This window comes from Nocardiopsis baichengensis YIM 90130, assembly GCF_000341205.1.
Lineage (GTDB): Bacteria > Actinomycetota > Actinomycetes > Streptosporangiales > Streptosporangiaceae > Nocardiopsis_A > Nocardiopsis_A halophila.
The window spans coordinates 1-114881 of the sequence record NZ_ANAS01000009.1 but is presented as its reverse complement, the minus strand read 5'-3'; the positions used below and the strand labels follow the sequence as shown (position 1 = coordinate 114881).

Annotated in this window: 106 protein-coding genes, 2 pseudogenes and 1 riboswitch; of the genes and pseudogenes, 87 read left to right on the top strand and 21 right to left on the bottom strand. The window is 74.6% G+C overall.

Annotation, left to right across the window (positions count from 1 at the left end):
• Positions 1–26 precede the first annotated feature (26 nt).
• Together C892_RS0109170 and C892_RS0109165 are read right to left on the bottom strand one after the other, a co-directional pair.
• Entirely contained in the window at positions 27–437 is a 411-nt protein-coding gene (locus C892_RS0109170; RefSeq protein WP_017540305.1) for a VOC family protein, read from the bottom strand.
• Between the two features lie 224 nt (positions 438–661).
• Positions 662–1885: an MFS transporter gene (locus C892_RS0109165; RefSeq protein WP_017556933.1), complete on the bottom strand. Its 1224-nt coding sequence runs from the start codon at positions 1883–1885 to the stop codon at positions 662–664.
• A gap of 621 nt (positions 1886–2506) precedes the next feature.
• Here C892_RS0109165 and C892_RS0109160 point away from each other — a divergent pair.
• Positions 2507–3235, top strand: coding sequence for a PhzF family protein (locus C892_RS0109160; protein WP_017540307.1), 729 nt, complete (start codon positions 2507–2509; stop codon positions 3233–3235).
• A gap of 50 nt (positions 3236–3285) precedes the next feature.
• On the opposite strand, the gene C892_RS0109155 is transcribed toward C892_RS0109160, so the two are convergent.
• Together C892_RS0109155 and C892_RS0109150 are read right to left on the bottom strand one after the other, a co-directional pair.
• Complete coding sequence (locus tag C892_RS0109155) at positions 3286–3879, bottom strand: class F sortase (protein ID WP_017556932.1); 594 nt, start codon at positions 3877–3879, stop codon at positions 3286–3288.
• Positions 3839–4333 carry a hypothetical protein gene (locus C892_RS0109150; RefSeq protein ID WP_239647321.1) on the bottom strand — a complete coding sequence of 165 codons (495 nt, stop codon included), beginning with the start codon at positions 4331–4333 and terminating at the stop codon, positions 3839–3841. The genes C892_RS0109155 and C892_RS0109150 overlap by 41 nt, the downstream gene beginning before the upstream one ends.
• A gap of 314 nt (positions 4334–4647) precedes the next feature.
• Between C892_RS0109150 and C892_RS0109145 the strand changes: the two genes are divergently transcribed.
• Complete coding sequence (locus tag C892_RS0109145) at positions 4648–6204, top strand: sodium-dependent transporter (protein WP_017540310.1); 1557 nt, start codon at positions 4648–4650, stop codon at positions 6202–6204.
• Positions 6204–6323, top strand: coding sequence for a methionine/alanine import family NSS transporter small subunit (locus C892_RS30455; RefSeq protein WP_017540311.1), 120 nt, complete (start codon positions 6204–6206; stop codon positions 6321–6323). The genes C892_RS0109145 and C892_RS30455 overlap by 1 nt, the downstream gene beginning before the upstream one ends.
• Before the next feature lie 76 nt (positions 6324–6399).
• On the opposite strand, the gene C892_RS0109135 is transcribed toward C892_RS30455, so the two are convergent.
• The gene (locus C892_RS0109135; protein ID WP_017556931.1) at positions 6400–6837 is read right to left on the bottom strand and encodes an Lrp/AsnC family transcriptional regulator; all 438 of its coding nucleotides are present in this window, start codon (positions 6835–6837) and stop codon (positions 6400–6402) included.
• 170 nt (positions 6838–7007) lie between these two features.
• On the opposite strand from C892_RS0109135, the gene C892_RS0109130 reads away from it, so the two are divergent.
• From C892_RS0109130 to C892_RS0109120, 3 genes are all read left to right on the top strand, one after another.
• Positions 7008–7877, top strand: coding sequence for a tryptophan 2,3-dioxygenase (locus C892_RS0109130; protein WP_017556930.1), 870 nt, complete (start codon positions 7008–7010; stop codon positions 7875–7877).
• 50 nt (positions 7878–7927) lie between these two features.
• Positions 7928–9175: a kynureninase gene (gene kynU / locus C892_RS0109125; protein ID WP_017556929.1), complete on the top strand. Its 1248-nt coding sequence runs from the start codon at positions 7928–7930 to the stop codon at positions 9173–9175.
• Positions 9176–9703: 528 nt separating this feature from the next.
• Positions 9704–10717 (top strand): hypothetical protein, encoded by a 1014-nt coding sequence (locus C892_RS0109120; RefSeq protein ID WP_026124251.1) that lies wholly within the window; start codon positions 9704–9706, stop codon positions 10715–10717.
• A 102-nt stretch (positions 10718–10819) separates the two neighbouring features.
• On the opposite strand, the gene C892_RS0109115 is transcribed toward C892_RS0109120, so the two are convergent.
• From C892_RS0109115 to pdhA, 3 genes are read right to left on the bottom strand one after another with little or no spacing between them, the layout of a single operon-like run.
• The gene (locus C892_RS0109115) at positions 10820–12265 is read right to left on the bottom strand and encodes a dihydrolipoamide acetyltransferase family protein (protein WP_017556927.1); all 1446 of its coding nucleotides are present in this window, start codon (positions 12263–12265) and stop codon (positions 10820–10822) included.
• Positions 12202–13233: an alpha-ketoacid dehydrogenase subunit beta gene (locus C892_RS0109110; RefSeq protein WP_017556926.1), complete on the bottom strand. Its 1032-nt coding sequence runs from the start codon at positions 13231–13233 to the stop codon at positions 12202–12204. Before C892_RS0109110 ends, C892_RS0109115 begins: the two co-directional genes overlap by 64 nt.
• A gap of 3 nt (positions 13234–13236) precedes the next feature.
• On the bottom strand, positions 13237–14334 hold the full coding sequence (gene pdhA, locus C892_RS0109105) for a pyruvate dehydrogenase (acetyl-transferring) E1 component subunit alpha (protein ID WP_017556925.1): 1098 nt from the start codon (positions 14332–14334) through the stop codon (positions 13237–13239).
• 134 nt (positions 14335–14468) lie between these two features.
• Between pdhA and C892_RS0109100 the strand changes: the two genes are divergently transcribed.
• On the top strand, positions 14469–14918 hold the full coding sequence (locus C892_RS0109100; RefSeq protein WP_017540319.1) for an Lrp/AsnC family transcriptional regulator: 450 nt from the start codon (positions 14469–14471) through the stop codon (positions 14916–14918).
• A gap of 55 nt (positions 14919–14973) precedes the next feature.
• On the opposite strand, the gene C892_RS0109095 is transcribed toward C892_RS0109100, so the two are convergent.
• The gene (locus tag C892_RS0109095) at positions 14974–15309 is read right to left on the bottom strand and encodes a hypothetical protein (RefSeq protein ID WP_239647320.1); all 336 of its coding nucleotides are present in this window, start codon (positions 15307–15309) and stop codon (positions 14974–14976) included.
• A 237-nt stretch (positions 15310–15546) separates the two neighbouring features.
• On the opposite strand from C892_RS0109095, the gene C892_RS0109090 reads away from it, so the two are divergent.
• Entirely contained in the window at positions 15547–15945 is a 399-nt protein-coding gene (locus C892_RS0109090; protein ID WP_017556923.1) for a hypothetical protein, read from the top strand.
• Between the two features lie 42 nt (positions 15946–15987).
• Here the strand turns inward: C892_RS0109090 and C892_RS32575 are convergent, their stop codons facing one another.
• On the bottom strand, positions 15988–18024 hold the full coding sequence (locus tag C892_RS32575; RefSeq protein ID WP_017556922.1) for an acyltransferase family protein: 2037 nt from the start codon (positions 18022–18024) through the stop codon (positions 15988–15990).
• A 177-nt stretch (positions 18025–18201) separates the two neighbouring features.
• Between C892_RS32575 and C892_RS0109080 the strand changes: the two genes are divergently transcribed.
• Positions 18202–18585 carry a VOC family protein gene (locus C892_RS0109080; protein ID WP_017540323.1) on the top strand — a complete coding sequence of 128 codons (384 nt, stop codon included), beginning with the start codon at positions 18202–18204 and terminating at the stop codon, positions 18583–18585.
• A 28-nt stretch (positions 18586–18613) separates the two neighbouring features.
• On the opposite strand, the gene C892_RS0109075 is transcribed toward C892_RS0109080, so the two are convergent.
• Positions 18614–19918, bottom strand: coding sequence for a TrkH family potassium uptake protein (locus tag C892_RS0109075; RefSeq protein WP_017556921.1), 1305 nt, complete (start codon positions 19916–19918; stop codon positions 18614–18616).
• Between the two features lie 404 nt (positions 19919–20322).
• On the opposite strand from C892_RS0109075, the gene C892_RS0109070 reads away from it, so the two are divergent.
• The 3 genes from C892_RS0109070 (at position 20323) to C892_RS0109060 (ending at position 24365) form a co-directional block, all read left to right on the top strand.
• Positions 20323–22095, top strand: coding sequence for an ABC-ATPase domain-containing protein (locus C892_RS0109070; RefSeq protein ID WP_017556920.1), 1773 nt, complete (start codon positions 20323–20325; stop codon positions 22093–22095).
• Positions 22096–22225: 130 nt separating this feature from the next.
• Positions 22226–23146 carry a proteasome assembly chaperone family protein gene (locus C892_RS0109065; protein WP_017540326.1) on the top strand — a complete coding sequence of 307 codons (921 nt, stop codon included), beginning with the start codon at positions 22226–22228 and terminating at the stop codon, positions 23144–23146.
• A 76-nt stretch (positions 23147–23222) separates the two neighbouring features.
• Entirely contained in the window at positions 23223–24365 is a 1143-nt protein-coding gene (locus C892_RS0109060; RefSeq protein WP_017556919.1) for a quinone-dependent dihydroorotate dehydrogenase, read from the top strand.
• 28 nt (positions 24366–24393) lie between these two features.
• On the opposite strand, the gene C892_RS0109055 is transcribed toward C892_RS0109060, so the two are convergent.
• Positions 24394–24996 carry a DUF6461 domain-containing protein gene (locus C892_RS0109055; protein ID WP_239647319.1) on the bottom strand — a complete coding sequence of 201 codons (603 nt, stop codon included), beginning with the start codon at positions 24994–24996 and terminating at the stop codon, positions 24394–24396.
• 574 nt (positions 24997–25570) lie between these two features.
• Positions 25571–27085, bottom strand: a complete 1515-nt coding sequence (locus C892_RS0109050; protein ID WP_017556917.1) for a polysaccharide deacetylase family protein — start codon at positions 27083–27085, stop codon at positions 25571–25573.
• Positions 27086–27325: 240 nt separating this feature from the next.
• A riboswitch (cobalamin riboswitch) is annotated at positions 27326–27554 on the top strand.
• A gap of 137 nt (positions 27555–27691) precedes the next feature.
• Here C892_RS0109050 and metE point away from each other — a divergent pair.
• Complete coding sequence (gene metE / locus C892_RS0109045; protein ID WP_017556916.1) at positions 27692–29965, top strand: 5-methyltetrahydropteroyltriglutamate--homocysteine S-methyltransferase; 2274 nt, start codon at positions 27692–27694, stop codon at positions 29963–29965.
• Positions 29966–30074: 109 nt separating this feature from the next.
• Here the strand turns inward: metE and C892_RS0109040 are convergent, their stop codons facing one another.
• Complete coding sequence (locus tag C892_RS0109040; RefSeq protein WP_239647318.1) at positions 30075–30797, bottom strand: DUF3558 domain-containing protein; 723 nt, start codon at positions 30795–30797, stop codon at positions 30075–30077.
• 524 nt (positions 30798–31321) lie between these two features.
• On the opposite strand from C892_RS0109040, the gene C892_RS31755 reads away from it, so the two are divergent.
• A complete protein-coding gene (locus C892_RS31755; protein ID WP_017556914.1) occupies positions 31322–31468 on the top strand; it encodes a hypothetical protein in 147 nt (48 codons plus the stop codon).
• A gap of 36 nt (positions 31469–31504) precedes the next feature.
• Here C892_RS31755 and C892_RS0109030 read toward each other — a convergent pair whose 3' ends face one another.
• On the bottom strand, positions 31505–32518 hold the full coding sequence (locus tag C892_RS0109030) for a coiled-coil domain-containing protein (RefSeq protein ID WP_017556913.1): 1014 nt from the start codon (positions 32516–32518) through the stop codon (positions 31505–31507).
• A gap of 490 nt (positions 32519–33008) precedes the next feature.
• On the opposite strand from C892_RS0109030, the gene C892_RS0109025 reads away from it, so the two are divergent.
• The 10 genes from C892_RS0109025 (at position 33009) to C892_RS0108980 (ending at position 42558) form a co-directional block, all read left to right on the top strand.
• Positions 33009–33965 (top strand): methionine ABC transporter ATP-binding protein, encoded by a 957-nt coding sequence (locus C892_RS0109025; RefSeq protein WP_026124249.1) that lies wholly within the window; start codon positions 33009–33011, stop codon positions 33963–33965.
• Positions 33962–34645 (top strand): methionine ABC transporter permease, encoded by a 684-nt coding sequence (locus C892_RS0109020; protein ID WP_017556912.1) that lies wholly within the window; start codon positions 33962–33964, stop codon positions 34643–34645. Before C892_RS0109025 ends, C892_RS0109020 begins: the two co-directional genes overlap by 4 nt.
• Positions 34646–34730: 85 nt before the next feature.
• Positions 34731–35573, top strand: coding sequence for a MetQ/NlpA family ABC transporter substrate-binding protein (locus tag C892_RS0109015; protein WP_017556911.1), 843 nt, complete (start codon positions 34731–34733; stop codon positions 35571–35573).
• Positions 35574–35821: 248 nt separating this feature from the next.
• A complete protein-coding gene (locus C892_RS0109010) occupies positions 35822–37108 on the top strand; it encodes an extracellular solute-binding protein (RefSeq protein WP_017556910.1) in 1287 nt (428 codons plus the stop codon).
• Positions 37105–38016 (top strand): carbohydrate ABC transporter permease, encoded by a 912-nt coding sequence (locus C892_RS0109005; RefSeq protein WP_017556909.1) that lies wholly within the window; start codon positions 37105–37107, stop codon positions 38014–38016. The genes C892_RS0109010 and C892_RS0109005 overlap by 4 nt, the downstream gene beginning before the upstream one ends.
• Entirely contained in the window at positions 38013–38912 is a 900-nt protein-coding gene (locus C892_RS0109000) for a carbohydrate ABC transporter permease (RefSeq protein WP_017556908.1), read from the top strand. The genes C892_RS0109005 and C892_RS0109000 overlap by 4 nt, the downstream gene beginning before the upstream one ends.
• Complete coding sequence (locus tag C892_RS0108995; protein WP_017556907.1) at positions 38909–40360, top strand: GH1 family beta-glucosidase; 1452 nt, start codon at positions 38909–38911, stop codon at positions 40358–40360. Before C892_RS0109000 ends, C892_RS0108995 begins: the two co-directional genes overlap by 4 nt.
• A 3-nt stretch (positions 40361–40363) precedes the next feature.
• Complete coding sequence (locus tag C892_RS0108990; protein ID WP_017556906.1) at positions 40364–41392, top strand: LacI family DNA-binding transcriptional regulator; 1029 nt, start codon at positions 40364–40366, stop codon at positions 41390–41392.
• 144 nt (positions 41393–41536) lie between these two features.
• Entirely contained in the window at positions 41537–41812 is a 276-nt protein-coding gene (locus tag C892_RS0108985; protein WP_017540343.1) for a hypothetical protein, read from the top strand.
• A 71-nt stretch (positions 41813–41883) separates the two neighbouring features.
• Positions 41884–42558 carry a hypothetical protein gene (locus C892_RS0108980; RefSeq protein ID WP_394296671.1) on the top strand — a complete coding sequence of 225 codons (675 nt, stop codon included), beginning with the start codon at positions 41884–41886 and terminating at the stop codon, positions 42556–42558.
• Positions 42559–42587: 29 nt separating this feature from the next.
• Here C892_RS0108980 and C892_RS0108975 read toward each other — a convergent pair whose 3' ends face one another.
• Positions 42588–43769 (bottom strand): M15 family metallopeptidase, encoded by a 1182-nt coding sequence (locus C892_RS0108975; RefSeq protein ID WP_017556905.1) that lies wholly within the window; start codon positions 43767–43769, stop codon positions 42588–42590.
• Positions 43770–44250: 481 nt separating this feature from the next.
• Between C892_RS0108975 and C892_RS28700 the strand changes: the two genes are divergently transcribed.
• From C892_RS28700 to C892_RS0108955, 4 genes are all read left to right on the top strand, one after another.
• Positions 44251–47547 (top strand): sensor histidine kinase, encoded by a 3297-nt coding sequence (locus tag C892_RS28700; protein ID WP_239647317.1) that lies wholly within the window; start codon positions 44251–44253, stop codon positions 47545–47547.
• 193 nt (positions 47548–47740) lie between these two features.
• Entirely contained in the window at positions 47741–48142 is a 402-nt protein-coding gene (locus tag C892_RS0108965; RefSeq protein ID WP_026124247.1) for a roadblock/LC7 domain-containing protein, read from the top strand.
• A gap of 39 nt (positions 48143–48181) precedes the next feature.
• Positions 48182–48673, top strand: a complete 492-nt coding sequence (locus C892_RS0108960) for a DUF742 domain-containing protein (RefSeq protein ID WP_394296670.1) — start codon at positions 48182–48184, stop codon at positions 48671–48673.
• 34 nt (positions 48674–48707) lie between these two features.
• The gene (locus C892_RS0108955; protein WP_017556904.1) at positions 48708–49295 is read left to right on the top strand and encodes a GTP-binding protein; all 588 of its coding nucleotides are present in this window, start codon (positions 48708–48710) and stop codon (positions 49293–49295) included.
• Positions 49296–49335: 40 nt separating this feature from the next.
• Here the strand turns inward: C892_RS0108955 and C892_RS0108950 are convergent, their stop codons facing one another.
• On the bottom strand, positions 49336–50028 hold the full coding sequence (locus tag C892_RS0108950; RefSeq protein WP_017556903.1) for a cyclase family protein: 693 nt from the start codon (positions 50026–50028) through the stop codon (positions 49336–49338).
• Positions 50029–50090: 62 nt separating this feature from the next.
• Here C892_RS0108950 and C892_RS0108945 point away from each other — a divergent pair, with 62 nt between their 5' ends.
• The 18 genes from C892_RS0108945 to C892_RS0108860 all read left to right on the top strand — a co-directional run bounded on the left by C892_RS0108945 (position 50091) and on the right by C892_RS0108860 (position 66046).
• Positions 50091–51644 carry a DUF885 family protein gene (locus tag C892_RS0108945; protein ID WP_017556902.1) on the top strand — a complete coding sequence of 518 codons (1554 nt, stop codon included), beginning with the start codon at positions 50091–50093 and terminating at the stop codon, positions 51642–51644.
• A gap of 131 nt (positions 51645–51775) precedes the next feature.
• Entirely contained in the window at positions 51776–52594 is an 819-nt protein-coding gene (locus C892_RS0108940) for a TerC family protein (protein WP_017556901.1), read from the top strand.
• An 87-nt stretch (positions 52595–52681) separates the two neighbouring features.
• Positions 52682–53230: an HIT family protein gene (locus C892_RS0108935; RefSeq protein WP_017540352.1), complete on the top strand. Its 549-nt coding sequence runs from the start codon at positions 52682–52684 to the stop codon at positions 53228–53230.
• A 14-nt stretch (positions 53231–53244) separates the two neighbouring features.
• Positions 53245–53616, top strand: coding sequence for a thiol-disulfide oxidoreductase DCC family protein (locus tag C892_RS0108930; RefSeq protein ID WP_017556900.1), 372 nt, complete (start codon positions 53245–53247; stop codon positions 53614–53616).
• A 68-nt stretch (positions 53617–53684) separates the two neighbouring features.
• The gene (gene pgsA, locus C892_RS0108925; RefSeq protein ID WP_017540354.1) at positions 53685–54344 is read left to right on the top strand and encodes a phosphatidylinositol phosphate synthase; all 660 of its coding nucleotides are present in this window, start codon (positions 53685–53687) and stop codon (positions 54342–54344) included.
• Between the two features lie 3 nt (positions 54345–54347).
• Positions 54348–55292, top strand: a complete 945-nt coding sequence (locus C892_RS0108920; RefSeq protein WP_017540355.1) for a phosphatidylinositol mannoside acyltransferase — start codon at positions 54348–54350, stop codon at positions 55290–55292.
• 129 nt (positions 55293–55421) lie between these two features.
• Positions 55422–56570: a glycosyltransferase family 4 protein gene (locus C892_RS0108915; protein ID WP_017556899.1), complete on the top strand. Its 1149-nt coding sequence runs from the start codon at positions 55422–55424 to the stop codon at positions 56568–56570.
• 3 nt (positions 56571–56573) lie between these two features.
• Positions 56574–57134, top strand: a complete 561-nt coding sequence (locus C892_RS0108910) for a hypothetical protein (RefSeq protein ID WP_017556898.1) — start codon at positions 56574–56576, stop codon at positions 57132–57134.
• A 181-nt stretch (positions 57135–57315) separates the two neighbouring features.
• The gene (gene pdxS, locus C892_RS0108905; protein WP_017540358.1) at positions 57316–58236 is read left to right on the top strand and encodes a pyridoxal 5'-phosphate synthase lyase subunit PdxS; all 921 of its coding nucleotides are present in this window, start codon (positions 57316–57318) and stop codon (positions 58234–58236) included.
• Positions 58237–58291: 55 nt separating this feature from the next.
• Entirely contained in the window at positions 58292–58906 is a 615-nt protein-coding gene (gene pdxT, locus C892_RS0108900; protein WP_017556897.1) for a pyridoxal 5'-phosphate synthase glutaminase subunit PdxT, read from the top strand.
• A complete protein-coding gene (locus C892_RS0108895) occupies positions 58903–59652 on the top strand; it encodes a YebC/PmpR family DNA-binding transcriptional regulator (RefSeq protein ID WP_017540360.1) in 750 nt (249 codons plus the stop codon). The genes pdxT and C892_RS0108895 overlap by 4 nt, the downstream gene beginning before the upstream one ends.
• A gap of 153 nt (positions 59653–59805) precedes the next feature.
• Positions 59806–60348: a crossover junction endodeoxyribonuclease RuvC gene (ruvC, locus tag C892_RS0108890; protein WP_017540361.1), complete on the top strand. Its 543-nt coding sequence runs from the start codon at positions 59806–59808 to the stop codon at positions 60346–60348.
• Positions 60345–60968 carry a Holliday junction branch migration protein RuvA gene (gene ruvA, locus C892_RS0108885; RefSeq protein WP_017556896.1) on the top strand — a complete coding sequence of 208 codons (624 nt, stop codon included), beginning with the start codon at positions 60345–60347 and terminating at the stop codon, positions 60966–60968. The genes ruvC and ruvA overlap by 4 nt, the downstream gene beginning before the upstream one ends.
• A 19-nt stretch (positions 60969–60987) precedes the next feature.
• Entirely contained in the window at positions 60988–62022 is a 1035-nt protein-coding gene (ruvB, locus tag C892_RS0108880) for a Holliday junction branch migration DNA helicase RuvB (RefSeq protein ID WP_017540363.1), read from the top strand.
• 86 nt (positions 62023–62108) lie between these two features.
• The gene (gene yajC, locus C892_RS0108875; protein ID WP_017540364.1) at positions 62109–62507 is read left to right on the top strand and encodes a preprotein translocase subunit YajC; all 399 of its coding nucleotides are present in this window, start codon (positions 62109–62111) and stop codon (positions 62505–62507) included.
• A gap of 78 nt (positions 62508–62585) precedes the next feature.
• On the top strand, positions 62586–63122 hold the full coding sequence (locus C892_RS0108870) for an adenine phosphoribosyltransferase (protein ID WP_017540365.1): 537 nt from the start codon (positions 62586–62588) through the stop codon (positions 63120–63122).
• Positions 63123–63484: 362 nt separating this feature from the next.
• A complete protein-coding gene (locus tag C892_RS0108865; protein WP_026124244.1) occupies positions 63485–65665 on the top strand; it encodes a RelA/SpoT family protein in 2181 nt (726 codons plus the stop codon).
• 51 nt (positions 65666–65716) lie between these two features.
• A complete protein-coding gene (locus tag C892_RS0108860; protein WP_017556895.1) occupies positions 65717–66046 on the top strand; it encodes a cupin domain-containing protein in 330 nt (109 codons plus the stop codon).
• 31 nt (positions 66047–66077) lie between these two features.
• On the opposite strand, the gene C892_RS0108855 is transcribed toward C892_RS0108860, so the two are convergent.
• Entirely contained in the window at positions 66078–67310 is a 1233-nt protein-coding gene (locus C892_RS0108855; protein ID WP_017556894.1) for a DUF349 domain-containing protein, read from the bottom strand.
• A gap of 318 nt (positions 67311–67628) precedes the next feature.
• Between C892_RS0108855 and C892_RS0108850 the strand changes: the two genes are divergently transcribed.
• From C892_RS0108850 to C892_RS0108835, 4 genes are all read left to right on the top strand, one after another.
• Entirely contained in the window at positions 67629–68309 is a 681-nt protein-coding gene (locus tag C892_RS0108850; RefSeq protein WP_017556893.1) for an MBL fold metallo-hydrolase, read from the top strand.
• Between the two features lie 112 nt (positions 68310–68421).
• Positions 68422–70167, top strand: coding sequence for an aspartate--tRNA ligase (aspS, locus tag C892_RS0108845; protein ID WP_017556892.1), 1746 nt, complete (start codon positions 68422–68424; stop codon positions 70165–70167).
• 176 nt (positions 70168–70343) lie between these two features.
• On the top strand, positions 70344–70622 hold the full coding sequence (locus C892_RS0108840; protein WP_017556891.1) for a hypothetical protein: 279 nt from the start codon (positions 70344–70346) through the stop codon (positions 70620–70622).
• Between the two features lie 8 nt (positions 70623–70630).
• The gene (locus tag C892_RS0108835) at positions 70631–71419 is read left to right on the top strand and encodes a HesA/MoeB/ThiF family protein (RefSeq protein ID WP_017556890.1); all 789 of its coding nucleotides are present in this window, start codon (positions 70631–70633) and stop codon (positions 71417–71419) included.
• Positions 71420–71426: 7 nt separating this feature from the next.
• Here C892_RS0108835 and C892_RS28695 read toward each other — a convergent pair whose 3' ends face one another.
• Together C892_RS28695 and C892_RS0108825 are read right to left on the bottom strand one after the other, a co-directional pair.
• On the bottom strand, positions 71427–71636 hold the full coding sequence (locus C892_RS28695; RefSeq protein WP_017556889.1) for a DUF397 domain-containing protein: 210 nt from the start codon (positions 71634–71636) through the stop codon (positions 71427–71429).
• The gene (locus C892_RS0108825) at positions 71633–72469 is read right to left on the bottom strand and encodes a helix-turn-helix domain-containing protein (RefSeq protein ID WP_040685341.1); all 837 of its coding nucleotides are present in this window, start codon (positions 72467–72469) and stop codon (positions 71633–71635) included. Before C892_RS0108825 ends, C892_RS28695 begins: the two co-directional genes overlap by 4 nt.
• A 91-nt stretch (positions 72470–72560) precedes the next feature.
• Between C892_RS0108825 and C892_RS0108820 the strand changes: the two genes are divergently transcribed.
• From C892_RS0108820 to C892_RS0108805, 4 genes and pseudogenes are all read left to right on the top strand, one after another.
• A complete protein-coding gene (locus C892_RS0108820; protein WP_017556887.1) occupies positions 72561–72944 on the top strand; it encodes a hypothetical protein in 384 nt (127 codons plus the stop codon).
• Positions 72908–73108: pseudogene (locus C892_RS31240) on the top strand (aspartate--tRNA ligase); the annotation flags it as partial. The gene C892_RS0108820 and the pseudogene C892_RS31240, both read left to right, overlap by 37 nt.
• 503 nt (positions 73109–73611) lie before the next feature.
• A complete protein-coding gene (locus C892_RS0108810; RefSeq protein WP_026124242.1) occupies positions 73612–75627 on the top strand; it encodes a SpoIIE family protein phosphatase in 2016 nt (671 codons plus the stop codon).
• A gap of 30 nt (positions 75628–75657) precedes the next feature.
• On the top strand, positions 75658–76992 hold the full coding sequence (locus tag C892_RS0108805; protein ID WP_017556885.1) for a replication-associated recombination protein A: 1335 nt from the start codon (positions 75658–75660) through the stop codon (positions 76990–76992).
• Positions 76993–76999: 7 nt separating this feature from the next.
• Here C892_RS0108805 and C892_RS0108800 read toward each other — a convergent pair whose 3' ends face one another.
• Positions 77000–78559 (bottom strand): serine/threonine-protein kinase, encoded by a 1560-nt coding sequence (locus C892_RS0108800; protein ID WP_026124241.1) that lies wholly within the window; start codon positions 78557–78559, stop codon positions 77000–77002.
• Positions 78560–78814: 255 nt separating this feature from the next.
• Here C892_RS0108800 and C892_RS0108795 point away from each other — a divergent pair, with 255 nt between their 5' ends.
• The 33 genes and pseudogenes from C892_RS0108795 to tyrS all read left to right on the top strand — a co-directional run bounded on the left by C892_RS0108795 (position 78815) and on the right by tyrS (position 114291).
• Positions 78815–79207, top strand: coding sequence for a DUF948 domain-containing protein (locus C892_RS0108795; RefSeq protein ID WP_017540374.1), 393 nt, complete (start codon positions 78815–78817; stop codon positions 79205–79207).
• Positions 79204–79521 carry a hypothetical protein gene (locus C892_RS0108790; protein ID WP_017556884.1) on the top strand — a complete coding sequence of 106 codons (318 nt, stop codon included), beginning with the start codon at positions 79204–79206 and terminating at the stop codon, positions 79519–79521. The genes C892_RS0108795 and C892_RS0108790 overlap by 4 nt, the downstream gene beginning before the upstream one ends.
• Positions 79521–82190 carry an alanine--tRNA ligase gene (gene alaS / locus C892_RS0108785; protein ID WP_017556883.1) on the top strand — a complete coding sequence of 890 codons (2670 nt, stop codon included), beginning with the start codon at positions 79521–79523 and terminating at the stop codon, positions 82188–82190. The genes C892_RS0108790 and alaS overlap by 1 nt, the downstream gene beginning before the upstream one ends.
• 192 nt (positions 82191–82382) lie before the next feature.
• On the top strand, positions 82383–82862 hold the full coding sequence (ruvX, locus tag C892_RS0108780) for a Holliday junction resolvase RuvX (protein WP_026124240.1): 480 nt from the start codon (positions 82383–82385) through the stop codon (positions 82860–82862).
• Entirely contained in the window at positions 82859–84508 is a 1650-nt protein-coding gene (mltG, locus tag C892_RS0108775) for an endolytic transglycosylase MltG (protein ID WP_017556882.1), read from the top strand. Before ruvX ends, mltG begins: the two co-directional genes overlap by 4 nt.
• Positions 84508–85344 (top strand): shikimate dehydrogenase, encoded by an 837-nt coding sequence (locus tag C892_RS0108770; RefSeq protein ID WP_017540380.1) that lies wholly within the window; start codon positions 84508–84510, stop codon positions 85342–85344. The genes mltG and C892_RS0108770 overlap by 1 nt, the downstream gene beginning before the upstream one ends.
• Before the next feature lie 240 nt (positions 85345–85584).
• Positions 85585–86304 carry a translation initiation factor IF-3 gene (gene infC / locus C892_RS0108765; RefSeq protein WP_083934342.1) on the top strand — a complete coding sequence of 240 codons (720 nt, stop codon included), beginning with the start codon at positions 85585–85587 and terminating at the stop codon, positions 86302–86304.
• A gap of 94 nt (positions 86305–86398) precedes the next feature.
• On the top strand, positions 86399–86590 hold the full coding sequence (gene rpmI / locus C892_RS0108760; protein ID WP_017540382.1) for a 50S ribosomal protein L35: 192 nt from the start codon (positions 86399–86401) through the stop codon (positions 86588–86590).
• A gap of 70 nt (positions 86591–86660) precedes the next feature.
• Positions 86661–87041 carry a 50S ribosomal protein L20 gene (gene rplT / locus C892_RS0108755; protein WP_017556880.1) on the top strand — a complete coding sequence of 127 codons (381 nt, stop codon included), beginning with the start codon at positions 86661–86663 and terminating at the stop codon, positions 87039–87041.
• A 20-nt stretch (positions 87042–87061) separates the two neighbouring features.
• Positions 87062–87895, top strand: coding sequence for a TrmH family RNA methyltransferase (locus tag C892_RS0108750; RefSeq protein WP_017556879.1), 834 nt, complete (start codon positions 87062–87064; stop codon positions 87893–87895).
• A 138-nt stretch (positions 87896–88033) separates the two neighbouring features.
• The gene (locus tag C892_RS0108745) at positions 88034–89116 is read left to right on the top strand and encodes a sensor histidine kinase (RefSeq protein WP_017556878.1); all 1083 of its coding nucleotides are present in this window, start codon (positions 88034–88036) and stop codon (positions 89114–89116) included.
• A 94-nt stretch (positions 89117–89210) separates the two neighbouring features.
• Positions 89211–90329 carry a phenylalanine--tRNA ligase subunit alpha gene (pheS, locus tag C892_RS0108740; RefSeq protein WP_017556877.1) on the top strand — a complete coding sequence of 373 codons (1119 nt, stop codon included), beginning with the start codon at positions 89211–89213 and terminating at the stop codon, positions 90327–90329.
• Positions 90329–92824, top strand: coding sequence for a phenylalanine--tRNA ligase subunit beta (gene pheT / locus C892_RS0108735; RefSeq protein WP_017556876.1), 2496 nt, complete (start codon positions 90329–90331; stop codon positions 92822–92824). Before pheS ends, pheT begins: the two co-directional genes overlap by 1 nt.
• Before the next feature lie 369 nt (positions 92825–93193).
• Positions 93194–94414 carry an aminotransferase family protein gene (locus tag C892_RS0108730; protein WP_026124239.1) on the top strand — a complete coding sequence of 407 codons (1221 nt, stop codon included), beginning with the start codon at positions 93194–93196 and terminating at the stop codon, positions 94412–94414.
• 52 nt (positions 94415–94466) lie between these two features.
• Positions 94467–94937 carry a MarR family winged helix-turn-helix transcriptional regulator gene (locus C892_RS0108725; RefSeq protein ID WP_017540389.1) on the top strand — a complete coding sequence of 157 codons (471 nt, stop codon included), beginning with the start codon at positions 94467–94469 and terminating at the stop codon, positions 94935–94937.
• Positions 94938–94981: 44 nt separating this feature from the next.
• Positions 94982–96289 carry an NAD(P)/FAD-dependent oxidoreductase gene (locus C892_RS0108720; RefSeq protein WP_239647316.1) on the top strand — a complete coding sequence of 436 codons (1308 nt, stop codon included), beginning with the start codon at positions 94982–94984 and terminating at the stop codon, positions 96287–96289.
• A 104-nt stretch (positions 96290–96393) separates the two neighbouring features.
• Positions 96394–97425 carry an N-acetyl-gamma-glutamyl-phosphate reductase gene (argC, locus tag C892_RS0108715; RefSeq protein ID WP_017540391.1) on the top strand — a complete coding sequence of 344 codons (1032 nt, stop codon included), beginning with the start codon at positions 96394–96396 and terminating at the stop codon, positions 97423–97425.
• Positions 97426–97469: 44 nt separating this feature from the next.
• Complete coding sequence (gene argJ / locus C892_RS0108710; RefSeq protein WP_017556873.1) at positions 97470–98621, top strand: bifunctional glutamate N-acetyltransferase/amino-acid acetyltransferase ArgJ; 1152 nt, start codon at positions 97470–97472, stop codon at positions 98619–98621.
• Complete coding sequence (gene argB / locus C892_RS0108705) at positions 98618–99526, top strand: acetylglutamate kinase (RefSeq protein ID WP_017540393.1); 909 nt, start codon at positions 98618–98620, stop codon at positions 99524–99526. The genes argJ and argB overlap by 4 nt, the downstream gene beginning before the upstream one ends.
• Complete coding sequence (locus C892_RS0108700) at positions 99523–100719, top strand: acetylornithine transaminase (RefSeq protein ID WP_017556872.1); 1197 nt, start codon at positions 99523–99525, stop codon at positions 100717–100719. Before argB ends, C892_RS0108700 begins: the two co-directional genes overlap by 4 nt.
• Entirely contained in the window at positions 100719–101660 is a 942-nt protein-coding gene (gene argF / locus C892_RS0108695) for an ornithine carbamoyltransferase (protein WP_017556871.1), read from the top strand. The genes C892_RS0108700 and argF overlap by 1 nt, the downstream gene beginning before the upstream one ends.
• Positions 101657–102196, top strand: coding sequence for an arginine repressor (locus C892_RS0108690; RefSeq protein WP_017540395.1), 540 nt, complete (start codon positions 101657–101659; stop codon positions 102194–102196). The genes argF and C892_RS0108690 overlap by 4 nt, the downstream gene beginning before the upstream one ends.
• Positions 102197–102281: 85 nt before the next feature.
• Positions 102282–103691, top strand: a complete 1410-nt coding sequence (gene argH / locus C892_RS0108685) for an argininosuccinate lyase (RefSeq protein ID WP_017556870.1) — start codon at positions 102282–102284, stop codon at positions 103689–103691.
• 144 nt (positions 103692–103835) lie between these two features.
• Positions 103836–105995: a sensor histidine kinase gene (locus C892_RS0108680; protein ID WP_017556869.1), complete on the top strand. Its 2160-nt coding sequence runs from the start codon at positions 103836–103838 to the stop codon at positions 105993–105995.
• Entirely contained in the window at positions 105992–106423 is a 432-nt protein-coding gene (locus tag C892_RS0108675) for a roadblock/LC7 domain-containing protein (RefSeq protein WP_017540398.1), read from the top strand. The genes C892_RS0108680 and C892_RS0108675 overlap by 4 nt, the downstream gene beginning before the upstream one ends.
• Positions 106420–106791, top strand: coding sequence for a DUF742 domain-containing protein (locus C892_RS0108670; RefSeq protein ID WP_017540399.1), 372 nt, complete (start codon positions 106420–106422; stop codon positions 106789–106791). The genes C892_RS0108675 and C892_RS0108670 overlap by 4 nt, the downstream gene beginning before the upstream one ends.
• Positions 106772–107365, top strand: a complete 594-nt coding sequence (locus C892_RS0108665) for a GTP-binding protein (RefSeq protein ID WP_017556868.1) — start codon at positions 106772–106774, stop codon at positions 107363–107365. The genes C892_RS0108670 and C892_RS0108665 overlap by 20 nt, the downstream gene beginning before the upstream one ends.
• A gap of 65 nt (positions 107366–107430) precedes the next feature.
• Positions 107431–108329, top strand: a pseudogene (locus C892_RS0108660) (sirohydrochlorin chelatase).
• Positions 108330–108423: 94 nt separating this feature from the next.
• The gene (locus tag C892_RS0108655) at positions 108424–110427 is read left to right on the top strand and encodes a sensor histidine kinase (protein WP_017556866.1); all 2004 of its coding nucleotides are present in this window, start codon (positions 108424–108426) and stop codon (positions 110425–110427) included.
• Entirely contained in the window at positions 110417–110794 is a 378-nt protein-coding gene (locus C892_RS0108650; protein WP_017556865.1) for a DUF742 domain-containing protein, read from the top strand. The genes C892_RS0108655 and C892_RS0108650 overlap by 11 nt, the downstream gene beginning before the upstream one ends.
• Before the next feature lie 19 nt (positions 110795–110813).
• Positions 110814–111230 (top strand): hypothetical protein, encoded by a 417-nt coding sequence (locus tag C892_RS0108645; protein WP_017540404.1) that lies wholly within the window; start codon positions 110814–110816, stop codon positions 111228–111230.
• Positions 111231–111247: 17 nt separating this feature from the next.
• The gene (gene lhgO, locus C892_RS0108640; protein WP_040685344.1) at positions 111248–112453 is read left to right on the top strand and encodes an L-2-hydroxyglutarate dehydrogenase; all 1206 of its coding nucleotides are present in this window, start codon (positions 111248–111250) and stop codon (positions 112451–112453) included.
• 542 nt (positions 112454–112995) lie between these two features.
• Positions 112996–114291 (top strand): tyrosine--tRNA ligase, encoded by a 1296-nt coding sequence (gene tyrS, locus C892_RS0108635; RefSeq protein WP_017556863.1) that lies wholly within the window; start codon positions 112996–112998, stop codon positions 114289–114291.
• The last annotated feature ends 590 nt before the right edge of the window (positions 114292–114881 follow it).

Sequence of the window (114881 nt, the reverse complement as noted above, 5' to 3'; positions counted from 1 at the left end):
GGCGCCCTTGCCGGGCGGGGCGGGCCTCAGTCCTCGTCGTCGCCCAGTTCGGCGGGGGCGAACAGCTCGATCTGGAAGCCGTCGGGGTCGTGGAAGGAGAGCATGGACCCGGCGTCGCTGTGCACCACGGGCGAGTGGTCGATGTCCAGGTCGCTCAGGCGGTCCTCCCACGCCTCCAGGTCGGCGACCGAGCCGACCTGGAAGGCGACGTGGTCCACCCCGGCGCGGCGGTGGTCGAACAGCGCCTTGAAGCAGTCCCGGTGCTGGGTGAAGCACAGGACGACGCCGCTGGGGTGGCGGCACTCGGTCTGCAGCATCCTCTTGCCGTCCCGGCTCTTGTGCTCCTTGAAGCCGAGTACGGAACGGTAGAAGTCGATGCTCTCGTCGCGGTCGCGCACCGAGAGGGTGATATGCGCGATCCCGGTCACCTGCGGCACGGATACCTCTTTTCGGCGGGCCGGCGTCCGTAGTTTCCGGGGTGGGAACAGCGTAAGCACGTTTTCCGAGCCTACGCCCCCTTTCCGGGTGCTCTGCACTGCGTTAACGGCCCTTTAACGCGGCCCTTTCCGGTCGTATTCCGCCGGGCCCGCCGGGGGCCACGGGAGGGCCCTGACGCGGACGGCCGCCCCCGCGCGCGGGGGCGGCCGTCGGGGGCGTGCGGTCAGGCCGCGGCGGGCGCGGGGGAGGGCTCCTGGGGGCGGTACCAGCGCGAGCGCACGGCGGAGGCGGCGACGAGGAACGCGCCGACGGCGGCGGCCAGGGTGAGCAGGAACGCCCCGCCGAACCCGAACCGCTCGGCCAGGGCGCCGGCGGCCATGGAGCCCACGGACTGGCCCACGATCAGGCAGCTGACCACGATGGTCATCGCCTGTCCGAGCCGGGCCGCGGGGGCCGACCGCTCGGCCAGCCCGAAGATGGTCACGATGTGCGGGCCGATGCCGCAGCCCAGGGCGAGCATGGCGGCCGCGAGGGCGAGGGGGCCCGGGGCGGCGAGCAGCACCGCGGAGAAGACCGCCATGGCCAGGGCGGCCAGCCGCAGCCGGGTGGTGAGCCGCACCGAGGCGGGCACCGAGGCCATCATCAGCCCGGCCGCGGCGCTGCTGACGCCCATCACGGCGTACATCAGTCCGGCGAGGTCGCCGTGGCCGATCTCCTGGGTGAAGGCGGTGACGCCGGTGGAGGTGGCGCCGAAGAACAGGCCCTGGCAGAACATGGGCACGGTGAGCACCAGCAGCCCGGCGCTGGCCAGCGGCGCGCGGGAGGCGGCGGCCGGGGCGCCCGGGAGCGCGGTGGGGTGCAGGGCGAAGACCGACCCGAACACCCCGATGAGCACCGCGGCGCCGAGCACGGCGCCGACCGGGTCCACGAGCACGGCCAGCACGCCGACGAGGGCGGGGCCGACCACGAAGCCGGTCTCGTCGAGGACGCCCTCCACGGAGAGGGCGGCGGCGACCGAGCGCTCCCGGTCGGGGCCCCGGCGCCCGGCCAGCGCGATCCAGCGGGACCGGGCCAGCGGGCCGATCTGCGGCATGAACAGCCCGGCCAGGGCGGCGAGCACGGCCAGGACGGCTACCGGTGCGTCGGCCTCGACCCCGGCGACCAGGGCGACGATCAGCGCGGCGTCGGCCAGGGAGGTGGCCAGCACCACCGGGCGCTGGCCGCGGCGGTCGGCGAATCGGGCGATGACCGGGCCGCCGACGGCCTCGCCCAGGGCGAGGGCGCCGGAGACCAGCCCGCCGGCGGCGACGCTGTCGGTGCGGACGGTGACCAGGGTGAGGGTGCCGATGAGCGCCATCGACACCGGGAGTCGGGCCAGGAAGGAAGCGGTGAGAAGGGGGGCGCCGGCGATCGTGTGCATCCGGCGCAGAGTGGCCAGCGGTGACATGCGGCTCCTGCTATCTGCGACGTGGACCTATGCGCTGACGGGCGCGGCGGCCACGACGCGGGACCGGAGACGGTCGCCGCGTCCGCCGCTCTCGTCGGTGGGTCCGGGGGCGGCCCCACCGGCGGGCGCGGGGATGACGATGAAAGATCCCATCATCAGCTAACTACCGAACAAAAATACTACGCCGCACCTTCCTGTCGTAACACCGCGCAACCGGGCATGGAGGACTATGGGGCGGCGACGACGGGGCCGGGGAACCGCCCGGCCCCGTCGTCGCCCTTCACCCCCGACCACCGGCGGCCCGCCGCCCGGCGAGCAGCCGTGAGTGGGGCACCTGCTGCTCCGTCGCCGCCACTGGCCTGGGCCGCGAGGGGGCCGGCGGCCGACAGGCAGGGCCGGGGAACCGCCCGGCCCCGTCGCCGCCCGGCCTCCGGTGACCATCCGGTGAGCATCCGCATGCGTGGCGGGGGGCTGCGGGGTCGTGTGGGGGCTGCCGCTTCCGAGGGGGTGTCCAGTGAGCCCCGGTCCTCTCCTGGAGGCCACAAGATCTAAGTTCTTCTTATCGACACCCGAAGAAAGAATAAGTGGTGCTTCTCATTGGCGAGTGGCAGAGTACGGGCCATGAGCGAGACCACCACCCCGGCCGCCCTGCCGGAGACCGCGACCCTGCACGTGTTGAGCGTCTTCTTGGGAGGCGACGCGTCCTCCCCGACCGGCGGGAACGCCCTCGGCGTGTTCTTGGACGCGCCCGGCCTGCCGACCGCCCTGCGCCAGCGGATCGCCGCCGACCTGGGGTACTCCGAGACCGTCTTCGTCGAGGACGGCGCCACCGGGCGGCTGCACATCCACACGCCCGCCGTCGAACTGCCGCTGGCCGGGCACCCCCTGGTGGGCACCTCGTGGCTGCTGGGCCGCAACGGTCTGCGCCCGGCTGCCCTGCTGCCGCCGGCCGGGCCCGTGCCCACCTGGGCCGAAGGGGACCTGACCTGGATCCGCGCGGACCCGGGCGCCGCCCCGGAGTTCGCCGTCCGGCAGCTGCCCTCGGCGGCCGAGGTCGATGCGCTGGAAGGCGGCGAGGACGGGGTCAACCTGCGGGTGTGGGCCTGGGAGGACGAGGCGCGCGGGCGCGTGCGGGTGCGCGTCTTCCCGCGGGCGATGGGCATCGAGGAGGACGAGGCCACCGGTGCCGCCGCGCTGCGCCTGGGCGCCCAGCTCGGCCGCCCCCTCACCATCCGCCAGGGGGCGGGGTCGCGCATCGAGGTCCGCCCGGCGCCCGACGGCCTGATCGACGTCGGCGGCCGCACCGTCGCCCTGGAGGAGCGCGCGTACCGCCTGCCCGTCGCGGCTTAGACCGGCCGGTGGGCCGCCCGGCGAACGGTGCCGCCGCCGGGCGGCCCCGGTCACTCCACCATGCGGCCGAAGACGATCAGGTTCTCCTCGTAGTGGCCGGTCGCGGGGTCGAAGTCGCCGGCGCAGGTGATCAGGCGGATCTCCGGGCGGTCGCCGGGGCCGTAGACCTCCTCGGCCGGGAACGCGTCCTTGCCCACCCGCTTCGTGCGCTCCACCTCGAACTCCGGCGCGGTGCCGTCCTCGCGCCGCACGGTGAACCGGTCGCCGGGGCGCAGCTCCTCCAGGCGCAGGAAGACCGACGGCCCCGTGGCGGTGTCCCGGTGGCCGGTGATGACCGCGGGCCCGGCCTCGCCGGGGGCCGGGCCCAGGGCGTACCACCCGGCGGCGCCGGTGTCCTCCAGCGGCGGGTCCTCCATCGCCCCGTCCTCGCCGAGCCCCATCTCCAGCACCCGCGCGCGCACCCCGATCGCATCGACCGCCAGGGCCACCGGCGCCGACCGGGTCAGCGGCTCGGGCCCCGACGGAGCTGAGAACGCGCCGCCGAGTACCGCGGCGGCCGCGGCGCCGACGGCCAGCGCCGCCGCCGCGCCCCCGGCGCGCAGCTCACCCGGCATCGCGGCCCAGGCGGCGGTGGACCGCGGCACCCAGCAGGGCGAGCGCGCAGAGCACGCCGATCGCGGCGGCGGCCGGGCCCCGCGCCGGGCCGGCGGCGCCCCCGCCGCCGGTCTGCGGCGCACCGGACGGAGTGGGGGCGGCGCCCCCGGTCACCGTGATGGTGCCCTCGACCTTCTCCTTGCCGGTGGCCCCGTCACCGGTGCAGGTGCCGCGGACCCGGTAGGCGCCGGGCCGGGCGTCCTCCTCCACCGTGACCGTGGCGCTGCCGAAGGTGTTGCTCAGTTCGGCGGCCGCCGTCCCGGAGAAGGCGGTGGAGGTGAACTCCAGCCGTTCGGCGGGGCCCTCGCAGGAGGACTTCAGGGTGACGCTCCCCCCGGGGGAGACGGCCGCCGGGGAGACGGCGATCGAGTCCTCGGCGGCGGCCGGGGCGGCCCCCAGGGCCAGGGCGCCCGCCGCCAGTCCGGCGGTGATCAATGGCTTCATGTCGCTGGACCCCTCGACAGGCGGTGCGGACCGCTCCTCGGGCGGAACGGGACGATCATCACCATACGTATTGACGACGATTACTGTAGGTAATCATCCTCTGTCCTCTTTTTCCCGGGGCGAGGTCCGCGCTTGACCGTTCAGCCCGGCTCATCCCGCCCGTTCAGCCCGGCGCCGCAGGTGGGCGCGCTCCCCCGGCCGGAACCCCGCCATCTGCGTCCGAGGAGGTCACAAGTGCCGAATGGGGATTAGTGGTGCTACGGTCGTGCCTCAAGATCCACTTCAGTTCCGGTTCATTGGAAAGAGTTCCCGACATGCCAAAAGCACACCGCGAGCAGTGGGCCACCCGATCAGGGTTCCTGCTGGCGGCGATCGGGTCCGCGGTCGGTCTGGGGAACATCTGGCGCTTCCCCTACGTCGCGTACGAGAGCGGCGGCGGGGCGTTCCTCATCCCCTACCTGGTCGCCCTCCTGACGGCGGGGATCCCGCTGCTGATCCTCTCCTACTCGATCGGCCACCGCTTCCGCGCCTCGCCGCCCGTGGCCCTGCGCCGCCTGTCCCGGCCCGCCGAGGCGATCGGCTGGTGGCAGGTCCTCATCAGCTTCTTCATCGCCATCTACTACGCCGTCATCATCGCCTGGGCGATCCGCTACGCCGGGTTCTCCATCGGCGAGCAGTGGGGCGACGACCCCGGAACGTTCCTGCAGGGGGACTTCCTCGGCGTCACCGAGGCCGGCGACTTCGGCAGCTACAACGCCGGCGTGGCCGTCCCGCTGGTCGGGGTGTGGATCATCGTGCTGCTGCTGCTCGGCTTCGGCGTGCGCCGCGGCATCGAGGTCGCCAACAAGATCTTCATGCCGCTGCTCCTGCTGCTCTTCGGCGCGCTCGTGGTGCGCGCGGTGACCCTGGAGGGGGCCGGAACCGGTCTGGAGGCCCTGTTCGCCCCCGACTGGGCGGCCCTGGCCGACGGCTCGGTCTGGGTGGCGGCCTACGGGCAGATCTTCTTCTCGCTGTCCATCGGCTTCGGCATCATGATCACCTACGCCTCCTACCTGCGCCGCAAGGCCGACCTGACCGGCACCGCGCTGGTCGCCGGGTTCGCCAACAGCTCCTTCGAGCTGCTCGCCGGCATCGGCGTGTTCTCGGCCCTGGGCTTCATGGCGGTGCAGAGCGGGGCCGCGGTCGAGGACGTGGCCGCCGGCGGCATCGGCCTGGCCTTCGTCGCCTTCCCGCAGATCATCTCCACCATGCCCGCCGGCGACGTGTTCGGCGTGCTGTTCTTCGTCTCGCTGGTCGTGGCCGGGCTGTCCTCGCTGATCAGCATCGTGCAGGTGGTCGTCGGCTCGGTCCAGGACCGCTTCGGCATCGGCCGGGTGCCCGCCGTGGCCGCGGTCGGCGGCGCCACCGCGATCGTCTCCATCGCCCTGTTCCCCGCGGGCCAGGGCCTGATCCTGCTCGACACCGTCGACCACTGGATCAACCAGTACGGCATCGCCCTGGCCGCCCTGGTCCTGGTGGTCGCCGTCGCCTGGGCGGTGCGGGCCCTGCCCGCGCTCCAGCGGCACACCGACGCCATCTCGTCGGTGCCGCTGCGCGGCTGGTGGATCGCGGCCCTGGGCGTCGTCACCCCGCTGGTGCTGGGCTACATGATGTTCGACGGCCTGCGCACCGAGCTCAGCGCGCCGTACGAGGACTACCCGCAGTGGTTCCTCAACGCGGCCGGATGGGGCGTGGCCGGCGGCGTCATCGTCGTCGCGGTCCTGCTCACCGCCGTGCTCTGGAAGCGCGACGCGGGCACGGTCGACGACGACCTCGAACGCGAACGCCAGGAGTCCACCACCGGCCGCGCGGCCGGGGAAGGAGAGCTCTGATGTCCACCGGAGCCGTCGTCATGATGGCCGTTTCCATCGTGATCATCTGGGGCGGGCTGGCCGTCTCGGCGGTGTGGCTGCGCCGCCACCCCGACCCCGAGGACGCCCCGCGCGCCTGAGCGGGGTCCGCCCGCACACCGGAGCGCCCGGCCCCGAGGGGGCCGGGCGCTCCGCCGTCTCCGGGGGCGCCGCGCCTCAGGGAGGGGAGACCGGGCGCCAGGGCACCGGGCTCGACAGCACCATCGTGCTCGCCGGGCGCCCGTGCTCGGCCAGCCGGTCGATCAGGTCCTCGAACCGCTCCATCGAGCGCACCGCCACCAGCAGCACGCAGCAGGTGTCCCCGGTGACCCGGTGCAGCTGCAGGATCTCCGGCCGGGCCATCGCCTCGGCGTCGCGCAGCAGGCAGCGGGCGCCGAAGCACTCCATGCGCACCAGCGCGGTCACCGCGAGCCCGGCGGCCGCCGGGTCGACGCGGGCGTGGTAGCCGGCGATCACCCCGCGGTCGGTCAGCCGCCGCACCCGCTCGGCCACGGCCGGCGCCGACATGCGCACCCGCCGCGCCAGTTCGTTGTAGGACAGCCGCCCGTCGGCCTGCAGCTCGCCGAGGATGCGCCGGTCGACCGCGTCCAGCATCGCCTTCCCCTCGTCAAGGTGATCGCCGGACATCCATTATGACCGTAAAGTCGGACACCGCGGCTGATCGGTGCCGTCCATTCTCAATCCGTGTGATCTGCTGCATGCTGAAGGTTCCGGGACGCCCCCGGCACCGAGTCGGGGCCTGAGCAGCGAAGAGGTGGGCAACGATGCCGATCCCGTCGACCGCGGCGGAGCGCAGACGCGCCGAGCGGGCCGCCCGCAGCGGCGGAGAACCGGAGCTGGAGTTCGCCGGGGGGACCCCCTACGCCCGCTACGGCGCCATCGACACCCTGCTCGACCTGCAGCGCCCGCGCACCGCGGAACCGTCCGAGACGTCCTTCATCATCGCCACCCAGGTGATGGAGCTGCTGTTCTCCCTGCTCGCCGGGCACTGGGAGCGGGCGCGCGAGGCCATGGAGCGCGACGACACCGCCGCCGCCGTGGCCGAGCTGCGCCGGGGCGCGCGCGTCCAGGACGTGCTGGTCTCCTCCTGGGACCTGCTCGCCGACCTGAGCCCCACCGAGTTCTCCCGGTTCCGCGACGCCCTCGGCGACGCCTCGGGCTTCCAGTCGCACACCTACCGGCGCCTGGAGTTCCTGCTGGGCAATACCTCCGCGGCGATGGTGCGGCCGCACCGGGGCTCGCCGCGGGCCCGCGCCGAGCTGGAGCGCGCCATGGAGGAGCCCGGGCTCTACGACGCGGCCCTGGGCCTGCTCGCCCGGCGCGGCCTTCCGGTGCCCGACGAGGCGCTGCGGCGCGACCGCACACGCCCCTACGCCGAGCACCCCGGGGTACGCGAGGCCTGGGCGCGGGTCTACGCCGACGACACCCCGGGCAACGACCTGTTCGTGCTCGCCGAGGCGCTGCTGGACACCGCCGAGCGGGTCACCCGGTGGCGCCAGCGCCACCTGGCCGCGGTCAAGCGCTCCATGGGCGCCAAGCCGGGCACGGGAGGATCCAACGGGCTGCGCTGGCTGGCCGCCAACGCCGCCGAGGACGTCTTCCCCGAACTGTGGTCCCTGCGGACCGAGCTGTGAGCGGGCACCGGAGCGGACGGCCGAACGGACACCAGGAGAGAAGGGACGCCATGGCGCCCGTCACCCGGGAAGAGTGCGCGAAGCGCGACGCCGAGGACCCCCTGGCCGGGTTCCGCGGTGAGTTCCGCCTCCCCGAGGGGGTGGTCTACCTGGACGGCAACTCGCTGGGGGCGCTGCCCGCCGCGGTCCCCGACCGGGTGGCCGACCTCGTCGAGCGCGAGTGGGGGCAGGGGCTGGTCTCCAGCTGGAACGACGCCGGGTGGTGGGACAAGCCGCGCATCCTGGGCGCCCTGCTCGCCCCGCTGCTGGGCGCCGCCGCCGACGAGGTGGTGGTCGGCGACGGCGTCTCGGCCAACATCTTCAAGCTCCTGGTCGCCGGGCTGCGCCTGAACCCCGGGCGCACCGTGCTGCTGGGCGAGGACGGCAACTTCCCCACCGACCTGTACGTCACCCAGGGCGCGGCGGAGATCACCGGCGCCACGGAGCGCCGGGCCCCCGCCCGCCCGGACACCCTGGAGGAGGCGCTGTCCGGCGGCGACGTGGCCGTGCTGCTGCTCAGCCATGTGGACTACCGCACCGGAGAGCTCCGCGACATGGCCGCCATCACCGAGCTGGCGCACCGCCACGGCGCCCTGGTCGTGTGGGACCTGTGCCACAGCGCGGGCGCCGTCCCCGTCGACCTGGACGGGTGCGGGGCCGACTTCGCCGTCGGCTGCACCTACAAGTACCTCAACGCCGGCCCGGGCGCCCCGGGCTTCGTCTACGCCGCGCGGCGCCACCAGCCGCACGTGCGCCAGCCGCTGAGCGGCTGGCACGGCCACGCGCGCCCGTTCGCCTTCGAGGCCGACTACCAGCCCGCCGACGGGGCGTCGCGGCTGCTCAGCGGCTCCCAGCCGCTGGTCGCCGACGCCGCCCTGGAGGCGAGCCTGGAGCTGTTCTCACGGGCGGACATGGCGCAGGTGCGGGCCAAGAGCCTGGCGCTGAGCGAACTGTTCATCTCCATCGCGGCGCCCGGCGGCACCGGGCCGGACGGACTGCGCCTGGTCACGCCCGCCGACCCGGAGCGGCGGGGCAGCCAGGTGTCGCTGGCGCACCCGCAGGGCTACCCGATCGTGCAGGCGCTGATCGCGCGCGGCGTCATCGGCGACTTCCGCGCCCCGGACGTGCTGCGCTTCGGGTTCACCCCGCTTTACCTGGGCTACACCGAGGTGTTCGACGCGGCGACGGCCCTGGTGGAGGTCGTCGAGACGGGGGAGTGGCGCGATCCCCGCTTCTCCCGGCGGTCCCAGGTGACCTGACCCGTCCGCGGGCGGACGGCCGCCGCCGGGCCCGTCCCCCGGTGTGACGAGGACCGCTTTTTTACCCGATCGAGATGTGAAAGCCCCTGCGGTGCGGGCGCTCCCGCCGCCGCAGGGGCTTCCCTGTGGCCTCATTGACCTGCGTTTTTACCGTGCACCCCATCGCATTTTACTTTTTCGTGGGTTACAGTCCTTCGTGACCGGTTCGTGACCTGCGGGTCGCCGACCGGTGCCCGTCCCGGCGCGCCCCGATGGCGTTCCGGGAAGAACGAGGCCCCCGATCTTCCGGGGACCGGGAGCGCCCGGCGCCTGAGCCGGCCTCCGCACGGCGGCGCCGCCCCCGCGGCGCTCGGGGTCCCAACCCCCGCAAAACGCCGGTCCCCGCCCACGCGACGCGACCGCACCCCGCGGGCCACTCGGCCTGCGCCCGGTCCGCATGCTCAGAATCCGCCGCGCCCTTGATCCGCCGTGCCCGGATTCACCCGTGCCTCGTTCGGTCCTGTCTCCGACCCCAGTGGGTTTCACTCAATGAGCTCTGACAGTCCGATCCAGTACGGCAAGGTGAAGTCCTCCTACTTCTGGGACGACGGCTCCGGCATCAACGGCGACACCGGCGCCCCCGCCTCCGGCGAGCCCATGCAGAAGGGCCTTGCGGCCAGCCCCAGCTGGCCCCTGGGCACCGAGGGCTACGTCCTCTACGAGGGCAAGAAGGCCGAGTTCTTCATCGGCGACCGCGGACCGGGCCACCCGGCCGAGAACTGCGACGTCCTGCTCGACCTGGACGGCAAGACCTTCGCCGAGCTGACCGGCGAGTCCTGGAACGACTCCAGCTACACCGTCTCCGGCGGCAACGGCCACATCGACGTCGAGTACGTCATCACCGAGTGGGGCGACGGCCACGGCACCGAAGGCGCCCCCCGCCCAATGAGCGGTTCGACCGTGTGCGACAGCGCGGTCTCCTCGATCCCCGACGACCTGCGCTCCGATGAGGAGAAGAAGGCCGACGAGGAGAAGAAGAAGGAAGAGGAGGCCCAGAAGAAGAAGGAGGAAGAGGCCGAGAAGAAGGAAGAGGAGGCGAAGAAGAAGGAGGAGGAGGCCCAGAAGCAGGCCGAGGCCGAGGCCGCGAAGAAGAAGGCCGAGCAGACCGACGAGGAGCTCGCCGCCCACGGGGGCGACGAGACCGGGTCGGGCGGCACCGAGGCCCAGACCGCGGCCAACAGCATGAACGGCTTCACCCTGGCCGGCGCCGACCTGCCGCTCGCGGCCGGCGCGCTGACCCTGGCGGTGCTCCCCGCGCTCCTCATCGCGCTCTTCTTCGCCCGCCGCCCCGCGGCCTCCTACGCCTCCGCCGGCCGCAGCGGGCTGCTGTCCTCGGTCGCCTCCCGGCTGCCCGAGTCCTGGGCGGCCAAGGCCTCCGACCTCGGCACCCGGGTCAAGGACTCCGGCGCCGCGGCCAAGGCCTCCGACCTGGCCGCCAAGGCCGGGCGGGTGCGCGACGACGTGGTCGAGCGCCTGCGGTCCAAGGGCCGCCACGGCGCCTGAGACCCCTCCCGCCCCCTCATGGCGGCGGGTTCCTGCTCCGTCCCTCCGGTGCAGGAACCCGCCGCTTCTCGTTTTCGGGGGGCGACCTCGGGGGCGGCGCCCTCACAGATCGCCGAGCAGCAGCTCCGGATCCTCCACGCAGTCGGCGACGAACCGCAGGAACCCGCCGGCGGTCCCGCCGTCGCACACCCGGTGGTCGAAGGCCAGGGTGAGCTCGGTGACCGGGCGCACCGCCAGGGCGCCGTCGACCACCCGGGGCCGCTCGATGATCCTGCCCATGCCCAGGATCGCCGCCTCGGGGTGGTTGATGATCGCCGCCGACCCGTCGACCCCGAACACCCCGTAGTTGTTCACGGTGAAGGTGCCCCCGGACATGTCCTCGGGGGACAGGGCGCCGTCGCGGGCCCGGTCCGAGGCCTCGGTGATCGCCGCCGAGACCTCGCGCGCGCTCATCGGCCCCGCGTCGCGCACCACCGGGACCACCAGGCCGCGCGGGGTCTGCGCGGCCACCCCCAGGTTGATCCGGGAGAAGCGCACCAGCTCCCCGCGCCCGGTGTCGACCTGGGAGTTGAGGTCGGGGAAGCGCCGCAGGCCCAGCGCGCAGAACCGGGCGAGCAGCCCCAGGAGGCTCACCGGCCTCTCGGGCGCGGCCGCGTTCAGGCGCCGCCGCAGCTCCACCAGCCCGGTGGCGTCCACGTCGACCCACACCGTGGCCTCGGGGATCTCCCGCCGCGAGCGGGACAGGTGTTCGGCCATGGCCGCGCGGGTGCCGCGCATCGCGATCCGCTCCTCGGGGCCGCGCGGCCCCTCGGCGGGCCCGGCCCCGCGCAGCGCGCGGGCCGCCGCCTCCACGTCGCGCCGCAGCACCAGCCCGCCCTCGCCGCTTCCGGCGATGCGCGCCACGTCCACCCCGCTCTCCCGCGCCAGCCGGCGCACCAGCGGGGAGACCACGGGCGGGACCCGGCCCGCCCGCGGTTCCGGGCCGGGGGACGGAGCGGCGGAGGGGGACCCCGTCGTCCCCCTGCGCCGCCGCCCCCGGCGGGGCGGGGCCGCCCCGGTCCCGTACCCCACGAGGACCGCCCCCGAGCCCTGGCCGTGCTGCGCGGCGCCGTTGCCGCGCGGGCCGGACTCGGGCGGGGTGCGGGCCTCGGGGACGACGGTCCCCGGTTCGGTGAAGGCCTCCTCGTCACCGGGGCCGGGCGCGGGGCCCGGCGCGGGCGCGGAGTCCCCGGCCCCCTCCTCGGCGACGGTGACCAGCGGTGCGCCCACCGGGACGGCCTGCCCCGGCTCGGCGTGCAGCGCGGTGACCGTCCCCGCGAAGGGGCAGGGCACCTCCACCGCCGCCTTGGCGGTCTCCACCTCGGCCACCGGCTGGTCCACGGCCACGGTGTCGCCGACCGCGACCCGCCACTCCACCAGCTCGGCCTCGGTCAGCCCCTCGCCCAGGTCGGGCAGGGCGAACGCGCGCCCGCTCACCTGCGCGTTCATGCGCCCACCTCCGCCGGGGCCGGAGCGGGGGCCGGGTCCCCGGTCCAGGTGCGCTCCCACTGCAGCCGGTCGAAGGCGTCCAGGATGCGGTCCACCGACGGCAGGTGGTGCTCCTCCAGCCCCGGCGGCGGGTAGGGCACGTCCCGGCCGCACACCCGCAGCACCGGCGCCTCCAGGAAGTGGAAGCACTGCTCGGTGAGGCGGGCCGCCACCTCGGCGCCGTACCCGGCGAACCCGGAGGCCTCGTGCACCACCACCGCCCGCCCGGTGCGCCGCACCGATGCGGCGGCCGTCGCGTCGTCGAAGGGGGACAGGCCGCGCAGGTCGACCACCTCCACCGAGGTCCCCTCCTCGGCGGCGGCCGCGGCGGCCTCCAGCGCCGTCTGGACCATCGGCCCGTAGGCCAGCAGGGTGACGTCGTCGCCGGACCGGCGCACCACCGCCCGGTCCATGGGGGCGGTCCGCACCGGCAGCACCGCCTCCTCCTTGGACCAGTAGCGCCGCTTGGGCTCCAGGAAGACCACGGGGTCGGGGGAGTCGATCGCCTCGCGCAGCATCGAGTAGCCGTCGGAGGGGGTGGCCGGGGTGACGACGCGCAGCCCGGGGGTGTGCGCCCAGTAGGCCTCGGAGGAGTCGGCGTGGTGCTCCACCGCGCCGATCCCGCCGCCGTAGGGGATCCGGATCACCAGCGGCAGCTCCAGGCGGCCGCGGGTGCGGTTGCGCATCTTCGCCACGTGCGAGACGACCTGCTCGAACGCCGGGTAGGCGAAGGCGTCGAACTGCATCTCCACGACCGGCCGCAGCCCGTACATGGCCATGCCCACCGCCGTGCCGACGATCCCGGCCTCGGCCAAGGGGGAGTCGAAGCAGCGCTCTTCGCCGAACTCGGCGGTGAGCCCGTCGGTCACGCGGAACACGCCGCCGAGCGGTCCCACGTCCTCGCCGTAGACGACCACCGCGTCGTCGGCGGCCAGCGCGTCGCGCAGGGCGCGGTTGAGCGCCTGCCCCAGAGAGACGGTCCCGGCCATGGCTCAGCCCTCCCCGATCTCGGCCAGCAGCTCCCGGCGCTGCCGCTCCAGCTGCTCCGGGACCGCGTGGTACACGTGCGCGAACATCTCCTCGGGCGCCCCCTCGTCCTCCCCGGAGTAGCGCTCCCGGACGGCGGCGGCCACGCTCTCGGCCTCCTTCTCGAACCCGGCCATCGCCGTGTCGTCCAGGGCGCCCTCGGAGCGCAGCAGCGCCTCCAGCCGGATGAGCGGGTCGCGCTCCTCCCAGTGGGCGCGCTCGGTGTCGTCCCGGTAGCGGCTCGGGTCGTCGGAGTTGGTGTGCGGGTCCATCCGGTAGGTGCGCGCCTCGATGAGCACCGGCCCGCCGCCCGCGCGCGCCGAGGCCAGTGCCTCGGAGACCGCGGCGTGCACGGCGGCGGCGTCGTTGCCGTCGATGTGCACCCCGGCCATCCCGTAGCCGACGGCCTTGTGCGCCAGGGTGGGGGCCGCGGACTGCTTGTGCAGCGGGACGCTGATCGCCCACTGGTTGTTCTGCACGAGGAAGACCACCGGGGCCCTCCAGACGGCGGCGAAGTTGAACGCCTCGTGCGCGTCCCCCTCGCTGGTGGCGCCGTCGCCCATCATCACCAGCGCCGCCGCGTCGTCGCCGGCCCGCCGCGCCGCCCAGGCCAGCCCCACCGCGTGCGGGGCGCTGGTGGCCAGCGGGGTGCACTGCGGGGCGCACCGGGTGCTCCGGGGGTCGTAGCCGCTGTGCCAGTCGCCCCGGAGCAGGGTGAGCACCTCGACCGGGTCCACGCCGCGCGCGACCAGGGCGACGCAGTCCCGGTAGGTGGGGAAGAGCCAGTCGCGCTCCGCCAGTGCCAGTGCGCCGCCCACCTGGCAGGCCTCCTGGCCGCGGGAGGAGGGGTACACGGCCAGCCGGCCCTGGCGGGCGAGCGCACCGGCCTGGCGGTCGAAGCGGCGGCCGATGAGCATGCCGCGCAGGAGGGACCGGAGGGTGCCCGGTTCGGGAGTGTCGTAGGCGCCCCCGGCGATCCTGCGGCCGGTCGGGTCGACCAGCCCGACGGGCTCCGCGGAGGGGAGCGGCGGAGCCGATCCGCGTGCGTCATCGCTGCGCTTCATGTCTTGAATATGTGCTTCGTCACCCCATACTGTCCATATCCGGCGGGCGACCGCGGACGAACGGACGCCGGGGGCCGCTCTCTCCGGCCGGACGTCCAGCCGGTCCACGATCTGGACGGTGTGAGGTGAGACACATGGCCGCGGCCCTCGACGACGTGGACCGGAGGATCATCGGCCTCCTGCGCGAGGACGGAAGGATGTCGATGCGCACCGTGGCCGAGCGGGCGCACATCTCGCGCGCCAACGCCTATGCGCGGCTGGACCGGCTCCGCAAGGAGGGGGTCGTCAAGGGGTTCACCGCCGTGGTCGACCCGGAGAAGTGCGGCTACGGGCTGGCGGCCTACGTCTCGGTCGGCATCCGCCAGGAGTCGTGGAAGTCGTTCCGCGACCACCTGCGGCAGATCCCGGAGGTGCACCACGCGGCGCTGGTGTCGGGGGACGTGGACCTGCTGCTGCTGGTACGGGTGGCCGACGCGGCGGCGCTGCGCACCTTCGTTCTGGAGCGGCTCCAGCGCATCCCGGAGGTGGTGAGCACCCGGACGCTGTTCGTGCTCGACGAGATCGACGTGGCGCCGGCGCTGTAGGCGGGAAGGGGCGCCCCTGGCGGGGGCGCCCCGATCCTCCTGTCGCCGGACCCGCCTAACGGGTCACGTAGTAGCTCATGACCGGGAGGTTGGTGGAGGCGCCGGGGGAAACGGGGACGGGGGACGCTGCCAGGCACTTCGGGGCCGCGTTCACGTACACCAGGGAGTCGGTGGCGTTGGTGAACCGCTCCGTCGGCTCCTCCCCGAAGTCCGCGACCGTGTGGCAGCCCATGGCCGGGTTGTCGTGGTGGTAGGAGAAACCGTCGGGGAAGGACCAGAAGACCGGCCCCGTTGCCGCCGCGACGGGCGCCGCGACCGAGAGGGCGAGGGCGGTGGCCGCCGCCGTGGCGGCGGCTGCGGTGGCGATGCGCTTCATATCTGCTCCGATCACTGAGGGAAGTACAATCCTCACTCGTGGTGTCCGCGGCGGGGCGGCGGGAAACCGTCGAACCCCCGGATCGGTGCTCCAGGTGCCGGGAGAGGGGGGAATTGATGTGCTTGGTCCCGGCGAGAAAACGATCCAACGGCGTCGGTGCGCGGTTCGATCGCCGATTCGGGGCCGGGCCTATCCCGACCTCCGGTGTCGGCCGTTTGCCTTCAACTTAACGTGAAGTATGAGGGTGGCCGCATGGCGAACACACACGACGACGTTGTCCTCATGCACAACACCATGCGCATCCACGGCGGCCGCCTGGAGGCGTACCGGAGCGCGGTCGCCCGCGCCGTGGACGTCGTCCGGGAGCACGGGCCGCAGCTCATGGTCGAGGTCTTCATCGACGAGGGACGGCTGCTCGGCCACTCCTTCCAGGTGCACACCGGATCGGAGTCGATCCGCAGGCACATGGCGATGTCCGACCCCTACATCAAGGGGGCCATGGAGCACTGCGAGGTCGTGGACTTCCGGGTCTACGGGTCCGTGGACGCCGACATCGCCGCCCTGCTCCCCGAGGGGGCGGCCGTCCTGCCGCGCTCCACCGGCTTCACCCGCTTCCCCGCGGACGCGGCGGGGGCCGCCGAGCGCGTCTGAACAACGCGCCCGACAGCGCGCCCGGGGACCGGAGGCCGCCCGTCAGGCGAGCCCCGCGGGGTCCTCGGGCAGCGCCTCGTCCAAGGCCGGGGCCAGCGACCGCGCGAACGTGGCGGTCATGTGGTCGTCGTCGCCCATCACCAGCACGTTCCCCAGGACCGCCGGGCACCGCCCCTCCGGGCACAGGTGCCCGGTCAGGTCGACCGGGGCGACGTTGGGCGGCAGGCGGGCGCCCAGCTCCTCGACGGGGGAGCGCGGCGCCAGCGTGGCGTCCCGGTCGACCGCGCAGCCCCGGCGCCCCCGGGCGTCGACGCACTCGGGGGCGTCGAAGTCCAGGCGGGGGGTGTCCCGCACCGCGATCACCCCCACGCCCAGTCCGGCCATCTCCTCCCAGCGGTCCAGGTAGCCGGCGGGAACGCGCTCGGCCCCTCCCCGGCCGGCCCACGCGCTGCGGGTGCCGTTGACGAACACCGCGTCCGGCGGCGCGCCGCGCAGCTCCGCGAGGGCCTGCCGCTTCCACTCCTCGCAGGAGGCGGCGGCCTCCCCGCCGCCGGGCCGCCGACCGGTGCTGAACGCGCACCCGTTCTTGGTCATCACCTCGATGCGCCACCCGCGGGCCTCGGCCACCTCCAGCATCGCCGGGAACCACTGGCCCACGTGCGAGTCGCCCACCATCGCCACCGTGCGCCCGGCCGACTCGGGGCCGAACGCGCACACCACCAGCTCGGGGTCGGTGAGCTCGGCGTTGCAGCCGTTGGTGTGCGTCAGCCACGGATCCACCGGGTCGGTCAGCTCCGGGTAGACCGGCAGCTCCGGCAGGGACGCGGCCAGTCGCGCGTCGTCCACGACCCGCGCGCCGGGGTAGGCGCCGACGTCCTCGGCCTGCGCCGCCAGGCGCTCTCGCTCCGCCTCCAGGCGGGACAGCCACAGCGGGGCGGCCACCAGCACCGGTACCAGGAAGGCCGCCCCCGCTGCCGCGACCGTCCCCGGCCCCGGACGGGCGGGCAGCCGCCGCAGCGCCCCGCCCTCCAGCAGGCGTTCGGTGCCCGCCGCGAGCGCGTAGGACACCGCCAGCACCAGGGCGCCGCCCGCCGCCCCGGCCTGCTCCCGCCCGGTCGCGGCCAGGAAGAACACCAGAACCGGCCAGTGCCACAGGTAGAAGGGGTAGGCCAGCGCCCCCAGCCGCCGCAGCGGCGCCGCGTCGAGCAGCAGGCCCGCGCCCCGCCGCGGCCGCCCGCCTGCGCCCGCCGCGACCACCAGCGCCGCCGCCAGCACCGGCCACAGGGCGATCCATCCGGGGAACATGCGGGCCGCGTCGAGGGCGATCCCGCAGGCCGCCAGCGCCGCCACCCCGGTCCAGCCCGCGGCGGCCCGCAGCCGCACCGGCAGGCGCAGCCGAGGCAGCTGGGCCGCCAGCAGTGCCCCCAGGGCGAGCTCCCACAGCCGGGCGCCGGTGTCGAAGTAGGCCCACCGCTGGTCGGCCGCGGTCGCCTGGACCGAGTAGGCCAGCGACACGGCGGCCACCGCCGCGGCGGTGGCCGCCACCAGCGGGCGCAGCCCGGCCCGCGCGCCCGCCCGGGTCCGGGCCGCCGCCAGGGCCGCGAGCGCGACCGCGCCCGGCCACAGCAGGGAGAACTGGCCCTGCACGGCCAGCGACCAGAAGTGCTGCACCGGACTGGCCTGGGACACCGCGCCCAGGTAGTCGACGGCGTTCGCGGCCAGCTTCCAGTTCTCGTAGTACAGCGCCGAGGCCGCCAGCTCCTCGATCACCTGCGCCCAGGAGGGCCGGGGCAGCAGCGGGACCGCCGCCGCGACCGCCAGCAGCACCACCCCGGCGGCGGGGCAGAGCCGCCGCACCAGCCGCGACCAGAACGCGGCGAAGGGCACCCGCCCCTCCCGCTCGACCGAGCGCAGCAGCGAGGCGGTGACGAAGAAGCCGCTCAGGAAGAGGAAGACGTCCACGCCCCCGGACACCCGGTCCGACCACACGTGGTAGACGGCGACCAGGAGTGCGGCCAGCCCGCGCAGGCCGTCCAGGTCGGTGCGGCGGCCGGCGGAGGGGGCGGGGGCATCGGTCATGGCGAGGAGGGGGAGGGGGCACGGGAGGGGCGCGGGGCGCCAGGGCCACCTTACGTCCCGCCGTGCTGCGGCCGCGGGGCAGGCCGTTCGTCCCCTTGCCTTCAAGTGCACTCGAAGTATTAGTTTCCTCAGTGAGCGGGCGGACACGGAACGCCCCCGTCGACGAGGAGGTCGAGCATGCCCATCGAGCTGAACCACACCATCGTCCTGGCGGCCGACAAGGAGCGCTCCGCGCGCTTCCTGACCGAGCTGTTCGACCTGCCGCCGGCCAAGCCCTTCGGCCCCTTCATGGCCGTGGAGGTCGCCAACGCCGTGACGCTCGACTACATGGACACCGGCGACCCGATCGTGCCCCAGCACTACGCCTTCCTCGTCGGAGAGGACGACTTCGACCGGATCTTCGGGCGCATCCGCGAGCGGGGCATGGACTACTGGGCCGACCCGGCGAAGGCGCGGCCCGGTGAGATCAACCGCAACGACGGCGGCCGCGGCGTCTACTTCGACGACCCCGACGGGCACCGGCTGGAGATCCTCACCCGTCCCTACGGCAGCGGCGGCTGACCGGCGGCGGGGCGCCCGGCCGTGCTCCTCAGCCCACGATCGGGCGCTCCTCGGGGTACTCGAACCGGCGGCCGCGCCGGCGCAGCGCCAGCGCGGTCGCCACGGTGATCGGCCCCAGCCGCCCGGTGAACATCAGCCCGACGATGATCACCTCGCCGGCGGGCGAGAGGTCGCCGGTGATCCCCGTGGACAGGCCCACCGTGGAGAAGGCCGAGATCACCTCGAACAGGATCTGGTCCAGGGTGAAGGGGGTGATCGTCATCAGCGCCATCGTGGCCGAGAAGACCAGGCCGATCGCGAGCAGGACCACGGTGATCGCCTGCTGGATCACCCCCTCGGTGATCCGCCGGTGCGCCACGTGCACGCTCGACTCGCCCCGCACGTTGGCGTAGACGACGAACGCCAGCAGGGCGAAGGTGGTCACCTTGATGCCGCCCGCCGTCCCCGCGCTCCCGCCGCCGACGAACATCAGCATGTCGGTCAGGAACAGCGTCTGGGTGTGCACCTCCCCGAAGGGCAGGGAGTTGAACCCGGCGGTGCGCGGCATCACCGCCTGGAAGAAGCCGGTGAGCACCTTGTCCCCCGCCGACAGCGGCCCCATGGTCGCCGGGTTGCGCCACTCCAGCAGCAGGAAGCCGGCCCACCCGACCACCAGCAGCACCGCCGTGGCCACCAGGGTGATCTTGGCGTGCAGCGTCCAGTGGTGGGGCTCGCGGCCCCGCCGGGCGTGCCGGTACAGCTCCACCCACACCGGGAACCCTAGGCCGCCGGCGATCACCGCCAGCGCGATCGGCACGCAGATCCACGGGTCGGTGGCGAAGGACTCCAGGCTGTCGGAGTACAGGGCGAACCCGGCGTTGTTGAACGCCGACACCGCGTGGAACAGCCCCAGCCACAGTCCGCGCAGCGGCGGCTCCCCGTGGCCCAGCACCATCCGCGCCGCCAGCACCGCGGTCAGCAGCGCCTCGAAGACCACCGTCACCTGCAGCACGCCCACCACCAGCCGGCGCACCTCGCCCAGGGTCAGGCTCTTGGCCTCCGCGCCCGCGCGCAGCTGCATGCGCAGCCGCACCCGCCGCGTCACCAGCAGGCCGAGCACGGTCGCCAGGGTCATCACGCCGAAGCCGCCGACCTGGATCAGCCCGAGGATCACCGCCTGCCCGAAGGCGGACCAGTAGGCCGGGGTGTCCGCCACGATCAGCCCCGTGACGCACACCGCCGAGGCGGCGGTGAACAGCGCGGTCAGCGGCGGGGCCGCGGACGGGCCCGCGGTCGCCGCGGGCAGGCTCAGCAGCGCCGTGCCGATCAGGACCACCGCGGCGAACCCGCCCACCAGCAGCTGGGGCGGTCGGAGGAGGGAGCGCATCCGGCCGAAGGAGGGCGGGGACAGCGTGCGCCGGGCCCGCCGGATTCGGGACCGCAGACTCGGCCTTCGCTCAGCGGGCGGCCACGCGCCGCCGGGCGCCGTACGTGGACTCACCGGGTTTCTCGGTTCCTTCGGATCGATCGCTTCACTGGACGGCGGGGGGCGCGGCGGCCGCCTCCGCGGCGGCCGCAGTGATCCTACGCCCGTCCCCGGACCCCCCTTCCGCGCAGGCCCGCTCCAGCGTGTCGTATTCCGGACATGCCCCGCGGCCCCGCACGGCCGATAGCATCCGCAGACGGGGACGTCCGAGGACCGTCCGACCACAGGCGAGAGCAGCACGAACCGGCGAAGGCACATAAGGGGGCGCATCCATGCCGGGACGCTACGGCGGCGACCGAGGACACGGCGGCCGCGGAGGCGGACGCGGGGGCGGGCGGGGCCGCCCGCCCGAGCCCGGGATCACCGGGGTGCGCGACGCCGCCCGGCTCGCCGAGGAGCTGCAGCGGATGGACGGCGCCTCCTACGGGCGCTACAAGTCCCTCGTCGGCGACTGGGACTTCGGCGACTTCACGCTCAGCGTGGAGAAGGTGCAGGCCGACCCGTTCGCCCCGCCGTCCCGCATCGCGGTGCGCATCCCGGCCCAGGTCGCCGGCCTGCCCGAGCACGCCTGGGCCGACCCGGTGCGGCGCCGGGCCACCGCCGACTACCTGCTGCGGGTGGCGCACCGCGCGCTCAAGGGGGCCCGGCTGCGCATCGACGCCGGCGGCCAGCAGGTCCTGGACCGCGCCTCGGGGCGGATCCACGACGGCGAACTGCAGCTGCGCCTGGGCATCGAGATGCCCGGCCACGGGCGCCGCATCGACGGCCGGTCAGCGCGCACCGAGTTCTGCGAGCGCCTGCCGGAGATGGTGCAGGCGCTGCGCTGGCAGGCCCTGGACACCGCCGAGGCCACCGCCTTCGCCGACAGTGTGGAGGACTCGGCCGCGCTGCGCGCGGCCCTGGCCGACCGCGGGCTGGTGGCGTTCGTCGCCGACGGGTCGGTGCTTCCGCGCGCCAGCGGGGTCAGCGACCGGCCGATGGAGGGCGCCTTCGTCCCGTTCTCCTCTCCGCCGAGCATGCGGGTCGCCATCGGCCTGCCGCACGCGGGCGAGGTGAGCGGCCTGGGCATCCCCGAGGGCATCACGCTGATCGTCGGCGGCGGCTTCCACGGCAAGTCCACGCTCCTGCACGCCCTGGAGCGCGGCGTCTACGACCACGTCCCCGGCGACGGCCGCGAGCTGGTCGCCACCCGGGCCGACGCGGTCAAGATCCGCGCCGAGGAGGGGCGCCGGGTCGAGCGCACCGACGTGGGGGCGTTCGTGCGCAACCTGCCCACCGGTGCCGACACCTCCGACTTCCGCACCGACAACGCCTCGGGGTCCACCTCCCAGGCCGCCAACATCGCCGAGGCGCTGGAGGCCGGAGCGGGGGCGCTGCTGGTGGACGAGGACACCACCGCCACCAACCTGATGATCCGCGACTCCCGGATGCAGGAGCTGGTGCACGGCGACCGCGAACCGCTCACCCCCTTCGTCGACCTGGTGCGCCCGCTCCACCGGGACCAGGGGGTGTCCACCGTCCTGGTCATGGGCGGCAGCGGGGACTACTTCGACGTCGCCGACCAGGTCGTCATGCTGGACGGCTACCGCCCCTACGACGTGACCGAGCGGGCCCGGGCCCTGGCCTCGCCGCGCACCGACGCCGACTTCCCCGTCCCGGCGCGCCGCGTGGTCGACCCGCGCTCGGTGGACGCCACGGCGCGCGGGCGGATGCGCCTCAAGCGGCGCGACATGGACGTGCTGACGTTCGGCGAGAACGAGATCGACGTGCGCGGCCTCACCCAGCTGGTCGACCCCGGCCAGGTCATCGGCGTCGGGCTGGCGATGCGGGCGCTGACCGAGCGCGGCCTGCTCGACGGCGAGCGCACGGTGGCCGAGGCCCTGGACGCGCTGGACGAGCTGCTGGCCGGCGCCGACGCCGACGGCAGCGGCGCGGCCGCGGTGCTGGGCCGGGGCTACCTGGGCGACTTCGCCCTGCCCCGGCGCATGGAGACCGCCGCGGCGCTGAACCGGCTGCGGTCGCTGCGCGTGCGCCGCTCGGGCTGACCCCGAGCCGCCCGGGGCACACGGCCGTGTCGCCCGGGTCGTCTATCCTTGTGCGCGGACCCGGGCCCGGCCAGAGGGCTCCGGGCGGCCCCATCCTTCGGAACGGACTTCGGAACGGAGATCCCCACTGGTGCCCGACCCCGCAGACCTGTACGAGCTCCGCCCCGGCGCCGAGAGCGGCGGCGGTACGGCGATGCTCGTCGTACTCGACGGCTACGTGGACGCCGGCGCGGTGGGCCGGCAGGCGGCCGAGGCGCTGTTCGCCGAGTCCAGCGCGGAGGAGGTCGCGGTGTTCGACCTGGACCGCCTGCTGGACTACCGCTCGCGGCGGCCGGTGATGACGTTCGTGGAGAACGCCTTCACCGACTACAACCCGCCCCGGCTGGCGCTGTACCGGCTGCACGACGCCGAGGGGACGCCCTTCCTGCTGCTGCACGGCCTGGAGCCGGACCACGAGTGGGAGGGGTTCGTCGCCGCGGTCCGCGGGCTGGTGGAGCGGCTGGGCGTGGACCTGACGGTGGGCGTGCAGGGGATCCCGATGGCGGTGCCGCACACCCGCCCGGTGACGGCCACGGCGCACGCCACCCGGCCCGAGCTGGTGACCGGGCACGAGCCCTGGCTCGGCCGGGTGCAGGTGCCCGCCGGCGCGGCGGCGCTGCTGGAGTACCGGCTGGGCGAGGCCGGGCTGGACGCCACCGGGTTCGCCGTGCACGTGCCGAGCTACCTGGCGCAGTCGGAGTACCCGCGGGCCGCCATCGCCGCACTGGACTACGTCTCCGGGGCCACCGGGCTGGTGCTGCCGGTGACCCGGCTGGAGGAGTCCGCCCGGGAGACCGACGCCCAGATCGCCGAGCAGGTCGAGGAGTCCGACGAGGTGCAGGGCGTCGTGGGCGACCTGGAGCGCCAGTACGACGAGTTCATGTCGGCCCGCGAGGGCCTGGGCGCCCAGCGGCTGCTCGGCGGCGACGAGTCCGCGCTGCCCACCGCCGAAGAGCTCGGCGACGAACTGGAGCGCTACCTGGCCGACCGCGAACGCGGCGCGGAGGGGTAGCGGCCCGTCCTGCGGACCGTCCCGGGCGCGCACCGAGAACGAGGCCGCCCGCCGGGGCGGCGAGGGGGAGAAGACCGTGCTGTACCAGCTGCTGTTCCACGCCGTGCTCCGGCACACCGACGCCGAGTCGATCCACCGGGCCGCCTCGGCCGGTCTGCGCGGGCTGGCCGCGGTGCCCGGGGCGGCCGCCGCCGCGCGCACCGTCCTGGGGCCGCGGGAGCCGGAGCTGACCGTCACCGCCTTCGGCCGCCGGTTCCCCGGGCCGCTGGGCCTGGCCGCCGGGTTCGACAAGGACGCCGAGCTGGTGGAGGGGCTCACCGGGGTGGGCTTCGGTTTCGTCGAGGTCGGCACGGTCACCGCTCAGGCGCAGCCGGGCAACCCCGCCCCGCGGCTGTTCCGCCTGGTCCCGGACCGGGCGATCGTCAACCGCATGGGGTTCAACAACCGCGGTGCGGCCGCGGCCGCCGAGCGCCTGCGGGCGCTGCGCGAGCGGCACACCGCCAGGGGGCGGCGCGGCCCGGTGGTGGGCGCCAACATCGGCAAGACCAAGGCGGTCCCCGAGGAGGAGGCCGCCGCCGACTACGCGGCGAGCGCGCGCGAGCTGGCGGGCCTGGCCGACTACATGGTGGTCAACGTCAGCTCGCCCAACACCCCGGGCCTGCGCGACCTCCAGGCGGCGGACCACCTGCGCCCCATCCTGGAGGCGGTGCGCACCGCCCTGGACGCCGAGGGCGCGGGCGCCGTGCCGCTGCTCGTCAAGATCGCCCCGGACCTGGCCGACGAGGACGTGGACGCCGTCGCCGACCTCGCCCTGGACCTGGGCCTGGACGGGATCATCGCCACCAACACGACCGTCTCCCGCGCGGGGCTGGCGACCGGCCCCGAGAAGGTGGAGGCGGTCGGCGCGGGCGGGCTGTCGGGGGCCCCGCTGAAGAGGCGGTCGCTGGAGGTGCTGCGCCGCCTGCGCGCCCGCACCGGCGACCGGCTCGTGCTCATCGCGGCGGGCGGCGTGGAGACCCCCGAGGACGCCTGGGAGCGCATCCGCGCGGGCGCCACCCTGGTGCAGGGGTACACCGGCCTGATCTACGGCGGGCCGATGTGGCCGCGCCGCATCAACCGCGGCCTCGCCCGCCTGGTGCGCCGCGCCGGCCTGCTGTCGGTCGAAGAGGCCGTCGGCGCCGACGCCCCGCAGAGCGCGCCGGCGGCGACGGCCCGGTAGTCCCGTCCGCGCCGGTCCCGTCCGCGCCTCAGGGGGCGGGGAGGGGCACCGCGGTGTCGAGTTCGGCGCCGAGCAGGGGGCCGTCCAGGTGGCCGGCGCGGATGCGTACCCCGGTGACGCGCTCGGCCAGGGCCAGCACCGAGGCCGACGGGTCGTCCGGCTCGTTGCCGGACAGCCCCACCGAGGACATCTCCGCGGCCAGGGCGTCCGGCCGGGTGCCGCGGCGCAGGTGCGGCTCGCGGGCGTCGAAGAAGGTGCGCAGCACGCCGTCGGCGACCCACCGGAACTCATAGCGCCGGTCCAGCAGGACCCGCACCGACACCAGCTCGGTCTGGGCCGACAGCGCCCGGTAGCAGTCGGGGCGGGTCGCCCGGCAGCCGGTCGGCTCCACGACCACGGCCCACCCGTTGAGGGTCAGCGCGTGCGCCGTGGGGGGCGGGCCGTCCTCGCAGCACAGCCCCGCCTCGACGGCGTCGGCGATGGGCAGGGAGCGCAGCCGCTCCTGCGGCGCGCCCAGGCGCCGCAGGGACTCGGTCTTGGTCAGACCGCGAACGTAGGACAGGCAGAACGCCTCGGCCAGGTCGGGCTGGGTCTCCTCGAACCAGGCGTAGTCGGCTGCGCAGGCGCCCATCGACATCTCCCTTTCCCCTGTTCGGGTGGTGCCGTCACCGAACACCTCCCCTGTAGGGGAGGGCTCCATAGGTGTGACGAGGGGCGCATCGCGTCGAGTTCCCCTGCGGAACACCGGGTACCGGACCATTTCAGGCCTCCACCGCTGGGGTGCCGTGGGGCGCGCGGGGGCGCGCCGGGCGGATCTTCTTCACCACGGCGTCCGAGCATACGGCCCCGCCACGGGTGTCGTCGCACGTGGCCGGGGGTCGGGACCGTCGGGTGCGACACATTGCCGCATGGGCCGGGCGTCCGGGCCGCCCGCGGCCGCCCGGGCCCGGGCGTGGCGCGCACCGCGGCGGCGGCCGGAAGCGGCCGTGCCGGGCAACGGCCCCTCTGAACTGCGGTGATGGTGAGCGGCGTTCGGGCGTGCGCCGAGCCGCCCGCCCGATAACGTCTGCGCATCGACTCGGTCGCCCGCAGGACACCCCCGGGTATCGGACGGTCCGTATCCCTCGCCGGGCGCGTACGGAAGGCCCCGAGCCCGTGTTCGGGGCCGGGGCCTGTGGCGGGGGAGAGGGGCCGGGCGGAGGAGGCTAGTCCTTCTCCTCCTTCTCCTCGCCCTTCTTCTCGTCCTTCTCGTCCTCGTCCCCGTCGTCCTCGGGCTCGTCCGGGACTCCGTCGAGGTAGCTCTCGCCCGGCTCGGTCTCGTCCAGGAGCTGGGAGACCGTCACCATCGTGTAGCCCTTCTCGTTCAGCCCCTCCACGATCTCCGGCACCGCGTCGATGGTGGTGCCGTGGATGTCGTGCATGAGGATGATCGCGCCCGGCGCGGCCCCCTTCAGCGCGCGGTCGGCCACCACCGAGGAGTTCCGGTCCTTCCAGTCGTTGGTGTCGACGTTCCAGATGATCTCCGCCAGGCCCAGGTCCTCGGCGACCGAGGCGACCTTGCCGTCGGTGGCCCCGTACGGCGGGCGCATCAGCGTCGGCAGCATCCCGGTCTCCCTGCGCACCAGGCCGTTGACCTCGGACAGCTCGTCGCGCACCTGGCCCTCGCCCACCGAGGTCAGGTCCGGGTGGGTCACCGTGTGGTTGGCGATCTCGTGCCCCTCGGCGTACTCGCGGCGCACGGTGCGCGGGTGCTCGCGCACCGGCTCCCCGGTGACGAAGAAGGTGGCCTTGGCGTCGTGCTCGGCCAGCGTGTCCAGCAGCTCGGGGGTCCGACCGCCCGGGCCGTCGTCGAAGGTCAGCGCGACGCACTTGCTGTCGGGGTCGGAGCAGTCCGCGCCGCCCGCGTCGGGGTCGAACCGCCCCGGGACCCCGCCCGCCGGGCCGCCGTCCTTGGGGGCCGCGGCCTCCTCCAGCTCCAGGCCCGGCGTGACCTGCGTGGCGGTCGTCCGCGCCTGCGCGCCGAAGTCCGACAGCAGCGGCTCGGCGTCCTCGCCGGGGACCACGGCGTGCACCCGCCCCTCGTCGGCCGGGGCCACCTGCCCCTCGTCGAACTCGACCACCAGGTCGCCGTCGGGGTTGAAGCCGACCGAGTCGTAGAGCTCGGCGATGGGGTAGAGCGCCTCCGGCTCCACTCCGTCCTCCTCCAGGCGGTCCTTGACCAGCCCGTCGAGCTCCTCCAGCTCCTTCTGGCCGGCCAGCAGCTCGGTGGAGTAGGCGGTGTGCCCCTCGGCGGTGTCGTACCAGTAGGTGGAGTAGCCGGTGCGCTCCCCGTCGGAGTCCTTTTCGGACAGCTCCAGGCGCACCGCGAGCACGTCCGGTCCGGCGGCGCTCAGCGCGCCCCGCACCTCCAGCGACTCGGCGCCGGGCGCGGCCTCGCGGAAGTCCTCGGCCTCGTCCTCGGCGATGGCGTCCAGCCTCTCGGCGAACGGCTCGGCGCCGGGGACGGTCGGGTAGGCGATCTCCACGTCGACACCGCCCTCGTCCTCGGAGCGGCTCTCCTCACCGAGGCCTTCGACGGTGTCCGGGGCGACTGCGGTCAGGGCGTCGGGCTCGCCCTCGGGGCGCTGCGGGGCCTGCTCCTCCGATCCGCCGGTGTTCTCGCCCTCGCTGGGACTGCAGGCGCAGAGCAGCGTGGCGAGGGCGACCGGGACGGCGAGCACGGCGCGTGCGGAGAACGGTCGGGGTTCGACACGGGAATGGCGGAGCAACGGCCTTCGACTTTCGCTTTATCGGAAGAAGCGGACACAATGGTTGGATCATCGCACCCGACGGCGCGCGGGGTTCCGGGTTTCGGTCACAGGAGGGGAAAACCTCGGGACGGATCGCCCAAGCGGGGTTCCGGGGGCCGGTGGGGGAGGGGGAGGCGGACCCGGCCTCGGGGCCGGAAGGGGTGCGTGCCTATACTTCCACTCGCGGTCGGTACGTGCACGGCGAAACGCCGGGCGTGTCGAAAGAGGGAACCCGGTGCGAATCCGGGACTGCCCCGCAGCGGTGAGCGGGAACGAAAGCCGCCAGGAGCACTGGACGCGGCAGCGTCTGGGAAGCGGCGGCCGGTAGGCCGGCATCCTCCCCGGCAGGGAGGGGGCCACGCCCGTGAGTCCGAATACCTGCCGACCGCCCGTGGGCGCGGCCGCGCCCACGGTGGTCCGTGAGCCCCGAGGGAGGGCGGCGGTCGGCGGGATCGGTCCGCGCTGCGGGCGGCCCCGCCGCGCGCTCTGCCTCGACTCGCGGCCCAACGGCTGATCGACGAGGGAGAGACGAAGCCAGTGACGACGACCGTTCACGGATACCCGCGCATCGGACCGGACCGGGAACTCAAGCGCGCCTGCGAGGCGTACTGGGCCGGCCGGAGCAGCGCAGCCGAGCTGGACGCCGTCGGGGCGCGGCTGCGCCGCGCCGCCTGGGAGGCCTACTCCGAGGCCGGGATCGACGAGATGCCGTCCAACACCTTCTCCTACTACGACCACATGCTCGACACGGCCGTGCTGTTCGGCGCCGTGCCGACCCGTTTCGGGCGCCCCGAGGAGGCCGAGGACCGCGCCACGGAGCTGGACCGCTACTTCGCCATGGCGCGCGGTGTGCAGGAGACCGCGCCGCTGGAGATGACGAAGTGGTTCGACACCAACTACCACTACCTGGTCCCCGAGCTGTCCCCGCACACGGCCTTCCGGCTGGCCGGGGCCAAGCCGCTGTCGGAGTTCACCCAGGCCAAGGGGCTGGGATACCTCACCCGGCCGGTGGTCGTGGGCCCGGTGACCTTCCTGCTGCTGTCCAAGCCGGCCGCCGGCGCCCCCGAGGGGTGGAACCCGCTGGAGCTGCTCGACGGGCTGCTCCCGGCCTACGCCGAGCTGCTGCGCCGGCTGCGCGCGGCCGGGGCCGAGCACGTCCAGCTCGACGAGCCGGTCCTGGCCACCGACCGCGGCCGTGCCGCGGTGGGCGAGTTCGAGCGCGCCTACCGGGTCCTGGGCCAGGAGAAGGACCGCCCGCAGATCACCGTGGGCACCTACTTCGGCCCGATCGGCACCGAGGCCCTGGAGGCGTTCAAGCGCACCGGCGCCGAGCGGATCGCCCTGGACCTGGTGGCCGGGCCGGACACCGCCGAGGAGCTGGCGGCCGTCTCCGGGCTGGGCGACAAGACCCTGCTCGCCGGCGTGGTCGACGGGCGCAACGTCTGGCGCACCGACGTGCGCGCGGCGCTGTCCCGGCTGACCCCCCTGATGGGCCTGGCCCGCGAGGTGGTGGTCAACACCTCCTGCTCGCTGCTGCACGTCCCGGTCGACCTGGACGCCGAGACCGGCATGGACCCGGCGCTGCGGGCGCGGCTGGCCTTCGCCCGGCAGAAGCTGGACGAGGTGGCGCTGCTGGGGCGCGCGCTGAGCGACCCCGACGGCGCCGCGGCCGACCTGGAGCGCGCCCGGGCCGACCTGCCCGAGCCGGAGGGCTTCCGCAACGCCCAGGTGCGGGCCCGCCTGCAGTCCCTGGGCGCGGAGGGCGAGCAGCGCCTGCGCGAGGGCCGCTGGAACAGCGAGGGCGAGCCGCAGTACCTGCCCACCACCACCATCGGCTCGTTCCCGCAGACCGAGGAGATCCGCAAGGCCCGGGCCGAGCACCGCACCGGCGCCATCGGGGAGGAGGAGTACGAGGCCCGGATGCGGGGGGAGATCGACAAGGTCATCGCCCTGCAGGAGGACATCGGCCTGGACGTGCTCGTGCACGGCGAGCCCGAGCGCAACGACATGGTCCAGTACTTCGCCGAGCGCCTGGGCGGCTACACCACGACCGCCAAGGGCTGGGTGCAGTCCTACGGCTCGCGGTGCGTGCGCCCGCCGATCCTCTTCGGCGACGTGCACCGCCCCGAGCCGATGACGGTGAAGTGGGCCACCTACGCCCAGTCGCGCACCTCCAAGCCGGTCAAGGGCATGCTCACCGGCCCGGTGACCATGCTGGCCTGGTCGTTCGTCCGCGACGACCAGCCGCTGGCCGACACCGCCCGCCAGGTGGCCCTGGCCCTGCGCGACGAGGTCGCCGACCTGGAGCGCGAGGGCATCCGGCACATCCAGGTGGACGAGGCCGCGCTGCGGGAGCTGCTGCCGCTGCGCGCCTCCGAGCGCCAGGAGTACCTGGACTGGGCCGTGGGCTCGTTCCGGCTGGCCACCTCGGGGGTGGGTGAGCGCACGCTCATCCACACGCACATGTGCTACTCGGAGTTCGGCGAGATCGTCGGCGCGATCGAGGCGCTGGGTGCGGACGTGACCAGCGTCGAGGCGGCCCGCTCGCACATGGAGCTGGTGGACGACCTGGACCGCTCCGGCTACCGCCGGGGCATCGGCCCGGGGGTCTACGACATCCACTCCCCGCGGGTGCCCTCCGCCGAGGAGATCGAGTCGGCGCTGCGCACCGCCCTGCGCGCGGTCGACCCGGCGCGGCTGTGGGTGAACCCCGACTGCGGCCTCAAGACCCGCGGCTACGCCGAGATCGAGCCGGCGCTGCGGAACATGGTGCAGGCCGCCCGCCGGGTCCGCGCCGACCTGGCCGGGTGAGCCCCGCGCCCCGCTGAGGCACGAGCGGGGCGGTGACCGGAAGGAGAGAACGGGAAAGGGGGTGCGGGCCGGACGGCCCGCACCCCCCTTCTCACACGGGGACCCGCGCTCAGGCGCCGATCTGGCCCAGCGCCTCCTCGCCCAGCTCCGGGACCAGGTCCTTGACGTCGTCGTACTTCAGCGGGGCCGGCTCGCTCTCGTCGGCCTGGTAGCCCGGCGTCATCGTGTAGTCGACGGTCATGACGATGTTGCCCTGGCGCACCAGCAGGGTGGCCACCGAGTCGTTGGTGCGCAGGATCTTCTGCGTGGAGAAGACCAGGGCGGCCTCCTCGCCGACGTCGACCTTCTCGTCGACCTCGTGCACCTCGGTCTCGATGATGTCGTTGCTCTCGTCGGTCGCGCGGTCCAGGCTGCTCTGGAACCGCTCCTTGGCGCCCTCGATGGAGTCCGAGCCGCCGTAGGGCACCTGGTAGGTGACCGAGACGTACCCGCTCTGGTCGCCCTCGCCCTCCAAGGTGTAGGTGCAGTCCGAGGAGGAGTCGGTGAGCGACTTGCTGCCCTCCCGGCCGCCGATGTCGGCCAGGGTCGACTCCGAGAGCGACGCGCACGGGTCCTGGGGGAGCTCGTAGGGGGGCTCGCCCTGTGGGCCGGCCGCCTGGGTCTCCTCGTCCTCCGGGGGCTCCTCGGACGCGGTGGTCTCCTCGGTGCCCTGGGTGGGCTCGCCGCCGCCCTGCGGCTCCCGCCCCTCATCCCCGCCGCCGCGGATCAGCATGAAGACCACGGCGATCACGAGGATCACGATGACGACGCCGCCGACGATGACGATCCACATCCCGGCGCTGCTCTTCTTCGGCGGCGGGTAGCCCGGGCCGCCGGGACCGCCGGGACCGACAGGCCCCCCGGGGCCGTAGGGAGGCTGCCCGCCCGCGTACATCTGCTGGTCCTGAGGGGGGTACTGCGGTCCGGACCCCCCATAGGGGGGCTGAAAGCCGGGCTGCTGTCCGTATGGTCCGTTTTCGCTCATGACTCCCCTCGCCACCTGCGTGACTGAAACTTTTCGTGAGACGCCGGCAGGCGTCCTCACGGTTCCCCATTCCGGTGGGAAACGTGGAGCCGGGCGCCGGGCGCGCCACTCCACGGGCGTCCCTCCGCGACTGGTCTCGGCAGGAGGCGGGCCCCGGGTTCGGCATCCTAGCGTCCCGCCCCCGGGAGGCAGAGGGGCGGAGGCGGGTTCGGGCCGCATCGTCACGGATTCGTGGCGGTTCCGTGCCTGATGCGCCGGATACGCCCCTCGTCCCCCGGTGATCGTTGCCGGAACGAGACCTCTGTCCGCGGGTGCGGCGTTACCGTGGGCCGGTGAGCGATGACAGCGCGAACGGCGGCGGAGGCGCGCCCCGGCACGGGTTCTGGGCGTGGCTGGTCTTCATCCTGGCCGTGGGCGCGGTGCTGGCCCTGGCCGCGGGGTGCATGGCGTTCATGTACGCGCCGGTCTTCGGCGGCTGACCCCGCCCCGCGCGCCGCCGCTCAGAACGCCGCCGCTCAGAACATCGAGATGTGCACGTGGTCGAAGTGGTTCTCGGTGATGGAGCCCCGGTCGGCCATGTCGCGCCAGCCCTCGGAGTCGCGGCGCACGTCCCAGATCTGCTGGCGGTAGATCACGTACATGATCCCCAGCCGTTCGGCGTTGTCCTGCGCCCAGTGGGCGATGTCCCAGCCGTGGTCGATCTGGTCCTGTGAGGGCATCTGCCCGTTCTTGTCGACCATGAAGTCGCAGGCCCGCCCCTTGGGGTGCTCGCCGACGACGTAGCCGCCGTCGGGGCGGTAGCAGCCGTAGCCGCCGTGCTCCTTGTTGTCCCCGAACTTCTCGCGCACCAGGTCGCGCATCTGGCGGGTGCGGGGGGTGAGGCTGTCCGGCGGCCCCATCTCCTGCTCGGGGTGGTCGGCGATGAGCCCCTGGACCTCCTCGCGGCGCTCCTCCAGCTCCTCCAGGTCCTCCTCGACCTTCTCGGCCTTCTCCCGGGCGTTGTCACTGGCCTTCTCGTCGCGCTCGATCGCCTTCTCCAGGTCGTCGATGCGCGCCTGGTGGTTGCCGGACAGGTGCCCGATGATCTGGGCCTGGTCGATCAGGCGCTGGGGGTCCTCCTCGACGAACACGGTCAGCGAGGGCTCCAGGCCTGAGCTGGTGTAGCCGGCGATGGCCAGCTGCCGCACCTGGTCCCGCGCGTCCTCCACCTCCTCGCGGGTGGTGTCCGCGCGCTCCTGGGCCTTCTCGGCGTCCTCGAAGACCGCCTCCATGTCCCGCAGCTCGCCGTTGTAGTCGTCGCTGAGCCGGTCGGCCCGCTCCTGCAGCTCGTCCAGGCTCTCGGCGGGCCGGGGGACCGGGACGGCGGAGGCGGGCGCGGTCGGGGAGGCGGCCAGCAGCGCCGCGGCGAGCACCGCGCCCAGGCCCCTGCGCCTCCCGGCGCGCGGCGCCCCCTCGCGCGGGCAGGGCGGGTCGGGGGCCCAGAAGTCGGCGTAGGGGTCGCCGCCGGTCCGGTCGTCCGCCACGTCCACGCTCTCCTCGGCTGCTCGGTCGGCGGTCCGCGGACCGCGCATGCGCACGACAGACATTAAAGGGAGTTTCGGGCGCGCGCCAACGGAACGCCGGTTTGTGGTGAACCTAACGCACCTTTCGTCCGGTTCGTTCTCGTTTTCTGCCGTCTGATGTGGTTACGTGGGCGGCGTGAACGTCGATGAACTCGCCAGCCCCGCCCTCCGCGCCCTGCCGCGCGGTCGTCGGCTGTGCCCCGGGTGGCACCGTCCGGCAGGCGGCTGTCGCCTGATGCCGGCGTAACCACCCTTTCCGCGACCGGGCCCGGACCGATCTCCGGAGCACCGCGCGTCGCCCCGCTTCCCGCCCCTCCGGTGCCCCATGCTCTGACCTGGGCCCACACGCGCAAGGCCGCTCCGCCGTGCCCGCAGCACCCGGACCGCGGCCCCGCACCGGAGCCGTCCGCCCTCCCGACCGGAGGGCCGAACGCCGAGGAAACCCGTGATCGAAACCGTGGACCTGCACAAGGTCTATCCCGTCGGCAAGCGCAGGGTCGCCGCCCTGGACGGCGTCGACCTGTCCGTGGAACAGGGGGAGGTCTACGGCGTCGTCGGCCAGAGCGGCGCCGGCAAGAGCACCCTGCTGCGCTGCGTGAACCTGCTGGAGCGCCCCACCTCGGGCCGCGTGGTCGTCGACGGGCGCGACCTGACCGCGCTGGGCGCGGCCGAACTGCGCCGGGCCCGGCGCGGCATCGGCATGGTGCACCAGCACTTCGCGCTGCTCTCCTCGCGCACGGTCGCCGCCAACATCGCCTTCCCGCTGGAGATCGCCGGGGTGCCGCGGCGCCGCCGCGCCGCCCGGGTCGCCGAGCTGCTCGACCTGGTGGGACTGGGCGACAAGGCCAAGGCCTACCCCGCCCAGCTCTCCGGCGGCCAGAAGCAGCGGGTGGGCATCGCCCGCGCCCTGGCCTCGGATCCGGCGGTGCTGCTGAGCGACGAGGCGACCTCGGCGCTGGACCCCGACACCACCGACTCCATCCTGGAGCTGCTCGCCGACCTCAACCGCGAGCTCGGGCTGACCATCCTGCTCATCACGCACGAGATGGACGTGATCAAGAAGGTCTGCCACTCGGCCGCGATCATGGCCGACGGCGCCTTCCAGGAGGCGGGCAGGGTCCTGGACCTCATCGCCACGCCCGGCTCGCGCCTGGCCGACGCGCTCTTCCCGCTGCCGCCCACCCAGGCCCCGGACGCGGTCGCGCTGACCTACCCGCGCGCCTATGACGAGCCGCTGGTCTCGGAGGTCACCCGCCGCTTCGACGTGGACGTCAACATCCTGGCCGGCGCCGTCGAGCAGGTGGCCGGCACCTCGGTCGGGCGGCTGAACGTGCAGATCCAGGGGGAGCGCCGCGAGGGCGCGCTGCGCTTCCTCGCCGACAAGGGCCTGCTGGTCCAGGAGGCGGCCCGATGATCGACTTCCTCACCGAGTTCGCCGACCGGCTGCCCGGCATGAGCGAGACGCTCTACTACGGCACGCTGGACACCCTGTACATGGTGCTGTGGTCCACGCTGTTCAGCGTGGCCTTCGGGCTGCCGATCGGGGTCCTGCTGGTCACCACCGACCGCGGCGGCCTGACCCCGGCCCCCTGGTTCAAGGCGCTGCTGGGGGCGGTGGTCAACATCGGCCGCTCGCTGCCGTTCATCGTGCTGATGGTGGCGGTGCTGTCGCTGACCCGCCTGCTCACCGGCACCACGCTCGGGCCCACCGCCGCGATCGTGCCGCTGAGCATCGGCGCCGTGCCCTTCTTCGCGCGCCTGGTGGAGACCGCGGTGCGCGAGGTCGACCGGGGCGTGGTGGAGGCCGCGCACGCCATGGGCGCGCGCAAGACCACCGTCGTCGGCAAGGTCCTGCTCCCCGAGGCGCTGCCCGGGATCATCGCCGGCCTGGTGATGACCGTGGTCGCGCTGGTCTCCTACTCGGCCATGGCCGGGGCGATCGGCGGGGGCGGACTGGGCGACGTCGCCATCCGCGAGGGCTACCAGCGCTTCGACGACTACTACCTGTGGGCCACGGTGATCCTCCTGGTGGTCATCGTCCAGGCCGCGCAGAGCCTGGGCGATCTGGCCATCCGCCGCCTCTCGCGCCGCTGACCCCGCCGCGGCCCCCGCGCAGACCCGACCACACCCGCACACCACCAGCGCTGCACCCGCAGCACGGACAGCAAGGAGACCCGAGGTGCACAGGACCCTGGCGATCATCGGCGCGACGGCACTGGCGGCCACCGCCGCCTGCGGCGCCCCCAGCGAGCGCGCCGCCGAGGACGGCGGATCGGGCGGGGACGCCACGATCACCGTGGGCGCCACGCCGCTGCCGCACGCCGACGTGCTCTCCTACATCCAGGAGAACCTGGCCGCCGAGGCCGGGCTGAACATCGAGGTCACCGAGTTCACCGACTACAACCAGCCCAACGCCGCGCTGGTCGAGGGGAGCCTGGACGCCAACTACTTCCAGACCCGCCCCTTCCTGGACGACTTCCTCGAGGGCAACCCCGACGCCGACCTGGCCTACCTGGACGACGTCCACCTGGAGGCGTTCGGGCTGTACTCCGAGAAGGTCGACGACCTGGCCGACCTGGAGGACGGCGCGCAGATCGGGGTGCCGGGGGACGCGGCCAACATGGGCCGGGCGCTGAAGCTGCTGGAGGACGAGGGCCTGATCACCCTGGCCGGGGACGCCGGGGACAACCCCTCCGACGCCGACATCGAGGACAACCCCCAGGGCCTGGAGATCGTCCCGACCGAGGCGGCGCAGCTCCCGCGCTCGCTTCCGGACCTGGACGCCGCGGCGGTCAACGGCAACTACGCCATCGAGGCCGACCTGTCCTCCTCGGCCGAGGCGCTGGCCTTCGAGGGGACCGAGGACAACCCCTACGCCAACGGGCTGGTCGTGCGCTCGGAGGACGCCGACGACGAGGCCGTGGCCACCCTGAACGAGCTGCTGCACAGCGACGAGGTCAAGCAGTACATGGAGGAGCAGTGGGACGGGGTCGTCATCCCCGTCGGCGGCGCTCAGGAGTGAGGCCGGCCGGGCGCGCCCCGGTCACCGTCCGCAGCGGCCCGCATCCCGTCCGGGGATGCGGGCCGCCGGTGGTGTAACGGTCGCGTAACCGCAGCGGAGCGGGCATTGACGCCGGACGGTGTGACGGCGTCCACTGTGTGGGAGCGCTCCCATGCCGGGGGGAGAGGGGCGCCCCACCCCACAAGCACCCTTGACGAGCGAGGCCGGACATGAGAACACCGGGTACCCCGTACCGTGCCGCGCGTGCCGTGGGCACGCGCCCCGCCCGACCCTCCCTGAGAACCTCCCTGACGGCCGCGGCCGCCGGCGGCGCGATGCTGATGGCCACCGCCTGCGGAGGCGGCGGCGACGACGGCGGAGGCGGCGACGTCACCCTGACCATCGACACCTTCGGGGTGATGGGCTACGAGGCGCTCCTCGAGCAGTTCGAGGAGGAGACCGGCATCGCGGTCGAGGAGCGCAACGTCACCGACCTCGCCGACTACACGCCCCAGCTGCAGCAGAACATCGCCGCCGGGTCGGGGGCCGGAGACGTGGTGGCCATCGAAGAGGCCAACATCGCCCAGTTCCTCGCCCAGGACGACCGCTTCGTGGACCTGGCCGAGCACGGCGCCGGCGAGATGCAGGACGGCTTCCTGGAGTGGAAGTGGGAGCAGGGCACCACTCCCGACGGCAAGATCGTCGGGCTGGGCACCGACATCGGCAGCATGGGCATGTGCTACGACACGGTGCTCTTCGAGGACGCAGGCCTGCCCACGGACCGCGAAGAGGTCGCCGAGCTCTGGCCCACCTGGGACGACTTCATCTCCACCGGTGAGGAGTTCGCCGACGCCGAGACCGGCGCCGCGTTCGTCTCCACCATCCAGCCCTACTTCCGGGCGGTCACCTCCCAGGCCGGAGGCGCGCCGTTCCAGAACGAGGAGGGCGAGCTGGTGCTGGAGTCCAACGAGGACACCCGCGCCTCCTACGACACCGTCGTGTCCATGTCCGACCTGTCGGCGAACCTGCCGATCTGGTCCGACGAGTGGAACTCCGGGATCCAGAACAACGCCTTCGCCACCCTGCCCTGCCCGGCCTGGATGCTCGGGCACATCGAGAACACCGCAGGGGACGCTGGCGCGGGCCGCTGGGACGTGGCCACCGTGCCCGGCGGGGGCGGCAACTGGGGCGGCTCCTTCCTGGCCGTGCCCGAGCAGAGCGAGCACCCCGAAGAGGCCGCGGAGCTCGCCCGGTTCCTGACCGGCCCCGAGGGGCAGCTGGGCGCCTGGAACGAGGCCAACACCCTGCCCTCCTCCACCGAGGCGCTCGAATCCGAGGACGTCGCCGACTTCACCCGCCCCTACTTCAACGACGCCCCGGTCGGCGAGATCTACGCGACCACCGCCATGGAGCTGGAGCCGGTCTACTACGGCCCCGACACCCAGGCCGTCGACGACGCGTTCCGGGCCGCCCTGGAATCGGTCGAGCAGGGCCAGGCCGAGCCGGACGAGGGCTGGGAGACCGCCGTGAGCGAGAGTGAGCGGGCGGCAGGGTGAATCGTCTGACCCGGCTGCGCGCCGCGGTGGACACGAAGGGGGCGCCCTATCTCTTCATCGCCCCCTTCTTCCTCCTCTTCGGCGTCTTCGGCCTGTTCCCACTGCTGTACACCGTGTGGGTGTCGCTGCACGACTGGAGCCTGATCGGCGGCAACGAGGGCTTCGCCGGGCTGGACAACTACGCCCGGCTGGTCTCCGACGCCAAGTTCTGGAACGCGCTCCTGAACACGCTGGGCATCTTCGTCGTGGCGGTGGTGCCCCAGCTGATGCTGGCGCTGCTGATCGCCGACACCCTCAATCGCGCCATCCGGGGCCGAGGCCTGTTCCAGATGGCGCTGATCATCCCCTACGTCACCTCCATCGCCGCCATGGCGATCGTCTTCTCCACCCTGTTCGGCACCCAGTTCGGGCTGATCAACCAGGTCCTCGGGATGGTGGGCATCGACCCGGTCAACTGGCGCGGCGGCCGGTTCTCCTCCTGGGTCGCCATCGCGGTGATGATCGACTGGCGGTGGCTGGGCTACAACACGCTGATCTACCTGGCCGCCATGCAGGCGGTTCCGCGCGACATGTACGAGGCCGCCTCGCTGGACGGCGCCTCGCGGATCCGCCAGTTCCTCCAGATCACCATCCCGATGCTGCGCCCGACCATCCTGTTCACCGTCATCATCTCCACCATCGGCCAGATGCAGCTGTTCACCGAGCCCGCCGTGTTCGACACCGGCGGCGCCATGCAGGGCGGCACACAGGGCCAGTTCCAGACCGTGATGATGCTCGTCTTCCAGGAGGCGTTCCGCTACGGCGACTACGGCTACGGGGCCGCCGTCTCCTGGGTCCTGTTCTGGATCATCGTCGTTCTGGGCGCGGTCAACGCCTTGCTGGCCCGGACCATCAAGGGGGCGCCGTGACCACCCCGACCGCGACCGCAGCGACCGCCCGCCGGCCCGGGTCCGGGCCGCTTCGCCGGCGCCTGCGCCGGCTGCGGCAGGCCTCCCCGCTCACCTACGCCGGCCTGCTGCTCACCGTGCTCGTCTCGGTGTTCCCGCTGTGGTGGATGTTCGTCATCGCCACCCGCACCACCGACGCGGCGGCCCGCTTCCCCCCGGTGCTGACGCCGGGCGACCGCTTCGACGACAACCTGGAGCGGCTGTTCGGGGAGACCTCGGCCAACTTCGGCACGGGGCTGATGAACTCCTTCATCGCCTCGGGCACCGTCGCCCTGTCGGTGGTGTTCTTCTGCTCGCTCGCCGGGTTCGCCCTGGCCAAGCTGCGCTTCAAGGGGCGCACCTTCTTCACCGTGGCCGTGGTGCTGACCATGGCGGTGCCGGTGCAGGTCGGGATCATCCCGCTGCTGGTGCTCATGGAGTGGCTGGGCTGGCGCGGCGAGCTCCAGGCGGTGATCGTGCCGTTCCTGGTCAGCGGGTTCGGCGTGTTCATGATGCGGCAGTACGTCTCCCAGGGCGTGCCCGACGAGCTGCTTGAGGCGGCCCGCATCGACGGATGCTCCACATTCCGCACCTTCTGGAGTGTGGTGCTGCCCGCCCTGCGGCCGGCGATGACCGTGCTCGGCCTGCTCACCTTCATGACGGTGTGGAACGAGTACGTGTGGGCCATCGCCGTGCTCACCCCCGACAACCCGACCGTCCAGTTCTCCATCAACCAGCTCCAGGAGTCGGCCTACGCACGCGACTTCGCGCTGATGTTCACCGGCGCGACCCTGGCCACCCTGCCCCTGCTGATCCTGTTCGTCCTGCTCGGCCGCCAGCTCGTCGGCCGCATCATGGAAGGTGCCATCAAGGCGTGACCGCAACGACGCACACCACCGCCCGGCAGACCGCCCCCGCCGGCGCCGCCGCCCGCTTCCCCGACGGCTTCGTCTGGGGCGCCGCCACCTCGGCGTTCCAGGTCGAGGGCGCCACCGGCGCCGACGGGCGCGGCCCCAGCATCTGGGACGACTTCTGCGCCCGCCCCGGCGCTGTGCTCGGCGGGGACACCGGCGAGCCCGGGGCCGACCACTACCGGCGGATGCACGAGGACATCGCCCTCATGCGGGAGCTGGGCCTGGGCGCCTACCGGTTCTCGGTCTCCTGGCCGCGGGTGGTGCCCGGCGGAACGGGCGCGCCCAACCCGGCCGGGATCGACTTCTACGACCGGCTCACCGACGCGCTGCTCGAGGCGGGCATCACCCCCTGGCCCACCCTCTACCACTGGGACCTGCCCTCGGAGCTGGAGGAGGCCGGGGGATGGCCGGCCCGGGACACCGCGCTGCGGTTCGCCGAGTACGCCGCGGTCATGGGCGAGGCCCTGGGCGACCGGATCACCGACTGGACCACCCTCAACGAGCCGTGGTGCGCGGCCTTCCTGGGGTATGCGGCCGGGATTCACGCCCCGGGGCGGCAGGACGCGGCGGCCTCCCTGGCCGCCGCCCACCACCTGCTGCTCGCGCACGGCCTGGCCGCCCGGGAGCTGCGCCGGGCCTCGGGCGCGCGGGTGGGCATCGTGCTCAACCCCGCCGAGTTCGTGCCGTACCGGCCGGTCCCCGAGGACATCGACGCCGTGCGCCGCGCCGACGGGGTGCGCAACCGCCTGTTCACCGGGCCGCTGCTGCGCGGGGCCTACCCTGCCGACGTCCGCGAGGACCTGGCACCGGTCAGCGACTTCGGGTTCGTGGCCGACGGCGACCTGGAGACCATCGCCGCCCCGCTGGACTTCATCGGGGTGAACTACTACTCGGCCGAGGCCGTGGCCGCGGACCGGGAGGCGGCCGGGGACGCGGCGGCCGGGACGGGGCCGGACCCGGCGCTGGTGGGCACCGCCCCCGCGGTGCTGCTGCCGCTGGGGGACCGGCGCACCGGCATGGACTGGGGCGTGGACCCGCGGGGCATGTACGGGGTGCTCACCCGGCTGGCCGCCGAGGCCCCCGGCACGGACCTGTACGTGACCGAGAACGGCGCCGCCTACCCGGACGAGCTCGGCCCCGACGGACGGGTGCGCGACACCGAGCGGGTGGACTACCTGCGCGACCACCTGCTCGCGGTGCGCGCGGCGGTGCGCACCGGGGCTCCGGTCAAGGGATACTTCGCCTGGTCGCTGTTGGACAACTTCGAGTGGGCCTGGGGATACTCCCAGCGGTTCGGGCTGGTGCACGTGGACTTCGCCACCCAGCGCCGTACCGTCAAGGACAGCGGCCGCTGGTACGCGGCGGCCGCCGCGGCGGGCGCGGTGCCCGCCGCGGAGCCCGCGGAGGGGTGAGCGATGGGCGAGGAGCGAAGGCCGACCCTGGAGATGGTGGCGCGGCGCGCCGGGGTCGGCCGGGGGACGGTGTCCCGCGTGATCAACGGGTCCAGCCGGGTGAGCCCGCGGACCCGGGACGCGGTGCGCGCCGCGATCGCCGAGTTGGGGTACACGCCCAACCGGACCGCGCGTGCGCTGGTCACCCGGCGCACCGACACCGTGGCCCTGGTCGTCTCCGAGCCCGAGGAGCGCCTGTTCGACCAGCCGTTCTTCGCCGGGGTGGTGCGCGGGGTCAGCGCGGTGCTGACCGCCCGCGGGCTGCAGCTGCTGCTGGCCACCGCGCGCACCCCCGGCGACCACGAGCGGCTGGGCGAGTACCTGACCGGCGGGCACGTGGACGGGGTGCTGCTGGTCTCGCTGCACACCGACGACCCGCTTCCGGACCGGCTGGCCGGCGCCGGGCTGCCCGTGGTGCTCGGCGGCCGGCCGCTGAACCCGCCCCGGCACCCGGTGCACTACGTGGACATCGACAACGTCGGCGGGGCGGCCTCGGCCACCCGCCGGCTGGTGGACGGCGGGCGGCGGCGCATCGCCACCGTCGCCGGGCCCGCCGACATGGCGGCGGGCCAGGACCGGCTCCGCGGCCACCGGCTGGCGCTGGCCGAGGCCGGCCTGGCCGATCCCCCCGAGCTCACCGTGCACGGGGACTTCAGCCACGAGAGCGGCGCGCGCGCGATGCGCGCCCTGCTGGAGGCCTCCCCCGACCTGGACGCGGTCTTCGCCGCCTCCGACGACATGGCGCTGGGGGCGCTGCGGGCGCTGCGCGAGGCGGGCCGGCGGGTCCCCGAGGACATCGCCCTGGTCGGCTACGACGACACCGCGGCCGCCGCGCTGGCCGACCCGCCGCTGACCACCGTGCACCAGCCCACCGAGCGGATGGGCGGGGAGATGGCGCGGGTGCTCGCCGACACCGCCATCGACGAGGGGCCCGGCGCGCGCCCGCGGTCGGTGGTGCTGGACACGCGCCTGGTGGTGCGTGCGTCCGGCTGAGCACCGATCGCACCACCCCCTCTGGACTGGCGGTGAGGCGCTGTGCAACGCTGAGCACGCCTCCGCGCACGCCGCGGGAGGGGCGCGCCGCGGAGTCGGGACGAGCGCGGCGCGGGCGACGGAATCCTTGCGGGGGGACGGGCTATGGCGGTTCGGCCTGAGCGCTCACCGGAGGAGGGCCCACGCTCCCGATGCGCGATCGAGCACTGCCGGTGGTGCGCGCGGGAGGGCCCGGCCTGCCGGTTCTGCGCGGGCACCGGCCGGTGGCGCGCCGAGCGCCCGGCGGCCGACGGCGGCGTCGTGGAGTGGACCGTCGTCGAGGAGTCCTGCCGCATGTGCGCGGGCACCGGCAAGGAGCACAACCCCCCGGGCGAGCCGCCGGAGGCTCCCCTGCGCCGCCGCGACCCGGCGGGGCGGTAGGTTCGTCCCGCGGCGCGCGGTGCGCCGCTGCCACGACGACCACGGACGACCACGGGGGACACGTGCGCTGGGTGAGCTACCTTCCGCCGACCGGAGGCGCGGAGCGGGCCGGGGTGATCGACGACGGGTGCGTCTTCGGGCACCCCGGCGGCCGGGAACCGGCCGGCCTGCTGGACGCCGGCGCCGCGGCGGTGCGGGCGGCGCACGACGAGGCCCTGGAGCACCCGGTGGAGATCATCGTGGAGTTCGAGACCCGCCTGTGCGCCCCGGTGCGCCCCTCGGGCCCGGTCGCGGCGGCCGTCGCCGGCGGTCCTCCGCTGGAGATCGCCCCCGGGCTGGTGCGCGGCACCGACGACGGCGTCCCGATGCCCGCGGGGGCGGGGGCGCTGACGGCCGAGCCGGGCGCGGCCGCGGCCGCGGGGGAGTCCGGCAGGCTGCTCGGGTACACCGCGGCCTGCCTGTGGCGCACCGGGGACGGCGTCCCCGCCGCCCTGAGCATCGGGCCGGCGCTGGTGACCCCGGAGGAGTTCGCCGCCGGGATCCCGGTCCGCGTCGGGGCCGAGGTGGACGGCGCGCCCGTCGCCGCGGCCGAGGTCGCCCTGCCGGAGGTCCCCCCGGCACAGGGGGGTCCCGCGCTCGCGGTGTCCCTGGCCCCTGCGACGCGCCCCCTGGAGGAGGGCGAGGAGCTCAACGTGGACGCCGACGTGCTCGGCGTCTTCGAGATCCGCGTGGGCGCCCAGGCCTGAGCGCCACGGTCCGGTCCTGCCTTCCGGCCCTATCCCTCGAACTCCCAGTGCCAGGGCTCGAACCCGTCGCGCGCCCATTCGGGGTTGTGCCAGCCGTGCCCGGGGCCGTGCTCCCGCATCCAGCGGTACTCGGCGGAGCCGTCGGTCTCCACGCCGCCGCACAGGTCGACCGCCAGCCCCAGGCCGTGCGTGCTCGTCCCGGGGGCGGCGGCCATGCCCGCGGCCTTCTCCTCGTACAGGCGGACCTGCTCGTCGATCGGGCGGTAGGAGTCGGCCACGCACATCGGGCGGCCGAAGTGCTCCCGGAAGTCGCCGTCCAGGGCGATGAACGCCTCCGCGGCGTCGGCGCGCAGCCGCTCGCCGGGCTGGGGGAGGGGGCACAGCGCCGACTCGGGGATCCGGCCGTTGGCGTGCGCGGAGGTGTCCCCGCCCTCGCACCGCTCGCCGTCGCCCGGCCCCGAGGTCCGCTGCTGCGCCTGGCCGTCCCCCTCGTCACCCTCGTCACCCTCGTCCTCCGGCTCCGCCCCGTCCGCCCCGTCCGGGTCGGCCTGCGCCCGGCGGGCCTCCTGCTCGCGCAGCTCCTCCTCCAGGCGGGACTGCTCGGCCAGCAGCCCGCGCAGGTCCTCGCGCCGGTCCTCCAGGGCCGCCTCGGCGTCCTCGCGGGTCTCGCGCGCCGCCTCGGCGGCGTCGGCGCGCTCGTCCCGGGCCTTGTCGGCGCGGTCGCTGAGCGTGCCGGCGGCCGTGCCCGCGGCCGCCGCGCGGTCCACCTCGCCCTGGCGCCGCTCGGCCAGGACCGACAGGAACGAGGCCCGGTCCAGTGCCTCCTGGGGGCCGCGCGGGCTGCTCCAGGCCACCAGCGGCCCCAGGTCGGCGCCGGTGTAGGCGGCCACCGCCTGGCCCGCGGCCTCTGCGCGCACCCGCTCCCCGCGCTCGGCGGCGCGGCGGGCGGCCCGCTCGGCCGAGCGGGCCCGGCGCTCGGCCCGCTCCAGCCGCTCGGACTCGTCCATGTGGTCGCGCACCGCCTCGTCGGCCCGCTCGTGCAGCGCGTCCATGTCCGCCCGGACCTCGGCCAGCGCGGCGCGCACCTGCGCCGCGGAGTCCTGCGCGTGCGCCCCGGCGGGCGCCGGCGGGACGGCCAGGACCGCCCCCGCGCACAGCGCGGCCGCGAGCGCACGCGGCGAACGATTCGGACGGTTGTGCCGCCACGACATTGACACTCCCCCCGGAGAACGGCCCCTCCGAGTGACAGAGTGTCATGGCGCAGTGACGTGAACGCGCCTTCCGTCCGGTGTGTTTGAAAAGTTATGAGCCGCCCCCGATCCGGTCCCGCGGCCCGGACGGACCTGCGCGATCACGGGGCCCGGTACGGGTTCCGGGCCGTTGCCGACCGGTAGGGGTCCGGCCCGAAACAGGCGCGGCGGTGGTCGGGGGGAGGTGACGCGGCTGGGCGAATTGGTACGCTGTGCTCCCCAAGTGCCCCATTTCAGATCGTGGTGCACCACGCCTCACCCCCTCATGAGGCGGGCCCCGGCGCGCACGTCCCCCCACCCTCGGCGTCGAGCGGCCGCCGCCGGGTCCCCGCGGACCGGCGGTGTCCACCGGAGTCCCCCTCGCCCCGTCCGGGCGCGGGCCGCCCCCGCATGAGGGCCACGTCCATCACCCGAGGCGGTGAACGAAAGGTTGCGAGGGTCCGTGTCGACACGAGCGGCGAGAACCGAGGCCGACGCCCCGCAGGCCCAGAGCGGCCCGCCGGAGGGTGCGGCTCCCCCCGTACGCGCCGGCCGCTGGTGGGCGCCGCGCAACTGGAGGGTGCGCACCCGCCTGGTCGCGCTGATCGTCATTCCCACCGCCACCGCGCTGGTCCTGGGCGGGCTGCGGGTCGGAGAGAACGTGGGCGAGACCGTCACCCACGACAACATCCAGCAGATGGCGACCCTCGGCAAGGACGTCGTCGGGCTCACCACCGAGCTGGGCAAGGAGCGGCGCGCCGTCGCGGCCTACATCGCCGACGACCGCAACCCCGACGACCGCTCCTCCGAGCTCGAGCGCGAGCTGCAGGAGCAGATCAAGGCCACCACCCGGGCCCAGACCGCGGTCACCGACCGGCTGGCCGGCCTCGGCGACGTCGGCGGCGAGCTCGCCCAGGACCGGCGCGACCGGATGGTCTCCTCCCTGGACGGCCTGGACGGGGTCCGCGACGAGGTGCAGACCTCCACCATCACCGTGCTCCCGGCGGCCACCAAGTACCGCCAGGTGATCAACGCCCTCAACGAGTTCAACCAGACCATCGCCGAGGGCACCGACGACACCGGGCTGCGCGAGAGCGTGCGCTCGATGACCTCGCTCAACCGCGCCCGCGAGCACCTGTCCTACGAGTCGGCGCTGATGCTGCACTCGCTGATCCGCGGATCGATGTCCGGCGGCGTGCAGGAGGCCGTGCAGAACACGCGGTCCCGCTACGACAACGAGATGCAGAACTTCAGCGCCAGCGCCACCCCGAGCCAGCGCCAGATGTACGAGTCCACCTTCACCGGGCTCGAGGTCAGCCAGATGATCACCACCCGCCAGCGGGTGCTGATGCGTGCCGACAACGGCACCGCGCTGACCGGCGGCAGCCGGGCCGACAGCCCCGAGGGCTACGCCGAGGTCTCCGAAGAGGCGCTCTCGCTGGCCCAGGAGGGCGACGACAAGATGGCCGGCCTGGTCATCGACCAGGCCGGCGAGCTGCGCCAGCAGGCGCTGGTGCGGGCGCTGATCGACTCGGCGCTGGTGCTGGCCGTCATCGGCGCGGTCTTCGCCGTCACCTCCATGGTGATCCGCTCGCTGCTGCGGCCGCTGCGCCTGCTGCGCGAGGGCGCGCTCAAGGTCGCCGACCGGGACCTGCCCGACTCCATCAGCCGGATGAAGGACACCACCACCACGCCCGACCGGGTCACGGTGTCCCCGATCGACGTGGGCACCCGCGACGAGATCGACGAGGTCGCCCGCTCCTTCGACGAGGTCCACCGGGTGGCCATGCGCCTGGCCTCCGAGGAGGCGGCGCTGCGCTCCAACGTCAACGCCATGTTCGTCAACCTCTCCCGGCGCAGCCAGACCCTGGTCGAGCGGCAGCTGCGGCTCATCGACGGCCTGGAGCAGAGCGAGCAGGACTCCGAGCGCCTGTCCGACCTGTTCCAGCTGGACCACCTGGCCACCCGCATGCGGCGCAACGCCGAGAACCTGCTGGTGCTCTCGGGCCAGGACAACACCCGCAAGTGGGCCCAGCCGGTCCCGCTGGTCGACGTGCTGCGCGGCGCGGTCTCCGAGGTCGAGCAGTACGACCGGGTGAACGTGCGCGCCCCCTCCGACGTGTCGGTCCTGGGCCGCCCGGTCAACGACGTCATCCACCTGGTCGCCGAGCTGGTGGAGAACGCCACCTCCTTCTCCTCGCACGACACCCAGGTCTCGGTCACCGCGCGGGTGCTCGACGACGGCGGCGCCCGGGTCGAGGTCACCGACAGCGGCATCGGCATGGCCCCCGAGGAGATCGAGGAGACCAACCGCCGCCTGGCCGAGCCCCCGGTGATCGACGTCGCGGTCTCCCGCAGGATGGGCCTGTTCGTGGTCAGCCGCCTGGCGGCGCGGCACGGCATCCGGGTCCGGCTGGGCCAGGCCCAGGGCGGCGGCATCACCGCCTACGCCGACTTCTCCCCCGACCTGCTCATCACCCCGGTCGACCCCGCGGCCCCGGTGTTGCCGCAGGCCCCTGCGGTGCCCGACACCTACGCCGAGGCCACCGCCGCCTTCGCGGCCACCCCGGCCGCGGCCGAGCCGGACGACCCCTGGGGCGCCGACGGCGAGGACCCGCTGCCCAAGCGCCGCCCCGGCGGCAACATCGGCGGCGAGCCGGGCGAGGCCCCCGCCGAGCACCCGCCCTCCGGCGAGGACCTGTGGTCGGCCGGGTGGAACACCGGCCGCGCCTCGGCGGCCCCCTCCACCCCCTCCACCCCCTCCACCCCCTCCACCCCCTCCGAGCCGCCCGCACCGGAGCCGCCGGCCTCCGCGCCGGGGCAGAGCCGCTCGGCCGGGTCGCTGTTCGACCCGACCGGCACCGGGCCGCTCCCGGCGGCACCGCCGCCCGGCCCGGCCGACGACCGGTCGCAGGAGACCCAGCCCCAGCGCGAGTCCCGGCCCTGGCCCGGACCGGCGGCCGAGCCCCCCGCGCAGACGCCCCCGGAGGCGCCCGCCGCCCCCGCCCCGGCGGCCGGATCCGGCCCCGGCGACGGCCACGGCTGGTGGCAGGACCGGCCCGCGGAGGTCGCCGAGTCCTGGCGCGGCACCGAGGACAGCGGCGTCGCCGAGCCCGAGGCGCGCGAGGGGTACGGCTCCACGGCCTACCTGTCCCGCCGCTACGGGCGCGGCCAGGGCGCCGGGCAGAACACGGTGGTCCCGCCCTCGCCGGAGAGCGGGTCGGAGGCGCTGCCGATCTTCGACGCCATCGAGTCCAACTGGTTCAAGCGCCGCACCTCCGGCCCGGAGACCGGACCGATGCCGGCCCACGCGTCCAGGGGCGCTGCCGCCCCGCAGGCCCCGCAAGAGCCGCAGGCCCCCCGGGCCCAGCAGGCCCCCGAGGCCCCGGCCGCGCCGCAGCCCGCCGCCGAGCCGCCGCCCGCGGCCCCGGCGGCCGGAGAGGGGGCACCGGGCCACTCCGAGGACGGCTGGCGCTCCGACGCCGACCGCGGCTGGCAGGCCGCGCGCAGCGCGGCGGAGCCCATCGCGGGCGGGCTGACCGATTCGGGGTTGCCAAAACGCGTTCCCAAGGCAAACCTTGTTCCCGGTACGGCGCCGCAGCCGGAGAACGTCCGGCAGCTGCCGAACCGCTCGGCCGACCGGGTGCGCAACCGGTTCTCGGGCCTGCAGCGCGGGGTCCGGGAGGGGCGCACCCAGACGGGCGAGTTCCACCGCGGCGAGGGCCCCGCCCCCGGGGAACGGCCGCAGGGGGAGCGGTAGTGTTCGTCCCCGCGCCCGCGCATGGCGGCCGGTGCCCGCCCCGGCGGGGCCGCCGGACATCACGGGTGGGTGATGAATTAGCATCATCCGCACTTATCGCGACATTCAGCACCATAAAGTCACTACCGAGCACGACGTGGCCCGGACGGCGGATCCTCCGCCGCGGGGGCCGGGATGGACAGGAGCACTTCGGATGAGTCAACCGGTGAACGAGCTGAACTGGCTGATCACTGACTTCGCCAACCGGGTGCCCGATGTCGCTCACGCGATCGTCGTGTCCTCCGACGGGCTCCCGCTGGCCTCCTCGGCCGGGTTCCCGGCCGACCGGGCCGACCAGCTCGCGGCCATCGCCTCGGGCCTGTCCAGCCTCACCCAGGGGGCGGCACGGGTCTTCGAGGGCGGCGCGGTCGCCCAGACCGTGGTCGAGATGGAGCGGGGCCTCATGCTGATCATGGCGATCAGCGACGGGTCGTGCCTGGCGGTGCTGGCCGCCGCCGAGTGCGACCTGGGGCTGGTGGCCTATGAGATGACCCTTCTCGTCGAGCGGGCCGGCCGGGCGCTGACGCCGGCGGCGCGGACATCGGACATGCACTGAATCCACCACCCCTGATCCACCACCGACAGGAGGATTGTGGTGGCACCTCACAGCAGAGATGCCGGGAGCGCCTCGTGGTTCGGGCAGCAGCCGGCCGGCGCCCCAGCGGCGCCGGGGCCGCCCCCGAGCGGCGTCGACGCCCCACGACCCAGTCAGCAGCCGGGGGAGCGGCAGCCCCCTCCGGCCAACAACTCCCCCAGTTCGCTGGTCCGTCCCTACGCTGTCACGCGGGGACGGACCAAGCCCAAGGCACAGCTGCCGATGGAGGCGCTCATCTCGGCGACCGCCGCGGCACGCGAGGAGATGGCGACCCTGACACCGGAGTGCCAGGCCATCGGCGACCTGTGCCGGGAATGGCGCTCCGTGGCCGAGATCAGCGCGCTGCTGCGGATCCCGCTCGGCGTTGCCCGCGTTCTCGTGGCCGACATGTCCGAGCAGGGGCTGGTGCAGATCCGGTCGTCGCTCGAATCCGACAGCCGGCCCAACGTCAACCTGCTTGAAAGGGTGCTCAGTGGACTTCGCAAGCTCTAGCCCGGCCGAGGAGGGCGGTGCTGCTGCGAGCGCGATGACGTCGGTCAAGATCGTCGTCGCCGGAGGCTTCGGCGTCGGCAAGACCACGTTCGTCGGCTCGGTCTCCGAGATCGTGCCGCTGACCACCGAAGCGGTCATGACCAGCGCCAGCGTGGGCGTGGACGACCTGGCCAAGACGCCGGACAAGCAGACCACCACGGTCGCCATGGACTTCGGCCGGGTCTCGCTCGACTCGGACCTGATCCTCTACCTGTTCGGCACGCCCGGCCAGCACCGCTTCTGGTTCATGTGGGACGACCTGGTCAAGGGCGCGATCGGCGCGGTGGTGCTGGTCGACACGCGGCGCCTGGCCGACTGCTTCCCCGCCATCGACTACTTCGAGGAGGCGCGGCTGCCCTTCGTGGTGGCCATCAACGGCTTCGACGGGTACTACCCGCACGGCGCCGACGAGGTGCGCGACGCCCTCACGCTCAGCCCGCAGATCCCGATCGTGCAGGTGGACGCCCGGGACCGCGGCTCGACCAAGGCGACGCTGATCACCCTGGTGGAGCACGCGATCTCGGTGGGCGACCACGGCGCCGGCCAGGCCGCCTCGACCGGTGGCCAGGGCACCTGGCGCTGACCGTCCGAGGCGGCGGCCGGGGCGCGTTCGACGGACCCGGCTAGGACGCGTCCCCGAGCAGGGCGACGGCCCGCACCGGCGCCCCGTCCCCGGACTCCAGGCGCAGCGGGAAGGCGCAGAAGCGCGCCCCCGGCGCGTCGGCGGCCGCCAGGCCGCGCAGGTTCTCGATCACGGTGCCGCCCGCGCCGAGCACCGCCAGGTGGGCGGACCAGTCCTCGCCGCCCCGCCCGGCGTAGGGCGTCTCGTCCGGGCTCAGCGTGTCCAGCCCCACCGTGCGCACGCCCCGCGCCACCAGGAGGCGGGCGGCGGCGCCGGACAGGTAGGGGTGGTCGTAGTAGGCCTCGGTGCCGTAGTGCCGGTCCCACCCGGTGCGCACCAGCACGACCGCCCCCGGCTCCAGGCGGTCCTCCCACGGCCCGAACGCCTCCGGGCCGATCGGCGTGCGCGGCGCCAGGCCGGTGGCGTCCACCACCACGGCGGGCCCGGTGAACAGCTCCAGCGGCAGGTCGCCCAGCCGGGGCCCGTCGGAGAGGAAGTGGTAGGGCGCGTCGGCGTGCGTGCCGGTGTGCGAGCCCAGGTCCAGGCGGACCGAGTTGTAGCCGTCGGCGGCCAGCGTGCAGGCCGGCGAGACCACCGGCGGGGTGTCGCCCGGGAAGACCTGTGTGCCGGGTCCCACCGGGTGGCTCAGGTCGATGACGCGCGCGCCGCCTGCGGCCGCGGGATCGGTGGCCATGGGGGCTCCCTTCTGTGCTCGGCGGGTATCGTCCGCCCATTCAACAGGGCACCATGGAGGGGATGACTTCCGAACCCGACCCCGGCGCCAACGCGATGACCGACCGGTTCCGCCAGGTCGCCGCACGCGTCCTGGACGCCCTGCTGGAGGACGCCCCGGACCTGGCCGCCGTCCTGGGCGACCCGCGCTTCGCCGGGCGCCTGCTCGACCCCTCCGAGGCCGCCGAGGCCGAGCGCGTCGGCCTGTTCTCCGACGCCCTGGGCGCCCTCGACGAGATCGACGACACCCTGCTGCCCCCCGGCGACCGGGTCGACCTGGAGATGCTGCGCTCGCACGCCGGCTCCCAGCTGTGGCGCGCCGCCGAGCTGCGGCCCAGCGGCTACGACCCGCTGGCGCTGCTGCCCGACGAGGGGATCGCCGCCCTCGCCGCGGCCACCGGCCCCGACCTGGCCGCGGCCCTGGCCGAGCGCTGCCGGGCCCTGCCCGACTTCCTGGAGGCCGCCCGCGAGCGGCTGACCGCCGGGCCCGGGATGCCCCGCCCCAACGCCGAGGAGGCCGCCGGCCGCGCCCTGCGCACCGCTGCGGTGCTGGAGGCGGCGCCCCTGGACGCGGGGGCCGAGCCCGGGGCCGCGCAGGAGCGCGCGGACGCCGTCCGGGCGCTGCGCGAGCACGCCGCCTGGCTGCCGGCCGCCGCCGACCCCGGCGCCGACGCCCGGCTGGGGGAGCGGTCCTACGCGGCCCTGCTCTGGTACGGCCTGGACGCCCAGATCGACCCCGACACGCTGCTCACCCGGGCCGAGAGCGACCTGCTCGCCGCCGAGGAGGAGCTCGCCGAGGCCGCGGACGCCTTCGGCGGCGGGGGAGCCGGCGCCGACCGGATCCTGGACGGGCTGGGCCGCCTGGAGCGCGAGTTCGCCCCGCTGGAGGGGGAGGCCGCGCGGCGGGCCGCCGAGCACGGGCGGGCCTGCGCCCGCGCCCGCACCCGGGACCTGGGGCTGCCCGGCGCCGAGGGGGTGCCCTTCGCGCCCCTGGCGACCCGCGCCCGCGACGGGTCGGCCCTGCGCGCCCCCGAGCTGTACCTGGCCGCCGCCCGCGACGACGCGCCCGGCCGCGCCTACCTGCGCGCCCGGGAGGCCGAGTGCGCCGCCCACGCCCCGGTCCGCCGCGCCCTGCGCAGCGCCGTGTTCGACGCCGGCTGGGCCGCCCTGGCCCAGGGCCTGCTGGACGGGGCCGGCTGGGGGCTGGACGACGGCCGCGCCGAGGCCGCCGTGCGGCTGGTGCACCGCAGGGACCGCCTGCGCACCGCCGCCCGCGCCGTGGTGGACGTGCGGGCGCACGCCCGCGACATGACCGAGGGCGAGGCGCGGGGCCTGCTGGTCGACCGGGCCCGGCTCACCGAGGCCGAGGCGGCCCGCTCCTGGAGGGCCGCCCTGGCCGAGCCGACCCGTGCGGCCGCCGACTACGTGGGCCGCCGCGAGGTGGCCGACCTCGACCGCGACCTGGCCGTGGAGGACCCCCAGGCCGCCCCCGCCGAACGCGCGGCCGTGCTGTCCGCGCACGGCGCGCCCCCGCCCCGGCTGCTGCGCGAGCCGCTGGGCCTGGCCCCGCCGCGGTGACGCCGCCGGGCACGAGGGGACGGGGCGCCGGACTCGCGTTCGCGTCCGCGGGCGCATCCCGCTAGCATCCGCTTGCCCGCCCGGTCCCGGCCCCGACCGGAACCGACCCCTCACTCCCCGGAGCAGCGCCCATGGCGACCGATCTGGTCATCGGTTTCTTCACGCTCACCGCGCTGGAGATCGTCCTCGGGATCGACAACCTCGTCTTCATCTCGATCCTGTCCGACAAGCTCCCCGCGCACCAGCGCGACCGGGCCCGCAAGATCGGCATCGGCCTGGCCCTGGTCGGCCGGCTGGCGCTGCTGGGCTGCATCTCCTGGATCATGGCGCTCACCGAGCCGCTGTTCACCCTCTTCGGGCACGGCTTCAGCGGCCAGTCGCTGATCCTGCTGGTCGGCGGGTTCTTCCTGATCGGCAAGGCGACCTACGAGATCCACGAGAGCCTGGAGGGCGAGGAGGACCACGCCGGCTCCAAGGTGCGCGCCGCCTTCGGCGCGGTGCTGCTGCAGATCGTCGCCCTGGACATGGTCTTCTCGCTGGACTCGGTGATCACCGCCGTGGGCATGATCGGCGACAAGCCCGGCGGCATCTGGGTCATGGTCGCCGCCGTGGTCATCGCGGTCGTCGTCATGCTCATCGCCTCGGGGCCGCTGGCCCGCTTCGTGCAGTCCCACCCCACCGTCAAGATGCTCGCCCTGGCCTTCCTGCTGCTCATCGGCACCACCCTGGTCGCCGACGGGCTGGGCTTCCACGTCCCCAAGGGCTACATCTACACGGCCATGGGCTTCTCCCTGTTCGTCGAGGTCCTCAACATCTTCGCCCGCAAGCGGCGCGCGGCCGCCCGGCCGGTCAAGCTGGCCAGCCGCTACTCCGAGGAGCACGGCGGGAGCACCGGCCCGGCCGGCCCCGAGGGCTCCGACGGCTCCGCCGAGGCCTCCGGACAGGGCTGACCCCGGCGCCGGTGCCGGGCGCCGTCGCCTATGCTGGGGCCGACGGCAGGCGGACGGAGCAGGCGGACGGAGACGGACGAGCGTGCGATGAGCGGTGCTGACCAGGACGTCCAGGACGGGGCGGACCCCGACGGCTTCCAGCGGCTGTGGACCCCGCACCGGATGGCCTACATCCAGGGGGAGGACCGGCCCGCCGGACCGGCCGCCGACGACGGCTGCCCCTTCTGCCGGGCCCCCGGCCTGCCCGACGCCGACGGCCTGGTCGTGCACCGCGGCGAGCACGCCTACACGGTGATGAACCGCTACCCCTACAACAGCGGCCACCTGCTGGTGTGCCCCTACCGCCACGTGTCCGGCTACACCGGCCTGGACGCGGCCGAGACCGCCGAGGTCGCCCGCCTCACCCAGGAGGGCATCACGGCGCTCACCGCCGCCTACGGCCCCCAGGGCTTCAACGTGGGCATGAACCTGGGCACCGCGGCGGGCGCGGGCATCGCCGCCCACCTGCACCAGCACATCGTCCCCCGCTGGGGAGGCGACACCAACTACATGCCGGTGGTCGGCCAGACCAAGGTGCTGCCCGAGATGCTGGAGCAGAGCCGGGCGCGCATCGCCGGGCACTGGCCGGCGCGCTGACGGGCGGTGGTCCGATGGCACCCGTGCTCATCTACGACGGCGACTGCGGGTTCTGCACGGCCAGTGCCCGCCTGGCCGCCGAACGCGTGGCCCCCGGGCTGCGCACCGTCCCGGCGCACCGGGCCGGCCTGGCCCCCGGGCTCCGCGAGCGCGCCGGCCGGGAGGTGCTGCTGGCCCACCCGGACGGGCGCCGGGTCTGGGGCGGCGCCGACGCGGTGGCCGCGCTGCTGGTGGACGGCCCCCGCGCCCCGCTGCGCCCGGTCGGCGCCCTGATGCGCCTGCCCGTCCTGCGCGCCCTGAGCGCGGCCGCCTACCGGTGGGTGGCCGCCAACCGCCACCGGATGCCCGCGGGGACGGCCGCCTGCGCGGTGCCGCGGGACGGCTGACGGGCCCGCCGTCCCCGGGCGGGGCGGCTCGCCGCCCCGCCCCGCAGCCCCTACGATCGTGAGAAGTCATGCTGAGATTCCTGCGTCCCGCGGTCGGCCGGGTCACGCTGCCCATCGGGCGCGCCCTGGCCCGCCTCGGCGTCACCGCGAACATGGTCACCCTGACCGGCACCTTCGGGGCGGTCGCCGCCGCCCTGGGCCTGCTGCCGCTGGGAGAGCTGTACATCGGCGCGGTCGTGGTCACCGTCTTCGTGCTCTTCGACATGCTCGACGGCGCCGTCGCGCGCGCCTCGGGCCGGGAGAGCCGCTGGGGCGCCTTCCTGGACTCCACCCTGGACCGCCTCACCGACGCCGCCGTCCTGTGCGGCCTGGCCGTGTGGTTCTACACCGGCGGCGCCGACCCCCTGCTCGGCGGCCTGGCCATGTACGGCATGGCCACCGGCTTCGCCGTCTCCTACATCAAGGCCCGCGCCGAGGGGCTGGGCGTCAACTGCGACGTGGGGGTGGCCGAGCGCAGCGAGCGGCTGGTCATCGCGCTCACCGCCACCGGCCTGGCCGGGCTGGGCGTGCCGCACGCCCTGGACGCGGGCCTGTGGCTGCTGGCGCTGCTCAACACCGTCACCGTGGCCCAGCGCCTGATCGAGACCCGGGCCCGGCTCACCGAGCCGGGCGGCGGCGCCGGGGCCGGCGACCGGCAGCCCGCGGGCGGCGCCGGCGGGCAGGGCTGAGCGGTGGACGAGCGCGTGTCGGCGGCGGCCTACGCCGCGGGGTGGCGGCTGGTCCGCGAGCTGCCCGAGCGGCCGGGGCGGGCCGCCTTCCGGGCGATGGCCGACCGCGCCTGGCGGGCCCGCGGCCCCGGGGTGGCGCGCCTGGAGGCCAACCTGCGCCGGGTGGCCGGCCCCGCGGCCACCGCGCCCCAGCTGCGCGCCCTGTCCCGCGCCGGGATGCGCTCCTACATGCGCTACTACTACGAGATGTTCCGGCTGCCGGCCATGGACGCCGGCACCGTGCTGGGCCGCACCCGCGCCGAGGGCATCGAGGCGCTGGAGGCGCGGCTGGCCCAGGGGCGGGGCGTGGTCGCCGCGCTGCCGCACATGGGCAACTGGGACCACGCCGGGGCCTGGATGGCGCTCCGCGGCACCCCGCTGACCACCGTCGCCGAGCGGCTGCGCCCGCAGAGCGTCTTCGACCGGTTCACCGCCGTGCGCACCGGCCTGGGCATGGAGGTGCTGCCGCTGGAGCCGGGCCGCGGCAACGGCGCGGTGACCGGGACCCTGGCGCGGCGGCTGCGCGAAGGGCGCCTGGTGTGCCTGCTGGCCGACCGCGACCTGACCGAGGGCGGCATCGGCGTGGAGTTCTTCGGCGAGGCCGCCCGCATGCCGGCCGGCCCCGCCGCCCTGGCCGAGCGCACCGGCGCCGCCCTCATGCCGGTCTCGCTGTGGTACGAGGGCGCCGAGTGGCGCATCCGGGTGCACGGGGAGGTCCCCGTGCCCGACCTGGCCGACCGGCGCGCCCGGGTGGCGGCGATGACCCGGTGCACGGCGCGGGTCTTCGAGGAGGCCATCGCCGCCCACCCCGAGGACTGGCACATGCTGCAGCGGGTGTTCACCGCCGACCTGCACGGCCCGCCGCCCGGCGCGGCCGTCCTGCCGGACGCGGGCCGGGCGGTCCGGTAAGGTGCGCGTGACCGGCGCCCGAGGGCCCGCGGCGCCGGAACGGGACGAAGTCCCCTGGTCGCGGCCGGGGGAGCGCGCCAAGGTGGAACCCCCGTGGTCGGCGGAGACGGCCGGAGGCGGTGATCGGCGATGAGGGTGGGCCTGGTCTGCCCCTACACCTGGGAGGTGCCCGGAGGCGTCCAGCAGCACGTGGGCGACCTGGCCGAGGCGCTGATCGGCCTGGGCCACCGGGTCTCGGTGCTGGCGCCGTGCGACGAGGGCGCCGGGGAGGCGCCGCCCCCGCACGTGGTCTCCGCCGGACGCGCCGTGCCGGTGCCCTACAACGGCTCGGTGGCGCGGCTGGCGTTCGGCGTGCGCGCCGCCGCCCGGGTGCGCCGCTGGCTGCGCGAGGGCGCCTTCGACGTGCTGCACGTGCACGAGCCGGCCGCGCCCAGCCTGTCCCTGCTGGCCTGCTGGGCCGCCGAGGGCCCGATCGTGGCCACCTTCCACACCTCCAACCCGCGCTCGCGCGCCATGGCCGCCTCGGCGCCGGCGCTGCGCACCGCCCTGGAGAAGATCAGCGGGCGCATCGCCGTGTCCGAGGCCGCCCGCCGCACCCTGGTCGAGCACCTGGGCGGGGACGCGGTGCTCATCCCCAACGGGGTGGCGGTGCACCGGTTCGCCGCGGCCGAGCCGCTGCCGGGCTGGCCCGGGCCGGGCGGCGCGATCGGCTTCCTGGGCCGCCTGGACGAGCCGCGCAAGGGCCTGCGGGTACTGCTGGAGGCCTTCGCCCGGCTGGGGCGCGAGCGCCCCGGGCTGCGGCTGCTGGTGGCCGGGCCCGGCGACGCCGAGCAGGCCCGCGCGGCGCTCCCGGCCGGCCTGCGCGCGAACCTGGTGGCGCTGGGCCGGGTGAGCGAGGCCGACAAGGCCCGCGCCTACCGCTCGGTCGACCTGTTCTGCGCGCCCAACCTGGGCGGGGAGAGCTTCGGGATCGTGCTCACCGAGGCCATGTCGGCCGGGGCGCCGGTGCTGGCCAGCGACATCCCGGCGTTCCGCAGCGTGCTGGGCGGGGGACGGGCCGGGGAGCTGTTCGGCACCGGCGACCCCGCCGACCTGGCCGCGCGCGCCGCCGCGCTGCTCGACGCGCCGGAGCGCCGGAGCGGGCTGTCCCGCGCCGCGCAGGAGGCCGTGCGCGCCTACGACTGGCGCACGGTCGCCGCGGACGTGGTCCGGGTCTATGAGACGGTGCAGCCGGCCGGGGCCTCCGCGGTGGCCGCCGACGGCGGGACGGGGGGATAGGCCATGGCCGTGTGGGCGGCCTGGGCGGCGCTGGGCCTGCTGGCCGTGGTCCTGGTCTCGTTCTACGTCTCCTGGCGGGCCGGCCGGCTGGACCGGCTGCACACCCGGCTCGAGACCGCCTGGGCGGCGCTGGACGCGGCGCTGAGCCGGCGGGCCGCGGTGGTGCAGGAGTTCTCCGCCGGCCCCTGGGTGGAGCCGGCCTCGGCGGTGCTGCTGGCCGACGCGGCCGGGGCGGCCCGCCGCGCCGGGGACGCGGGGGCCTCGGGGGCCGAGCGCGAGCTGGCCGAGAGCGACCTGTCGCGGACCCTGCGCGCGGTGCTGGAGGAGCCCGGGCTGGCCGCTGCCTGCCCGGGCGGGCAGGCGGCGCTGCGCGAGGTGGAGGCGGCCGCCAAGCGGGTGCTGCTGGCGCGGCGCTTCCACAACGATGCGGTGGCCCACACCCGCCAGGCCCGCTCCCGGCGGCTGGTGCGGGTGCTGCGCCTGGCCGGCGGGGCGCCCCTGCCGGAGTTCTTCGAGATCGACGACGAGCCCCCGCGCATCCCGGGCTCCTTCGGAGCGCTGTGAGGCGGCCCGCTAGGGTGACAGACTGTCGAAAGCGCGGGGGAGAACGTGCCGTTATGTCCCGAAGCGGGCGTCTTGGGTGAACTACCATGGACCCCGGGGTCCTCGGCGGCGCCCCTCGCGCCCCGAGACCCGACTGACGCATCCTCCGCGCCCCCGCGCAGAACGCGGGCGCCCGCAGAACATGGAGTCCGCCACCGTGGCCAACACCGCTGAGAACGACAAGACGGTCGGTACCACCCGCGTGAAGCGCGGCATGGCAGAGCAGCTCAAGAACGGCGTGATCATGGACGTGGTCACGCCCGAGCAGGCCAGGATCGCCGAGGACGCCGGCGCCGTCGCGGTCATGGCCCTGGAGCGCGTCCCGGCCGACATCCGCAAGCACGGCGGCGTCGCCCGCATGTCCGACCCGGACATGATCGACGGCATCGTCGAGACCGTCTCCATCCCCGTCATGGCCAAGGCCCGCATCGGCCACTTCGTCGAGGCCCAGGTCCTCCAGGCGCTCGGGGTGGACTTCATCGACGAGTCCGAGGTGCTCACGCCCGCCGACGAGGCCCACCACATCGACAAGTGGGCCTTCACCGTGCCCTTCGTCTGCGGCGCCACCGGCATCGGCGAGGCCCTGCGCCGCATCGCCGAGGGCGCGGCCATGATCCGCTCCAAGGGCGAGGCCGGCACCGGCAACGTCGTCGAGGCCACCCGCCACATGCGCTCCATCCGCGGCGAGATCAAGCGCCTGGGCACCCTGGACGAGGCCGAGCTGTTCGGCGCGGCCAAGGAGATGCGCGCCCCTTACGACGTCGTCAAGGAGGTCGCCGAGCTGGGCAGGCTCCCGGTGCCGCTGTTCTCCGCCGGCGGCGTGGCCACCCCCGCCGACGCCGCCCTGATGCGCCAGCTGGGCGCCGAGAGCGTCTTCGTCGGCTCGGGCATCTTCACCTCCGGTGACCCGGCCAAGCGGGCCGACGCCATCGTCCAGGCCACCCTGCACTACGATGACCCCTCCGTGGTCGCCAAGGTCTCCCGGGGCCTGGGCGAGGCCATGGTCGGCATCAACCTGGATGATCTGGAGGACTCCCAGCGTTACGCCGGCCGCGGCTGGTAGCGCGTCCCCGCACCGCCGCACCTGTGAAATGCCAGCCGTCTGCGAGGTCGTCCCCGTGTCCGCACCGTCGTCCGCCGCCATCGGCGTGCTCGCCCTGCAGGGCGACACCGCCGAGCACCTGCGCGTGCTCCGCGGGATCGGCGCCACCGCCGTCCCCGTCACCCGCCCCGGCGAGCTCGACCAGGTCCAGGGCCTGGTCCTGCCCGGCGGCGAGTCGACCACCATGGCCAAGCTCGCCGAGCGCTACGGGCTCCTGGAGCCGCTGCGCAAGCGGGTGCGGGCGGGCATGCCGGCCTACGGCACCTGCGCCGGGATGATCCTGCTGGCCGACCGCATCGTCGACGGTGCCCGGGACCAGCGGACCGTCGGCGGCATCGACATGACCGTGCGGCGCAACGCCTTCGGACGGCAGAGCGAGTCGTTCGAGACCGGCGTCGAGATCGAAGGGCTGGAGGGAGGGCCGGTCGACGCGGTGTTCATCCGCGCCCCCTGGGTGGAGTCGACCGGCCCCGGAGTGCAGGTGCTCGGCCAGACCGCCGAGGGCGGAGCGGCCGGTAGGATCGTCGCGGTACGACAGGGGAGCCTGCTGGCCACCTCATTCCATCCCGAGCTGACCGGGGACGCGCGTATCCACCGACTCTTCGTCGACATCGTGAAAGGAACGGCATGAGCGGCCACTCCAAGTGGGCCACCACCAAGCACAAGAAGGCCGCGATCGACGCCAAGCGCGGCAAGCTCTTCGCCAAGCTGGTCAAGAACGTCGAGGTGGCGGCGCGTACCGGCGGGGGCGACCCCGACGGCAACCCCACGCTCTACGACGCCATCCAGAAGGCGAAGAAGAACTCGGTCCCGCTGGACAACATCGAGCGCGCCCGCAAGCGCGGCTCCGGTGAGGAGGCCGGCGGCGCCGAGTGGCACACCGTCTGGTACGAGGGCTACGCCGGAGGCGGCGTCGCCCTGCTGGTGGAGTGCCTGACCGACAACCGCAACCGCGCCGCCTCCGAGGTGCGCGTGGCGGTCACCCGCAACGGCGGCTCCATGGGCGACGCCGGGTCGGTCTCCTACCTGTTCACCCGCAAGGGCGTGGTGCTCGTGTCCAAGCAGTCCGCCTCCGAGGACGACGTCACCCTGGCCGCGGTCGAGGCCGGCGCCGAGGACGTCAACGACCTCGGCGAGAACTGGGAGGTGGTCTGCGAGCCCACCGACCTGGTCTCCGTGCGCACCGCCCTGCAGGAGGCCGGCGTGGACTACGAGTCCGCCGAGACCTCCTTCCTGCCCAGCATGGAGGTCCCGGTGGGCGAGGACGACGCCAGGAAGGTGATGCGGGTCGTCGACGCCCTCGAGGACTCCGACGACGTGCAGAACGTCTACACCAACGCCGACATCCCCGACGAGGTCCTGGCGAAGATCGGCTGACGCGGCGCCGGCGCGCCGAGGCGCCGAACGACCGGCACGGCCCCGTCGCCCGCGAGGCGGCGGGGCCGCCGCGCGGTGTCGGACCGCCGCCGGCGCCCCGGTGGTCGTATAGGGTCGGTACCCTGCGAACGGGCGTTCGAGAAGGGGGAGCGGGTGCGGGTACTGGGGATCGACCCCGGACTGACCAGGTGCGGGGTCGGCGTGGTGGACGGGGCGCCCGGGCGCCCGCCCGCACTGGCCGCGGCCGGGGTGATCCGCACCCCCGCCGCCGACGACCTGCCCGCCCGCCTGCTGGCCGTGGAGCGCGGCGTGGAGGAGTGGCTGGACGCCCACGCCCCCGACGCCGTGGCCGTCGAGCGGGTCTTCGCCCAGCACAACCTGAGCACCGTGATGGGCACCGCCCAGGCCTCGGCCGTGGCCATGACCTGCGCCGCCCGCCGCGGACTGCCGGTGGCCCTGCACACCCCCAGCGAGGTCAAGGCCGCCGTCACCGGGAGCGGCCGCGCCGACAAGGCGCAGATCGGCGCCATGGTCGCCCGCATCCTGCGGCTGTCCTCGCCGCCCCGCCCGGCCGACGCCGCCGACGCGGTGGCGCTGTGCCTGTGCCACATCTGGCGCGGCGGCGCCCAGGACCGGCTGGCCCGCGCCCGGGCCCGCATTCCCGCACCCGCTCCCAGGAAGGGGACCGCCCCGTGATCGCGTTCCTGACCGGCCGCGTCGCCGCCCGCCAGGCCGGATCGGCCGTCATCGAGGTCGGCGGGGCCGGCCTGCAGCTGCAGTGCACCCCCGCCACCCTGTCCCGGCTGCGGGTGGGGGAGGAGGCCACCGTGGCCACCGCCCTGGTGGTGCGGGAGGACTCGCTCACCCTCTACGGCTTCGCCGACGCCGACGAGCGCGACGTCTTCGAGCGGCTGCAGACCGCCTCGGGGGTGGGGCCCCGCCTGGCCCTGGCGATGCTCGCCGTGCACACCCCCGAGACCCTGCGCAAGGCCGTGGCCACCGAGGACACCGCCGCGCTGACCGCGGTCCCGGGCATCGGGAAGAAGGGCGCCCAGCGCATCGTGCTGGAGCTGCGCGACAAGCTCGGCGAGCCCTTCGGCGGCGACCCCGACGCCCCCGCCGACGGCGCCGCCGGGCCCGCCTCCGCGGCCACCGCCCACTGGCGCCCCCAGGTGGTGGCCGGCCTGGTCAACCTGGGCTGGTCGGCCAAGGACGCCGAGGCCGCCGCCGACGCCGTGGCCCCCGAGGCCGAGGACGCCGCCCCCGACGTGGCCGAGCTGCTGCGCGCCGCCCTGCGCCGGCTGAGCCGCGCCTGAGACCGGGAGCCGGAGCGCGATGAGCGAGAACGAGCCCCACCTCTACGAGCGCGACGTCGTCTCCCCGGAGGCCGGCGCCGACGACCGCGCCCTGGACGGCGCGCTGCGCCCCCGCATGCTGGAGGACTTCGTCGGCCAGGACCGCGTCCGCGAGCAGCTCTCCCTGGTGCTGCGCGGTGCGCAGAGCCGCGGCCGCGCCCCCGACCACATCCTGATGTCCGGCGGCCCCGGCCTGGGCAAGACCACCCTGGCCATGATCATCGCCAACGAGCTGGGCGCCCCGCTGCGCATCTCCTCGGGCCCGGCCATCGAGCGCTCGGGCGACCTGGCCGCGGTGCTGAGCACGCTGCAGGAGGGCGAGGTGCTCTTCCTGGACGAGATCCACCGCATGGCCCGCCCCGCCGAGGAGATGCTCTACGTGGCCATGGAGGACTACCGGGTGGACGTGGTCGTGGGCAAGGGGCCCGGCGCCACCGCCATCCCGCTGGACATCGCGCCGTTCACCCTGGTCGGCGCCACCACCCGGGCCGGGCTGCTGCCCGCCCCGCTGCGCGACCGCTTCGGCTTCACCGCGCACGTGGACTTCTACCGGCCCGAGGACCTGGAGAGCATCGTGCGCCGCTCGGCCGGGCTGCTCGGCGTCGGGCTGGAGCCCGACGCCGCCTGGGAGATCGCCCGCCGCTCGCGCGGCACCCCGCGGATCGCCAACCGGCTGCTGCGCCGGGTGCGCGACTACGCCGAGGTGCGCGGCGACGGCACCCTGGACCGGGACACCGCGCGCGCCGCGCTGAGCCTGTACGAGGTCGACGACCTGGGACTCGACCGGCTGGACCGGGCGGTGCTGGACGCGCTGCTGCGCCGCTTCCGCGGCGGGCCGGTGGGGCTGTCCACGCTGGCCGTCTCGGTCGGCGAGGAGCCCGAGACCGTGGAGGTCGTCGCCGAGCCGTTCCTGGTCCGGGCCGGGTTCATCGCCCGCACCCCGCGCGGCCGGGTGGCCACGCCCGAGGCGTGGGAGCACCTGGGCGTGACGCCCCCGCAGGCGGCCGGCGGATAGGGTTGCAGGGAACACGGGGACCGGCCCGATCGTTCCCCTTCCGCGGCTGAGCGCCGCGGTGACCGTTCGTCAGGAAAGGACGCCCCGTGCAGGGCACAACGATTCTCGCGCAGCCGGCCGAAGCAGGCCTCGGCGGCGGCAGCCTGCAGTCGATCCTCATGATCGCGCTGCTGGTGCTCGTCTTCTACCTGCTCATCATCCGCCCGCAGCAGCGGCGCCGCAAGCAGCAGATGGAGATGCAGAGCCGTCTGGGCCCCGGCCAGGAGGTGCTCACCCAGGCCGGCTTCTACGGCACCGTCGTCGAGGTGCGCGACAGCGAGGTCGAGCTGGAGATCTCCCCGGGCTCGCGCATCCGCATCCTCAAGGCCGGCATCGCCGACGTCGTTCCCGAGCCGGGCGCCGCCGATGACGACACGCCGGTCGAGGACCGCCCCGACTTCCCGGGCAAGGACCCCGGGAGCGGGGACGACAAGGACGACAAGTAGCACCATCCCCGTCCGCCGGGGTGCGGACCCGCCGCCGCGGGCCCGCACCCCGGCCGACGCGCGCCGGAAGGAACCCCGATGCCCCATTCCCCCGCCGACCTGCAGCGCCTCCTCGATGCCGGGATCCGCGACGTCCCCGACTTCCCCGAGCCCGGCGTGGTGTTCAAGGACATCACCCCGCTGCTGGCCGACCCCGCCTCGCTGCGGGCCGTCGCCGAGGCGATGGCCGCGCCCTTCGCCGGGCGGGTGGACGCCGTGGTCGGACTGGAGGCGCGCGGCTTCATCCTGGCCGCACCCGTCGCCCTGGAGCTGGGCGCGGGCTTCGTCCCGGTGCGCAAAGCCGGGAAACTGCCCGCCAAGACCTACCGCGAGTCCTATGATCTGGAGTACGGCAGCGCGACCGTCGAGATGCACGTCGACGCGTTCGCCCCGGGAAGCCGTGTGCTCGTCGTGGACGACGTGCTGGCCACCGGGGGCACCGGGCGGGCCGCGGTGGAGCTGGTCCAGCGGGCGGGTGGTACCGTCGTGGGATTCTCGGTCCTGATGGAGCTGGGCTTCCTCAAGGGCCGCGAGAGGCTGACCGGGGTAGGCGTGCACGCGCTCACCGAGGCCTGACCCGCCTGGCCTGACCTGCGAGGGCATCGCAGGGGGCGGGCATTACACTTGCGGGCATACTTCGACTGCGACGGCGCGTTGGTACCGGTGAGCCGACCGTTCACGACCAAGACGTCCCGGTGGCCGTCGCAGGGGCGGAGCGACCCCGCCCCCGCGGCCCCACCGGTGGAGCCGCGGGAGGGATGCCCATGCCAGGCGAGGCCACCACGCCGACCGAGGCCGTGCCGGAGCGCACCGCGGCAGCCGCCCCCGTCCTGGAGCCGGCGCCCGAGCGGGCACCGGAGGCCGACCGTGCCCACCCGTCCTCAGGCGTGCGGGTCCGCCGCAGACTCGCACGCCTCGGCGCACAACGGGGTGTGACCATGAACCCGGTACTCGAACCGCTGATCAAGACCGTCCGCGCGACCCATCCCAAGGTCGACGTACGGCTGATCGAGCGCGCCTACGACGTGGCCGCGCACTACCACCGGGAACAGAAGCGCAAGAGCGGCGACCCCTACATCACCCACCCGCTGGCCGTGGCCACCATCCTGGCCGAGCTGGGCATGCAGGAGCCGACCCTGGCCGCGGCGCTGCTGCACGACACGGTCGAGGACACGCCCTACACCCTGGAGTCGCTGCGCGCCGACTTCGGCGACGAGATCGCCGAGCTGGTCGACGGCGTCACCAAGCTGGACAAGGTCAAGTACGGCGAGGCCACCGAGGCCGAGACCGTGCGCAAGATGGTCGTGGCCATGGCCCGCGACATCAAGGTGCTGGTCATCAAGTTGTGCGACCGGCTGCACAACATGCGCACCCTGCGCTACCTGCCGCAGCACAAACGGGAGAAGAAGGCCCGGGAGACGCTGGAGATCTACGCCCCGCTCGCCCACCGCCTGGGCATGAACACCATCAAGTGGGAGCTGGAGGACCTGGCCTTCGCGACCATGTACCCCAAGCGCTTCGACGAGATCGCCCGGCTGGTCTCCGAGCGCGCCCCCCGCCGCGACCTGTACCTGCAGGACGTCATCGAGGCCGTCTCGGCCGACCTGCGCGAGGCGCGGATCAAGGCGACCGTGCGCGGGCGCCCCAAGCACTACTACTCCATCTACCAGAAGATGATCGCCCGCAACTGCGGCTTCGACGAGATCTACGACCTGGTCGCGGTCCGGGTGCTCGTGGACAGCGTGCGCGACTGCTACGCCGCCCTGGGCACCATCCACGCGCGGTGGAACCCGGTCCCCGGCCGGTTCAAGGACTACATCGCGATGCCCAAGTTCAACATGTACCAGTCGCTGCACACCACGGTGATCGGTCCCTCGGGCAACCCCGTCGAGCTGCAGATCCGCACCCGGGCCATGCACCGCCGCGCCGAGTACGGCATCGCCGCGCACTGGAAGTACAAGGAGGACCGGGTCTCCGGCAAGGAGAGCCGCTCCAAGGGCACCGGCGACATGGCCTGGCTGCGCCAGCTCATCGACTGGCAGCAGGAGACCAAGGACCCCGGCGAGTTCCTGGAGTCGCTGCGCTTCGACCTCTCGGTGCAGGAGGTGTTCGTCTTCACGCCCCAGGGCGACGTCATCTCGCTGCCGCAGGGCGCCACGGCGGTCGACTTCGCCTACGCCGTGCACACCGAGGTCGGCCACCGCACCGTCGGCGCCCGCGTCAACGGCCGCCTGGTGTCGCTGGAGAGCGAGCTGCACAACGGCGAGACGGTGGAGATCCTCACCTCCAAGGCGCCCGACGCCGGGCCGAGCAGGGACTGGCTCAACTTCGTCAAGAGCGCCCGGGCCCGCAACAAGATCCGCCAGTGGTTCACCAAGGAGCGCCGCGAGGCCGCGATCGAGCAGGGCAAGGACGCCATCGCCAAGGTGATGCGCAAGCAGGAGCTGCCGATCAAGCGGCTCTTCAGCGGCGAGGCGCTGATCGCCCTGGCGCGGGACCTGCGCTACACCGACGTGGACGCCCTGTACGCGGCGGTGGGCGAGGGGCACATCGGCGCCCAGAACGTAGTGCAGAAGCTGGTGGCCTCCCTGGGCGGCATCGAGAGCGCCGAGGAGGACATCGCCGAGTCCTCGCTGCCCACCCGGGCCGCCCGGGAGCGGCGCCGCCGCCCCTCGGGCGGCTCCGGCGTGGTGGTCGAGGGCGACGCGGACGTGTGGGTGCGGCTCTCGCGCTGTTGCACCCCGGTCCCCGGCGACGCCATCGTCGGCTTCGTGACCCGCGGCAACGGGGTTTCGGTGCACCGCAGCGACTGCGTGAACACCCGCGCGCTGGACCCCGAGCGGATGGTGCAGGTGGAGTGGCAGCCCGGCGAGGACGCCATGTTCCTGGTCGCCCTGCAGGTCGAGGCGCTGGACCGGTCGCGGCTGCTGTCCGACATCACCCGGGTCCTGTCCGACCAGCACGTGAACATCCTGTCGGCGACCGTGCAGACCGGCCGGGACCGGGTCGCGCTGAGCCGCTTCACCTTCGAGATGGCCGACCCGACCCACCTGGGCCACGTCCTCAAGGCGGTCCGCGGCGTGGACGGGGTCTACGACGTCTACCGGCTCAAGAACTGATCCGGGGCGCGCCGCCCTTGATCCCTCCCCGCGGCTTGCCAGACTGCGGGCATGAACAAGATCTCACTCGACGCCCTGGCCTCGCGCCTCCAGGAGCGCGCGGCGGGCTCGTCGGCCGGACGCAGCGCCGAGACGGTGGTCGGCGGCCACGAGCGCACGCTGCGCCAGACCCTGATCGCGCTGACGGCGGGCGCCTCCCTCTCCGACCACCCCAACCCGGGCGAGGCCACCGTGCTGGTCCTGCGCGGCCGGGTCCGGATGAGGGCCGGCGGCGACCACTGGGACGCCCGCACCGGCGACGTGCTCATCGTCCCGGACGCGGTGCACGCCCTGGAGGCCGTCGAGGACGCGGCCGTGCTGCTGACGGTGGCCAAGACCTGAGGCCGGGCCCCGCGGCGGGGCCCGGCCCGCCTCAGCTCATCTCCTCCAGCGCCTTCTCGGCCTCCTCCAGCCAGGAGCGGCGGGCCGAGATGGCCTCCTCGGCCTCCCGGACGCGGCGCTGGTCGCCGGCGGTGCGGGCCTTGTCCAGGCGGGCCTCGAGCTCCTGCAGCGAGCCCCGGATCCGGTCCACGGTCGCCTGCGCGCGGGCCCGGGCCTCGGGGTTGGTGCGCTCCCACTCCTTGTCCTCGGCGCGGCGCACCTCCTCCTCGATCCGGCGGAAGGCGCCCTCCAGCCTGTCCCGGGAGTCGCGCGGCAGCGGGCCGGCCTCCTCCCAGGCCTCCTGGTACTCGCGCAGCCGGGCGCGGGCCCGGCGCGGGTCGGCGATCCCCGGCAGCTCCTGCCGGGCCTCCTCCAGCAGCTTCTCCTTGGCCTCGGCGTTGACCCGCAGCTCGGCGTCGCGCTCGGCGAAGACCGCGTTGCGCGCCTGGAAGAAGGTGTCCTGGGCGGCCTTGAACCGGGCCCACAGCCGGTCCTCGCTGGCGCGGTCGGCGCGGCCGCTGGCCTTCCACCGCTGCATCAGCTCGCGGTAGCGCCCCGAGGTGGGGCCCCACTCGGTGGAGCCGGCCAGGGCCTCGGCCTCGGCGACGATCTGCTCCTTGACCTCGCGCACCTGCTCGCGCTGCTGGTCGAGCCCGGCGAAGTAGGCCTTGCGCCGCTTGGAGAAGGCGTTGCGCGCCGCCGACATGCGCTTCCACAGGGCCTGCTCGGTGGGCCGGTCGGCGCGGGGCGCCGCCTTCCACTCGTCGATGAGCTGGCGCATCCGCTCGCCGCCGGACTTCCAGTGCGTGGTCTCCTCGGCCACCCGCTCGGCCTCGGCGACGATGCGCTCCTTGGTGTCGCGGGCCTCGGTGCGCGCCTGCTCCTGGGCCTGCTTCTGCTCCACCCTGCGCTGCTCGGCGCGCTCGGTCAGCGCGTCCAGCCGGCGCATCAGCGCCTCCAGGTCGCCCACGGCGGCGGCGTCGCGCACCGCGGAGCGCAGCTTGTCGATGCTGGACAGGGCCTGGCCCGCGGACAGGTCGGTGGTGCTCAGCCGCTTCTCCAGCAGCTCGACCTCGGTCACCAGGGCGTCGTACTTGCGCCGGAAGAAGGCCAGGGCCTCCTCGGGCGCGCCGGCCTGCCACGACCCGACGACACGCTCGCCCTCGCTCGTGCGCACGTAGACCGTGCCGTCGTCGTCTACGCGGCCCCAGGGGTCCGTGGTCACCGTGTCCTCCAGCTGTAATGGGCCCGGCCGCCGGGCCGGGCGGGCTCGTCGCGGCGGTCGCCGACCGCTGTGACTCTGCACGATATCCCTACACTGTGCCGGTTACCGACGTGGTGGGGGCGGCCTCCGCGGCGGGGCCCGCGGCACCCGGCACGACGTGGACCAATATGGCACCCGCGCGCCGATCGGCAAAGAGCCGAGGAGGCGGGGGTGACCGAATGGTGATGAAGCGGTTCGCCCGCGGCCGGTGCCCTCGGTAGGCTTCCTTCCAGCCCGACCCCTGCCCCACGGACCAAGGAAACGAGGTCGCCGACCGCCGTGCTCATCGACGCCTTCCCCGCCGGACCGCTCGCCGCGAACTGCTACGTGGCCGCCCCGGGCCCGGACGCGGGGTGCGTGGTCGTCGATCCCGGGCAGGACGCCGCGGCCGACCTCGACCGGGTGCTGGCCGAGCACCGCCTGCGGCCCGAGGCCGTGCTGCTGACCCACGGCCACTTCGACCACGTGTGGTCGGCCGCCGAGGTCGCCGACCGCCACGGGGTCCCCGCCTACGTGCACCCCGCCGACCGCGGCCTGCTCACCGACCCCGTCCGCGGGCTCGACCCGGCCCTGGCCTCGCAGCTGTCCGCGCTGCTCGGCGGCGCCGAGCCCCGGGAGCCGCGCGAGCTGCGCGAACTGGAGGCCGGCCCGCTGCACCTGGCCGGCATGGAGATCGGCGTCGAGCACGCCCCCGGCCACACCCCGGGCTCGGTGGTCTTCGCCCTGCCGGGCGGCGACGCGGGGCCCGAGACCCTGTTCACCGGCGACCTGCTGTTCGCCGGGTCCATCGGCCGCACCGACTTCCCCGGCGGCGACCACGCCGAGATCCTGCGCAGCCTGGAGCGGGTGTGCCTGCGCCGCCCCGACACCGCCGAGGTGCTGCCCGGCCACGGGCCGGGCACCACGGTGGGCCGTGAGCGCGCGGCCAATCCGTTCCTGCGCGACATCGCGGCGCGCTGAGCAGCGCACGTCGGGCATCATGGAGGGATCCGCTCCCGCCCGGCGCCCTTCCCCGGGGGAACCGTGCCCCGGCGGGCCGCCACCCACAAGCACGAGTCCAAGGAGAGCCCCGTTGATCCGCACGCATGACGCCGGCGCCCTGCGCGCGTCGGACGCCGGTACGACCGTCGTCCTCGCCGGCTGGGTGGCCCGCCGCCGCGACCACGGCGGCGTCGTCTTCCTCGACCTGCGCGAGGCCTCCGGCGTCGTGCAGGTCGTGGTCCGCGAGGACGACCTCGCCCACGACCTGCGCGCGGAGTACTGCGTGAAGGTCACCGGCGCGGTCCGGGTGCGCCCCGAGGGCAACGAGAACCCGGAGATCCCCACCGGCGGCGTCGAGGTGGTCGCCGAGACCATCGAGGTGCTCAGCGCCTCGGCCCCGCTGCCGTTCCCGCTGGACGGCTCGCAGGAGGTCTCCGAGGAGGCGCGCCTGCGCTACCGCTACCTGGACATGCGCCGCCCGGAGATGGCCGAGAGCCTTCGACTCCGTTCGAAGGCGACCTATGTCGCCCACGAGATCATGAACGAGCACGGGTTCGTCTACGTCGAGACCCCGTACATGACGCGGTCCACCCCCGAGGGCGCCCGCGACTTCCTGGTGCCGGTGCGTCTCCAGCCCGGCAGCTGGTACGCGCTGCCGCAGTCCCCGCAGCTGTTCAAGCAGCTGCTGATGATCGGCGGGATGGAGCGCTACTACCAGCTCACGCGCTGTTTCCGCGATGAGGACCTGCGCGCCGACCGCCAGCCGGAGTTCACCCAGATCGACCTGGAGATGAGCTTCGTCGACGAAGAGGACATCTTCCAGGTCGGTGAGGACCTCTTCGCCCGGCTCCTGGACGAGGTGCGCGGTGTGGAGCTGCCGCGCCCGTTCCGGAGGATGACGTTCGCCGAGGCGATGGACCGGTTCGGTTCCGACAAGCCCGACCTGCGCTTCGGCCAGGAGCTCACCGAGCTCACCGAGTACTTCTCGGCCACCTCCTTCCGGGTCTTCCAGGCCCCCTACGTCGGTGCGGTCGTCATGCCCGGGGGTGCCTCGCAGACCCGCAAGGAGCTGGACGCCTGGCAGGACTGGGCCAAGGCGCGCGGTGCCAAGGGCCTGGCCTACGTGTTGGTCCAGGAGGACGGCACGCTGGGCGGGCCGGTCGCCAAGAATCTCTCGGAGCAGGAGCGTGCGGGCCTGGCCGAGAAGGTCGGTGCGCGGTACGGGGACGCGGTGTTCTTCGCGGCGGGCAAGCGCGGAGAGGCACAGGACCTGCTCGGGGCCGCACGGTTGGAGATCGGCCGCCGATGCGATCTGATCGACCGGTCGAAGTGGGAGATCCTGTGGATCACCGACATGCCGCTGTTCGAGGAGGGGGACGAGCCGGGAACCTGGACGCCGGTCCACCACCCCTTCACGGCGCCGGCCGTAGAGGTGGAGGACACCTTCCAGGACGCCCCCGGCTCGGCGAACTCGCGCGCGTTCGACCTCGTGCTCAACGGCTACGAGCTGGTTTCGGGGTCCATCCGTATCCACCGCGCCGAGATGCAGCAGCGGGTGTTCGACACCATCGGGCTCAGCAAGGACGAAGCCGAGTCCAAGTTCGGTTTCCTCCTTGAGGCCTTCAAGTTCGGTCCGCCGCCGCACGGCGGCCTCGCCGTCGGTTGGGACCGCGTCGTCATGCTCCTGGCGGGCCAGGACACCATCCGCGAGGTGATCGCCTTCCCGAAGACGGCCTCGGGCGGCGACCCCCTGACCGGGGCGCCCACGCCGATCACCCCCGAGCAGAGGGAAGAGGCCGGCATCGACTTCGTTCCCGAGGCGGAGGACGAGGACTGACCCGAGGCCGGGAGCGACGTGGGCCCGCAAGCGCGAAGGCGCTCGCGGGCCCACGTCGTTTCGGACTCCAGAGGGGAATCTGCACCGGCGTCTGTCATAGGGCCGATACCTGGAGTATTGAATTGATCATGGTGGGTGACTTACGTTCGACCTAGTCGAGGAATGAGGAGAGGCCCATGCCGGAGTCCATGACCGTGCGCTTGGAGGGGTATCCGGAGGCGGTCCTGGCACGTGGAAGCGTGCCCTTCGCCGCCACCGCATCGACCACGGCCGCGGAGGTCGTGCGCCATGTCGCCGGCCTCGACGCGAGGCTGGAACGGGCGCTGACCCGCGATGACGGTCGTGTTCGCCAGTCCACCAAGGTGCTCGTCGGCGGGGAGGCCAGGGCCGTCGGCGCGTCCGTGGGAGACGCGCGTGAAGTGACCGTGCTGGCAGCCCTGCCCTGCGACGGCTGAGGGGAGCGATGGCTATGGCGGCCGCGTCGGGGGCGGACTCCGGGTCGGCGTTCATCGACACCCGTTACAACCGACAGGAGCTGATGCCCCAGGTCGGTGCGGAGGGGCAGCGCCGGATCGCGGAGGCCCGGGTGGCCGTCATCGGGGCCGGGGGAGTGAAGGCGCCCCTCCTCTACTACCTGGCCGCCGCGGGGATCGGCCACCTCAGGATCATCGATTTCGACGATGTCGAGCTGTCCAACCTCAACCGCCAGATCCTCTTCACCACCGACGACATAGGGCGGAACAAGGCGAAGTGTGCCAAGAGGCGCCTCGAAGCGCTCAACGATGAGATCGAGATCGAGGCCGTTCCCGAGAAGGTGGACCGGCGAACCATCGGAAGACTGCTGGCCGACTCCCATGTGATCGTCGAAGGAGGGGACTCTCTCGCCGGGAGGCTGCTGGTCAATACGCACTGCCTGGCCGAGGGCGTGCCCATGGTGCACGCGAGCGCCCAGTACAACTACGGCTATGTGCTGACGGTGCTTCCCGGGCGGAGTTCCTGCTTCTCGTGCGTCTTTCCCGACCTGCCGCAGGGGCACGGAGGGAGTGTCCCCGTCATCGGCGTTGCGACGGGGATCGCCGGCTCCCTCGGCGCAGCCGAGGTGATCAAGCTCGTTCTCCGGACCGGTGAGCCGATCACCGACGGGGTGCTGAGTTTCACCGGGTTCCAAGGAGGTTTCCGCTTCGTCCCGGCGCCGAGGCGCCCGGACTGTATGGGCTGCGCCGCCGACGCAGAGGCGTCGGCGGCGGGATAGAGGGACGTCAGGCCGTGGAGTGCTGGGCGTCGGAGAACACGTCGAAATCGAATTCGCCGGCCCGGACGCCCCGGAGGAAGGCGCGCCACTCCGATCGCGTATAGACGTGGGCGGGGCGCTCAGGGTGCTTGGAGTCGGTCACGTGGAAGGCGTCGCCGACCTGTTCGACCTCCACGCAGGCCCCCTGCTGGGTGCTGTAGCTGGACTTGATCTTCACGTGTATGCCTCCAGGTACTCGTGGAGAAGGGACATCGAGTCCTTCGCGCTAAAGGCGAATCCTAGGATCTGCTCGAAGGCTTGCGAGCAGGTCCTCACCTCCGACGCCCCTTCGAGGTAGAGTTCCCCGGCGATCGTGTCCACGTAGGCCACGCGCATGTCCTCACAGTCGAGGAGCATGAAGCCGCCGGCGGCGCCCGGGTTGGCGCCTGCGGAGTAGGGGACGACCTGGATCGTCGTTCGCGCCTCGCCCGCCATGTCCAGCAGATGGCCGACCTGCTCGCGCATGACCTCCCGGCCGCCGACCTCCCTCCGAAGGGCGCCTTCGTCCATGACCGCGATCAGGCGGGGGCGGTCGGTGGCCGAAAAGGCCTCCTGCCTGCCGAGGCGTACTTCCAGCCGACGCTCCACCTCGTCCTCGCCGATCTCCTGTGCGCCGTACCGCAGCACCTGGCGTGCGTAAGCGGGGGTCTGGAGGAGCCCGGGGACGATGGCCTCGTAGGTCCGGATCTCCGAGGCGTCCGCCTCGAGATCGATGATCGCGGCGTACTCCGGCCTGATGAGGTCACGGTAGGGGTACCACCAGCTCGGCCGCTCGGCGAGCCGGTAGAGGTTCATGGTCTCCTCGCGCTCATCCGGCCCCACGCCGTAGAGATCGAAGAGGAGCTGCATCACGCTCCTCTGGGGCGCCCGCTCTCCGCGTTCATAGCGGGCCAGGCTGGATTGGCTCCAGCCGAACTCGCCGACGACGTCGGCCTGCCTCATTCCTGCGCGTTTGCGCAACTCCGCCAAGCGCCGACCGAGCCGTCGACGCCGAAGTCCGACATATGCCACGTAATGCGCACCTCGCAATCACTTCCTGGTTCAGGATATGCGGATTCTGTTCATGTGCTTGTTGTCTGTCATATGACGCAGTAGCGTAGCAGTGTCGATCGTTGACAGGGAGTGGTGCATCGTGACCGCCGCTTACATCATCCGTGCCGTTTCCCCGTCGGGACGCCCGCTTGAAGTTCCCTCCTGTCCGGTCATCATGGTGCACGCGTTCCCGTACGCGGGCCGGCTCCCGGGCCGCTGGGGGCTCCACCCGTGGATGCTCGGCGTGCTGGCCCAGGGGTACGACCTCGGGCTGTACATCGGAGAGTTCGGGATGTTCGATCCTGAGGAGCGGGAATGCGATCCCTGCCTGCGGGAAGAGCGCCTCTACTGGGACGGCCGCCGTGGGAGCCTGTGCGCTGTGCGTGACCTTGACTCGGGGATCGAAGCGGTGCGTGAGGCGCGCCGCCGCACGGACCGCGGGACCGCATCCTGACCCTGCTGACGGGCCAGGACACCATCCGCGAGGTGATCGCCTTCCCGAAGACGGCCTCGGGCGGCGACCCCCTGACCGGGGCGCCCACGCCGATCACCCCCGCCCAGCGCGCGGAGGCCGGCATCGACGCCGTCCCCGGCGCCGAGGACGGGGAGCAGGCCTGACCGTATTCCGGCGGACCTTTCGGGGCCCGCGGGTGCGCACCGCACCCGTGGGCCCCTTCCTGTATGCAGGGGGCCGGAACGCACGTGGAAACGCGACCTTTCCGTGACCTTCCATTGAACTCCTGAATTGTCCGGAAACGGACGTTCGGTCGGGCGTTTTCTCCTCCCGATTCCGGTTCCGTCGGGCCGGTCGGGGCCCGCACGTGCGGCGATGCGCCCCGCCCGGCGTGGGAAAGGCGCGAAAACACCGCCGATTGGCATAACGTGGGGCGTGCCGCGGAACCGCGGGGCGGCGTCCGCCCCGCCCGGCCGGAGAACGGCCCATCCCGCCTCCCGCGGCCGCGAATTCCGGCGCCGACGCCGAACGCCCGACCACCGCCCGGAGCAGCGGCGGCGCGAACGCGGTCCGGATGGCTAAACTGATCCGAATCGGACGTCACGATGCACCTCCGAGCGCCGCGGCCCGGAGGCGTCCGCACCGACACCAGGGATTGAAACAGCACGTGAACCGCACAACCGGCGCAGCGGAGGGGACGGCCCAAGGGCAGCCGGCCCGCGGTGAGGGCGGGGCCCAGGCGGCCTTCGCCGACGCGCCCGCGGCCCTGGCCGCGGTCGAGCGCACCGGCGCGATCGCCCAGGCCAACCGGGCCTTCACCGAGGCGGTCGGCGCCACCGCCGAGGAGCTGGCCGGCCGCCCCTGGCCCGAGCTGCTCAGCGGCGCCGACGCCGGGCGCGCCTGGGACCTGCACCGCGACGCCTTCGAGCGGCACGAGCCTCGGCCCCGCGCGTTGGGGCTGCGGCGCCCCGACGGCGAGTACCGCCGGATGACGGTGCGGGTGCGCGCCCTGCCCGGCGCCGACGGCGCCCGCGGGGCCGCCGCGGCGGTGGTCATGCTCCAGGAGACGGCGCGCGATGAGGAGGCCGTGCGCGCCCTGACCGAGCTGCGCACCGCCGGCTCCGACACCGCCCTGTGGAGCCTGGACCTGCGCACCGGGCGGATGCGCGAGCTGTTCGGCCCCTCCCCGCTGGGGCGGGTGCTCGCCGGGGAGGCCCGCGACCTGGACACCCTGCTGGCCCGGGTGCACCCCGACGACATCGCCCGGGTCCGCGACGCCGTGGAGGCCTCGCACCTGGGCCGCGACTACGAGCAGCGGTTCCGGATGACCGACCTGGTCGGCGACGAGCGGGTGCTGCACGCCAAGGCCCGCTACGTCGAGGGCCCGGCCGGCCCCTGCCTGGTCGGCGTCGTCGACGACGTCACCGAGCACGTGCAGCTGATCCGCCGGCTGGCCGACCGCCGCCGGATCGAGGCCGCCCAGGGCCGCCAGGTCACCGAGCTGGCCGCCAAGCTCGTCTCGGCCACCACCGTGGACGAGGTCACCGGCCTGCTCGCGGAGGAGTTCGTGCCGATCTTCGGCGGCAGCGCCGCCGGGGTGATGCTGGTCGAGGACGGCGTGCTGCGCCCCTACCCCGCCGGGCGGGAGCACACCGGCACCGCCCCGCTCATCGACGGGCGCGACGCCGCCGACGCCGCCTACCCGATGGGCGCGGTGGTCCAGGACCGCCAGCCCCGCTTCTTCGAGAGCCGCGCCGAGATGCTGGAGCGCTTCCCGGCCGTGGAGCCGCTGATGGCCCGCTCGGCCGCCCAGTCCTGGGCCACCGTCCCGGTCTTCGGCGACCGCCGGGTCGCCCTGGGCGTGTGGCAGGTGGCCTGGGACCGGCCGCACCACGCCACCCCCGACGAGCGCGCCCTCATGCTCACCCTGGCCGGGCTGGCCGGCCAGGCCCTGCAGCGGGTCTACCGGCAGCTGGAGGAGCTGGAGCTGGCCGACGAGGTGCAGCGGCGCATGCTGCCCCCGCAGATCCCGCACTTCGGCGACCTGGACATCGCCGTGCGCTACCTGCCCGCCCGGGCCGGCTGGCGGGTCTGCGGCGACTTCTACGACGTGATCCGGCTGACCGGCCGCCGCGTGGGCCTGGTCGTGGGCGACGTCCAGGGCCACGGGGTGGAGGCGGCCGCCGCCATGGGGCAGATCCGGGTGGCCTTCCGGGCCTACGCCACCACCGAGGCCGACCCCGGCGCGGTGCTCGCCGAGACCAACCGGCTGCTCACCGAGACCGGCGAGATCGTCTTCGCCACCTGCGGCTACCTCGTGCTGGACCTGGACACCGGCCGGATGCGCGCCGCCTGGGCCGGGCAGCCCCCGGCCATCATCGCCACCGAGGACGCCTACGAGGCCTGGGAGGTGGAGACCGGCCCGCCGGTCGGCGTGGACGCCGAGAGCAAGTACGCCGTCACCGAGCGGGTGCTGCGCCCGGAGGAGACCCTGCTGATGTGCTCGGACGGCCTCGTGGAGAGCGCCGAGGTGGCCATGGACGACGGGCTGGCCGCCACCGGCGAGGCGCTGTGCAGCATGGGCGCCGACGTGCACGCGGCCGCCACCACCCTGGCCGCGCTGGCCCCGGCCGGGCGCGGCGACGACATCGCCATCCTCATCGCGCGGATGAACCCCGGATGAGCACCTGAGTCCACCCGATACCGTGGAGGCGTGTCCGAAACGCTGTTCGACGACGCCGGAGCCGAGGCCCAGCGCACCCAGGAGCCGCTGGCCGTGCGGATGCGCCCGCGCACCCTGGACGAGGTGGCCGGCCAGGGCCACCTGCTCGGCGACGGGAGCCCGCTGCGCCGCCTGGTCGAGGACGACGCCCCCATGTCGCTGTTCCTGTGGGGCCCGCCCGGCACCGGCAAGACCACCCTGGCCACCGTGGTCAGCCGCGCCACCGACCGCCGCTTCGTGGAGCTGTCCGCGGTCAGCGCCGGGGTCAAGGAGGTGCGCGCCGTCATCGACGAGGCGCGCCGGCTGATGGGCATGCGCGGCACCCGCACCCTGCTCTTCGTCGACGAGGTGCACCGGTTCAGCAAGACCCAGCAGGACGCCCTGCTGCCGGCGGTGGAGAACCGGTGGGTCAGCTTCATCGGCGCCACCACCGAGAACCCGTTCTTCTCGGTGGTCTCGCCGCTGCTGTCCCGCTCGCTGCTGCTCACCCTGGAGTCGCTGACCGACGACGACGTGCGCGGGGTGCTCGAACGGGCCCTGGCCGACGAGCGCGGCCTGGACGGCCGCCACACCCTCTCCGCCGAGGCCGAGGACCACCTGGTGCGCCTGGCCGGCGGGGACGCCCGGCGCTGCCTGACCTACCTGGAGGCCGCCTCCCTGGTCGCGGGCGAGCGCGCCGAGATCACCCTGGCCGACCTGGAGCGGGCCGCGGACCGGCACGCGGTGCGCTACGACCGCTCCGGGGACCAGCACTACGACGTGGTCAGCGCCTTCATCAAGAGCATGCGCGGCAGCGACCCCGATGCCGCGCTGCACTACCTGGCCCGGATGATCGAGGCGGGCGAGGACCCCCGGTTCATCGCCCGCCGCCTGGTGGTGCACGCCAGCGAGGACGTGGGCATGGCCGACCCGGCCGCCCTGCAGACGGCGGTGGCCGCCGCCCAGGCGGTGGAGCTGATCGGGCTCCCCGAGGCGCGCATCAACCTGGCCCAGGCGGTGGTGCACATCAGCCTGGCGCCCAAGTCCAACGCGGTCATCCGGGCGGTCGACGCGGCCGCGGCCGACGTGCGGGCGGGCCGGGCCGGTCCGGTCCCGGCGCACCTGCGCGACGGCCACTACAAGGGCGCCGAGCAGCTCGGCCACGGCGAGGGCTACAAGTACGCCCACGACTACCCGGGCGGCGTGGTGGCCCAGCAGTACGCGCCGGACGCGCTGAAGGACGCCGAGTACTACCGCCCGACCTCCCACGGCGCCGAGCGGCGCTACGCCGAGGTGCTGGAGCGGATCAAGGGGGTCCGCCGCCCCGACGGGCGGCCCGAGGGGTGAGCCGGGCTCAGCCCTCCAGCGGCTGGGGGTAGAGCTCGGTGATGCGCACGATCTCCGGCTCCCCCTCGCCGGTGCCCTCGTCGAACTCGACCTCGGCGATCACCACCCGGCCCCAGCTCAGGTAGTCGGTGAAGTGCGCCCCGTCGGTCTCGTAGGTGCCGCGCCCGTCCTCGATCCACCCGTCCCCGGGCTGGCAGTAGTGCGCGCAGTACACCTCGGCGTCGTCGGGGATCACCGCGGTCTGCGGCTCCGCCCCCTCCGCCCGCCTCCAGTAGGAGCTCCAGTCGTCGGGCGCCAGCATCCCGCCCTCGGGCGGCGGGGCGTCGGCGTCGGCCTCCTCCACCGGGGTGAACACCCAGGGCCCGTCCTGCGGGTCCTCCTGCAGCGTGGGATCGAAGCGCACCGTGGCGGTGCGCGGCCCCTCCTCGGTCTCCACCGGCTCCGACGGCTCGGGGGAGGGCTCGGGCGGCGGCTCGGCCCCGCCGCCGACCACCTCGGCGGCCACCCACGCGCCCCCGCCCACCAGGGCCAGGGCCACGGCGGCGCCGCCGATCAGCAGCGGAACCCGGCCCGGCCGCCGCACCGCCCCGTCGTCCAGCCGGATCACCCGCGGCAGCCGGGCCGGCTCCACCACGCCCTGCCACTCGCGGGAGAGCACCTTGGTGACCGCGGTGCCGCGCACCCCCGCGGCGGCGGAGGCCGCCGCTTGCTCCTCGGCGGCGCCCTGCTCCCATGCGGCGATGGCCGACCCGATCAGCTCCCGGATCGAGGGCCGCTCGGCGGGGTCCTTGGCCAGCGCCCGCTCCACCAGCGGCAGCAGCTCCCGCGGCACCCCCTCCAGCTCGGGCTCCTCGGTCAGCACCCGGCGGGCCAGCACCTCGGGCTCGCCGTGCCCGAAGGGCAGCCGGCCGGTCGCGGCGAAGGCCAGCACCATGCCCCAGGAGTAGACGTCGGCGGCCGGCGAGGGCGGCGCCCCCTGGTGCCGCTCCGGGGCGATCCAGGCCCCGGCGGTGCGCCGCAGCACCTCGTCGTCGCCGGGCAGCGCGCAGTCCAGGATCCGCGGGCCCCGGCTGCCGATGAGCACGTTGCCGGGCTTGATGTCGCCGTGCGGCACCCCGTTCCGGTGCAGCGCCATCAGCCCCTCGGCCAGGCCGGCGGCCAGCGCCAGCAGCCGCCCGGGCCCCATCGGCCCGCGGCGGCGGATGTAGGCGGCCATCGGGATGCCCGAGACGTAGGGCATCGCCAGCCACGGAGGAGCGGCCTCGGTGTCGAAGCGCACCGGCGGCACGTACACCCGCCCGTCCACCGCCGCCAGCGCCTCCAGCCGGGAGCGCAGCTGCGCGCGGGCGCGCGGGTCGTCCAGCCCGGGGGAGTGCAGCACCTTGACCGCGGCCAGCGGGTCGTCGCCGCCCATGGGGTCGACCGCGGCGAACACGGTCCCGGTGCCGCCCGAGCCGATCCGCCCGATCACCAGGTAGGGGCCCAGGCGGCGGGGGTCGGAAGGGGAGGCGGGGCCGAGGTTCGGAGGGACCAGAACGGACATCTCGTTCGGGGAGCGTCGGCTCATGCGGGGGTCCTGTCCAGCCTGTCTCGTGAGGGGGGCGAATGGGGTGCCGCCTCTGATTCTCATGCATAGCGGTCGATCCGTCGACGCGCAGGGGCCGCGCCACGCCCCCGGAGGGGGAGGGCGGGCCGTTCCCGAACGCGATAGGGTCGTCCGTATCCGGCTCCCGGCCCGGCCGCAGGCGGCGCCCGCCCCCGGCCGCGCGGCCCCGTCCCCCCCCGGAGAGCCCCCGACATCCCGAACGCCAACGGAGCCCGCATGCTGACCGGAGGAGAGCTCGCCGCCCTCATCGCCGCGGTGGTCTGGACCGTCCTGGTCGCGTTCCTGTGCGTGACCCTCGTGAAGCTGACCCGCCTGCTCACCGAGGCCACCAAGGTGGTGGCCGACTTCGGCGAGCGGACCCGTCCGCTGCTGGACGACGTCGCGGCCACCGTGGAGCGCACCGACGCCTCGCTGGAGCGCGTGGAGGAGATCACCTCCAACGTCGCCGCGACCACCGAGGACCTGTCCACCATGACCGCTCTCACCCGGTCGGTGGTGAGCGGGCCGCTTGTGAAGATCGCATCGCTGTCCTACGGTGTGCGCCGCGTGATGGGCCAGCGCCGGGCCCTTGCGCTGGTGCGCACCCGCCGCAGGAGGGAGCGCCGGTGACCGGCCGCCTGACCTGTCTCGTCGCGGGCGCCGTCCTCGGCGGGTATGTTGTGCACAGGCTCAACCGCACGGCACGTGCGTGGAGTCCGGGAGGCATCGCCGACCGCGTCGAGGACCGCGTCGCCGACTACCGGGGCGCCCTCCGCGAGTTCAACGAGGACGTCCACGCCGCCACAGAGCAGCGGGAGGCCGAGCTCCTGCGCCTGTACTCCGCCGAGCGGGCGGCCCCCGGCGGCGCGCTCCCCCGCACCGCCCGGGCACAGATCCACACGCACGGCGCGAACGGCGCCCCCGAGACGAAGGACGGCCGCTGATGGAGACGGCAGAAATCGCCCGCCGCTTCCTCGCATTCTTCGAGAAGAACGGACACACCGTCGTCCCCTCCGCGAGCCTGGTCGCCGAGGACCCCACCCTGCTGCTGGTCCCGGCCGGCATGGTGCCGTTCAAGCCCTACTTCCTGGGCCAGCGCACGCCCCCGCACGCCACGGCCACCAGCGTGCAGAAGTGCATCCGGACCAAGGACATCGAGGAGGTCGGCAAGACCTCCCGGCACGCCACCTTCTTCCAGATGCTCGGCAACTTCTCCTTCGGCGACTACTTCAAGGAGCGGGCGATCCCGCTGGCCTGGGAGCTGGTGACCGCGCCCGTGGAGGAGGGCGGCTTCGGCATCGACCCCGAGCGGCTCTGGGTCACCGTCTACCTCGACGACGACGAGGCCGCCGGGATCTGGCGGGACGTGGTCGGCGTGCGCCCCGAGCGCATCCAGCGCATGGGGATGGACGAGAACTACTGGGACATGGGCGTGCCCGGCCCCTGCGGCCCCTGCTCGGAGATCTTCTACGACCGCGGCCCGGAGTACGGCGCCGACGGCGGGCCCGCGGCCGACGAGGACCGCTACATCGAGATCTGGAACCTCGTCTTCATGCAGTACGAGCGGGGCGAGGGGGCCGGCAAGGACTACCCCATCCTGGGGGACCTGCCCAAGAAGAACATCGACACCGGCCTGGGCCTGGAGCGCCTGGCCGCGGTGCTGCAGGGCGTCGACAACATCTACGAGACCGACATCATCGGCCGCGTGCTGGCCAAGGCCGCCGAGCTCACCGGCACCCGCTACGGCGACGACGCCGAGCAGGACGTGATGCTGCGGGTCGTCGCCGACCACGTGCGCAGCGCCGTCATGCTGGTCGGCGACGGGGTCCGGCCCGGCAACGAGAAGGCCGGCTACGTGCTCCGCCGCATCCTGCGCCGCTCGATCCGCAACCTGCGGCTGCTCTCGGGCGACGACGCCTTCCACATGCACGAGCTGACCGCGGTCAGCATCGACGCGATGAAGGACATCTACCCCGACCTGCTCGACAAGGCGCAGATGGTCCACAGCGTCATCGACGCCGAGGAGAAGAACTTCGCCGACACCCTGCGCTCGGGCACCGCCCTGTTCAACCGGGCGGCCGAGCGCACCCGCGCCGCGGGCGGCGCCACCTTCTCCGGCGCCGACGCCTTCCAGCTGCACGACACCTACGGCTTCCCCATCGACCTCACCCTGGAGATGGCCGCCGAGCAGGGCCTGCGGGTGGACGAGGAGTCCTTCTCCTCGCTCATGGAGCGCCAGCGCGAGACCGCCAAGCGCGACGCCAAGGCCAAGAAGCTCGGCAACGCCGACGTCAGCGTCTACGCGCGGCTCCTGGACACCTCCGGCGCCACCGACTTCCTCGGCTACACCGACCAGGAGGGCGAGGCCCGCATCCTCGGCCTGATCGTCGGCGGACAGGCGGCCGACGTCGCCCGCGCCGGCGAGAAGGTGGAGATCGTGCTGGACCGCACGCCCTTCTACGCCGAGTCCGGCGGCCAGCTCGCCGACAAGGGCACCATCACCGTCGACGGCCGCGGCGCGGCCGACGTGGAGGACGTGCAGAAGCCGCTGCCCGGCCTGTTCGTGCACCGCGGCACCGTGCGCTCGGGCGAGCTGGTGGTGGACGACCCCGTGCACGCCGCCATCGACACCGGCCGGCGCGCCTCGGTCTCCCGCTCGCACTCGGCCACCCACCTCATCCACTCGGCGCTGCGCAACGCGCTGGGCGCCTCGACCGGCCAGGCGGGCTCGGAGAACCAGCCCGGCCGGCTGCGGTTCGACTTCACCGCCGACCGGCCGCTGCGCACCGAGGAGCTGGCCGAGGTCGAGGAGGAGGTCAACACCGTCCTGGCCGACGACATCCAGGTCCGCGACTTCCAGACCAGCCTGGACGAGGCGCTCAAGATGGGCGCCCTGGCCATGTTCGGCGAGAAGTACGGGGACCGGGTCCGGGTGGTCGAGATGAGCGACTACTCGCGCGAGCTGTGCGGCGGCACCCACGTGCCCGCCACCGGCCGCCTCGGCGTGGTCAAGGTGCTGGGCGAGTCCTCGGTGGGCTCGGGCGTGCGCCGGATCGAGGCCGCCGTGGGCATCGACGCCTTCCGCCGCCTGTCCAAGGAGTCCATGCTGGTGGGCCAGCTCTCCGAGCAGCTCAAGGCCCCGCGCGAGGAGCTGCCCGAGCGCATCGACTCCCTGGTCTCCCGGGTGCGCACCGCCGAGAAGGAGATCGAGCGGCTGCGCGCCGCCCAGGTGCTGCAGGCCGCCGCAGGGCTGGCCGAGGGCGCCCGCGAGCGCGCCGGCGTGCTGCTGGCCACCCACCGCGCCGAGGACGGCGCCTCCGGCGACGACCTGCGCAAGCTGGCCCTGGACGTGCGCGGGCGCCTGGGCGAGGAGCGGCCGGCCGTGGTCGCCGTCGCCGGGGTGCCCAAGGACCGCCCGGTGGTCGTGGTGGCCGCCAACAAGGCGGCCCAGAGGCGCGGCCTCAAGGCCGGGGACCTGGTGGGCACCGCCGCCCGCGAGCTCGGCGGCGGCGGTGGCGGCAAGCCCGACGTCGCCCAGGGCGGCGGCACCGACCCGGCCGCGGTCGATCGCGCGCTCGGTGCCATCGAAGCGCGCGTCGGAGAGTCCGCCTGACCCTTTTCCAAGGCAGAGTCTCCGTGTAAGGCTTCTCGTCCACCGGAGCCTGCCCGAGCCCCGCCGCGGCGCCCCGGGCGCCGCGGCGGTCCGCTGCCGCGCCCGCCCGACCGGCGGCGCGGTGCCCGCCAGAAAGGAACGAGACGTGACCCCTGCCGCCGCCCCCTGGACCCGCACGGGGGAGCCCGGTCGTTGAGGAACGGCGTACGTCTGGCCGTGGACCCCGGCGACGCCCGCATCGGCGTCGCCGCAAGTGACCCCGGAGGTGTCCTGGCCTCCCCCGTGGAGACCGTCCGCCGCGGCACCGGCGACCTCGCGCGGATCGCCGCCCTGGTGGTCGAGCGCGAGGCGCGCGAAGTGGTGGTCGGCCTGCCCGCATCGCTCTCCGGAACCGAGGGCGCCGCGGCGCGCTCGGCCCGCGCCTTCGCCGTGTCGCTGGCCCGCATGCTGGCCCCGGTCCCGGTCCGGATGGTCGACGAGCGGCTGACCACCGTCACCGCACAGCAGCAGCTGGTCGCGGGCCCCGGGCACGCCAAGCGCGGCGCCCGCGCCGGCCGGGCCCGCCGCGCGGTGATCGACCAGGCGGCCGCGGTGGTGCTGCTGCAGTCCGCACTGGACAGCGAGCGCACCACCGGCCGCCCCCCCGGGGAGATCGTCGAGGTGAGCGGATGAACGGCTACGGACCGGACGGCGACCAGCGGCCCTACGGCGGTCGGCGCGCACGCCCGGAGGGGCCGCGCGAACCCGACCCCCTCACCGACCCCTGGCCCTCGGCGCCGGCCGCCTCCGGCGGCGGCGAACGCCCGCGCCGGGGCCGCCGCCGCAAACCCGAGACCGACCCCGACCTCGTCGGCGGCGCGGTCGCCCCGCCGCCGCGGGAACCCGCGGCCGACTCCGGGCCGCTGCCGGTCGACCCGGGCCCGCAGCGCCCGCGCGGCCGCCGCCGGCGGCGCGAGCCGGAGGAGGAGCGGGACCCCCTGGGACTGGGCGCGGAGCCGCCGGACGACGGCGAGGCCCCGTTCGACCGGCCGCTGCCGCAGCGCACGCTGGACTTCGACGCGGTCCCGGTGACGCGCAAGGGCGGGCGCCGCAGGGCGCACCCCCAGGCCGGCCCCGTGTCCGACCCCGGGCCGGAACCGAGCGGGGAGACAGCGGAACCGGCGGCCGGGGACGGGCCCGACGACGACCGCCCCGAGGCCGACCCGCGCGGGCGCCGGGCCCGCGGCAAGGGGCGGCGCGCGGCCCCGCGCCGCGCCCGGAGCAAGGGCGGCGGCAGGGGCGGCAAGGGCAAGGCCGTCGTGGTCGGCGCCGCGCTCGCGGTCGTCGTGGCCGGCGGCGGCTTCGCCGCCCGCACCTTCCTCTTCCCCGCCGACTACGAGGGCGCGGGCAGCGGGCAGGTGGAGGTCGTCGTCCCCGAGGGCGCCTCGGGGTCCCGGATCGGCGGGATCCTGGAGGACGCCGGCGTGGTGGCCAGCTCCCGCGCCTTCACCAACGCGCTGGACGAGGCCGGGGCGGAGCTGACGCCCGGCACCTACCTGATGCGCTCGCGGATGGGCGCGGGGGAGGCCGTCGAACTCATGCTCGACCCCGCCTCGCGCTCCGAGGTCAAGGTCACCGTCCCCGAGGGCAAGCGGGCCTCGGAGGTCCTCGCCCAGGTGTCGGAGGAGTCGGGCATCCCGCTGGAGGACCTGCAGGCCGCCTACGACGACCCGGCCTCGCTGGGGCTGCCCGACTACGCCGAGCAGGGGCCCGAGGGCTACCTGTTCCCCGCCACCTACACCCTCTCCCCGGACATGGACGCCCAGGAGGTGCTCTCCCGGATGGTGCGCCGGTTCACCCAGGTCGCCGAGGACCCCGGGGTCGACCTGGAGGGCCGCGCCGAGGAGGTGGGCATGGACCCCAACGAGGTCATGGCGGTGGCGGCCATCGTGCAGGCCGAGACCGGCTCGGTGGAGGACATGCCCGACATCTCGGCGGTCGTCCACAACCGTCTGGAGGAGGGCATGGAGCTGGGCATGGACAGCACCTGCTTCTACGTCATCGGCGAGCACGGCATCGCCCTGACCGGCGACCAGCTCGCCGAGTGCAAGGCCGCCGGCAGCGACTACGCCACCTACGGCCGCAAGGGCCTGCCCGCCGGGCCGTTCGTCAGCCCCGGGGAGGACGCCATCAAGGCGGCCCTGTCCCCCTCCGACGAGGACTACCTGTACTTCGTCGCCACCGACCCGGAGAACGGTGTGACCGAGTTCGCCGAGACCCACGACGAGTTCCTGGTGCTCAAGGAGCGGTTCCAGCAGAGCCGGCGGGGAGGGGCCTGATGCGCGCCGCGGTGCTGGGGTCGCCGGTGGCCCACTCGCTCTCGCCGGTGCTGCACCGGGCCGCCTACGCGGCGCTGGGCATCGCGGGGGAGTGGAGCTACGGGCTGCACGAGTGCGGTGAGGACGGCCTGGAGCCGTTCCTGCGCTCCTGCGGGCCCGAATGGGCGGGGCTGTCGCTGACCATGCCGCTCAAGAAGGCGGCCCTGGAGGCGGCCGACCGGTCCGACGAGGCCTCCCGGCAGGTCGGCGCCGCCAACACCCTGGTGCTGTCCGGCGGCGGACGCACGGCACACAACACCGATGTGCACGGGATCGCCGCGGCGCTGTCCGAGGCCGGGGCGGGCGCCCCGCGCACCGCGGCGGTGCTCGGGGGCGGGGCGACCGCCGCCTCCGCGGTGGCCGCCCTGCACCGGCTGGGCGCCGCCTCGGTCACGGTCCTGGCCCGCGACCCCGCCCGCGCCCGGGGGGTGCTGGAGGCGGCCGGGCGCACCGGCATCGCCGCAGAGGCGGCGCCGCTGGCCGAACTCGAGCGCCACCTGGAGGTGGACCTGGTGGCCAGCACGCTGCCGTCCGGGGCCGCCGACGCCTGGGCCGACCGCGTCGCGCAGAGCGGGGCGGCCGTCTTCGACGTGGTCTACAGCCCCTGGCCCACCGCGCTGGCCCGCGCGGCCGCCGCGGCCGGGCGCACCGTGGTCGGCGGCTTCCCGATGCTGCTGCACCAGGCGGCGGCCCAGGTGGAGCTGATGACCGGGGCCGGGCCGGCCCCGGTGGAGGCGATGCGCGCGGCGGGCGAGGCCGAACTCGCCCGGCGGGCGGCCCCCGCGGCGGGGGAATAGCCCCGCCGCTCAGGGCGTTCGTCGGCGTGAGGGGACTCCCCCCCCCGGCAGCGGCCCGGCGGGTCCGGCGGCCCTGGTAGAGTAGGGTCCTGACCTGATCCGGGCGCCCCTGCGGCGCCCGGAGACGCAAGCGGAGGCCGATCCTCCCACCCGTCGGGCACCACTCGTACGGGTTCCGGTCGGCGGGACGGTGCGCCCGCGGGGTCCACGGACCCCGCGCGACGAGCGGTCCGCCGCCCGGTGGATCACCCCGCTTGCCACGGCTGGCGGGGTTTTTCGCTTTCCGCCCCCATCACGGGGCCGCGGGTGGGAACCCCTTCACTACGGAGCACCACGACAAGGCTAGGGAGGGGTCTCATCAGCGCCGAGCCCCGCATCAACGACCGCATCCGGGTTCCCGAGGTCCGACTCGTCGGACCCAACGGCGAGCAGGTCGGCATCGTCTCCGTGCAGGACGCCCTGCGTCTGGCACAGGAGGCCGACCTCGACTTGGTCGAGGTCGCCCCGACCGCGCGGCCGCCGGTCGCCAAGCTGATGGACTACGGCAAGTTCAAGTACGAGTCCGCGGTCAAGGCGCGCGAGTCGCGCAAGAACCAGTCGAACACGATCATCAAGGAGATCAAGCTCCGCCCCAAGATCGACGGGCACGACTACGACACCAAGAAGGGTCACGTCGAGCGCTTCCTCAGGGGCGGGGACAAGGTCAAGGTGACGATCATGTTCCGCGGCCGCGAGCAGTCCCGCCCCGAGCTGGGGCGCCGCCTGCTGGCCAAGCTGGCCGAGGACGTCCAGGAACTGGGATCGGTGGAGTCGCAGCCCAAGCAGGACGGCCGCAACATGGTCATGGTCCTGGGGCCGCACAAGCGCCGCTCCGAGCACAAGGCCGAGGCCCGCGCGGCCAGTGGCGGCAAGACCCGCCGCGAGCAGCGCCGCGAGGAGGAGGCCAACGGCCAGGGCTGACCCGCCCGCCGATGCGTCGGTGCCGGGCCGTCCCCCGGACGGCCCGGCACCCGGCGTGCGCACACCGGTACAACGAGTAGGAGACGACGGCGAGATGCCGAAGAACAAGTCGCACAGCGGTGCCAACAAGCGCTTTCGCGTGACCGGGACCGGCAAGATCATGCGCCGCCGCCCCAACAAGAACCACCTCATGGAGCACAAGGCCTCCAAGCGCACCCGCCGCCTGGACGGCGTGGTGGAGATGGCGCCCGCCGACGCCAAGAAGATCAGGAAGCTGCTGGGCTGAGCCCGGTCGCGTTCGGACGTAGACGAAGCGGTGGCGCGGTGAGCGTCACCGGATACCCTGAGGAGTCACAGTGGCACGCGTGAAGCGGGCACTCAACGCCAAGAAGAAGCGCCGGGTCATTCTCGAGCGGGCCAGCGGCTACCGCGGCCAGCGGTCGCGCCTGTACCGCAAGGCCAAGGAGCAGATGCTCCACTCGATGACCTACTCCTACCGGGACCGCAAGGACCGCAAGGGCCAGTTCCGCCGCCTGTGGATCCAGCGGATCAACGCCGGTGCCCGCGCGAACGGCCTCACCTACAACCGGTTCATGCAGGGCCTGAAGGCCGCCGGCATCGAGGTCGACCGCCGCATGCTCGCCGAGCTCGCGGTCAACGACCCGGCCGTGTTCGGCACGCTGGTCGAGACGGCGAAGAAGCACCTGCCCGCCCCCGCCTCCAAGGCCGCGGCCTGACCCCGGAGCACGGGACCGTGATGGCGAGCCACGAGTACACGAGCGTCCGCTCCCCCCGGATCAAGGGGGCTCGTCGGCTCGCCAAGCGCGCCTTCCGCCAGCGCGAGCGGCGCTTCCTGGCGGAGGGCCCGCAGGCGGTGCGCGAGGCCCTGGCCCGCCCCGGCGGGGTGGCCGAGCTGTTCGCCACCGCCGAGGCCGCCCGCCGCCACGACGACCTGGTCACCGCCGCCTACGCCGCCGAGGTGCCGGTGCACCGGGTCAGCGCGGAGGTGATGGCCGAACTGGCGCAGACGGTCACCCCCCAGGGGCTGGTGGCCGTCTGCCCGTTCGTCGACGTGCCGCTGGAGCGCGTGCGCGGCGCCCGCCTGGTGGCCGTGCTCTCGCACGTGCGCGACCCCGGCAACGCCGGCACCGTGCTGCGCACCGCCGACGCGGCCGGAGCCGACGCGGTGGTCTTCACCGACGCCTCGGTCGACCCCTACAACGGCAAGTGCGTGCGGGCCTCGGCCGGGAGCCTGTTCCACCTGCCCGTGGTGGTGGGCGCCCCGGCCGCCGAGGCGGTGGCGCTGCTGCGCGAGGATGGCGCCGCGGTCTGGGCCGCCGACGGCGAGGGCGGCGCCGACCTGCACACCACCGCCGACGCCGGGGGCCTGAGCGGCCCGGTGGCCTGGGTCTTCGGCAACGAGGCCTGGGGGCTGCCCGCGCAGACCGTGGCCCTGACCGACGGGGCGGTGAGCGTGCCGATCTACGGCGGGGCCGAGAGCCTCAACCTGGCCACCGCCGCGGCCGTGTGCCTGTACACCACCGCCCGTGAGCAGCGCCGCCCCGGCCGGGGCGATGCGCAGAGCGCGTAAACCCCTGCGCGACCCGTGATCCGGGTAGCGCCACGACTTGCCCGCGCCCCTGCCCCAGCCGCTACGCTCGGTCCATCACGGCAGATGACCCTCGGTGACACCGGGGGAGGGCGGCGCCGCCGCCAGGTCGTTGCGAGGGTGCGGGAGGCGGTCGTGGACGGCGACCAGAGGGCGGGGACCGCGGCACCGGCCGCCGTGGCCGCCGACGACCTGCCGGACGGCCTGCTCGTCGCCGACGGCGCCGGGCGCGTGGTGGTCTTCAACCGGATGGCCGCCCGGCTCTGCCGCACCGACCCCGACGCCGCGCTCGGCCGTGACCTGCGCGACGTGCTCCCGCTCGCCGACGCCGACGGCCGCGACTGGTGGAAGTGCTCCGACCCCTACGGCGGCCTGCGCACCCGCACCCGCCAGCCCGAGCGCCGGCTGCACCTGGGCGACGGGCGCGAGGTGCTGATGAGCGCCCGCTACGTGCGCGCCCGCCCGGCCGGGCCGCTGGCCCGGCTGGTGGTCACGCTGCGCGACGCCTCCCCGCGCGAGCGCGCCGACCGCGGCCGCGCCGACCTGGTCTCCACCGTCGCCCACGAGCTGCGCTCCCCGCTGACCAGCGTCAAGGGGTTCACCGCCACCGTGCTGGCCAAGTGGGACCGGCTCACCGAGCGGCAGAAGATCTTCATGCTGGAGACGGTCAACGCCGACGCCGACCGGGTCACCCGGCTGATCACCGAGCTGCTCAGCGTCTCGCGCATCGAGTCCGGCCGGCTGGAGGTCCGCCGCGCCGTGGTCGACCTGCCCGAGCGGGTGCGCAAGGTGGTCGCCGGGCGGATCGCCGGCGGCGAGTCCGCCGACCGGTTCCGGCTGCACGTGGCCGGCGCCCTTCCCGAGCTGTGGCTGGACGCCGACAAGATCGAGCAGATCCTGTCCAACCTGGTGGAGAACGCGGTACGGCACGGCGCTGGTACTGTCACCATAGTGATCGAGCCGCATGAGGAGGGAGCAGCCGTGTCGGTGCGCGACGAGGGCACGGGCATTCCGCCCGAGGCCGTGCCGCGCGTGTTCCGCCAGTTCTGGCGCTCCCGGCGCCGCGGCGGCACCGGCCTGGGGCTGTTCATCGTCAAGGGCCTGATCGAGGCCCACGGCGGCGCGATCACCGTCGGCCGCGCCCCCACCGGCGGCGCGGAGTTCCGATTTACCGTGCCCGCCGGCGCCCCCGAGTTCGCCTGAGCGGACCGGCGCCAGCGGCGGGCCCCACCCCAGCAGTGACTGCTCCTTGTCGGCCAGAGCCCGCCGCCGCGGCGGGCTGCGAGGCGAAAGAACCATGTCTGCACCCAACAACTCCTATGACCCGGTCGAGGTGACGCCCCTCCACCCCGACGAGGTCGCCCAGATGCTCGACGCGGCCCTGGCCGCGATCGCGGCGGCCGACTCCCTGGAGGCCCTGAAGGAGGCCAAGGCCGCGCATGCCGGGGACCGCTCCCCGCTGGCGCTGGCCAACCGCGAGATCGGCGCGCTCCCCCCGGCCGCCCGGGCCGAGGCCGGAAAGCGGGTGGGCGGCGCGCGCAAGCGGGTCGGCCAGGCGCTCAAGGACCGCCAGGCCGAGCTGGAGGAGGAGCGCGACCGCCGCGCCCTCACCGAGGAGGCCGTCGACGTCACCCTGCCCACCGGGCGCGCGCCCCGCGGGGCCCGCCACCCCATCACCACCGTCGCCGAGCGCATGACCGACATCTTCGTGGCCATGGGCTTCGAGGTGGCCGAGGGGCCCGAGGTCGAGGCCGAGTGGTACAACTTCGACGCCCTCAACTTCCTGCCCGACCACCCCGCGCGCACCATGCAGGACACCTTCTTCGTGCAGGCGCCCTCGGGCGGGGAGTCCGGGCAGGTGCTGCGCACCCACACCTCCCCGGTGCAGGTGCGCGCCCTGCTCGCGCGCGAGCTGCCGGTGTACGTGGTCGCCCCCGGCACCACCTTCCGCACCGACGAGCTGGACGCCACGCACACCCCCGTCTTCCACCAGCTCGAAGGGCTGGTCGTGGACGAGGGCATCACCATGGCCCACCTGCGCGGCGCGATCGACGCCTTCGTGGAGTCGATGTTCGGCGGCGGCCTGAAGACCCGCTTCCGGGCCTCCTACTTCCCCTTCACCGAGCCCTCGGCCGAGGTCGACATGGAGTGCTTCGTGTGCCGGGGCGCCTCGGTCGGCGACCCCGACCGCCCCTGCCGCACCTGCTCCTCGGAGGGCTGGATCGAGATCGGCGGGTGCGGCGTGGTCAACCCGCGGGTGCTCACCGCCGCCGGCGTGGACACCGGCCGCTACAGCGGCTGGGCCTTCGGGCTGGGCATCGAGCGCACCCTGATGTTCGCCCACGGCGTCGAGGACATGCACGACATGGTCGAGGGCGACGTCCGGTTCACCTCGGCCTTCGGGATGGAGATCTGATGCGCGTCCCCCTTTCCTGGCTGCGCGAGTACACCGACCTGCCCGAGGGCACCACCGCCCGCTCCCTGGCCGCCCGGCTCATCGAGGCCGGCCTGGAGGTGGAGACGGTCGAGTCCGTCGGCGCCGGCATCACCGGCCCCCTGGTCGCCGGGCGGGTCCTGGAGATCGAGGAGCTCACCGGGTTCAAGAAGCCCATCCGGTTCTGCCGGGTGGACGTGGGCGCGGCCAACGGCACCGGCGAGCCCCAGGGCATCGTCTGCGGTGCCCGCAACTTCGCCGAGGGCGACCTGGTCGTGGCGGCGCTGCCCGGCGCCGAGCTGCCCGGCGGCTTCGCCATCGGCGCCCGCAAGACCTACGGCCGCATGTCCGAGGGCATGATCTGCTCGGCCTCGGAGCTGGAGCTGTGGGAGGACCACGCCGGCATCATCGTGCTGGAGCCGGGCACCGCCGAGCCCGGCGCGGACGCCTTCGGCTTCCTGCCGCTGCGCGAGGACGTGCTCGACATCGCCGTCACCCCGGACCGCGGCTACGCGCTGTCGGTGCGGGGCGTGGCCCGCGACGCCGCGGCGCTCTACGGCACCGCCTTCCGCGACCCGGCCGAGGCCGTCGACGTCACCGCCGCCGCGGGCGGGGGCCACCCCGTCGAGCTCGACCCCGAGCTGTGCCGCAGGTTCGTCCTGCGCACCGCCCGCGGGTTCGACCCGGCCGCGCCCACTCCGGTGTGGATGAAGCGGCGCCTGGCCCTGTGCGGGGTGCGCCCCGTCTCGCTGGCGGTCGACATCACCAACTACGTGATGATGGAGCTCGGCCAGCCCCTGCACGCCTGGGACGGGGAGCGCCTCCAGGGCGCCCTGCGGGTGCGCGCCGGCCGCAAGGGCGAGTCGCTGGAGACGATCGACCACGTCAAGCGGAACCTCGACCCCGACGACATCGTCATCGCCGACGACCGCGGACCGGTCGGCATCGGCGGGGTGATGGGCGGCGCCGATACCGAGGTCGGCGAGGACACGCGGCACGTCGTCATCGAGGCCGGGCACTTCGACGAGGCCCGCATCGCCCGCACCTCCCGCCGCCACCAGCTCTCCTCGGAGGCCTCCCGCCGCTTCGAGCGCGGCGTCGACGCGGCCCTGCAGCTCCGGGCCGCCACCCGCGCCGCCGGCCTGCTGGCCGAACTCGGCGGCGCGCACGTGGAGCCCGGCTACACCGAGGCCGGGCCCGGCACCGAGCCGGGCCCCATCGCGCTGGACGCCGCCCACCCCGGGCGGGTCGCCGGGGTGGACTACCCGCGCGCGGCCGTGGTGCACCGGCTGGAGCAGGTGGGCTGCGCCGTGCGGGCCGACGGGGACGCGCTCACCGTCACCCCGCCGTCCTGGCGGCCCGACCTGACCGACCCCAACGACCTGGCCGAAGAGGTCGTCCGCCTGGAGGGGTATGCGAACATCCCCTCGGTGACCCCGCGCGCCCCCGCCGGGCGCGGGCTCACCCCGTCCCAGCGCACGCGACGCGCCGTGGGGCGGGCCCTGGCCGCCTCCGGGCACGACGAGGTGCTGAGCTACCCGTTCGTCGGCGAGCGCGACCTGGAGGGGCTCCAGATCGAGGCCGACGACCCGCGCCGCACCTGCGTCCGACTGGCCAACCCGCTCAACGAGGACGAGCCGCTGCTGCGCACCACCCTGCTGCCGGGGCTGCTCAAGACCCTGGTGCGCAACGTGGGGCGGGGCATGCCCGACGTCGCCCTGTACGAGACCGGGCCGGTGTACCTGCCCCGGGAGGGCGCGCCCGAGCGCGCGCCGCTGCCGGGGGTGGACCGCGCCCCCACGGCCGAGGAGCGGGAGGCCCTGGACGCGGCGCTGCCCGACCAGCCGCTGCGCGCGGCGACCGTGCTGGCCGGGCGGCGCGAGCCCGCCGGGTGGTGGGGCCAGGGCCGCGAGGCGTCCTGGTCCGACGCCGTGGAGTCGGCCCGGGAGGTCGCCCGCGCCGCCCGCGTGGAGCTGGTGGTGCGCGCGGCCCGGTACGCGCCCTGGCACCCGGGGCGGTGCGCCGCCCTGTACGCGGTCACCGGCGGCGGCGAGGTGCTCGTGGGGTACGCCGGGGAGCTGCACCCGCGGGTGGTGAAGGCCTACGGGCTGCCGCCGCGCACGGTCGCCATGGAGATCGGCCTGGACCCGCTGCTGGAGGCCTCCGCGCCGCCGGCGGCGCCGCGCGTGTCGTCCTACCCGGTCGCCATCCAGGACGTGGCCCTGGTGGTGGGGCAGGACGTCCCGGCCGGACAGGTGGAGGCCGCGCTGCGCTCCGGCGCCGGTGAGCTGCTGGAGGACGTGCGGCTGTTCGACGTGTTCACCGGGGAGCAGGTGGGCGAGGGGCGCAAGTCCCTGGCCTACACCCTGCGGCTGCGCGCCGGCGACCGCACGCTGACCGCCGAGGAGTCCGCGGCCGCGCGCGACGCGGCGGTGGCGGCCGCCGCCGAGCGGACCGGCGCGGTGCTGCGCGGCTAGCGCGACACGCCCGTCTCCCGCACCTGGCCTACGGTCCGGTGCGGGATTTTTTTGGTCCCGTATGCCCTGGTAGGAAGGGGTTTTATGAAACAGGCCGGAGGGTAGCGTGAATGCCTGGCGTAAATCCGGGGAGTATTCCTTGTTTCGTCTCTTGAACCGGGGGCGCGCCCGGCCTTAACCTGCAGGCACCTGCCGCGACCCGGGCTCGCCGGACCCTCGCGGAACAGCTGTTTCACTCGGCGTTCTCGCGTGCTCGCCGCACGCACGACGTGGTTCGGAGGTCGGTTTATGACCGAAACAGTGGTTTCGTTTGCCCGCGACCAGCACACGCTGCGCGAACCCGGGCGCTTCTGGCACACCTTCAGCGATATGCACCGGGTCAGCCAGGGCCCCAAGTTCATGGTCGCCCGCGCCGAGGGCGTGTGGCTCTGGGACGAGTCCGGTGACCGCTACCTCGACGGAACCGCGAGCCTGTGGTACTGCAACGTCGGCCACGGCCGGGCGGAGATCGCCGAGGCGGTGCACCGCCAGATGACGGTGCTGGACGCCTACACCGTCTACAACGACTTCGCCAACGCCCCGGCGATCGAGCTCAGCGAGCGGCTCGCCGCGCACGCCCCGGTGGCCGACCCCCGGGTGATCCTCACCTGCGGGGGCGGGGAGTCCATCGAGACCGCCGCCAAGCTGGCGCGGCGCTACTTCGCGGCGCTGGGCGAGCCCGGGCGCACCCACCTGATCTCGCGCACGGGCGGCTACCACGGCCTGCACGGCTTCGGCACCGGGCTGATCGGCATGGACCGCTTCCGCGAGGGGTTCGGGCCGACGGTGGAGGACGCCTCGGTGGTGCCGCACGACTCGGCCGCCGCCCTGGAGCAGGAGATCCTGCGGGTGGGGCCCGAGCGGGTGGCCGCCTTCTTCGCCGAGCCGGTGATCGGCGCCGGCGGGGTGTACGCGCCGCCGCCGGGGTACTTCGAGGAGGTCTCCCGGATCTGCCGCCGGTACGGGGTGCTGTTCATCGCCGACAGCGTGATCTGCGGCTTCGCCCGGATGGGGGACTGGTTCGGGATCGAGCGCTTCGGCGTGCGCCCGGACATGATCGTCTTCGCCAAGGGGGTGACCAGCGGGTACCTGCCGCTGGGCGGGGTGATCGTGGACGGCCGGATCGCCGAGCCGTTCTGGAGCAACCCGGGCAACCCGTTCCACCACGGCACCACCTACGCCGGCCACCCCTCCTGCTGTGCCGCGGCCCAGGCCAACCTGGACATCCTGGAGCGGGAGGACCTGTTCACCGTGGCCCGGGAGATCGAGGTGCAGCTGGAGTCGGCGGTGCGCACCCTGGAGGACCACCCGCTGGTGGCCGAGGTGCGGGCGGGCACCGGCGTGATGGCGGCGGTCAAGCTCACCGAGGAGGCCGCCGAGCGCGGGGTGACCACCCCCGAGGTGTTCGCCGAGGCCCGCGCGCGCGGGGTGGTGGTGCGCGCCATCCCCGACGCGCTGCTCATCTCGCCGCCCCTGGTGATCACCTGGGAGCAGATCGAGCACCTGGTGGCCACCGTGCGCGGGGCCCTGGACGCGGTCGCCGCGCGGTAGCCGGCGGCAGGTATGCTTTCCACAGAGATATTTCTTAGGAAGAAGTTCATCTGTGGAAAGTGACACACGGGGGACGGACGCGCCCGGCGACGACGAGCTGATCACCGCCTGGGGACTGGTCCACGAGGCGCTCAGGGACATCGACCCGCTCCTGCTCAAGGGCATCGACCCGAGCGGCGGCGACATGGCCGGGCCCTGGTTCGAGGTCCTCGTCCGGTTGCAGCGCTCGCCGGGGCAGCGTCTACCGATGAGCAGGCTCGCCCGCGAGGTGAGCCTGAGCAGCGGCGGGTTCACCAAGCTCGCCGACCGGCTGGCGCACAAGGGCTACCTGGCCCGCGAGGCCTGCCCCACCGACCGGCGGGTGGTCTACGCCGTGCTGACCCCGCAGGGCCGGGCCCTGGCCGACGAGGCCAAGGCCCGCCACGCGGCCCTGCTGCGCGAGCACGTGCTGGCGGTGCTGGGCGCCGACGGGGTCCGGCGGCTGTCCGCCCTGGCCCGCGCCCTGCGGGACGCCGCCCGATAGCCTGGCCCGGCACGGCACCACCCAGGGCTCGGAGGGGCGGCCCGATGAGATTGTTCGCGAGCGCGGCCGAGATGCGCCGCGTCCCCCGGTCGGAGGGGTTCCGCAACGGGGGAGTGGCCTACTGGTACCGCGAGGAGGGGCCCCCGGAGCGGCGCGCACCGCTGCCCGGGGACGCCGAGTACGACGTGTGCGTGGTCGGGGGCGGGCTGACCGGCCTGTGGACCGCCTACTACCTCGCCGAGGCCGACCCCGGCACGCGGGTGGCGGTCCTGGAGCGCGAGTTCGCCGGGTTCGGCGCCGCCGGGCGCGGGGCCGGGCTGGTCACCGCCGGCTTCCCCGGGCCGCGCGAGGAGCTGGCGCGGCGCCGCGGCAAGGGCGCGGTGATCGCCCTGCAGCGCGCGCTCATGGCCGCCGTCGACGAGGTGGTCGCGGTCGCCGAGAAGGAGGACCTGGACGCCGGAGCGGTCAAGGGCGGGATGCGCACCCTGGCCGCCGACGCCGCGCAGCGCGAGCGCCTGGACGCCGACGTGGCCCGCCTGCAGGAGTGGGGGTTCTGGCCCGAGGACCTGCACGTGGACGAGCAGGGGCGCGCCTACACTCCGCACGCGGCCCTGGTGGACCCGGCCCGCCTGGCCCGCGGCCTGGCCGAGGCCGCCGAGCGGCGCGGCGTGGACGTGTTCGAGCGGACCCCGGTCACCGGCGTGGTCCCCGGCGGGCCCGGAGGCCCGTCGGTGACCACCCCCTTCGGCACCGTCCGTGCGCGCAGGGTCGTCCTGGCCACCGAGGGCTTCGGCGGCCCGGGGGCCCCGGCCTGGCCCGCCGAGTCCTGCGCGGTGATCGCCACCGAGCCGCTGGAGGAGCGGCTGTGGGAGGAGATCGGCTGGGACGGCGGCGAGGCCCGGGCGGACGCCGCGCAGCGGCCGGTGTTCGCCCGCCGCACCCCGGACGGGCGCATCGCCCTGGGCGGGCGCGGGACGCTGCCGCGCGGCGGCGCGCACGGGCAGGCGGGCACGGCGCCGCCGCAGGCCATCGCCGAGCTGTGGCGGGCGCTGGCCGGGATGTTCCCGGCGGCCGCGGAGGTCCCCGTCGCCCACGCCTGGAGCGGACCGGTGGGCGCCCCGGCCGACCGGGCCCCGGTGCTGTGGCTGGACGAGGCGACCGGGGTGGCGGTGGCCGGCGGGTACGGCCGCTCCGGCATGGCCCTGGCCAACGTGGCCGGGCGGGCCCTGCGCGACGCGGTGCTGGAGCGGCGCGGCTGGATGGCGCGGCTGCCCTGGTCCGGGCCGGACGAGGCGCGGGTGCCGCGGCTGCACCGGCTGGGCCGGCGGCTGTCCCGCGGCCTGGGGCGGTGAGACGCGCACCACACCGATATTTTATGCAGCCAGTTGCATAAGATTTCAATCATCCGGCATGATGGACCCCGTCGGCGAGGAAGACGCGGATCGGGGGAAGCGCCATGGGGTACACGGCGGCCGTGGCCGGAGCCAGCGGCTACGCCGGGGGAGAGGTCCTGCGGCTGCTGCTGGGCCACCCCTCCATCGAGATCGGCGCCCTGACCGCCGGCGGCAGCGCCGGCACACGGCTCGGCGAGCACCACCCCCACCTGGCCCCGCTGGCCGACCGGGTCCTGGCCGACACCGACGCCGCCGCCCTGGCCGGACACGACGTGGTCTTCCTGGCCCTGCCGCACGGCAGGTCCGCCGAGATCGCCCGCGCGCTGGGCCCCGACGTGCTCATCGTCGACTGCGGCGCCGACTTCCGGCTCACCGACGCCGGCGCCTGGGAGCGGTACTACGGCACCGAGCACGCCGGCGCCTGGCCCTACGGCCTGCCCGAGCTGCCCGGCGGCCGCCGGGCCCTGGCCGGCGCCCACCGCATCGCCGTGCCCGGCTGCCACGTCACCGCCGTCACCCTGGCCCTGCTGCCCGCCCTCGCCGAGGGCCTGGCCCGGCCCGAGGACCTCACCGCGGTCTCGGTCACCGGCGTCTCCGGCGCCGGCAAGGCCCCCAAACCGCACCTGACCGGCAGCGAGACCATGGGCTCGGCCGCCCCCTACGGCACCGCCGGCACCCACCGGCACAACCCCGAGATCGTGCAGAACCTGACCGCGGCCGCCGGCGCCCCGGTCACCCTGTCCTTCACCCCGGTGCTGGCCCCCATGCCCCGCGGCATCCTCGCCACCTGCACCGCCCGCCTGGCCCCCGGCGCCGACACCGCCGCCCTGCGCGCCGCCTACGGGCGACGATACGGGGCCGAGCCCTTCGTGCACCTGCTCCCCGAAGGGCAGTGGCCCGCCACCGCCATGACCCTGGGCGCCAACACCGCGGCCGTGCAGGTCGCCGCCGACCCCGACGCCGGACGGCTGGTCGCCTGCACCGCCCTGGACAACCTGGCCAAGGGCACCGCCGGCGGCGCCGTGCAGAGCGCCAACATCGCCCTGGGCCTGCCCGAGACCGCCGGACTCACCACCGCGGGCGTCGCACCCTAGCGGCCGCCCCGGCACCGCGCCCCATCCACCTGAAAGGTCCCGCCGTGAGCGTCACCGCACCCCGCGGCTTCCGCGCCGCCGGCGTCGCCGCCGGACTCAAGCCCGACGGCGCCCGGGACGTGGCCGTCGTCGTCAACGACGGCCCCTCCCGCGCCGCCGCTGCCGTGTTCACCGCCAACCGGGTCAAGGCCGCACCCGTGCTCTGGTCCCAGCAGGTCGCCAAGGGCGGCCGGGCCCGCGCCGTGGTCGTCAACTCCGGCGGCGCCAACGCCTGCACCGGCCCGCCCGGGTTCCAGGACACCCACGCCACCGCCGAGCGCGCCGCCCACGCCCTGGGCGACTCGGCCGCCGAGGTCCTGGTCTGCTCCACCGGCCTGATCGGCGAGCGCCTGCCCATGCCCGAGCTGCTCGGCGGCGTCGACCTGGCCGTGGCCGAGGCCGCCCGGGACGGCGGGCTGGCCGCCGCCGACGCCATCCGCACCACCGACACCGTCGCCAAGATCGCCTTCCGCCGCGGCTCCGGCTACACCGTCGGCGGCATGGCCAAGGGCGCCGGGATGCTCGCCCCCGCCCTGGCCACCATGATCTGCGTGCTCACCACCGACGCCGAGCTCACCTCCGAGCAGTGCGACCGGCTGCTGCGCGCCGCCACCGCCCGCACCTTCGACCGCGTCGACGCCGACGGGTGCATGTCCACCAACGACACCGTGGTGCTCATGGCCGGCGGCGCCTCGGGCACCGCCCCCGACGAGGAGGAGTTCGCCGCGCTGCTCACCCAGGTCTGCGACGACCTGGCCGGCCAGCTCATCGCCGACGCCGAGGGCGCCACCAAGGCCATCGCCGTCGAGGTGGTCGGCGCCGCCGACGAGGAGGACGCGCTGCTGGCCGCCCGCGCCGTGGCCGGCAACGCCCTGTTCAAGTGCGCCGTGTTCGGCGAGGACCCCAACTGGGGGCGGGTGCTGGCCGCCGTGGGCACCACCGCCGCCGCCTTCGACCCCGACGAGCTCAACGTCGCCATCAACGGGGTGTGGGTCTGCCGCAAGGGCGCGGTCGGCGACGACCGCTCCAAGGTCGACCTGAGCGGACGCGACGTCTCCGTCACCGTCGACCTGTCGGCCGGGGGCGCCGCCGCCACCGTGCGCACCACCGACCTGACCACCGCCTACGTGCACGAGAACTCGGCCTACAGCTCATGAACTCCCGCAAGCAGGCCCTGGACAAGGCCACCACCCTCATCGAGGCGCTCCCCTGGATGAGCCGCTTCCACGGACGCACCGTCGTGGTCAAGTACGGCGGCAACGCCATGACCGACCCCGAGCTGCAGGACCGGTTCGCCGAGAACATCGTCTTCCTGCGCTACGCCGGCCTGCGCCCGGTCGTGGTGCACGGCGGCGGCCCGCAGATCAAGGCCCACCTGGAGCGGGTCGGCCTGGAGAGCACCTTCGCCGGCGGGCTGCGGGTGACCACCCCCGAGACCATGGACATCGTCCGCATGGTGCTGGTGGGCCAGGTGAACCGGGACATCGTCGGCCGCATCAACCGGCACGGCCCCTTCGCCGTCGGACTGTCCGGCGAGGACGCCCGCCTGATGACCGCCGAGCGCAAACCCGCCGTGGTCGACGGCGAACCGGTCGACATCGGCATGGTCGGCGAGGTCACCGGCGTCGACGCCGGCGTGCTGCACACCCTGCTCGACGACGGCCGCATCCCGGTGGTCTCCAGCGTCGCCCGCTCCGGCGAGGGCGTCTACAACGTCAACGCCGACACCGCGGCCGCCGCCCTGGCCGCCGGGCTCGACGCCAGCAAGCTCATCATGCTCACCGACATCGAGGGCCTGTACGCCGACTACCCGGCCTGCGAAGAGCTGATCAGCCGGCTCACCGCCGCCGAGCTGGAGCGGCTGCTGCCCGGGCTGTCCACCGGCATGGTGCCCAAGATGGAGGCCTGCCTGCGCGCCGTGCGCGGCGGCGTCCCCCAGGCCCACGTCCTCGACGGGCGCACCCCCAACTCCCTGCTGCTCGAGGTCTTCACCAACGACGGCATCGGCACCATGGTCGTCCCCGACGACGCCCCCCACGACGTGTTCGGAGGCCCCGCATGACCGCAGAGCGCACCCGCGCCCTCCAGGAGCGGTTCGGCAACGCCCTCATGCCCACCTACGGCGTACCGCCCGTGGCCATCGCCCGCGGCGAGGGCGCCCGCGTGTGGGACGTCGACGGCCGCCCCTACCTCGACCTCATCGGCGGCATCGCGGTCAGCGCCCTGGGCCACGGCCACCCCGCCCTGGTCAAGGCCGTCGCCGACCAGACCGCAGCGCTCGCCCACACCTCCAACCTGTTCCTGCACGAGCGCGAGGTCGAACTGGCCGAGCGCCTCATCGCCCTGCTCGGCGACCCCGGCGCCCGCGTCTTCCTCGCCAACTCCGGCACCGAGGCCAACGAGGCGGCGCTCAAACTCGCCCGCAAGGCCGCCGGCCCCGCCCGCCCCGTCCTGGTCGCCACCGAGAACGGCTTCCACGGGCGCAGCCTGGGCGCCCTTGCCGTCACCGGCAAGGAGTCCATGCGCGCCCCCTTCGGCCCCTACGGCACCGAGGTGCGGTTCGTGCCGCACGGCGACGCCGGGGCGCTGCGCGCCGCCGTGGACGACACGGTCGCCGCGGTCATCGTCGAACCGGTCCAGGGCGAGGCCGGCGTCGTGCCCGCCCCCGACGGCTACCTGGCCGCCGTCCGCGAGATCTGCGACGCCGCCGGCGCCGCCTTCGTCCTCGACGAGATCCAGAGCGGCATCGGCCGCACCGGCCACTGGTTCGCCCACCAGGCCCAGGGCGTGCGCCCCGACGTGCTCACCCTGGCCAAGGGCCTGGGCGGCGGGCTGCCCATCGGCGCCTGCGTCGGCTTCGGCCGCTACGCCACCGCCTTCGCCAAGGGCGACCACGGCTCCACCTTCGGCGGCAACCCGGTCGCCGCGGCCGCCGCCCTGGCCGTGCTCGACACCGTCGAGAACGAGGACCTGCTCGGCAGCGCCGCCCGCACCGGCGCCGCCCTGGCCGAGGGGATGCGCGCCACCGGCCACCCCCTGGTGGCCGGGGTGCGCGGGACCGGGCTGTGGCTGGCCCTGGTCCTGACCGCCGAGCGCGCCGCCGAGGTCCAGGCCCGCGCCGCCGACCACGGCTTCCTCATCAACGCCGTGGCCCCCGACGCCCTGCGGCTCGCCCCGCCGCTGACCCTCACCCCGGAGCAGGCCGCCTCCTTCACCGGCGCCCTGCCCGCGATCCTCGACGAGGTGAACCCGTGATGCGCCACTTCCTCCGCGACGACGATCTGACCCCCGACGAGCAGGCCGCCGTCCTCGACCTGGCCGACGCCCTGAAGAAGGACCGGTTCTCCCGGCGCCCCCTGGAAGGCCCCGAGACCGTCGCGCTCATCTTCGACAAGCCCTCCACCCGCACCCGCGTCTCCTTCGCCGTGGGCGTGGCCGACCTGGGCGGCGCGCCCCTGGTGATCGACGCCCAGGGCAGCCAGATGGGCCGGGGCGAGCCCATCGCCGACACCGCCCGGGTGCTGGAGCGCCAGGTCGCCGCCATCGTCTGGCGCACCTTCGCCCAGGAGGGCCTGGAGGGCATGGCCGCCGCCTCCTCGGTGCCGGTCGTCAACGCCCTGTCCGACCGCTTCCACCCCTGCCAGATCCTCGCCGACCTGCAGACCGTCCGCGAGCGCAAGGGCCGCCTGGCCGGGCTCACCCTCGCCTACTTCGGGGACGGCGCCAACAACATGGCCCACTCCTACCTGCTCGGCGGCGCCGTGGCCGGCATGCACGTGCGCATCGCCGCACCCGAGGGGTACCGGCCCGACGCCGACGTGCTGGAGCGCGCCCGGCGGACCGCCGCGCGGACCGGCGGGTCGGCCGAGGTGCTCACCGACGCCCGCGCCGCCGCCGACGGCGCCGACGTGCTGGCCACCGACGCCTGGACCTCCATGGGGCAGGAGGACGAGGCCGCCGACCGCGTCGCCCCCTTCCTGGACTTCACCGTCGACGACGCCCTGCTGGAGGCCGCCGCCGACGGCGCCGTGGTGCTGCACTGCCTGCCCGCCTACCGCGGCCAGGAGATCACCGCCCCGGTCCTCGACGGCCCCGCCTCGGCGGTGTGGGACGAGGCCGAGAACCGCCGCCACGCCCAGAAGGCCCTGCTGTGCTTCCTGCTGGAGGCCGCGGGGGGCCAGGGGCGGCGACGATGACCGCCGACGGCGGCGCCGCGCCCATGACCAAGGCCGCCCGGCACGCCCGCATCACCGAGGTGCTCACCCGCAACGACGTGCGCTCCCAGGGCGAACTGGCCCGGCTGCTCTCCGACGCCGGCGTGCAGGTCGCCCAGGCCACCCTCTCGCGCGACCTGGACGAGCTGGGGGCGGTCAAACTGCGCACCGCCGGGGGCGACCTCATCTACCGGCTGCCGGGGGAGGGCGGCGAGCGCCTGCAGCGCGCCGGCGCCGAGGGCCTGGACCTGGCCGCCGCCGCGGGCTCGCGCGTCACCCGGCTCGCCGAGGAGCTGCTGGTGTCGGCCGAGGCATCGGCCAACATGGTCGTGGTCCGCACCCCGCCGGGCGCGGCCCAGTTCCTCGCCTCGGCGATCGACCACACCGACTTCCAGGCCATCCTCGGCACCATCGCCGGCGACGACACCATCCTGGTCGTCTCCCGCGACCCCGCGGGCGGCGAGGACCTCGCCTCGGCCCTGCTCCGGCTGGCCGACCGCAAGACCGCACCGAACTGAACCGCACTGGCCCGCACCGACCCGCACCGACCCGCACCGACCCGCACTGACCCGCACCGACCCGCACTGAGCAAAGGACCCGACCGTGTCCGTCACCCGCCTGTGGGGAGGCCGCTTCGCCGGAGGCCCCTCCGAGGCCCTGGCCCGCCTCTCCGACAGCACCCACTTCGACTGGCGCCTGGCCCGCCACGACATCGCCGGATCGCGCGCCCACGCCCGCGTGCTGCACGCGGCCGGGCTGCTCACCGACGCCGAGCTGGAGGGCACGCTGGCCGGGCTGGACCGCCTGGAGGCCGACGTGGACTCCGGCGCCTTCACCCCGGTGCCCGAGGACGAGGACGTGCACACCGCGCTGGAGCGCGGCTTCATCGAGCGCGTCGGCCCCGAGCTCGGCGGGCGGCTGCGCGCCGGGCGGTCCCGCAACGACCAGATCGCCACCCTGGTGCGGATGTACCTGCGCGAGCAGGCCCGCGCCGTCGCCGGCGAACTCCTGGACCTGGTCACCGCCCTGGCCGACCAGGCCGAGGCCAACCTGGGCGTGCCGATGCCGGGCCGCACCCACCTGCAGCACGCCCAGCCGGTGCTGCTCTCCCACCACCTGCTCGCGCACGCCTGGCCGCTGCTGCGGGACGTGGAGCGGCTGGCCGACTGGGACCGCCGCGCCGCCGTCTCGCCCTACGGCTCCGGTGCGCTGGCCGGGTCCTCGCTGGGCCTGGACCCCGAGGCCGTCGCCGCCGACCTGGGCTTCCCCGCCTCGGCGGAGAACTCCATCGACGCCACCGCCGCCCGCGACGTGGTCGCCGAGTTCGCCTTCGCCGCCGCCATGACCGGGGTGGACCTCTCGCGCATCTCCGAGGAGGTCATCCTCTGGGCCACCAAGGAGTTCTCCTTCGCGATCCTGGACGACGCCTTCTCCACCGGGTCGTCGATCATGCCGCAGAAGAAGAACCCCGACGTCGCCGAGCTCGCGCGCGGCAAGTCCGGCCGCCTCATCGGCGACCTGGCCGGCCTGCTCAGCACCCTCAAGGGCCTGCCGCTGGCCTACAACCGCGACCTGCAGGAGGACAAGGAGCCGGTGTTCGACGCCGCCGACACCCTCCTGCTGCTGCTGCCGGCCTTCACCGGGATGGTCGCCACCCTGCGCTTCGACGGCGCGCGCATGGCCGAACTGGCCCCGCAGGGCTTCTCCCTGGCCACCGACGTCGCCGAGTGGCTGGTGCGCCGCCGGGTCCCCTTCCGCGAGGCGCACGAGATCGCCGGGGCGTGCGTGCGCCTGTGCGAGGAGCGCGGCGTGGACCTGCCCGACCTGACCGACGAGGACTTCGCCTCGGTGTCGGAGCACCTCACCCCGCAGGTGCGCGAGGTGCTCACGGTGGAGGGCGCGATGGCCTCCCGCTCCGGCAAGGGCGGCACCGCCCCCGCCCGGGTCCGCGAGCAGCTGGACCGGGTCCGCGCGTCGGTGGGGGAGCTGCGCGCCTTCGCCGAGACCGGCTGAATTCGCCGAACGCCCCTCCCCGGAGGCCCCCATGCGGTAGCGTCCTGAGTCCGTGGGCACCACGGGTGGCCACCCCTGTGCGGATCGTGAAGGCGCCGATCCCGCAGGGGGGCCGACGCGCAGCCCGCACGGGGGAGGAGACCGATGGGGCAGTCGGGGGGCGCCGATCGCGGCATCAGGGCGCAGCTGAACAGGATCGTGCTGATCCCCAGCGTGACGTTCCTGGCGCTGTTCGCGGTGCTCAGCGCGGTGACCCTGACCCAGGCGGTCTCGCTGCGGCTCGCCTCGCGCGATGCCCGCGAGGCCGTCCACCTGCAGCAGGTCCTGACCGAGCTGCAGCGCGAGCGGCGCCTGGCCGCCGAGCACCTGGCCGACCCCGGCCCGGGCGCGCTGGAGGCCTTCCGCCGGCAGACCGAGACCACCGACGCGGCCGTGGAGCGGATGGAGGAGTCCGGGGCCCGGTTCACCGGCTCCCGGCACGCCTCGGTCGCCGAGCGCGCCTCCTCCTTCCAGGCCGCCCTGGGCGGCCGCGGCGAACTGCGCGACGGCGTCACCGCCGGCGACCTCGGCGCCTCGGCGGCCGCGGCCGACTACGCCACCGCCGTCGACCGCGGCGTGCGCGTCTACGACGCCGTGGGCCGCACGGCCGCCGACGGGCCCTCGGCGGCGGCCGCCGCCGACGCGGTCGCGCTCATGCGCGCCCAGGAGCGGTTCTCCCGGGCCGACGCCGCGGTCAGCGGCGGCGGGGACCCGGAGCGGGCCGCCGCCCTGGTCGACGGCGCCGCCGCCCGCCTGGAGGAGACCGGCCCCGCGCTCACCGGGGAGGCCGCCCGCTCCTATGCCGCCCTGGACGCCCTCCCGGCCTGGGAGCGGATCCGCGGCGCCGCGCGGGCCTCCCGCACCGCCGACGACTGGCGCGCCGCCGCCGACGAGGTCGAGGAGGCCATGACCGGTCTGGCGGCGGCCCAGAGCGCCTCGGTCGTGGCCCGCACCCGCGACGCCTCCACCCTGATGTTCAGCCTCGCGCTGGGCGGCGGGACCATGGCGCTGTTCGCCGGCACCCTGGCCTACGGGGTCGCCTCCCGCTCGGCCGGGCGGCTCATCGGACGGCTGGCCCGGCTGCGCGCCGAGACCCTGGAGCTGGCCCGCACCCGGCTGCCGCGCATCGTCGCCCGGCTGGAGCGCGGCGAGGCCGTCGACCTCGACCGCGAGGTGCGCCGCCTGGACCACGGCGACGACGAGGTCGGCCAGGTCGCCGAGGCCTTCACCATCGCCCAGCGCACCGCGGTGCGCGCCGCGGTGCGCCAGGCCGACCTGCGCGCCGGGGTCAACCGGGTCTTCCTGGGCATCGCGCACCGCAACCAGTCGCTGGTCCAGCGCCAGCTGCAGCTGCTGGACCGCATCGAGCGCGAGGAGGAGGACCCCGACCTGCTCGAGGACCTCTTCCACCTGGACCACCTGGCCACCCGGGGCCGCCGCAACGCCGAGAACCTCATCATCCTCGGCGGCGGGCGGCCCGGCCGCCGGTGGCGCAGCCCCATCCCGCTGGTGGACATCCTGCGCGGCGCCATCTCCGAGACCGAGGAGTACGCCCGGGTCGAGCTGCGGGTGGTGCCCGACGTGGCGCTGTCGGGCGCCGTGGTGGCCGACGTCATCCACCTGGTGGCCGAGCTGGTGGAGAACGCCACCGCCTTCTCCCCGCCGCACACCTCGGTGCACATCCACAGCGAGCTGGTGCCCAAGGGCGTGGCCGTGGAGATCGAGGACCGCGGACTGGGCATGGGCGAGGAGGCGCTGGCCCGGGCCAACGCCACCCTGCGCGAGGCGCCCGAGTTCGACGTCATGGCGCTCAACCAGGACCTGCGGCTGGGCCTGTTCGTCGTGGCCCGGCTCGCCGCCAAGCACGACGTCCACGTCCAGCTGTGCCCCTCGCCCTACGGGGGCACCCGCGCCGTGGTGCTCGTCCCCGCGGCGCTCATCGCCGAGCGCCCGGCCCCTGAGCGGCGCCCGGCCCCGACCCGCCCCGCCCCCGACCTCCTGGCCGGCGCCCCCGCGCCGGCGCCCGCGGCACCCGCACCCGCTCCCCCCGCAGCCGAGAACGGCCGCCCGGCGCTGCCCAAGCGGCGCCGCCAGGCCGGCCTCGCCCCGCAACTGCGCGAGGACCCGGCGGAGCCCCCCGCCGGGCAGGCCGCGCCCGCCCTGCTCGGGTCCTCGCCCGAGCGGGCCCGCGCGGTGATGAGCGCGTTCCAGAAGGGGACCCGGCTCGGCCGGGAGGACGACCACACGGGAGAGAGCACGCAATGACGGTGTACGACCACAACGCGGCCGGGGACCTCAACTGGCTCCTGGACGACCTGGTGGACCGCACGGTGGGCGCCGAACACGCCATCGTGCTCTCCGCCGACGGCCTGCTCATCGGACGCTCCCGCGGCCTGGGGGCCGAACAGGGCGAGCACCTGTCCGCGGTCGCCTCCGCCTTCCAGAGCCTGGCCCGGGGGACCGGGCGGCGGTTCGGCGGCGGCGCGGTCCGGCAGACCGTGGTGGAGATGGAGCACGCCTACCTGTTCGTGACCGCCGCGGGCGAGGGCGCCTGCCTGGCGGTGCTGGCGGCCGAGGACGCCGATGTGGGCCTGGTCGCCTACGAGATGAACATGCGGATCAAGCGGGTGGGCCAGTTCCTGACCTCGGCCCCGCGCTTCCCCGAGTCGGTGCCCGCGGGCGGCGGCTCGTGACCCCGGCGGCCGGGCGCCTGGACGGGGGCGCCGGGCCGCTGGTGCGGCCCTACACCATGACCGGGGGGCGGACCCGCCCCGCGAGCGGCACCGGGCTGGACATGATCACCATCGTCGTCGCCGCCCGCCGGCGCGTGGACTGGTCCCGGCTGCAGCCCGAGCACGCCCGGATCCTGCGCCGCTGCCGCACCCCCGTCTCGGTGGCCGAGCTCTCGGCCCAGCTGGACATCCCCATCACCGTGGCCAAGGTGCTGGTGGGCGACCTGGTCGCCGCGGGCGACGTCGCCGCCCGCGCGCCCGCGCCCGCGGCCGACCACCCCGAAGCCCACGTTCTCCAGGCGGTACTCGATGGCATCCGACGGTTGTGACACCGACCCCGGCGACCTGCCGGTCGCGGTCAAGATCCTGGTGGCCGGGGGGTTCGGCGCCGGCAAGACCACCCTGGTCGGGTCGGTCAGCGAGATCGCCCCGCTGAGCACCGAGGAGGTGATGACCGAGGCCGGAATGGGCGTGGACGACACCGACGGGGTGGAGCACAAGACCACCACCACCGTGGCCCTGGACTTCGGGCGCATCACCATGAGCGGGAACGTGGTGCTCTACCTGTTCGGCACCCCCGGCCAGGGCCGGTTCTGGTTCATGTGGGACGAGCTGGCCGCCGGGGCCCTGGGCGCGGTCGTGGTCGCCGACACCCGCCGCCTGGAGACTTGCTTCCCCGCGGTGGACTTCTTCGAGCGGCGCGGCGTGCCCTTCGCCGTCGCGGTCAACCAGTTCGACGGGGCGCACCGCTACACCGCCGAGGAGGTGCGCGAGGCCGTGGACGTCGAGGCGCACGTGCCGGTGGTGCTGGGCGACGCCCGTCTGCGCGAGTCCGGCAAGGAGGTGCTGCTCTCCCTCGTCGAACACGTGATCCGGCGCCGCAGCCCGGCGTTGAGCGGGTGAGCTGTAGCATAGGGCTCCCCGACCGCACACGACTCGTTAGCATCTCTCGCGTGAATCCTGACAGTATGCAGAATCCGGATAGACTCCCCCCGCGTGATCTGCCCCGGCGCCGCTCCGGCCGGCACCGCGATCCGCTCTCCTTCGACAGCTGGGTCGGCACCCCCGGCTGGTGCTCGCCGTGCCCGGCGGCACCGACGAGGCCGCCGAGATCGGCGCCCAGATCGCCGACCTGCTGCGCTCCTACCGCCCCGAGGTCGAGATCCGGTTCGGCTGCGCCGACGGCGGCCCCTCGCTGCACGAGGCCATGGAGGGCCTCACCCCGCGCGAGGAGACCCCGCTGGCCGGCATCGTCGTGCCCCTGGTGACCGGCCCGCACGAGCCGACCGCCCGGGCCGTGGCCGAGGCGGCCCGCGACACCGGCGCCGACGTGCGGGTGACCGAGGCCCTGGGCCCGCACCCGATGCTCGCCGAGGTGCTGCACCTGCGCCTGGCCGAGGCCGGGTTCGTGCGCGCCGACCGGATGCGCCTGATCAGCGTGGTGGCGCCGAGCACCAGCATGACCGACGGCGTGGTGGTGGGCTCCACCGGCGGTGCCGAGGCGGCCGGTGCCGCCGGGGTGACCGCGGTGCTGCTCGCCGCCCGGCTGGGCATCACCGTGCTGCCCGCCGACATGGACGACGACGCCGCGATCGCCGACGCCTTCGGGCAGCTGGCCGACGCCGGCTGCGCCCGCCCGGTCCTGGCCCCCGGCGTGATCGGCCCCGAGCTGCCCGAGGGGCGCGTGGCCGAGCTGGCCGAGCGGAACGGGGCCCGGTCCAGCGCTCCGCTGGGCGCCGGCTCCACCCTGGCCAAGATCGCCGCGCTGCGCTACGCCGAGGTCCTCAACAGCGTCGGCGTGCAGACGCCGCCGAGCGTGGACGACCTGCCCGCCCCGGTGGGCTCCCGGCACCGCCCGGAGAGCTGACCCCTCGCTCACGCAATGTGAGTGAACGACAACACAGGGCATCGCCGTTTCGGTACCCTCCTCCCACGGGCGCGCCGTCGGAGGAGGGGGACCCATGGCCGCGACGCCGCAGCGGCGGACCATCCGCGGGCAGCTGGCCCGCATCGTGCTCATCCCCAGCGTCTGCTTCCTGGTGCTGTGGACCGCCATGACCGCGGCCGGTGCCGTCCAGGCCGGCTCCATGGCCGCCGCCGTCGGCGACGGCCGCGCCGGCACCGCCGCCTTCACCCGGCTCGCCGAGGACCTGCGCGAGGAGCGCCGGCTGACCATGGTCCGCCTCGGCGAGCAGGACCGGGAGGACCAGGAGGACGCCGCCTCCTCCGGCGAACCGCTGGCCCGCGCCCGCACCGCCGTCGACCGGGCGCTGGAGGCCGCCGAACCGCACGCCGAACGGCTCCGCTCGGGCGCCGACCGGGACGTGCTGCGCGGAGCCGCCCGCTTCGACGGCCGCGGCGAGGGCGCCCCCGAGGACCTGGCCGCCCTGCGGTCGCGGGTGGACGACGGCGCCGCCACCCGGGCCGGGGCCCTGGAGGCCTACGACGGCCTGCTGTCGGCCCTGCGCACCCTCGACGCGGCGCTGCTCGGCGCCGCCTCCGAGGACGCCGACGGCACCGCCGCCGGCCTGGCCCGCACCCTGGCCGGGGTGCGCGAGGAGTACTCCCGCGCCGAGGCGCTGCTCGCCGGGGCGATCGCCGCCGGGGGCATGGACTACCAGGAGACCGCGCACTTCACCTACCTCACCGCCTCCTACCGGGACGCACTGGAGCAGGCCGAGCCCGACCTGCGCGGCGCCGCCCTGGACGCCTACACCGACCTGACCTCCGGGCAGGACTGGGTCCGCACCGAGCGGCTCAGCCGCGGCGTGGTCACCCGCCCGCCCATCTCCGCCGACGACGCCGCGCTCGGCCGCGCCGCCTGGAACACCGGCCTGGAGGTGGGCGCGGACGAATGGGAGCGGGCCGCGGGCGGCGCCGGGCAGGGGCTGAGCGGCCTGGTCCGGACCCAGCGCGCCGCCGTCTACGACGCCGCCGAGACCGCCGCCCACACCCGGATCGGCCTCAGCATCGCCGGGGCCGTGCTCACCCTGGCCGCCGGCGCCGCCGCGATCATCGTCGCCGGCCGCTCCTCGCGCCGCCTCACCGAGCGGCTGTGCCGGCTGCGCACCGAGACCCTGGCCGTGGCCGACACCCGCCTGCCGCGCATCGTCTCCCGGGTCCAGGAGGGCGCCCGCATCGACCTGGGGGAGGAGCTGCCGCAGCTGTCCTACGGCGGCGACGAGATCGGCGAGGTCGCCGACGCCTTCAACACCGCCCAGCGCACCGCCGTGGGCGCCGCCGTCAAACAGGCCGAGATCCGCGCCGGGGCCAACCGCGTCTTCCTCGGCATCGCCTACCGCAACCAGGCCCTGGTCCAGCGCCAGCTGCGCCTGCTCGACGAGATCGAGTACGCCGAGGAGGACCCGCGCACCCTGGACAAGCTGTTCCGCCTGGACCACCTGGCCACCCGGGCCCGGCGCTACGCCGACAACCTCATCATCCTCGGCGGCGCCCCCTCGGCCCGCCGCTGGCGCGAGCCCATGGCCCTCGTCGACGCCCTGCGCGCCGCCATCTCCGAGACCGAGGACTACCAGCGGGTCCGCCTGAGCTGCGCGCCCGGCCCGCCGCTGCGCGGCACCGCCGTCGCCGACGTGGTCCACCTGGTGGCCGAGCTGGTGGAGAACGCCACCCAGTTCTCCCCGGCCGGGGCGCCGGTCGACGTCACCTGCGGCCCCGCGCCCGGCGGGCTGGCCGTGGAGGTGGAGGACCGCGGGCTGGGCCTGACCCCCGAGGGGTACGCCGTCGCCGAGCGCACCCTGGTCCAGGCCCCCGAGTACGACGTCATGGCGCTGCAGGACGAGCCGCGGCTGGGGCTGTTCGTCGTCGCCCGCCTCGCCGCCCGGCACGGCATCGCGGTGCGCCTGGCCCCCTCGGCCTACGGCGGCGCCCGCGCCACCGTGCTGGTGCCCTCGGCGCTGCTGGAGGAGGCGGTCCCGGCCGGAGGGCACGGCGGTGGACGGTGACCCCGGCCCCCTGGTCGACCCGGGCCCGCTGCTGCGCCCCTTCGCCCTGCGCGCGGGGCGCCCGCCCGAGCCCGCCTCGCCGCGCCCCAGCGGCCGCGCCCCGGCCGGGCCGCTCACCGCGGTGCGCGCCGCCGACCCCGCCGACGCCGGCACCGAGCCCTACCCGGAGCCGGCGGCGGTGCTGCGCGCCTGCGCCCGCCCGCGCCGCGTCCTCGACCTCGCCGCCGACCTGGGCCTGCCACTGGGCGTCGTGCGCCACCTGGTGCGGGACCTGACCCGGGAGGGCCGCCTGGTAGAGTGCCCGCCCCCGACCGCCGACGACCGCGCGGTCCTCGAACGGCTCCGCGAGGGACTACGGGCGCTGTGAGGCCGCCAGGAGCCCCCTCATGCCCGACCCCGCCCCGCCGATCCGCCCCGTGCACGCGGCCGCCGCGGTCCTCGCCGGCGCCGCCCTGACCGCGGCGGCCGGCCTCGCGGTGCCGGACCCGCTCCCCTTCACCGCGACGGTGCTGCAGCGCGAGACCTCGCCCGCCGTCTACCGCCCCTTCGGCGAGGCGGGCGACCCCGAGCCGGTCGAGGTGCTGCTCGTGCGGACCCTGTCGCTCTCCGGCGCCGACCACCGCCTGCGCCTCGGGCACGACGCCGACGCCTACTTCCACGAGGTGACCGTTCCCGAGGCCACCGGATCCGACGGGCCTCCCGGGATCGCCTCCGTGGACTGGGGCGAGGAGGAGATCACCGTCCGCCTGGAATCCGGCCACGCGGTCGGGGTACCGGCCTCCTCGGCCGTCGGACACCGCTGATTGCTAGCGTGGCGCGGATGAGCGGCGGACACATCGGCATCATCGGCGCGGGGATCGTCGGCCTGGCCCTGGCGGAGTGGATCGTGCGGGAGCGCCCCGGCGCCCGGGTCACCGTCCTGGAGAAGGAGGACCGCGTCGCGGCCCACCAGACCGGGCACAACAGCGGCGTGGTGCACGCGGGGCTGTACTACAGGCCCGGCTCGCTCAAGGCGGCGCTGTGCCGCCGGGGCACCGGGCTGCTGCGCGACTACTGCGCCGAGAAGGAGCTGCCCTACGAGGAGGCCGGAAAGGTCCTGGTCGCCCGCGGCGCCGAGGAGGAGGCGCGGCTCGACCGCATCGAGCGCACCGCCCGCGAGAACGGGGTGCCCGGGGTGCGCAGGCTCGGCCCCGACGGGCTGCGCGCGATCGAGCCGCACGTGCGCGGCGCGGGCGGGCTGCACTCCCCGCACACCGCCGTCACCGACTTCGTCGCGGTCGCCGAGTCCCTGGCCGACGACGTGCGCCGTGCCGGAGGGCGGGTGCTGCTCGGGCGGCCGGTGATCGCGCTGCGCCAGGGCGCCTCCGGGGCCGAGGTGCTCACCGGCGACCCGCACGGCGAGCGCCTCCGGCACCGCTTCGACACCCTGGTGGTCTGCGCGGGGCTGTGGACCGACCGGCTGGCCCGGATGGCCGGGGCCGGGGACGACCCGCGCATCGTGCCGTTCCGCGGCACCTACCACGAGCTGGTCCCCGAGCGCCGGTACCTGGTGCGCGGCCTGGTCTACCCGGTCCCCGACCCGCGCTACCCCTTCCTCGGCGTGCACCTGACCCGGCACGTCCACGGGGAGGTGACCGCCGGGCCGAACGCGCTGCTGGACCGCGCCCGGCTGGGCGAGACGCTGCGCTGGCCCGGCTTCTGGCGCCTGGCCCGGCGGCACTGGGCGATGGGCGCCGCCGAGACGGCGGTGTCGGCCTCGCCGGCGGTCTTCGCCCGGCAGGCCCGCCGGCTGGTCCCCGGGATCACCGCGGCCGACCTGCGCCCCGCCCCGCCGGGCGTGCGCGCCCAGGCGCTGGGCCGGGACGGCGCGCTCGTGGACGACTTCGTGCTGGAGACCCACGACCGGATCGTGTGCGTGCGCAACGCCCCCTCGCCGGCGGCCACCTCCTCGCTGGCGATCGCCGAGTACCTGGGGGAGAGGGTGGTCCCCGGATCCAGACCTGATCGGCGACGTGTTGCGGACTGACCGAAACCCGGCTCGAAACGCGAGAAAGCCGTAGTCGTAGGCAATTCCGACCTATGCCCCCGATCACCCCAGAGCGACCGGAACCGGTGTTGCGGACGGCGCCGCGCGTTGCTCGGCGCCGCCCCGGACCGGTCTGACCAGCACTGATCCGAGGCGGTCGTGGTTTCGGGCGTCCGCAGGGGGCCCACCCGCCGACGGTCCGGCCGGGCCCCGCCGACGGGCGCGTGGCGCGCATCACACCCTCACACGCGATCGCACGGTGCGTAGTCAGTGATCATGGTCCGTGGCCCCCGGGTGGTCACCGTGCCGACGACCCCCGGGGCCGCCGCGCCCGGATCCGGTTCCCCCTATCGCGACCGGCGCGGGGCGGTCCCGGGCCTTCAGCAGTGCGGGCCCGGGGGCCCCTGCTTCCGCGCAGGCGCTCACTCGCGCCCTCACGCCGGGTAGCCGCCGGTACCGGCGGAGAATCCGGTCGATGCGCTGGTGGCGCCGCCGTTACAGTGGACGCGTCACCTGGACGATTCGAGCGACGGAAGTAGACAGTGACCGACATCATCGACGAACTCGAATGGCGCGGCCTGTTCGCGCAGACCACCGACCTTGACGAACTTCGCAAGGCGCTCGCCGATGGCCCGGTCACCCTCTATTGCGGCTTCGACCCCACCGCCGGGAGCCTGCACGTCGGACACCTCACCCAGATCCTGACGCTGGCCCGCTTCCAGCGCGCGGGGCACCGCCCGATCGCCCTCGTCGGCGGCGGCACCGGCCTCATCGGCGACCCCAAGCCCAGCGCCGAGCGGAGCCTGAACTCCGAGGAGACCATCGCCGGCTGGGTGGACACCATCGGACGCCAGCTGTCCGCCTTCCTGCGCTTCACCCCCGAGGGGCGCAGCCCGGAGCCCACCGACGCGATCCTCGCCGACAACGGCGAGTGGCTGCGCTCGATGACCGCCATCGAGATGCTGCGGGACGTCGGCAAGCACTTCAGCGTCAACCAGATGCTGCAGCGCGAGACCGTCAAGGCCCGCCTCGACGGCGACGGCATGAGCTACACCGAGTTCAGCTACGTGCTGCTCCAGTCCTACGACTACGTGCAGTTCTACCGGCGCCACGGGTGCACCCTGCAGATCGGCGGCAGCGACCAGTGGGGGAACATCACGGCGGGCCTGGAGCTCATCCGCCGCATGGACGGCAACGAGCCGCACGGCCCGGCGCACGCGCTCACCACCAACCTGCTCACCAAGGCCGACGGCACCAAGTTCGGCAAGACCGAGGGGGGCAGCGTCTGGCTGGACCCCGAGCTCACCACGCCGTACGCCTTCTACCAGTTCTGGTTCAACACCGACGACCGGGACGTGGCCCGGTACCTGAGGGTGTTCAGCTTCCGCTCCCGTGAGGAGATCGAGGAGTTGGAGCGCCAGACCGAGGAGCGCCCCGCGGCGCGCGCGGCCCAGCGCGCGCTGGGCGAGGAGCTCACCACGCTGGTGCACGGCGAGGAGGAGTGCCGGAAGGTCGTCGAGGCGAGCCAGGCCCTGTTCGGCCGCGCCGAGCTGTCGGCCCTGGACGCCAGGACGCTGGACGCGGCGCTCGCCGAGGTGCCCCGGGCGGCGGTCGCCGAGGTCGGCGACGGGATCGCGCTGGTGGACCTGCTGGCCGAGAGCGGGCTGGTCCCGAGCAAGTCGGCGGCCCGCCGCGCGGTCCAGGACGGCGGGGCCTACCTCAACAACGAGAAGGTGACCGACGTCGACGCGGTGCTCGGCGCCGGCGATCTGCTGCACGGCCGGTACGCGGTGCTGCGCCGCGGCAAGCGCAACGTCGGCGGCGTGGTCGTGGGCTGAGTCGTGGGCTGGGTCGTGGGCCGGGTCGTGGGCCGGCCCGGGCCGCTGCACGAGAGGCGTCCTCCCGAAGGGGAGGGCGCCTCTCCGTGCTTTCGGGGATCGCCGGGGCGGGTGGCTCCAGGGGGGAGGGCTCCAGGGGCGGGAAGGTTCTCGGCCCGTCCGGTGTTTAGACGTGACGGAGGCAGGGGAGGAAGACCCCTGCAACCAACGACGACCTACCGCGCGGCCCGCAGTAGCGGTGTTGCGCGAGCTCGGAGGCGGAGGCCCGCCGGACCCGGCAGGGCCGATTTGACGTCTCTGTGCGCGGAACCTATCGTGATCTAGCCGAGCGGGACGGCGGCCCTCTACAGGGACCGGAACCGGACCGCTTCCCTTCCAAGACGACGTGGCTCGGGCATCGATCCGGGGCTGCTAGTCTGTTTCACCGGTTCTCCGGCCGGGTGAAATCCGGGAAGGAACCACGCGAATGTGTCGGAAACGGCACGCGGGAACGCCGGTTCGGCGCCACCGGAAAGCGTGGTAAATTCGGAGAAAGCGGAAAGTCGCCTCTAGCGGAAAAGCGGTCGGACCGGTGAACGGTCCGGGGCTTG

Coding starts and splice junctions, on each gene's coding strand:
- C892_RS0109165 (WP_017556933.1), bottom strand. CDS start 1,885: ATGTCACCGCTGGCCACTCTGCGCCGGATGCACACGATCGCCGGCGCC.
- C892_RS0109160 (WP_017540307.1), top strand. CDS start 2,507: ATGAGCGAGACCACCACCCCGGCCGCCCTGCCGGAGACCGCGACCCTG.
- C892_RS0109150 (WP_239647321.1), bottom strand. CDS start 4,333: ATGAAGCCATTGATCACCGCCGGACTGGCGGCGGGCGCCCTGGCCCTG.
- C892_RS0109145 (WP_017540310.1), top strand. CDS start 4,648: ATGCCAAAAGCACACCGCGAGCAGTGGGCCACCCGATCAGGGTTCCTG.
- C892_RS30455 (WP_017540311.1), top strand. CDS start 6,204: ATGTCCACCGGAGCCGTCGTCATGATGGCCGTTTCCATCGTGATCATC.
- C892_RS0109135 (WP_017556931.1), bottom strand. CDS start 6,837: ATGCTGGACGCGGTCGACCGGCGCATCCTCGGCGAGCTGCAGGCCGAC.
- C892_RS0109130 (WP_017556930.1), top strand. CDS start 7,008: ATGCCGATCCCGTCGACCGCGGCGGAGCGCAGACGCGCCGAGCGGGCC.
- kynU (WP_017556929.1), top strand. CDS start 7,928: ATGGCGCCCGTCACCCGGGAAGAGTGCGCGAAGCGCGACGCCGAGGAC.
- C892_RS0109120 (WP_026124251.1), top strand. CDS start 9,704: ATGAGCTCTGACAGTCCGATCCAGTACGGCAAGGTGAAGTCCTCCTAC.
- C892_RS0109110 (WP_017556926.1), bottom strand. CDS start 13,233: ATGGCCGGGACCGTCTCTCTGGGGCAGGCGCTCAACCGCGCCCTGCGC.
- pdhA (WP_017556925.1), bottom strand. CDS start 14,334: ATGAAGCGCAGCGATGACGCACGCGGATCGGCTCCGCCGCTCCCCTCC.
- C892_RS0109100 (WP_017540319.1), top strand. CDS start 14,469: ATGGCCGCGGCCCTCGACGACGTGGACCGGAGGATCATCGGCCTCCTG.
- C892_RS0109090 (WP_017556923.1), top strand. CDS start 15,547: ATGGCGAACACACACGACGACGTTGTCCTCATGCACAACACCATGCGC.
- C892_RS32575 (WP_017556922.1), bottom strand. CDS start 18,024: ATGACCGATGCCCCCGCCCCCTCCGCCGGCCGCCGCACCGACCTGGAC.
- C892_RS0109080 (WP_017540323.1), top strand. CDS start 18,202: ATGCCCATCGAGCTGAACCACACCATCGTCCTGGCGGCCGACAAGGAG.
- C892_RS0109070 (WP_017556920.1), top strand. CDS start 20,323: ATGCCGGGACGCTACGGCGGCGACCGAGGACACGGCGGCCGCGGAGGC.
- C892_RS0109055 (WP_239647319.1), bottom strand. CDS start 24,996: ATGGGCGCCTGCGCAGCCGACTACGCCTGGTTCGAGGAGACCCAGCCC.
- C892_RS0109040 (WP_239647318.1), bottom strand. CDS start 30,797: ATGTGGATCGTCATCGTCGGCGGCGTCGTCATCGTGATCCTCGTGATC.
- C892_RS0109020 (WP_017556912.1), top strand. CDS start 33,962: ATGATCGACTTCCTCACCGAGTTCGCCGACCGGCTGCCCGGCATGAGC.
- C892_RS0108990 (WP_017556906.1), top strand. CDS start 40,364: ATGGGCGAGGAGCGAAGGCCGACCCTGGAGATGGTGGCGCGGCGCGCC.
- C892_RS0108985 (WP_017540343.1), top strand. CDS start 41,537: ATGGCGGTTCGGCCTGAGCGCTCACCGGAGGAGGGCCCACGCTCCCGA.
- C892_RS0108975 (WP_017556905.1), bottom strand. CDS start 43,769: ATGTCGTGGCGGCACAACCGTCCGAATCGTTCGCCGCGTGCGCTCGCG.
- C892_RS0108965 (WP_026124247.1), top strand. CDS start 47,741: ATGAGTCAACCGGTGAACGAGCTGAACTGGCTGATCACTGACTTCGCC.
- C892_RS0108955 (WP_017556904.1), top strand. CDS start 48,708: ATGACGTCGGTCAAGATCGTCGTCGCCGGAGGCTTCGGCGTCGGCAAG.
- C892_RS0108950 (WP_017556903.1), bottom strand. CDS start 50,028: ATGGCCACCGATCCCGCGGCCGCAGGCGGCGCGCGCGTCATCGACCTG.
- C892_RS0108945 (WP_017556902.1), top strand. CDS start 50,091: ATGACTTCCGAACCCGACCCCGGCGCCAACGCGATGACCGACCGGTTC.
- C892_RS0108940 (WP_017556901.1), top strand. CDS start 51,776: ATGGCGACCGATCTGGTCATCGGTTTCTTCACGCTCACCGCGCTGGAG.
- C892_RS0108935 (WP_017540352.1), top strand. CDS start 52,682: ATGAGCGGTGCTGACCAGGACGTCCAGGACGGGGCGGACCCCGACGGC.
- C892_RS0108930 (WP_017556900.1), top strand. CDS start 53,245: ATGGCACCCGTGCTCATCTACGACGGCGACTGCGGGTTCTGCACGGCC.
- pgsA (WP_017540354.1), top strand. CDS start 53,685: ATGCTGAGATTCCTGCGTCCCGCGGTCGGCCGGGTCACGCTGCCCATC.
- C892_RS0108915 (WP_017556899.1), top strand. CDS start 55,422: ATGAGGGTGGGCCTGGTCTGCCCCTACACCTGGGAGGTGCCCGGAGGC.
- C892_RS0108910 (WP_017556898.1), top strand. CDS start 56,574: ATGGCCGTGTGGGCGGCCTGGGCGGCGCTGGGCCTGCTGGCCGTGGTC.
- pdxS (WP_017540358.1), top strand. CDS start 57,316: ATGGAGTCCGCCACCGTGGCCAACACCGCTGAGAACGACAAGACGGTC.
- C892_RS0108895 (WP_017540360.1), top strand. CDS start 58,903: ATGAGCGGCCACTCCAAGTGGGCCACCACCAAGCACAAGAAGGCCGCG.
- ruvB (WP_017540363.1), top strand. CDS start 60,988: ATGAGCGAGAACGAGCCCCACCTCTACGAGCGCGACGTCGTCTCCCCG.
- C892_RS0108870 (WP_017540365.1), top strand. CDS start 62,586: ATGCCCCATTCCCCCGCCGACCTGCAGCGCCTCCTCGATGCCGGGATC.
- C892_RS0108865 (WP_026124244.1), top strand. CDS start 63,485: ATGAACCCGGTACTCGAACCGCTGATCAAGACCGTCCGCGCGACCCAT.
- C892_RS0108860 (WP_017556895.1), top strand. CDS start 65,717: ATGAACAAGATCTCACTCGACGCCCTGGCCTCGCGCCTCCAGGAGCGC.
- C892_RS0108840 (WP_017556891.1), top strand. CDS start 70,344: ATGCCGGAGTCCATGACCGTGCGCTTGGAGGGGTATCCGGAGGCGGTC.
- C892_RS0108835 (WP_017556890.1), top strand. CDS start 70,631: ATGGCTATGGCGGCCGCGTCGGGGGCGGACTCCGGGTCGGCGTTCATC.
- C892_RS0108800 (WP_026124241.1), bottom strand. CDS start 78,559: ATGAGCCGACGCTCCCCGAACGAGATGTCCGTTCTGGTCCCTCCGAAC.
- C892_RS0108795 (WP_017540374.1), top strand. CDS start 78,815: ATGCTGACCGGAGGAGAGCTCGCCGCCCTCATCGCCGCGGTGGTCTGG.
- alaS (WP_017556883.1), top strand. CDS start 79,521: ATGGAGACGGCAGAAATCGCCCGCCGCTTCCTCGCATTCTTCGAGAAG.
- mltG (WP_017556882.1), top strand. CDS start 82,859: ATGAACGGCTACGGACCGGACGGCGACCAGCGGCCCTACGGCGGTCGG.
- C892_RS0108770 (WP_017540380.1), top strand. CDS start 84,508: ATGCGCGCCGCGGTGCTGGGGTCGCCGGTGGCCCACTCGCTCTCGCCG.
- rpmI (WP_017540382.1), top strand. CDS start 86,399: ATGCCGAAGAACAAGTCGCACAGCGGTGCCAACAAGCGCTTTCGCGTG.
- C892_RS0108750 (WP_017556879.1), top strand. CDS start 87,062: ATGGCGAGCCACGAGTACACGAGCGTCCGCTCCCCCCGGATCAAGGGG.
- pheS (WP_017556877.1), top strand. CDS start 89,211: ATGTCTGCACCCAACAACTCCTATGACCCGGTCGAGGTGACGCCCCTC.
- pheT (WP_017556876.1), top strand. CDS start 90,329: ATGCGCGTCCCCCTTTCCTGGCTGCGCGAGTACACCGACCTGCCCGAG.
- C892_RS0108730 (WP_026124239.1), top strand. CDS start 93,194: ATGCACCGGGTCAGCCAGGGCCCCAAGTTCATGGTCGCCCGCGCCGAG.
- C892_RS0108720 (WP_239647316.1), top strand. CDS start 94,982: ATGAGATTGTTCGCGAGCGCGGCCGAGATGCGCCGCGTCCCCCGGTCG.
- argC (WP_017540391.1), top strand. CDS start 96,394: ATGGGGTACACGGCGGCCGTGGCCGGAGCCAGCGGCTACGCCGGGGGA.
- argB (WP_017540393.1), top strand. CDS start 98,618: ATGAACTCCCGCAAGCAGGCCCTGGACAAGGCCACCACCCTCATCGAG.
- C892_RS0108700 (WP_017556872.1), top strand. CDS start 99,523: ATGACCGCAGAGCGCACCCGCGCCCTCCAGGAGCGGTTCGGCAACGCC.
- argF (WP_017556871.1), top strand. CDS start 100,719: ATGCGCCACTTCCTCCGCGACGACGATCTGACCCCCGACGAGCAGGCC.
- C892_RS0108690 (WP_017540395.1), top strand. CDS start 101,657: ATGACCGCCGACGGCGGCGCCGCGCCCATGACCAAGGCCGCCCGGCAC.
- C892_RS0108680 (WP_017556869.1), top strand. CDS start 103,836: ATGGGGCAGTCGGGGGGCGCCGATCGCGGCATCAGGGCGCAGCTGAAC.
- C892_RS0108675 (WP_017540398.1), top strand. CDS start 105,992: ATGACGGTGTACGACCACAACGCGGCCGGGGACCTCAACTGGCTCCTG.
- C892_RS0108665 (WP_017556868.1), top strand. CDS start 106,772: ATGGCATCCGACGGTTGTGACACCGACCCCGGCGACCTGCCGGTCGCG.
- C892_RS0108655 (WP_017556866.1), top strand. CDS start 108,424: ATGGCCGCGACGCCGCAGCGGCGGACCATCCGCGGGCAGCTGGCCCGC.
- C892_RS0108645 (WP_017540404.1), top strand. CDS start 110,814: ATGCCCGACCCCGCCCCGCCGATCCGCCCCGTGCACGCGGCCGCCGCG.
- lhgO (WP_040685344.1), top strand. CDS start 111,248: ATGAGCGGCGGACACATCGGCATCATCGGCGCGGGGATCGTCGGCCTG.